98 protein-coding genes (1 of these 98 running past the window's edge) are annotated in these 115,343 nt (G+C 36.3%); 48 read left to right on the forward strand and 50 right to left on the reverse strand.

The features are described 5' to 3' along the window. From DN064_RS11580 to DN064_RS11595, 4 genes are all read right to left on the reverse strand, one after another. A partial coding sequence (locus tag DN064_RS11580) for a hypothetical protein (protein ID WP_157962304.1) occupies positions 1 to 1,717 on the reverse strand: 1,717 nt, incomplete at its 3' end. Between the two features lie 268 nt (positions 1,718 to 1,985). Next, complete coding sequence (locus DN064_RS11585; protein WP_115462826.1) at positions 1,986 to 4,949, reverse strand: T9SS type A sorting domain-containing protein; 2,964 nt, start codon at positions 4,947 to 4,949, stop codon at positions 1,986 to 1,988. A 432-nt stretch (positions 4,950 to 5,381) separates the two neighbouring features. Then, the gene (locus DN064_RS11590) at positions 5,382 to 6,056 is read right to left on the reverse strand and encodes a hypothetical protein (RefSeq protein ID WP_157962305.1); all 675 of its coding nucleotides are present in this window, start codon (positions 6,054 to 6,056) and stop codon (positions 5,382 to 5,384) included. A 122-nt stretch (positions 6,057 to 6,178) separates the two neighbouring features. Next, a complete protein-coding gene (locus DN064_RS11595) occupies positions 6,179 to 7,693 on the reverse strand; it encodes a DEAD/DEAH box helicase (protein WP_115462828.1) in 1,515 nt (504 codons plus the stop codon). Positions 7,694 to 7,824: 131 nt separating this feature from the next. On the opposite strand from DN064_RS11595, the gene DN064_RS11600 reads away from it, so the two are divergent. Continuing rightward, on the forward strand, positions 7,825 to 8,367 hold the full coding sequence (locus DN064_RS11600; RefSeq protein WP_115462829.1) for a biopolymer transporter ExbD: 543 nt from the start codon (positions 7,825 to 7,827) through the stop codon (positions 8,365 to 8,367). Positions 8,368 to 8,795: 428 nt separating this feature from the next. Here the strand turns inward: DN064_RS11600 and DN064_RS11605 are convergent, their stop codons facing one another. Both DN064_RS11605 and DN064_RS11610 read right to left on the reverse strand, forming a co-directional pair. Next, positions 8,796 to 9,296: an Hsp20/alpha crystallin family protein gene (locus tag DN064_RS11605; RefSeq protein WP_232827482.1), complete on the reverse strand. Its 501-nt coding sequence runs from the start codon at positions 9,294 to 9,296 to the stop codon at positions 8,796 to 8,798. Positions 9,297 to 9,395: 99 nt separating this feature from the next. Continuing rightward, positions 9,396 to 11,396, reverse strand: a complete 2,001-nt coding sequence (locus DN064_RS11610) for an alpha-ketoacid dehydrogenase subunit alpha/beta (RefSeq protein ID WP_115462830.1) — start codon at positions 11,394 to 11,396, stop codon at positions 9,396 to 9,398. Positions 11,397 to 11,543: 147 nt separating this feature from the next. Here DN064_RS11610 and DN064_RS11615 point away from each other — a divergent pair, with 147 nt between their 5' ends. From DN064_RS11615 to DN064_RS11635, 5 genes are read left to right on the forward strand one after another with little or no spacing between them, the layout of a single operon-like run. Further along, positions 11,544 to 12,494, forward strand: coding sequence for an isopenicillin N synthase family dioxygenase (locus tag DN064_RS11615; RefSeq protein WP_115462831.1), 951 nt, complete (start codon positions 11,544 to 11,546; stop codon positions 12,492 to 12,494). Further along, on the forward strand, positions 12,494 to 12,823 hold the full coding sequence (locus DN064_RS11620; RefSeq protein ID WP_115462832.1) for a translation initiation factor: 330 nt from the start codon (positions 12,494 to 12,496) through the stop codon (positions 12,821 to 12,823). The genes DN064_RS11615 and DN064_RS11620 overlap by 1 nt, the downstream gene beginning before the upstream one ends. 3 nt (positions 12,824 to 12,826) lie before the next feature. Beyond that, positions 12,827 to 13,768: a DUF1835 domain-containing protein gene (locus tag DN064_RS11625; protein WP_115462833.1), complete on the forward strand. Its 942-nt coding sequence runs from the start codon at positions 12,827 to 12,829 to the stop codon at positions 13,766 to 13,768. Further along, the gene (locus DN064_RS11630) at positions 13,758 to 14,630 is read left to right on the forward strand and encodes a nucleoside phosphorylase (RefSeq protein WP_115462834.1); all 873 of its coding nucleotides are present in this window, start codon (positions 13,758 to 13,760) and stop codon (positions 14,628 to 14,630) included. The genes DN064_RS11625 and DN064_RS11630 overlap by 11 nt, the downstream gene beginning before the upstream one ends. Before the next feature lie 9 nt (positions 14,631 to 14,639). Further along, on the forward strand, positions 14,640 to 15,494 hold the full coding sequence (locus DN064_RS11635; protein WP_115462835.1) for a substrate-binding domain-containing protein: 855 nt from the start codon (positions 14,640 to 14,642) through the stop codon (positions 15,492 to 15,494). Between the two features lie 256 nt (positions 15,495 to 15,750). Here the strand turns inward: DN064_RS11635 and DN064_RS11640 are convergent, their stop codons facing one another. Next, a complete protein-coding gene (locus DN064_RS11640; protein ID WP_115462836.1) occupies positions 15,751 to 16,425 on the reverse strand; it encodes a uracil-DNA glycosylase in 675 nt (224 codons plus the stop codon). A 102-nt stretch (positions 16,426 to 16,527) separates the two neighbouring features. On the opposite strand from DN064_RS11640, the gene DN064_RS11645 reads away from it, so the two are divergent. Together DN064_RS11645 and DN064_RS11650 are read left to right on the forward strand one after the other, a co-directional pair. Beyond that, on the forward strand, positions 16,528 to 18,696 hold the full coding sequence (locus DN064_RS11645; RefSeq protein WP_115462837.1) for an endonuclease MutS2: 2,169 nt from the start codon (positions 16,528 to 16,530) through the stop codon (positions 18,694 to 18,696). Further along, positions 18,697 to 19,125, forward strand: a complete 429-nt coding sequence (locus DN064_RS11650) for a thiol-disulfide oxidoreductase DCC family protein (RefSeq protein ID WP_115462838.1) — start codon at positions 18,697 to 18,699, stop codon at positions 19,123 to 19,125. It begins immediately after the preceding gene. Positions 19,126 to 19,365: 240 nt separating this feature from the next. Here the strand turns inward: DN064_RS11650 and DN064_RS11655 are convergent, their stop codons facing one another. The 6 genes from DN064_RS11655 to aroC are packed head-to-tail and all read right to left on the reverse strand — an operon-like array spanning position 19,366 to position 25,206. After that, positions 19,366 to 20,526 (reverse strand): flavohemoglobin expression-modulating QEGLA motif protein, encoded by a 1,161-nt coding sequence (locus DN064_RS11655; RefSeq protein WP_115462839.1) that lies wholly within the window; start codon positions 20,524 to 20,526, stop codon positions 19,366 to 19,368. Beyond that, positions 20,526 to 21,356 carry an N-formylglutamate amidohydrolase gene (locus DN064_RS11660; RefSeq protein ID WP_115462840.1) on the reverse strand — a complete coding sequence of 277 codons (831 nt, stop codon included), beginning with the start codon at positions 21,354 to 21,356 and terminating at the stop codon, positions 20,526 to 20,528. Before DN064_RS11660 ends, DN064_RS11655 begins: the two co-directional genes overlap by 1 nt. Continuing rightward, positions 21,356 to 21,691, reverse strand: a complete 336-nt coding sequence (locus tag DN064_RS11665) for a hypothetical protein (RefSeq protein ID WP_115462841.1) — start codon at positions 21,689 to 21,691, stop codon at positions 21,356 to 21,358. The genes DN064_RS11660 and DN064_RS11665 overlap by 1 nt, the downstream gene beginning before the upstream one ends. 15 nt (positions 21,692 to 21,706) lie before the next feature. Next, positions 21,707 to 22,744 carry a glutathione synthase gene (gene gshB / locus DN064_RS11670; RefSeq protein WP_115462842.1) on the reverse strand — a complete coding sequence of 346 codons (1,038 nt, stop codon included), beginning with the start codon at positions 22,742 to 22,744 and terminating at the stop codon, positions 21,707 to 21,709. A gap of 50 nt (positions 22,745 to 22,794) precedes the next feature. Then, on the reverse strand, positions 22,795 to 24,120 hold the full coding sequence (locus DN064_RS11675) for a dicarboxylate/amino acid:cation symporter (RefSeq protein WP_115462843.1): 1,326 nt from the start codon (positions 24,118 to 24,120) through the stop codon (positions 22,795 to 22,797). Between the two features lie 18 nt (positions 24,121 to 24,138). After that, entirely contained in the window at positions 24,139 to 25,206 is a 1,068-nt protein-coding gene (aroC, locus tag DN064_RS11680) for a chorismate synthase (protein WP_115462844.1), read from the reverse strand. A gap of 183 nt (positions 25,207 to 25,389) precedes the next feature. On the opposite strand from aroC, the gene DN064_RS11685 reads away from it, so the two are divergent. Then, positions 25,390 to 26,241 carry a UDP-2,3-diacylglucosamine diphosphatase gene (locus DN064_RS11685; protein WP_115462845.1) on the forward strand — a complete coding sequence of 284 codons (852 nt, stop codon included), beginning with the start codon at positions 25,390 to 25,392 and terminating at the stop codon, positions 26,239 to 26,241. Here DN064_RS11685 and DN064_RS11690 read toward each other — a convergent pair. From DN064_RS11690 to DN064_RS11735, 10 genes are all read right to left on the reverse strand, one after another. Continuing rightward, positions 26,233 to 29,148 (reverse strand): FAD-binding and (Fe-S)-binding domain-containing protein, encoded by a 2,916-nt coding sequence (locus DN064_RS11690; protein WP_115462846.1) that lies wholly within the window; start codon positions 29,146 to 29,148, stop codon positions 26,233 to 26,235. The genes DN064_RS11685 and DN064_RS11690 overlap by 9 nt on opposite strands. 101 nt (positions 29,149 to 29,249) lie before the next feature. Beyond that, complete coding sequence (bshA, locus tag DN064_RS11695; protein ID WP_115462847.1) at positions 29,250 to 30,392, reverse strand: N-acetyl-alpha-D-glucosaminyl L-malate synthase BshA; 1,143 nt, start codon at positions 30,390 to 30,392, stop codon at positions 29,250 to 29,252. Positions 30,393 to 30,410: 18 nt separating this feature from the next. Beyond that, positions 30,411 to 33,380, reverse strand: coding sequence for a glycoside hydrolase family 3 N-terminal domain-containing protein (locus DN064_RS11700; RefSeq protein ID WP_232827483.1), 2,970 nt, complete (start codon positions 33,378 to 33,380; stop codon positions 30,411 to 30,413). A 91-nt stretch (positions 33,381 to 33,471) separates the two neighbouring features. After that, complete coding sequence (locus DN064_RS11705) at positions 33,472 to 33,957, reverse strand: ABC transporter ATPase (protein ID WP_115462849.1); 486 nt, start codon at positions 33,955 to 33,957, stop codon at positions 33,472 to 33,474. A 10-nt stretch (positions 33,958 to 33,967) separates the two neighbouring features. Next, complete coding sequence (locus DN064_RS11710) at positions 33,968 to 34,174, reverse strand: hypothetical protein (RefSeq protein ID WP_115462850.1); 207 nt, start codon at positions 34,172 to 34,174, stop codon at positions 33,968 to 33,970. Continuing rightward, positions 34,174 to 34,965, reverse strand: coding sequence for a (Fe-S)-binding protein (locus DN064_RS11715; RefSeq protein ID WP_115462851.1), 792 nt, complete (start codon positions 34,963 to 34,965; stop codon positions 34,174 to 34,176). The genes DN064_RS11710 and DN064_RS11715 overlap by 1 nt, the downstream gene beginning before the upstream one ends. Before the next feature lie 15 nt (positions 34,966 to 34,980). Beyond that, a complete protein-coding gene (locus tag DN064_RS11720) occupies positions 34,981 to 35,427 on the reverse strand; it encodes an LNS2 domain-containing protein (protein WP_115462852.1) in 447 nt (148 codons plus the stop codon). A gap of 42 nt (positions 35,428 to 35,469) precedes the next feature. Then, positions 35,470 to 36,783, reverse strand: a complete 1,314-nt coding sequence (locus DN064_RS11725; RefSeq protein WP_115462969.1) for a (Fe-S)-binding protein — start codon at positions 36,781 to 36,783, stop codon at positions 35,470 to 35,472. A gap of 9 nt (positions 36,784 to 36,792) precedes the next feature. After that, positions 36,793 to 37,731 carry an MlaD family protein gene (locus tag DN064_RS11730; RefSeq protein WP_115462853.1) on the reverse strand — a complete coding sequence of 313 codons (939 nt, stop codon included), beginning with the start codon at positions 37,729 to 37,731 and terminating at the stop codon, positions 36,793 to 36,795. A gap of 53 nt (positions 37,732 to 37,784) precedes the next feature. Next, entirely contained in the window at positions 37,785 to 38,924 is a 1,140-nt protein-coding gene (locus DN064_RS11735; RefSeq protein WP_115462970.1) for an N-acetylmuramoyl-L-alanine amidase family protein, read from the reverse strand. Positions 38,925 to 39,012: 88 nt separating this feature from the next. On the opposite strand from DN064_RS11735, the gene DN064_RS11740 reads away from it, so the two are divergent. Together DN064_RS11740 and DN064_RS11745 are read left to right on the forward strand one after the other, a co-directional pair. Next, complete coding sequence (locus tag DN064_RS11740; RefSeq protein WP_115462971.1) at positions 39,013 to 41,772, forward strand: putative LPS assembly protein LptD; 2,760 nt, start codon at positions 39,013 to 39,015, stop codon at positions 41,770 to 41,772. An 11-nt stretch (positions 41,773 to 41,783) separates the two neighbouring features. Further along, positions 41,784 to 42,167 carry a Rid family detoxifying hydrolase gene (locus DN064_RS11745; protein ID WP_115462854.1) on the forward strand — a complete coding sequence of 128 codons (384 nt, stop codon included), beginning with the start codon at positions 41,784 to 41,786 and terminating at the stop codon, positions 42,165 to 42,167. 21 nt (positions 42,168 to 42,188) lie between these two features. On the opposite strand, the gene DN064_RS11750 is transcribed toward DN064_RS11745, so the two are convergent. Then, the gene (locus tag DN064_RS11750; protein ID WP_157962306.1) at positions 42,189 to 42,851 is read right to left on the reverse strand and encodes a hypothetical protein; all 663 of its coding nucleotides are present in this window, start codon (positions 42,849 to 42,851) and stop codon (positions 42,189 to 42,191) included. 60 nt (positions 42,852 to 42,911) lie between these two features. Next, a complete protein-coding gene (locus DN064_RS11755) occupies positions 42,912 to 43,766 on the reverse strand; it encodes a glycoside hydrolase family 16 protein (RefSeq protein WP_115462856.1) in 855 nt (284 codons plus the stop codon). Positions 43,767 to 43,986: 220 nt separating this feature from the next. On the opposite strand from DN064_RS11755, the gene DN064_RS11760 reads away from it, so the two are divergent. After that, on the forward strand, positions 43,987 to 44,751 hold the full coding sequence (locus DN064_RS11760; RefSeq protein WP_115462857.1) for a TIGR02757 family protein: 765 nt from the start codon (positions 43,987 to 43,989) through the stop codon (positions 44,749 to 44,751). A 35-nt stretch (positions 44,752 to 44,786) separates the two neighbouring features. Continuing rightward, positions 44,787 to 46,274, forward strand: coding sequence for a S10 family peptidase (locus tag DN064_RS11765; protein ID WP_115462858.1), 1,488 nt, complete (start codon positions 44,787 to 44,789; stop codon positions 46,272 to 46,274). A gap of 45 nt (positions 46,275 to 46,319) precedes the next feature. Here DN064_RS11765 and DN064_RS11770 read toward each other — a convergent pair whose 3' ends face one another. Continuing rightward, the gene (locus tag DN064_RS11770; protein ID WP_115462859.1) at positions 46,320 to 48,212 is read right to left on the reverse strand and encodes a M61 family metallopeptidase; all 1,893 of its coding nucleotides are present in this window, start codon (positions 48,210 to 48,212) and stop codon (positions 46,320 to 46,322) included. Between the two features lie 174 nt (positions 48,213 to 48,386). Between DN064_RS11770 and DN064_RS11775 the strand changes: the two genes are divergently transcribed. The 4 genes from DN064_RS11775 to DN064_RS11790 are packed head-to-tail and all read left to right on the forward strand — an operon-like array spanning position 48,387 to position 52,535. Next, complete coding sequence (locus DN064_RS11775; RefSeq protein WP_157962307.1) at positions 48,387 to 50,306, forward strand: BatA domain-containing protein; 1,920 nt, start codon at positions 48,387 to 48,389, stop codon at positions 50,304 to 50,306. Beyond that, positions 50,303 to 51,562, forward strand: coding sequence for a dihydroorotase (locus DN064_RS11780; protein ID WP_115462861.1), 1,260 nt, complete (start codon positions 50,303 to 50,305; stop codon positions 51,560 to 51,562). The genes DN064_RS11775 and DN064_RS11780 overlap by 4 nt, the downstream gene beginning before the upstream one ends. Next, a complete protein-coding gene (locus DN064_RS11785) occupies positions 51,555 to 51,887 on the forward strand; it encodes a DUF4870 domain-containing protein (RefSeq protein WP_115462862.1) in 333 nt (110 codons plus the stop codon). Before DN064_RS11780 ends, DN064_RS11785 begins: the two co-directional genes overlap by 8 nt. Further along, complete coding sequence (locus DN064_RS11790) at positions 51,888 to 52,535, forward strand: alpha/beta hydrolase (RefSeq protein WP_115462863.1); 648 nt, start codon at positions 51,888 to 51,890, stop codon at positions 52,533 to 52,535. On the opposite strand, the gene DN064_RS11795 is transcribed toward DN064_RS11790, so the two are convergent. Together DN064_RS11795 and DN064_RS11800 are read right to left on the reverse strand one after the other, a co-directional pair. Next, on the reverse strand, positions 52,536 to 53,039 hold the full coding sequence (locus tag DN064_RS11795; RefSeq protein ID WP_115462864.1) for a hydrolase: 504 nt from the start codon (positions 53,037 to 53,039) through the stop codon (positions 52,536 to 52,538). After that, positions 53,040 to 53,801, reverse strand: a complete 762-nt coding sequence (locus DN064_RS11800) for an MBL fold metallo-hydrolase (RefSeq protein WP_115462865.1) — start codon at positions 53,799 to 53,801, stop codon at positions 53,040 to 53,042. Between the two features lie 90 nt (positions 53,802 to 53,891). Here DN064_RS11800 and DN064_RS11805 point away from each other — a divergent pair, with 90 nt between their 5' ends. Beyond that, positions 53,892 to 55,349: a TonB-dependent receptor gene (locus DN064_RS11805; RefSeq protein WP_115462866.1), complete on the forward strand. Its 1,458-nt coding sequence runs from the start codon at positions 53,892 to 53,894 to the stop codon at positions 55,347 to 55,349. 30 nt (positions 55,350 to 55,379) lie between these two features. Here DN064_RS11805 and bcp read toward each other — a convergent pair whose 3' ends face one another. Beyond that, positions 55,380 to 55,829: a thioredoxin-dependent thiol peroxidase gene (bcp, locus tag DN064_RS11810; protein ID WP_115462867.1), complete on the reverse strand. Its 450-nt coding sequence runs from the start codon at positions 55,827 to 55,829 to the stop codon at positions 55,380 to 55,382. Positions 55,830 to 55,865: 36 nt separating this feature from the next. Here bcp and DN064_RS11815 point away from each other — a divergent pair, with 36 nt between their 5' ends. Beyond that, positions 55,866 to 56,522, forward strand: coding sequence for an endonuclease III domain-containing protein (locus DN064_RS11815; RefSeq protein WP_115462868.1), 657 nt, complete (start codon positions 55,866 to 55,868; stop codon positions 56,520 to 56,522). Between the two features lie 263 nt (positions 56,523 to 56,785). On the opposite strand, the gene DN064_RS11820 is transcribed toward DN064_RS11815, so the two are convergent. After that, on the reverse strand, positions 56,786 to 57,370 hold the full coding sequence (locus tag DN064_RS11820) for an RNA polymerase sigma factor (RefSeq protein ID WP_115462869.1): 585 nt from the start codon (positions 57,368 to 57,370) through the stop codon (positions 56,786 to 56,788). Between the two features lie 233 nt (positions 57,371 to 57,603). Between DN064_RS11820 and uvrA the strand changes: the two genes are divergently transcribed. Then, a complete protein-coding gene (uvrA, locus tag DN064_RS11825) occupies positions 57,604 to 60,393 on the forward strand; it encodes an excinuclease ABC subunit UvrA (protein ID WP_115462870.1) in 2,790 nt (929 codons plus the stop codon). Here the strand turns inward: uvrA and DN064_RS11830 are convergent, their stop codons facing one another. Then, on the reverse strand, positions 60,394 to 61,566 hold the full coding sequence (locus tag DN064_RS11830; protein ID WP_198659445.1) for a DUF3667 domain-containing protein: 1,173 nt from the start codon (positions 61,564 to 61,566) through the stop codon (positions 60,394 to 60,396). A 148-nt stretch (positions 61,567 to 61,714) separates the two neighbouring features. On the opposite strand from DN064_RS11830, the gene DN064_RS11835 reads away from it, so the two are divergent. After that, entirely contained in the window at positions 61,715 to 62,866 is a 1,152-nt protein-coding gene (locus tag DN064_RS11835; RefSeq protein ID WP_115462871.1) for a hypothetical protein, read from the forward strand. A gap of 71 nt (positions 62,867 to 62,937) precedes the next feature. Here the strand turns inward: DN064_RS11835 and DN064_RS11840 are convergent, their stop codons facing one another. The 3 genes from DN064_RS11840 to DN064_RS11850 all read right to left on the reverse strand — a co-directional run bounded on the left by DN064_RS11840 (position 62,938) and on the right by DN064_RS11850 (position 67,004). After that, a complete protein-coding gene (locus DN064_RS11840; RefSeq protein ID WP_115462872.1) occupies positions 62,938 to 64,227 on the reverse strand; it encodes a glycosyltransferase family protein in 1,290 nt (429 codons plus the stop codon). Positions 64,228 to 64,229: 2 nt separating this feature from the next. Then, positions 64,230 to 66,674, reverse strand: coding sequence for a YfhO family protein (locus tag DN064_RS11845; RefSeq protein ID WP_115462873.1), 2,445 nt, complete (start codon positions 66,672 to 66,674; stop codon positions 64,230 to 64,232). A gap of 69 nt (positions 66,675 to 66,743) precedes the next feature. Beyond that, positions 66,744 to 67,004, reverse strand: coding sequence for a DUF4834 family protein (locus DN064_RS11850; RefSeq protein WP_317047372.1), 261 nt, complete (start codon positions 67,002 to 67,004; stop codon positions 66,744 to 66,746). 126 nt (positions 67,005 to 67,130) lie between these two features. On the opposite strand from DN064_RS11850, the gene DN064_RS11855 reads away from it, so the two are divergent. After that, entirely contained in the window at positions 67,131 to 68,063 is a 933-nt protein-coding gene (locus DN064_RS11855; RefSeq protein ID WP_115462875.1) for a transporter, read from the forward strand. Positions 68,064 to 68,098: 35 nt separating this feature from the next. Next, the gene (locus tag DN064_RS11860; RefSeq protein ID WP_115462876.1) at positions 68,099 to 69,217 is read left to right on the forward strand and encodes a GNAT family N-acetyltransferase; all 1,119 of its coding nucleotides are present in this window, start codon (positions 68,099 to 68,101) and stop codon (positions 69,215 to 69,217) included. A 57-nt stretch (positions 69,218 to 69,274) separates the two neighbouring features. Here DN064_RS11860 and DN064_RS11865 read toward each other — a convergent pair whose 3' ends face one another. From DN064_RS11865 to DN064_RS11875, 3 genes are all read right to left on the reverse strand, one after another. Continuing rightward, a complete protein-coding gene (locus DN064_RS11865; protein ID WP_115462877.1) occupies positions 69,275 to 70,534 on the reverse strand; it encodes an aminotransferase class I/II-fold pyridoxal phosphate-dependent enzyme in 1,260 nt (419 codons plus the stop codon). A 221-nt stretch (positions 70,535 to 70,755) separates the two neighbouring features. After that, on the reverse strand, positions 70,756 to 71,793 hold the full coding sequence (locus DN064_RS11870; RefSeq protein WP_115462973.1) for a PLP-dependent cysteine synthase family protein: 1,038 nt from the start codon (positions 71,791 to 71,793) through the stop codon (positions 70,756 to 70,758). 75 nt (positions 71,794 to 71,868) lie between these two features. Then, positions 71,869 to 73,926, reverse strand: a complete 2,058-nt coding sequence (locus tag DN064_RS11875; protein WP_115462878.1) for a S9 family peptidase — start codon at positions 73,924 to 73,926, stop codon at positions 71,869 to 71,871. Positions 73,927 to 74,003: 77 nt separating this feature from the next. On the opposite strand from DN064_RS11875, the gene DN064_RS11880 reads away from it, so the two are divergent. Continuing rightward, positions 74,004 to 74,327: a YbaB/EbfC family nucleoid-associated protein gene (locus DN064_RS11880; RefSeq protein ID WP_115462879.1), complete on the forward strand. Its 324-nt coding sequence runs from the start codon at positions 74,004 to 74,006 to the stop codon at positions 74,325 to 74,327. Here the strand turns inward: DN064_RS11880 and DN064_RS11885 are convergent. After that, positions 74,320 to 75,339, reverse strand: coding sequence for a threonine aldolase family protein (locus DN064_RS11885; protein ID WP_115462880.1), 1,020 nt, complete (start codon positions 75,337 to 75,339; stop codon positions 74,320 to 74,322). The two genes, DN064_RS11880 and DN064_RS11885, sit on opposite strands and share 8 nt — an antisense overlap. Then, complete coding sequence (locus tag DN064_RS11890) at positions 75,340 to 77,748, reverse strand: zinc-dependent metalloprotease (protein WP_115462881.1); 2,409 nt, start codon at positions 77,746 to 77,748, stop codon at positions 75,340 to 75,342. It abuts the gene before it with no gap. 100 nt (positions 77,749 to 77,848) lie between these two features. Between DN064_RS11890 and prfB the strand changes: the two genes are divergently transcribed. The 5 genes from prfB (at position 77,849) to DN064_RS11915 (ending at position 83,375) form a co-directional block, all read left to right on the forward strand. Then, positions 77,849 to 78,950 (forward strand): peptide chain release factor 2 gene (gene prfB, locus DN064_RS11895; protein ID WP_115462882.1). Its coding sequence is split into 2 segments (ribosomal slippage): positions 77,849 to 77,911 and positions 77,913 to 78,950, totalling 1,101 coding nucleotides; the frame shifts between segments, so codons are not numbered across the junction. Positions 78,951 to 78,959: 9 nt separating this feature from the next. Then, the gene (arsC, locus tag DN064_RS11900; protein ID WP_115462883.1) at positions 78,960 to 79,301 is read left to right on the forward strand and encodes an arsenate reductase (glutaredoxin); all 342 of its coding nucleotides are present in this window, start codon (positions 78,960 to 78,962) and stop codon (positions 79,299 to 79,301) included. Positions 79,302 to 79,310: 9 nt separating this feature from the next. Beyond that, positions 79,311 to 79,745, forward strand: coding sequence for a hypothetical protein (locus DN064_RS11905; protein ID WP_115462884.1), 435 nt, complete (start codon positions 79,311 to 79,313; stop codon positions 79,743 to 79,745). A gap of 127 nt (positions 79,746 to 79,872) precedes the next feature. Next, positions 79,873 to 82,281: a TonB-dependent receptor domain-containing protein gene (locus tag DN064_RS11910; protein ID WP_115462885.1), complete on the forward strand. Its 2,409-nt coding sequence runs from the start codon at positions 79,873 to 79,875 to the stop codon at positions 82,279 to 82,281. A gap of 119 nt (positions 82,282 to 82,400) precedes the next feature. After that, a complete protein-coding gene (locus DN064_RS11915; RefSeq protein ID WP_115462886.1) occupies positions 82,401 to 83,375 on the forward strand; it encodes a lipid A-modifier LpxR family protein in 975 nt (324 codons plus the stop codon). Between the two features lie 91 nt (positions 83,376 to 83,466). On the opposite strand, the gene DN064_RS11920 is transcribed toward DN064_RS11915, so the two are convergent. After that, complete coding sequence (locus tag DN064_RS11920; RefSeq protein ID WP_115462887.1) at positions 83,467 to 85,098, reverse strand: isocitrate lyase; 1,632 nt, start codon at positions 85,096 to 85,098, stop codon at positions 83,467 to 83,469. 64 nt (positions 85,099 to 85,162) lie between these two features. After that, positions 85,163 to 86,761: a malate synthase A gene (aceB, locus tag DN064_RS11925; RefSeq protein ID WP_115462888.1), complete on the reverse strand. Its 1,599-nt coding sequence runs from the start codon at positions 86,759 to 86,761 to the stop codon at positions 85,163 to 85,165. A 119-nt stretch (positions 86,762 to 86,880) separates the two neighbouring features. On the opposite strand from aceB, the gene DN064_RS11930 reads away from it, so the two are divergent. Next, positions 86,881 to 88,365, forward strand: coding sequence for a helix-turn-helix domain-containing protein (locus DN064_RS11930; RefSeq protein ID WP_115462889.1), 1,485 nt, complete (start codon positions 86,881 to 86,883; stop codon positions 88,363 to 88,365). Here the strand turns inward: DN064_RS11930 and DN064_RS11935 are convergent. The 3 genes from DN064_RS11935 to DN064_RS11945 all read right to left on the reverse strand — a co-directional run bounded on the left by DN064_RS11935 (position 88,362) and on the right by DN064_RS11945 (position 92,409). Further along, on the reverse strand, positions 88,362 to 89,039 hold the full coding sequence (locus tag DN064_RS11935) for an HAD family hydrolase (protein WP_394347483.1): 678 nt from the start codon (positions 89,037 to 89,039) through the stop codon (positions 88,362 to 88,364). The two genes, DN064_RS11930 and DN064_RS11935, sit on opposite strands and share 4 nt — an antisense overlap. 81 nt (positions 89,040 to 89,120) lie before the next feature. Then, positions 89,121 to 91,028 (reverse strand): acetate--CoA ligase, encoded by a 1,908-nt coding sequence (gene acs, locus DN064_RS11940; RefSeq protein WP_115462891.1) that lies wholly within the window; start codon positions 91,026 to 91,028, stop codon positions 89,121 to 89,123. Next, a complete protein-coding gene (locus DN064_RS11945; protein ID WP_115462892.1) occupies positions 91,021 to 92,409 on the reverse strand; it encodes an alanine/glycine:cation symporter family protein in 1,389 nt (462 codons plus the stop codon). The genes acs and DN064_RS11945 overlap by 8 nt, the downstream gene beginning before the upstream one ends. A 135-nt stretch (positions 92,410 to 92,544) precedes the next feature. On the opposite strand from DN064_RS11945, the gene DN064_RS11950 reads away from it, so the two are divergent. From DN064_RS11950 to DN064_RS11960, 3 genes are all read left to right on the forward strand, one after another. After that, complete coding sequence (locus DN064_RS11950) at positions 92,545 to 94,581, forward strand: S9 family peptidase (protein ID WP_115462893.1); 2,037 nt, start codon at positions 92,545 to 92,547, stop codon at positions 94,579 to 94,581. Between the two features lie 67 nt (positions 94,582 to 94,648). After that, positions 94,649 to 96,385, forward strand: coding sequence for an aromatic amino acid hydroxylase (locus DN064_RS11955; protein WP_115462894.1), 1,737 nt, complete (start codon positions 94,649 to 94,651; stop codon positions 96,383 to 96,385). Between the two features lie 44 nt (positions 96,386 to 96,429). After that, on the forward strand, positions 96,430 to 97,536 hold the full coding sequence (locus DN064_RS11960) for a heparan-alpha-glucosaminide N-acetyltransferase domain-containing protein (protein WP_115462895.1): 1,107 nt from the start codon (positions 96,430 to 96,432) through the stop codon (positions 97,534 to 97,536). Here DN064_RS11960 and DN064_RS11965 read toward each other — a convergent pair. Next, on the reverse strand, positions 97,533 to 98,459 hold the full coding sequence (locus DN064_RS11965) for a LysR family transcriptional regulator (protein ID WP_115462896.1): 927 nt from the start codon (positions 98,457 to 98,459) through the stop codon (positions 97,533 to 97,535). The genes DN064_RS11960 and DN064_RS11965 overlap by 4 nt on opposite strands. Positions 98,460 to 98,547: 88 nt before the next feature. Between DN064_RS11965 and DN064_RS11970 the strand changes: the two genes are divergently transcribed. The 7 genes from DN064_RS11970 (at position 98,548) to DN064_RS12000 (ending at position 103,290) form a co-directional block, all read left to right on the forward strand. Further along, entirely contained in the window at positions 98,548 to 98,826 is a 279-nt protein-coding gene (locus DN064_RS11970; RefSeq protein WP_115462897.1) for a hypothetical protein, read from the forward strand. 20 nt (positions 98,827 to 98,846) lie between these two features. Next, on the forward strand, positions 98,847 to 99,155 hold the full coding sequence (locus tag DN064_RS11975) for a hypothetical protein (protein WP_115462898.1): 309 nt from the start codon (positions 98,847 to 98,849) through the stop codon (positions 99,153 to 99,155). A 41-nt stretch (positions 99,156 to 99,196) separates the two neighbouring features. Next, on the forward strand, positions 99,197 to 100,159 hold the full coding sequence (locus tag DN064_RS11980; protein ID WP_115462899.1) for a sodium-dependent bicarbonate transport family permease: 963 nt from the start codon (positions 99,197 to 99,199) through the stop codon (positions 100,157 to 100,159). A 97-nt stretch (positions 100,160 to 100,256) separates the two neighbouring features. Then, the gene (gene gcvT, locus DN064_RS11985) at positions 100,257 to 101,339 is read left to right on the forward strand and encodes a glycine cleavage system aminomethyltransferase GcvT (protein WP_115462900.1); all 1,083 of its coding nucleotides are present in this window, start codon (positions 100,257 to 100,259) and stop codon (positions 101,337 to 101,339) included. Positions 101,340 to 101,341: 2 nt separating this feature from the next. Continuing rightward, complete coding sequence (locus DN064_RS11990; protein WP_115462901.1) at positions 101,342 to 102,175, forward strand: sugar nucleotide-binding protein; 834 nt, start codon at positions 101,342 to 101,344, stop codon at positions 102,173 to 102,175. A 49-nt stretch (positions 102,176 to 102,224) separates the two neighbouring features. Next, a complete protein-coding gene (locus tag DN064_RS11995) occupies positions 102,225 to 102,518 on the forward strand; it encodes a 4a-hydroxytetrahydrobiopterin dehydratase (RefSeq protein ID WP_115462902.1) in 294 nt (97 codons plus the stop codon). A gap of 43 nt (positions 102,519 to 102,561) precedes the next feature. Next, positions 102,562 to 103,290 carry a YebC/PmpR family DNA-binding transcriptional regulator gene (locus DN064_RS12000; RefSeq protein ID WP_115462903.1) on the forward strand — a complete coding sequence of 243 codons (729 nt, stop codon included), beginning with the start codon at positions 102,562 to 102,564 and terminating at the stop codon, positions 103,288 to 103,290. Here the strand turns inward: DN064_RS12000 and DN064_RS12005 are convergent. Then, the gene (locus tag DN064_RS12005) at positions 103,287 to 104,240 is read right to left on the reverse strand and encodes a phosphoribosylaminoimidazolesuccinocarboxamide synthase (RefSeq protein ID WP_115462904.1); all 954 of its coding nucleotides are present in this window, start codon (positions 104,238 to 104,240) and stop codon (positions 103,287 to 103,289) included. The genes DN064_RS12000 and DN064_RS12005 overlap by 4 nt on opposite strands. Positions 104,241 to 104,269: 29 nt before the next feature. Continuing rightward, on the reverse strand, positions 104,270 to 105,223 hold the full coding sequence (locus tag DN064_RS12010) for a PhoH family protein (protein WP_115462905.1): 954 nt from the start codon (positions 105,221 to 105,223) through the stop codon (positions 104,270 to 104,272). Positions 105,224 to 105,333: 110 nt separating this feature from the next. Between DN064_RS12010 and DN064_RS12015 the strand changes: the two genes are divergently transcribed. The 6 genes from DN064_RS12015 (at position 105,334) to dnaN (ending at position 110,622) form a co-directional block, all read left to right on the forward strand. Then, positions 105,334 to 106,170 carry an SAM hydrolase/SAM-dependent halogenase family protein gene (locus DN064_RS12015; protein ID WP_115462906.1) on the forward strand — a complete coding sequence of 279 codons (837 nt, stop codon included), beginning with the start codon at positions 105,334 to 105,336 and terminating at the stop codon, positions 106,168 to 106,170. A gap of 2 nt (positions 106,171 to 106,172) precedes the next feature. Next, positions 106,173 to 106,490, forward strand: a complete 318-nt coding sequence (locus DN064_RS12020; protein ID WP_115462907.1) for a putative quinol monooxygenase — start codon at positions 106,173 to 106,175, stop codon at positions 106,488 to 106,490. Continuing rightward, positions 106,487 to 107,209: a gliding motility-associated ABC transporter permease subunit GldF gene (gene gldF, locus DN064_RS12025; protein ID WP_115462908.1), complete on the forward strand. Its 723-nt coding sequence runs from the start codon at positions 106,487 to 106,489 to the stop codon at positions 107,207 to 107,209. Before DN064_RS12020 ends, gldF begins: the two co-directional genes overlap by 4 nt. A gap of 4 nt (positions 107,210 to 107,213) precedes the next feature. Next, positions 107,214 to 107,714 carry a hypothetical protein gene (locus tag DN064_RS12030; RefSeq protein ID WP_115462909.1) on the forward strand — a complete coding sequence of 167 codons (501 nt, stop codon included), beginning with the start codon at positions 107,214 to 107,216 and terminating at the stop codon, positions 107,712 to 107,714. Beyond that, the gene (gldG, locus tag DN064_RS12035) at positions 107,692 to 109,383 is read left to right on the forward strand and encodes a gliding motility-associated ABC transporter substrate-binding protein GldG (RefSeq protein WP_115462910.1); all 1,692 of its coding nucleotides are present in this window, start codon (positions 107,692 to 107,694) and stop codon (positions 109,381 to 109,383) included. Before DN064_RS12030 ends, gldG begins: the two co-directional genes overlap by 23 nt. Positions 109,384 to 109,503: 120 nt before the next feature. Next, positions 109,504 to 110,622: a DNA polymerase III subunit beta gene (dnaN, locus tag DN064_RS12040; protein ID WP_115462911.1), complete on the forward strand. Its 1,119-nt coding sequence runs from the start codon at positions 109,504 to 109,506 to the stop codon at positions 110,620 to 110,622. An 82-nt stretch (positions 110,623 to 110,704) separates the two neighbouring features. Here the strand turns inward: dnaN and DN064_RS12045 are convergent, their stop codons facing one another. Beyond that, positions 110,705 to 111,046, reverse strand: a complete 342-nt coding sequence (locus DN064_RS12045; RefSeq protein WP_232827485.1) for a DUF4870 domain-containing protein — start codon at positions 111,044 to 111,046, stop codon at positions 110,705 to 110,707. A gap of 488 nt (positions 111,047 to 111,534) precedes the next feature. Here DN064_RS12045 and DN064_RS12050 point away from each other — a divergent pair, with 488 nt between their 5' ends. Next, on the forward strand, positions 111,535 to 112,026 hold the full coding sequence (locus DN064_RS12050) for a PAS domain-containing protein (RefSeq protein ID WP_115462913.1): 492 nt from the start codon (positions 111,535 to 111,537) through the stop codon (positions 112,024 to 112,026). Here DN064_RS12050 and DN064_RS12055 read toward each other — a convergent pair. Next, positions 112,023 to 112,502, reverse strand: a complete 480-nt coding sequence (locus tag DN064_RS12055; protein ID WP_115462914.1) for a thioredoxin family protein — start codon at positions 112,500 to 112,502, stop codon at positions 112,023 to 112,025. The two genes, DN064_RS12050 and DN064_RS12055, sit on opposite strands and share 4 nt — an antisense overlap. Before the next feature lie 2 nt (positions 112,503 to 112,504). Next, positions 112,505 to 114,868, reverse strand: coding sequence for a TonB-dependent receptor (locus DN064_RS12060; RefSeq protein ID WP_115462915.1), 2,364 nt, complete (start codon positions 114,866 to 114,868; stop codon positions 112,505 to 112,507). Between the two features lie 85 nt (positions 114,869 to 114,953). On the opposite strand from DN064_RS12060, the gene DN064_RS12065 reads away from it, so the two are divergent. Beyond that, positions 114,954 to 115,343, forward strand: partial view of a metal-dependent transcriptional regulator gene (locus DN064_RS12065; RefSeq protein ID WP_115462916.1) — the 5' portion only. Its footprint extends 267 nt past the window's final position; only the first 390 of its 657 coding nucleotides appear in the window; the start codon lies at positions 114,954 to 114,956; its stop codon lies beyond the right edge, outside the window.

Raw genomic sequence — 115,343 nt, forward strand, 5'->3', positions numbered from 1 at the left:
CCGTTCCAAATACTGGATCAATACGTTCTAAATAAGTGGCATTATCAGCATCGATGGTATAGATATAACCATCATCTGAGTTATACGTTAAATGCACTTCGTAATCTCTAGTGGTAATTTCAGTAAATACGGCATCTCCTCCATTAAAGGACACACCAAATATTTTGGACTTGTTATCACCATCGTGATCGGTGTAGTAAGCTACATAGCTCTCACAATCATTAGGCTCCTCGCCTCCACCATCTGAACATCCTGAAGCTAAATCTCCATTGTACAATTCAAACGGTTCATTGTTTTTAACAGCATCATATGAATCTACTGTAGAGCCATCAGAAGGATTAATAACAAAAACTTCTTCTTTTCCACTATTGGTCATCACAAAATTGTCATTATCTGGCCCTAGTGCCATACCATTTACCTTTTTAACGGTTTGACCGATTAAAGTGGTATTATCATCTCCAGGTCCAACAGTATATAGTTTTTTACCTGATCTTGTTGCTAAGTACAATACACCATCTCTAAAAGCAATATCTCCACCACTAATAGGTAAGTTCCAGGCAAACAGCTCCCAGTTTCCAGAAAGCGGATCTACCTTAATTATTTTGTTTTGACTTCCAGAACCTAAGTACACGTAACCTCTACTAAAGGCATTGGTACAAACACCTGATAAATCAGCATCTGAAATATCAATAGTACCCTGGGAATCACCAGCTGTATTGAAGATTTCGATGAAATCACCATTGTTTTTATTGACATAAATCTTTTGTGCGATTGGATCGTACGATAAGTGCGCTTTATAACCAAGCTCTTTTAACTCGGTAAATACTGCCTCACCTCCTGTAAAATTAACACCGTGTAACACTCCTTGGTTGGAACCATGAGCATTGTCTACATAAAACGCTGAATAATTCTCACAAGGATCACGTGGTTCTTCACAGTCTGGACCCTCGCATGGAATTTCGGGACATTCGTATGGATGTAAATTTATATTGATATCGGCATGAATAGAACCAGAGTTTGAATAGGCTTCTTGTCCATCACTCCAAACCGTATAATTCAACCAGCTGGCTGCACCTAATCCACTGTTCTTGGCATTGGCACCATCACCTACCTGGAATGCGTAGTCATTATCCATTTTAGTAAAGGTTATGGCGTCATATTCAAAATCTCCTTCAGCTAAATTCATCTCTGATCTTCCTGGAACTAGCTCGTAGTATTCCCAAATTGGATCATTAGGAAAACCAGTATCATCAAATCCATGAGCACTGAATGGATTCACCCCTGAAATATCTTCAATTGGTGCAAATTCGAAATAAACGTTCCAAACAGAACCTTCATAATTAACATCACAACTATTATTTTGAATACCACTTAAGACGGCGGTACCAGTTATGATGAAGTTGCCACTACTTAATAAGGTATATGCATACCCCTTAAATGTGTCGTCAAAACTAAAGTTGGCTTTGGCACCCTGACAAGGGAACCCGTTGACCCAAACACTGTGTTTATAAGTCTCTGCCTCTCTGGTGTGGTCTTTAACATAGTAAACTTCATCAGAGGCATCTGAATCCATACAAGGTGGAGTCATGGATTCCATGCCGTTATCATCAAAGGCATTTTGTCCTGGAGTCATTTGCGCCTGGCCGGTAAAGCTTAACAAAAGGCCTACCAACACAATTGGCAACAATCGATTAAAACAATAAGTAATGTTCTTCATTTTATAAGATTTGATTAATAGTTTTTAGATTCTTTGTAACAAATACAATGATCCAAAACATGGTAGGTCGTTTTACAACGATTTCTATCTTAATTTATGAAGTAGATTTGGTTTGCTATTAAAAAGTGACATAAAATTAGTCAATTGATTTAATAATCAACTCTTTAGGCGTTGATAAGGTTTAAATACCCGATAAAAAGCTTTTACTAACAAAAAAGCCGGCTCAATGAACCGGCTTTTCAAACATATATTATTTGGGATTTAGATCTTAACGATTGGTTTTAACAAACTGTTTCGTTATTCTGTTACCATTAACTTCCATCACTAGGAAATACATTCCATCAGGCAGTGTTTCAACACTTTCGTGAATGGTGCTGCTTTGAACACCATTGTTGATTTGGATAGATCCTTGGTGACTTACTCTACCATTAATAGAAGTAATGTAATAGGTACCTTCTACTGGTGCACCTTCATTATCAACCTGAATGTTCAGGCTACTAATTGCAGGTACTGGGTATAGAGTAATGTCATCCTCAGCAATGATTAAGTCTGAGTAGGCACCTGTGTGTGGTACTAGTGCTGGAACTTCATCATCACATTCTGTTCTTCCATCTTCATCACAACCAATGTAAACGTTGTCAATTAAGTTTCCTACTGAAACTGTTGTTCCCGACAGACCTCTTAACATCACTACAGTCTTATCACTAGTAGCTACGAATGATCTTTCAATGAATACCCAATCGTCTCCACTTGTTGCAACAACATCACCTAACATGGTTAAGTTATCACCATCATTATCGAAGGTATCGTAATCACCAGCTAATACTTCCATCTCATCTACTGGGTTATTACCATTGATGCGACGTTTCTTATGCCAGAAGTTTACATATACGGTAGCACCTGGGTTGGTATCAATTACCTGATACATGTTATCACCAATAGCTCTACTCAATAATTCGAAGTGGAAGTTACCACAGTAAGAGGCATTACCATCAACTCTACCAGTTTCCTGGATCTCAATAGAGGTTGTTGTAGACCATTTCAACCATTCTGGCTCAGATCCAGAAGAATACTGGTGCCATCCGTTGTTAAAGTCATTGTTTTGTGGGTCATCTTTAGCCTCTTGCGCTCCTTCTGCACCTGGATTCTCGATTGGATCGATATCACATAATGGCTCTGGATCAGCATCTGTACAACCAGAGGCTAAATCACCATTCTCAAACTGGAATCCATCCGTTGCATAAGGTGTTAACTCTTCACCATTTTCACCGTAACGGTAAATCATAGTCTTACCAAAGTGAGTTGTAATAAAGTCGTCAGAAGCATTTAATGCTAATCCGTTTACTTTACTAGCGATAGTTCCTACTAATTGAGCACTATTATCACCACCAAGGATACGGTAAAGCTTGTTACCAGCTCTTGTAGCTAAGTGTAATCTGTTATCTCTGTGAACAAGATCACCACCTTGTACTGGAATTTCAGCTGCAATCATTTCGTATGAACCATCAAGCTGCACACGGTATAATTGGTTAAGGTTAGCAGAACCTAAATAAATGGCATTTTGGAAATATGTCATTGCATAGATGGAGTTGATTGACGAGCCATCTGTAGCACTCAACGTAATCATTCCTTCAATAGTTCCACCGTTTGGATTCACTTTATAAATCTTATCGGTATCTTCATTCACTGCATAGATGTAGCCATCATCAGTGTTAAGAGCAATATGCGCCTGGAATCCTAAAGTTGCGATTTCTTCTAATGCAGCTGTATTAGCATTGTCGTCAAGCGTTACTCTATATAAGGTAGTATCACCACCGTTATGGTTTGCATAGAAGGCCTTGTAGTTATCACATGGATCTCTTGGCTCTTCACCTCCACCAGAGGCACATCCTGAAGCTAAGTCACCATCAAGTAAAGTTCCAAACGGAGAATCAACCACATAAGAAGCTAATTGCGATCCATCAGCACTATCTAATAAGTACACTTCATCACTACCATCATTGGCCATTAAGAAATTACCACCAATTGAAGCAGCCATACCATTCACTTTTGCAGGTGTATCCTGGCCGTTATTAATTACTGTAGCACTTCCTGTAAAGGTACCATCATTATTAAATTTAATTTCGTAAATCTTTCTACCGCTTCTACTAGCAGAATAGAACACGTTATTAATAACGGTTAAATCACCACCATTAATATTTAAACCGCTAATTTCCCAGTGTTGTACATCACCTGTTAACGGATCTACTTCATAAATATCATTTGAAGAACTTGATCCAAGATATACACGACTTCTGTAGAAAACGTTTTGTACAATACCACCTGGAACTCCTTCGAGATCAAAGCGATTTACTTCAACCCATTCTGAACCGTTATAGCCAAATGCAATTAATTCTGAACCATCGTTTCTTGCTGTGTAAATTACATTAGCAACTTCGTCATATGATATATGAACTCGGTAACTACCGTTTGCAAATTCGTCCATGTCTATGATAGGCTCATCTGAGAAATCAGCAACACCACCGCCAATAGCAACTGTGTAGATTTCACTTGATGCACCTCCGCCACCGTTATGGGCGTAGAACAAATTAAATTCTTCACAATCACCTGATTCTTCACCCGGATCGCTAGAACATCCACTTAATACTTCTATTCCGTCTACGTCATAACCATCTCCACCAAATCCGAAACCTGCTGAAGAATCAACGATTCTGATATATTTTACATAAGGAAGACCAGATTCACTGATATCTACCGCACCGTCACGACAAATAGTACCCACTTCTCTCCAGTTAATACCGTTTACAGAGACTGAAATAGTGGCATTCTCGTCATTTCCACCTGAACAGGTGTCTCCACCATATGTGGTTTCCCATATTTGAATATCTGGATCTGTGCCATTAGTATTAAAAATAGCTTTGCCTTCGGCTAAACCAAGAATAAGTGTACCTCCTTTTCCTAATGATACGAAGCCTCCTGGTGCGTTGGAACGATCAGGCTCCCCTGTAGCAGCCATTGGATCATTACGATCATCATTGATAGGATTTCCACTTTGGGTGTCTCCAGGAATATAGTCTACAACAGTTACACCGTAACAGTCGTCATATTCCATGCTTGCGGCATCAAAAGCACCAGGTTGACCGGTCATTTGGGCAAAACCGGTTACACTCAAAGCCAAACTCATACATAAAGCAGGTATTAAGCGTTTAAATGAATAAGTAATTGTTTTCATAGTTTGATGTTTAATATATGTTCTGGTTTATTCAATTTTTAACAAGCTTCAATAATGCACAATTGCATTATTAAAACCATGTTATTGCCATAACACAAGAACCAAAGATGTTACAAACTATGGAGGTTAATTTTATGAAGACGTTGGGGCGTTGTTCATATGCTATTAATCAATCACCTTACAACATGAGAGGCGAACTTCACCTTTCACAATTGAAAGATACTAAATAATCATGCTATAGCAGGGGTATTATTCGATAAACTACCTGTATAGTCGGTAAATAAAAGATGATCTATGATTTTCCCAGTATTTATTGCTGTTTTATTATCAGAAAAATCTAACTATTAAATTGATAATAAGCTTGTTGTCAATAATCTAGAAACACTAATTTATGTCTTTATTATAGTCAAAAAAAATGAATATAAATTGTCTCTAATTATTATCAGAATCTCTAGTAATTTGTGGTTTCTGGTTTACAAATATGATGGTAGCCTTCACACCTGTTAATAGATTCCATTCCTTAGATGAAATAACATTTCCACGATCATCATAAACAACAAATTCTGCAGTATTAGGACCTGATTCACCTTGATTCAATGCAAGGATGTCTAACGTGTTTTTTCCTTCGGCTAGATTTACCTTAAGCCTCCTGTAAGAACCGGTTAAGACAATTTCTCTATACACAATATTGCCATTTAAAAGTACTTGTACCCTATCGCCATCAGGATACTCATGATCTCTACAAACGATATTAACAAACTCAGCATCAATGTTATACTGACCTAAAAACTGGTCATCCATAACTTTTATAATACCATTCTTTGCTGCCTGCTGGCGCCAACGTTCAACAAATATTTGCCCTGGATCCATTAACCCATCATTTTCAAACATTGAAAATGGCTTTTCAGATTCTTTTAAAATGAATTTCTTTTGATCTTCAGATAGGTTCTCAAATTTATTAGCTGTATTTGGAGTTAGGTTAGGGAGATTTTTTGGCTCAATTTTCAGTGGAGACAAAGCCGAATCCTTCTTCTTGGGTGACTCTACAGCTGGAATTCTTATGGATTTTTGTTCTCTATCTGGCTGAGCCGAAAGCTTTACCGACATAAGACATGTCAATATTAAAAAGCCTAAGTATTTGAAGTTTGCTGTCATTGTATTGTATCTACGCAAAAACTATACCTAAATCAAATTAACGTCAAATCTGTCAGGGGTTGACAAAAAAAACGTTAAAACTTTCCATTGAAACTTATTCGTAAGCGACGGTTATATTCTTCAAATAGCCAGTCCTTGTAATTGTCGGTACTGTTCATCATGCAATAACAATATTGGTTAACACGATGTGCAATCTCTTCTTGGAGATGTTTTACATGCTCTCTGGCATCATATACATCCTCACTATTTTCAATACAGATTGTCGAATGTTGTTTTATGGATTCTTCAATAACACTAAACGACTTTTTACCTAATCTAATAGCCTCACTGTAAGCGCTTTTAATATCATAACTTAAATCTTTAGATTTGGAAAATCGCTTTCTAAGCGATTCTGGCATTTCGTAAACAAAATCACTTTCTAAAGTGTAGTCATCAACAATATTTTCGAGATAATAGTCTGGATATTTAAAGATATGATGCCAATCTACTGGTTGACTCCAGGGTCCAAAACGGGCAATATTGTTCCCCAGATCTACCACTTGAAAACTATTCTTATTTTCAAATATTCTAGATCCGCGACCTATCATTTGAAAATATAAGGTAAGCGACCTTGTAGCTCTGTTTAAGATTATGGTTTCCACAGAAGGTTCATCAAACCCTGTTGTTAAAATACTAACCGAGGTTAAAATTGCATCAGGCGTTTTATTAAACCACTCCAGGGTTTCTCTGCGCTCTTCCTTATTTGCAGTGTTATCCAAATGTCTAATATTATAACCTGCCTTTTTAAAGGTGTAATAGACTTCTTTTGAGGTGTATATACCATTGTTAAATATGAGCGTCTTCTTCCCTTTGGAAACCTCCTCGTAAGCTCCAATCAATTTAGATTGCATGTGAAGGTTGGTATAAAGTGCTTCTGAAGATTTTACAGTGTAATCACCATTGATTCCAACTTTTAAGGACGTAAGTCCAACATCATAAGCGTATAACTCTGCTTCAGCCAAAAATCCATTTTTAATAAGTGTAGAAATATCATCACCAACTATGAGCTGATCATAATTGTCTTTCATTGGTAATTTGATATTACTACTGAGCGGAGTTGCTGTTACTCCAAGAATGAAACAGTTCTCAAAATATTTAAAGAGTTTTCTAAATGAATTATAATGAGCTTCATCAATAATTACAAGACCTATGTTTTGCAGTTGAAAGTCGTTATCAGTAAGGCGATTATTTAGTGTTTCTACCATGGCCACAAAACACTCATAATCATCCTGATCAGGAAGGGTTTTAACCTTACTATTGATAATTTTATTTTCAACTCCAAAACCCGATAGAACATTAGACGTTTGTTTGCATAATTCTATGCGATGGGTCAATACCACTACCTTCTTCTTGTGGTTTTTAATATATCGTCTAACAATTTCTGAAAAGACCACAGTTTTGCCCCCGCCAGTTGGTAGCTGATATAAAAGATTAAAGTCTTTGGGTGAATTTTCCATGACCTCAAATATTCTGTTGAGATCAGAAATTTGATAGTCATAAAGACTTTTTTTCGAGGGCTCTAATGCAGTTGAGGCTGTATTTTTAGACATGTAGTCTATTTCTTAAGAGGTTAATTTTGCGAATTTAATATATAATGCTGGTTATTAAGGCAATTGTTAACAACATTTAAAAACTGGTCTGGTTTTTGATTTTTTCTAAAAAATCTTAAATCCTAATTAGTATGTCTAGAAGAAATTCCCCATCCGTTAATTCAGGTTCAATGGCCGATATCGCCTTTTTGCTTCTTATTTTTTTTCTGCTTACCACCACTATTTCTGCAGAAAAAGGAATTAAACGTCAACTCCCATTAGACTGTATTGGGCAAGAGAATTGTTCAAAATCAGTTGCGGAGGAAAATCTATTTACAATTGTGACCAACGCAAAATCCGAGCTAATGGTCAATAATGAAATTATGAGTATATCTCTTTTACGCCCCAAGCTTAAAGCCTTCATAGATAATAATTCTAAAGGTTACTGTACTTATTGTTCAGGAGAACAGTCACCATCAAGCTCCCAACACCCCACAAAGGCATTTGTGGCTTTGGATGTACACCCAAAAACCAAGTATGACTTTTATATACAGATTCAGGATGAGATTTCTGGGGCGTATTACGAGCTAAGGGAACATTATGCACAGACCATCTTAAATAAACCAGCAAGTGATCTTACTCGCGAAGAAATTCAGACCACACGTAAAGCCTACCCATTTAATCTTATTGAATGAAATGAATAAGAATAGGAGGGAATATCACAATTGTTAAAATATTTCTAAATCCTTAAGAATCTGTAACAAAGGAAATCTCGTGTCGTCTTTATAGTGTAATCAATTAAAAAACGAAGAAATCATGAGAACGTTAAACAACAATCAAATTACAAGCAAATCTGTTGAGACTAAAGCCCATTTTTGGAATAGCAAGAGACGCTATAGATAAGTTCAATCTTAGTCAACTAAATCAATTAAAAAATGAAAGCTTTATCAAAGATCGTTAATAGTACCAATACATGGCAAAGCGATCTCAACACCCTGAAGTAAATGGTTAAACAGAATTCGCTTGTATTTAAGTAACAAAGCCGGTATGCAGAAAGTATATCGGTTTTTTATTTATAAAAAAAGCCGCTTGATAAGCGGCTTTAATTTGTTTAATTAGTTTGTTAAGAAATTTCAATCTGTTTGATTCCTTGATCAATTGCCTCTTCCATTTTAGGTAGGTTGATCTTTAAAATTCCATCTTTATAATTTGCAGATATAGTTTCTTTATTGACCGATTTTGGTAATTGGAATGTTCGTTTGAAAGTTGAATAACCAAATTCACGTCTCGTAAACTTATCAGTAGTCTCTTCATTTTCGGTTTTACGTTCTGAAGAAATGGTCAGCAATTGCTTGTCCACATCTATTTTAAAATCAGATTTCTTAAATCCGGGTGCAGCAACTTCCAATTCAAAATTAGCATCGTGCTCAATTACATTTACGGCAGGAATCGTTAAACCATTGCTGAAGTTAGATACCATTTCAGCATCAAGTGTATCGTTCACTAGTTCATCAATCCAAGATGAAAAAGTAGGGAAGTTTCTAAATCCATTAGAATTTGTTTTTCTTCCTGTTTTTAATGTTGGAAATAAAGTATGCATAGTTTTATCATTTAAATCATTCATAACTACGAGTTAAATGGCAAAACTTATACCAAGTCAAAATGACTGAAATATTTTCACAAAATACTGTCATTATGACAGTTGCAATATGATTTTATCAAATTAAAAGGCATGTAATTCAATAAGCTTGCGTTCTAATTCAGATTTTGCTAAATACTGATTTTCCAGTTGTGCAGCAAATGGAATAGGTGTTTCCAAGCTTCCTACTCGCATTACTGGAGCGTCCAAATAACTGAAACATTCCTCCATGATAAGTGCAGAAATATCATTTACCACACTCCCAAATAGTGAGTCTTCAGTTAGCACAATTACTTTACCAGTTTGTTTAACAGAATTCAAAATTGCTTCTTTGTCTAACGGCTGCAAAGTGCGCAGGTCTAATAAGTCAATTGAAATATTCTGGTGTTTAGTTATAAGATCCAATGCCCAATGAACGCCAGCACCATAAGTTATGATTGAAATATCCTCTCCAGAATTAACTCTTGAAGCCTTACCCAATGGTAACGTGTAATAATCCGTGGGTATATCTTGTTTAATACTTCGATATAAAGCTTTATGTTCAAAAAACATAACGGGATTTGGATCATTAATGGCCGTACACAATAAGCCTTTGGCATCATATGGAAATGCTGGGTACACAACCTTCAACCCAGGAGTTTTGGTAAACCAGGCTTCATTAGTTTGAGAATGAAACGGTCCGGCAGCTACGCCAGCTCCACAAGGCATACGAACCAAAACATTAGCTTCCTGTTGCCATCTGTAATGCGACTTCGCCAAATAATTAACAATTGGATTAAAACCAGAGCTTACAAAGTCTGCAAATTGCATCTCAACAACAGCTTTCATTCCTGCTATAGATAGACCCATTCCTGCTTCAACAATTGCAGATTCACAAATAGGCGTGTTCCTAACTCGCTCTTTACCAAACTGATTAATAAAGCCTTCAGTAATCTTAAATACACCCCCATACTCAGCAACATCTTGCCCCATTATAACTAAGTCTTCATGACGTTCCATGGATTGCCTCAATCCATCGGATATGGCATCTATTAAGCGTTTATTATCGCGTCCAGCGCCAGAGTCTATTGGTTCAAAGTCAAAGGGTTTATAAACATCATTTAATTCCGTTTCAATATTTGGAACAATAGGTTCTTCATTAAAGGCCAAATCCAAACCTTTTTCAATTTCGGATTTGATTTCCTCATGGTATGCATCATCTGTTTTTTGATCAAGAATTTTGTTGATAAATAAATAGCTTCTAAAATTCTCAATAGGGTCTTTAGCCTCCCATTCCTTCATTAACTCTTCTGGTACATATTTGGTTCCGCTAGCCTCTTCATGTCCGCGCCTTCTGAAAGTCTTAAACTCAACTAATATAGGTCTTGGACGTTTTCTAATACTTTCACTGAGTTTTTTAATTTTAGAGTATACCTCAATAATGTTATTGCCATCAATAATAAAGGAATCAATACCATAGCCCTTACCTCTATCTGCTAAATGCTTACAATGGTACTGTTCTTTAGTTGGTGTTGATAAACCGTATCCGTTGTTTTCAATACAAAACAAAACCGGCAGCTGCCATACGGCTGCAACATTTAAAGCTTCATGAAAATCACCTTCACTGGTACCGCCTTCACCTGTAAAAACAGTAGTAACTCCATGTTTTTTATTTAATAGATCTGCAAGAGCAATACCATCAGCCACACCTAATTGAGGCCCCAGATGGGATATCATCCCAATTATTTTATAATCCTGGGTTCCAAAATGAAACGATCTATCCCTCCCCTTGGTAAACCCACTAGCTTTACCCTGCCATTGTCCAAATAAACGTTCTAAGGGAATCTCTCTTGTGGTAAACACACCAAGATTTCTGTGCATTGGAAGAATGTACTCTTTAGGCTTTAGTGCCATTGTTACTCCAACAGAAATAGCTTCCTGTCCAATACCTGAAAACCATTTAGATATCTTGCCTTGACGTAGTAAAATCAACATTTTTTCCTCTATCAATCGAGGGCGAAGCATGTTGTAGTACATCTTCAATAGAGCCTTATCGCTAAGATTTTTTTTATCGTATGAAATTTGGTTTTTGGTTAGCGTTGGCATGGAGGTTAAATTCAAATAATTATACTATCAAATGTAATTAAATTAGAATCATAGACCAGGTCTAATCGATCAATTGTGGATAAATCATCCTATAAAGCGGGTCTTTTTCTATAGCTTTGTATATTGTAATTTAATTAATTAATACGAATGGATAGAATCCCTAGTGTTGATCTAAAAGATTTTTTGTCTGAGGATCTTGACCGTAAAAAGAAATTTGTATCCTCAATAGGAAAAGCCTATGAAGAGATTGGATTTGTAGCGCTTAAGGGGCACTTTTTAGATGATAATCTTGTAGATTCTTTATATGATCAAGTAAAGTCATTTTTTAACCTTCCGCTTGACATCAAACAGAAATACGAAATCCCCGGCATCGGGGGGCAGCGTGGTTATGTCTCGTTTGGCAAGGAAAGTGCTAAAGGTAAAAAGGAAGGAGATTTAAAGGAATTTTGGCATTTTGGACAGTATGTGGATGATGACGAGGATCTTAAAAAAGAATACCCTGAAAATGTAGAAGTCGCAGAGCTACCGGAGTTCAATACCGTTGGTAAGCAGGCGTATGAAATGTTAGAAAAAACAGCGAAATACGTACTGAGAGCTCTAGCATTATTTTTAGATTTAGAAGAGACTTATTTTGATAACTATATCCACAATGGAAATTCCATATTAAGACCCATCCATTACCCTCCCATTTTAAAGGAACCAAATAATGCCTTAAGAGCGGCGGCTCATGGTGATATAAATTTAATCACTTTATTAATGGGTGCACAGGGTCGCGGTCTTCAGGTGCAGAATCATAAAGGGGACTGGATCGATGCTATAGCTGAGCCTGATGAGTTAATGATTAATGTAGGAGATATGCTGTCAAGGCATACTAACAACAAACTTAAATCAACGATTCATAGGGTGGTTAACCCTCCTAGAGAACTTTGGGGTACTTCCAGATTCTCAATTCCTTTTTTTATGCATCCAATAAGTGAGATGAAATTGGATGTTCTTGAAAATTGTGTTGATGATGATCACCCTAAATCATATGAGGATATTACAGCTGGAGAATTTCTTAATGAGCGATTGGTAGAGTTAGGATTAATTAAAAAGTAATGGATTTACAGGACCAATTAAAGAATTTATTTCCTAATCACGTGCCTCAAGTAGAACCTGAGAACACTAATAATACATTTGATATTTGGATTCAGGATAAGCCCTTATTATGTAAATATGAAAAACGAAAAGGGAAGCCAACTACTATAATTGACGGCTATAACGGGGCCAAAAGCGATTTTAAGATTTTAGCTTCATTATTAAAGAAAGAGCTAAATGTCGGTGGGGGCATTAAGAATGAAAAAATTGTAATTCAAGGTGATTACAGAGAGCAAATAATGCAGCGGTTGATAGCACTAGGATTTCAAGTTAAACGCGTTGGAGGATAACTTATGAGTGATATTCTTCATATTACCAATGGCGACAATCTTACAGATTATCTAAGAGAATTAGATTTTAATGACCCTATTGTTACCTGGCAGGAAATGTTATGCGAAGGTCCTACCATTGCTGCAATTGATTCAAAAGAATTTTTTAAGATTCGTCGAACGTTCCTTAAGGACTTTTACAATATTGAAGTTAATGAGCAAGAATTATTTCAGGAATTGGCCAAATTGAATAAGGCCAATGACTATGATGAAATAGTGCTTTGGTTTGAATATGATCTCTTTTGTCATATTAACATGATTGGTGTAATTAATTTATTGCATCAAAAAGAGATCAACACCAATTTGAGTTTGGTTTGTAGCGGTCGAATTAAAGGAGAGAAAAGCCTAAAAGGATTAAGTGAATTAACTCAAGATCAATTGCTGTTACACTACCGAGATAGAGTTCAACTTACAAACGATGATAAGAAACTAGCCATTGCCTTATGGCGAACCTATTGCGGAAAGGATCATAATATTTTTAAGCCCTATATAACCAAGCCATCCAATTTTGAGTATATGGGAAGCTGCCTTAAGGCCCATCTTAAAAGGTTTCCAGATCAAAACAATGGTCTCAGTACAATAGAAACAAATATCCTAAAACTAATTAGAGATGTTGACGTAAAATCGGTTCATCATTTACTTGGTTATATTTTAAATTATCAAGGATACTACGGTTTTGGAGATGTTCAATTTGAACGGATAATTAATAATCTTAAACCATTCTTTCTGCAATCACAAAATGGATTGGAGTTAAATCGTGAAGGTCATGAGGCTATTTTAGGCCATCATAAAGTGGCGCAAAAGGTTAATAATCATATGGTTTATGGTGGTGTTAATCGCATGGATTATTATTTCAGCACCAAACAAAACAAACTGATCAAATCAATTCTCAATAATGTCCATTAAAAATTCAGAGCTGATCCTAAATGCCGATGGAAGTGTATACCATCTAAACTTAAAACCAGATAATATTTCGGATACTATTATTTTCGTTGGGGATCAGGATAGAGTTGAAATCATAACTAAACATTTTGATAGTATCGAGTTCTCAACGCAGAAGCGTGAGTTTAAAACTCAGACAGGCTATTTCCATGATAAACGAATTACGGTTATTTCTACAGGAATTGGTCCAGACAACATAGACATTGTACTAAATGAACTTGATGCCTTGGTCAACATCAATCTGGAAACTAGGCAACCAAAAGAGAATCTTGTTAGTTTAAACATCATTAGAATTGGGACTTCAGGCTCTCTTCAAAAAGAAATCCCTGTAGATTCCTTTGTCTTGAGTTCTCATGGATTGGACATTAATGGAATGCTGCATTTTTATCAAATTGCAAGTATTGGTAATCCAGAAATTGAGAATGCTTTTATGGAACACACCCTTTGGGACTTAAATAAGGCAAGACCTTTGGTCATTAACAATTCAAAATTTTTAGAGAATTACTTTGATAGTGCGGAGTTTCACAAAGGAATTACCGGTACGGCGGGTGGGTTTTACGGGCCTCAAGGAAGAGTATTACGTCTACCTTTACAGGATGTTAATCTCAATAGTAAACTAGAAAGTTTTAGCTTTGACGGATTAAATATTTCAAATTTTGAAATGGAAACATCGGTAATTTATGGTCTATCAAAACTTTTAGGTCACGAAGCCCTGTCTCTTAACGCCATTATAGCCAATAGAGCTACTGGTGAATTTAGTAGTGACCCAAGAGCCACTGTCGAACGACTCATCTTACATGCCCTAAATCGAATCGTAAATATCTAAGAAAACTTTATGCTTACCGTTAAAGTTGGTGGTGTCCCTGAACATTTTAATTACCCCTGGTATCTGGCCTTAAAAGATGGTGCTTTTAAAAAACAAAATATAAATTTAAGGTGGGTAGATTGTCATGGCGGAACTGGAGAGATGTGTGGAGCACTGAGGAACAATGAAATTGATATAGCAATCATACTTACCGAGGGAATTGTGTCCGATATTATTAAAGGAAATCCTTCCTCAATTGTTCAAACCTATGTCAGTTCACCACTAATTTGGGGGATTCATGTATCAAACAACTCTCAATATGAAGACATTTCTGATCTTCGTGGAAAAATTGCAGCTATAAGCAGAATGGGTTCTGGATCACACCTTATGGCCTATGTCAATGCTCAAAATCATGGGTGGGATTTAGAAAACGACATGAACTTTTATATTGTCAATAATCTTGAAGGTGGTGTTAAAGCTTTAATTAATGGAGAAGCTGATTATTTTTTATGGGAACATTTTACAACCAAACCATTTGTAGATAGAAATGTTCTAAAAAAAATAAGCGACTGCCCTACTCCATGGCCATGTTTTGTTATTGCAGTGAGGCAAACATTTTTAGATGAAAACAGGATGGCATTAGAGAGAATACTTGAAATTATAAATTTCTATACATTCGGAATTAAGAAAATACCCAATTTAGCAAATATTATTTCGGAGCGGTATGGCCAGAAATTTGAAGATGTAATGGAGTGGTTGAAATTGACAAATTGGGATCAAAGTGCACCAAGTGAATTTGTTATAAACCGGGTTCAAAATAGGCTACGAGGTTTAGGAGTTATCAATAATATTTTTGGCTATAATCAGCTAGTGCAAAAGCTTTAGGGTGAGACTGTTAATAATTATGTTCGTAATATTTTTCTGATAAACTACAGAAAGTTTTCTCTTTATCATAATTTAACATACATTTGTTATAGCCTTGAAATTAACTAACCATTCATTTCATTGATAATGATACTTACAGTTTTATTTATTTTATTGGGGTTGGTTGCTTTAAATTTTGTTCTCTTGATTGTTAGTGTAAACAAAACAACTAAGAAAGTGCCCAAGCGAAGTGAACAGATTCGAATTGCCGAGTCTTCTAACTTAAGTCCCAATCAATCGGTTCGTGACCGACTTGCTCCAACAGGGAGTTAGTTTGGCTGAAGTGGTTGTTACCAAACCAGTATCCCCTATTAGCACTAAGTGGTGATGGGTGCCCACTCTCTAAGATAAAGTGCTTTTCAATGTCAATAAGATTCTTTTTTCGTCTTGCATAACCACCCCAAAGCAGAAATACTACTTTAGTTTTATTAGCACTTATTTGCCTTATCACTTCATCTGTAAAGGATTCCCATCCTTTCTTTTGATGACTACCAGGCATAGAGGCTCTAACAGTTAAGGTAGCGTTCAACAGCAAAATACCTTGCCTGGCCCAACTATTCAAATCACCACTCTTGGGGTATTTTACACCAACATCAGATACCAACTCTGTAAATATATTGATAAGTGAAGGCGGGTGACTTATACCTTCCTGAACAGAAAAGCAAAGGCCATTTGCCTGATTTGGGCCATGATACGGGTCTTGTCCAATTATAACAACTTTGGTGGCATCAAATTTTGAATATTCAAAAGCTTTAAAAATATTTGAGCCTTTAGGATAGCATTGATGACTTTCATATTCACCTCTTACAAAATCCACGAGTTTTTGAAAATAAGGCTTATCAAATTCACCTTCTAAATAAGGTTTCCAACTTGATTCAATTAGAAAATCCATCTTTAAAATTTGGGCTAAATTAAAGAATTAAAGGTAGACAAGGGTCATTAGGCATATCGTAGTATTTGCTTTAACTTTGCAACCTATAAGTGCATTGAATTAATGATTAACATTCATTCGAAAACCCTTGCAGATCTTGAATTCACTGGGGTTTTAGAACAACTTCAGGAACATTGTGTTACAGAGCTTGGTAAAGATGCAGCACTGCTTATACAGCCATTTTCCAGTTATAACAAAGTGCTTCAAGAATTGACCTATGTAAATGAGTATTTTTCATCATTTCAAAACGATAATACCTTTCCTAATCATGGATTTGACCCTATAAGTGATGAATTAAAATTATTGGGTATTGAAAACACTTATCTGGAAGTTTCGGGTTTGCAACGTATTTCACGTATTTCTCTGACGGTCAATAGCCAACTTAAATTTCTGGAAAAATTCAAAGAGTATTATGCCGAGCTTTTTAGTTTAAGTCAATCTATTGAATATACAACTATTATAGTTGAAGAGATCGATGCTATTATTGACAGGTTTGGCGAGATTAAAAATAATGCTTCCTCACTACTTGCCGAATTGCGGAGATCTATTTCGAAGGTTAAAGCTAAAATCAATTCTAGTTTTAATGCTGCATTGAACACTTATAATAATCAGGATTATTTAGATGATATAAGAGAATCCATTGTTGATAACAGGCGTGTTTTAGCGGTTAAAGCCATGTATCGCAGAAAGGTAAAAGGCGCCATCATGGGAGGAAGTAAAACAGGTAGTATTGTTTATATTGAACCCGAAGCAACACTGCTATTCTCACGAGAATTAAACAATCTTGAATATGAGGAGAAAGAGGAAGTGATTCGAATTTTAAAAGACATCACTAATTTTTTAAGGTTGCATCTCCCTTTATTACATGATTATCAGGATTATCTGATTAAAATGGATGTTATTTATGCTAAAGCAAAATATGCTCAAAGCTTGAAGGCTGTTTTACCATCTATTAATAAGAACAGTGAGATATATTTAAAAGATGCCTACCACCCACTACTCTATCAAGCAAATTCTGAAAAAGGAGAAGTAACCTATCCTCAATCGATATCTCTCAATAAAGACTCACGCATTATTGTTATTTCAGGGCCTAATGCAGGTGGAAAAAGTATTACACTAAAAACCATAGGATTATTACAGTTAATGCTGCAAAGTGGGATGCTGGTTCCTGTTCATGAGCGATCTTCAATGTGTTTATTTGACAGAATATTAAGTGATATTGGCGATAATCAATCTATTGAAAATCACTTAAGTACTTATAGCTACAGATTGAAACAAATGAATTACTTTCTTAAGAAATGTAATGACAAAACACTGTTTTTAATTGATGAATTTGGTACAGGAAGTGATCCCGAACTTGGTGGTGCTTTAGCTGAATCCTTTCTAGAAGTATTCTATGAACGTGGTGCTTATGGAATAATTACTACCCATTACTCCAACCTCAAATTGCTGGCCAACGAATTACCACATATGACTAACGGTAACATGCTATTCAATGAAAAAACATTGGAGCCAATGTTCAAGTTAGTTGTTGGGCAAGCGGGAAGTTCTTTTACGTTTGAGGTAGCTCAAAAGAATGGGATTCCATATTCTTTAATCAATAAAGCTAAGAAGAAAATAGAACGCAGTAAAGTGCGATTAGATGCGACCATAGCCAAACTTCAGAAAGAACGAAGCAAGCTAGAACGCACAGAACGATCCTTAAAAGCCAATGAACTAAAAAAACTCACTGAAGCAGAACGATTAGAAGAGGTTAATAAAAAAGTTCAAACTAAGTTAGAACGCTTCCAGGAATTATATGATTCTAATCAAAGGCTGATTTATTTGGGGCAAAAGGTGAATGATCTTGCCGAACGCTATTTTAATAATAAGAAAAAACGTGAGTTAATGAATGAACTATTTCGATTGGTACAAATCGAAAATTCAAAACGTAAAAAAACAACAGTAAAACAGCAACAGAAAGAAAAGCAAGAGCAACTTCGAATAAAAAAAGAGGCCGAAAAGAAAATCGCTGTTATTAGAAATAAAAAGAAAAAAGCCAAGAAAATCGAGAAACCTATCCCACCAAAGCCAGTATTAAAGCTTGGAGATCGTGTTAGAATGTTTGATGGAAAGGCCGTGGGTACTATTGATCTCATTGAAAAAAACAAGGCTGTTGTGAATTATGGAGTTTTTACGACTAATGTGAGTGTAGATCAGTTAGAACTTGTAGAATCTGCCAAAAAAGTATAAATGGGTAGCAGTTTAAATATAAAATCAGATAAAATCCTTATTCTCTTTGATGGGGTGTGTAACCTCTGTAACAGCAGTGTTCTACTAGTTATAAAAAATGATAAGAAGAATAAATTTCTTTTTGCTCCTTTACAGAGCACAATTGGTCAAGAAGTCATTTCTAAGTTTAATATTGATACCAATAAGATTGACTCAATACTCACCTACGACCCTATTAAACATGAGGTGAAATTTAAGTCGAGTGCCGCATTAATGATTGCTTCGCAGATGAAGTTCCCCTATCCCTTAATGGGTATTTTTCACATAATTCCACCTTTTATTAGAAATTGGGTCTATGACCTAATTGCCAAGAACCGGTATAATTGGTTTGGTAAAAAAGAAGTTTGTATGATACCAACTCCAGAGTTGTCAGCTAAGTTCCTAGAATGAGAAAACCCACAACTGGGGGCTGTGGGTCTCAAAAATTAACAACTTACTTAAAAACTAATTTAACCTTGTCAAGATTTTATTAAGTTAGGCACAGAACCATAATCTTAAACTTGAACAGTGCTTAAATTTGTTAGATCAAATCTACCTTCACTTTCCTTTTTCTTTAAATAAAATCGATATAAGGAATAGATTTTTAGTCCAAGAAAAGTGAATTGTAGATTTAATCTATGAAACGCAGTTTTATTTGAGGCCTTTTAAAATAAAATCCAGGTCAGGATTTTTGTTGTCATTGGATTCATAGGCATCTGTGAAGTATCGTGGTGGAATAGCTAGACCTAAGCTTTGAAGTTTATTTATTGTATTTCTATACTGTAAGTCTACCTTTCCTGTTAACAGAACCCCTAGATCGTTCCCTTGGGAGGCGTATTTGTAAATATTTTTTAAGCCTTTTAAGTATAAATGATCTTTAGTAAATCCGCCACCTCGATGAACTCTTAAAGTAATTGCAAAAGACTTATCCCTATTTAACTTGTAATGCCTGTGTAGCAGATCAAAGGTGTCACTGAAAGCATAGCCTTTAATTAAGGTATCAACAGCAATGACTCTATAAGCCAATTCCTTTAAACGTTCAATAGTAAGGGAACCGCTCATAAACTCAGAATACACTGCCAATCCTTCTTGAGTTTCTACATTCTTTGGAAAACCATTAGAAAAGACCTTAAGCGGTTGTAATAAGCCATTAAAGGTTGTGACCATATGCACTCCAATTTCATGATTAGTGAGCACATCTAACTGATTTTTACTATAGCTATGGGTTTTACGCAAGACCAACGTTTGTGTGTTATTTAACACCATGGCGGCTGCAGATAAATTTTTTGAAATCTTTATGTTATAGTCAAAGTCGTAACGCTTAGAAAATTCCTCAAAAACTTCCTTGGCTTGCTGCGCATCAAATTTAGGAAGCATATCTTCACGATTAGGGTCGTCATCAAAGCGCAATAAGAATTTAGCATTATCCAGGTCTTTCTCTGTTGGAGTCCCAAAACTCTTCAGGCTATTAAAATAAAACTTACGCCCTTGTCCAATTGTTTCAATGCACTCTATTAGACCAGAATACTCATAGATTATATCCTCATATAATTGGCGAATATCGTCATCGGCAATGCGCTCGAGCCTTTGAGAAAAAAATAATCGGTGTAGTTTATATCCATTAAACCGTTTCTTGGGATACTTAAATTGAGGTTCGTAATTGTATTTGGCGGAAAAGAACTTTTTCTTCTCTGCCGCAATATTCAACGGGTTGATATAATTGAGTAACTCAATATCACGGACCAACCTATGTAGATTAGCATCTATATCAAAGAGTTCTTTAAATTCAGTAGTGGTTTTTATATGTGACATTACGCCTTTATACTATTCTTAAAATGAGCGGCATGTTCTGGGATCATAATCCTTAGTTGTTTTTCTACAGCGGTTACCACCTCTGGGTAAATAACTTGATCGTATTCATCACAATAGATTTTAGCAATCTCAGTTGCCAGTACCAAAGTATTATTGAAATTATTCGTGATAAATCTTAAAAAGTACCCATTCCCAAAAAACGTATTGTTTATGGCTGCCGTTTGCTTGATTCCATTTGGTAATTTCAAATTCGATAGCACCTGTCTCCAATCTTCTATCATGGAACCAAACCTTTTATTATCAATATTCTTTGTACCTAAATTCCACGTAGGCACTTCTCTATCCCAACGTTGCCAATTGTAACTATGCATGTCATAGACAACACACGTTTGATGGATTTCTTCTAGTTTAGAAATTAAAGTTTGGACTACCTTATAAAACGAATCATGTTTTTTTAAACTTTTTTGTCTTTCGTCTTCCGTCAAAGGGTTGCGCCATAATTGCTTGCCCCAGGCTGTTTCAAAAACTGCTTCTTCTGGGAACCTATTAAGATCATATTCAAATCGTGAATCTCTCCCTGCGATAACAATTGGATGATTTATAACCATGTTTTTTGTCTCTGGATCCTCTTCGTACCATCGGTCATACTCACTATGTAAACAATTGTCCCAAAGTTCCTTTCTAAATTCATGGCCATCATGAATGGCCGCACATACATAGTGCACATAATCTTGAATCTTCAAGGTAAACGAGTAATCCTCAGAGACGGCCTCAAAAGTTTTTTGATTGTTTATTCTATCAATGATCGTATTTATTGAAAGACGCTCCATTATAAAGATTTAAACAGACGGTTCAGGCACCTAAACATGTTTTGCTCGTTGATGTTGAAGTTTCCATCTGAGAAAAATAATGTTTGAATATCCGTCATTAAAACATCCACATCGTCACTAGTATAAGCGTGTTGTTTTAAACTTGTCATAATTTTATTAATGCTTTGATAATCATTATGGTGATCAAACTCATTATGGATGTCCTGAAACGTTTGCATATCAACCTTAGATATGATAATGTTTCGCTCAGTATTACTCTCTTTAAAGTCTGAGTTGGCAGCGTATAAAAGGACATAAGCTATAAGTTCATCGCGTGTCCACTCGATTGTTTTCATTGTAATACAAACAGATTAGGCTTCATCCACCGTCTTACGAAGTTTTGTAATTCGGTCAAATTTCTGAAGTTTGTCAATTACTTTACTTTCTAAAAAGTCAATAACCTTCTCTTCTACTTTACGCTTGTTTTTATATACCTTATTGATATAAGTAATACCCCCTGGAGACATAACATTAACTTCAACTAATTTGCCACCTATGACATCAATTCCAACAAAATATAAGCCATCTTTTACCAGCTTTGGTCCTATTTGCTTGCATAAGGCTTTTTCTTCCTTAGTAAGTGAATGTTTTTGCACCGAGCCGCCAGCAGTAACATTTGAACGGTGATCATCCTGACCTGGAACCCGTTTCATGGCACCAACAGGTTCTCCATTGAGCAACAAAATACGAACATCTCCTTTGTCAGCTCCTTCAATATAGTCTTGTAGGATCACATAGTTAGAGTCGTCATCACCAGAAGTAATATAAAAATCTAATAGTGAATTAATATTGTTCATAGCAGATTTCTCGATAAGAATAACTCCAGAACCCCCAAATCCATTTAATGGTTTAATAATCATCTTATCGGCCTTAGATTCTTTAATCTGTCGAATTAGATAATTTTTATTCTTTGATACATGTGTATTTGGTATAATATTACTATGGGCATCACCAAAGGCTGCCGTATAAAGTTTGTTATTAGCCTCTCGCATACCTTGTAGAGAATTAACAATAAACACATCATCTTTAACCGAATCCAGGAAATTTAACATTATCGGATCTAGCGGTGGATTGGCTCTAAAGAAAATAGCATCAAACCCAGCTAATGGTAACATCTCGTCTCTGAGTTGAACCTTATTGTAAAATGTTTTTAAGGCATTTGGACACTTATCCATACGCTTAACCACCTTACAAAACGCATTGGTAACACTATCTCTAATGGTCAAATTTGAGGGTGTGCAGGTAGCAACACCATGACCTCGTTTAACACATTCTTTAATTAGTGCTAAACTCGTGTCATTTTCAGGATCTATATCCTCCCAGGGATACATGATAAAACAAATGTTCATAGACAATCCTCTTTCAGATTATTAAGTTAAATCTAAAAAAATAAATACAGTTATGAAACTGGTTTATAATTATCATCCCATTCTTTGGGTTTAGGATCCTTTAACTTTCCCAAAGATTTAGCAACCAACATTGAAACGGTGGCATCACCGGTCACATTAACAACAGTTCTACACATGTCTAGCGGTCGGTCAACAGCGAAGATTAAAGCCAGTCCAATTGGTAGCAATTCAGATGGAAAGCCTACTGATTCTAATACAATGACCAGCATTACCATGCCGGCGCTAGGAACGGCAGCACTTCCTATAGATGCTAATAAAGCCGTTAAAACAATTATTAATTGATTGGTAAAGGTCAATCCTTCAGGCCAAATGACCTGCATTATAAAAACAGCAGCAATACCTTGATACAAACTTGTACCATCCATATTTACGGTGGCACCAACTGGTAGTACAAAACCTGAAACTTCTTTATCAACACCAATGTGCTCTTCTACCCGTTCCATTGTTACCGGTAAGGTAGCGGCACTTGAGCTGGTTGAAAATGCTAAAAGCTGCGCAGGGCTTATCTTATTGAGGAACCAAAGTGGTGATTTTCCAGTAAATGATTTAACTAACACTAAGTAGAAACCAATCATAATAATCAAACCAACAACAACACATAGGGCATACCACAGGAGTTTGAGTAAAATTTCAGTATCATCAAAAGCAATAATAACGTTAGCTAACAAAGCGAATACAGCATACGGAGCAAATAACATAATTAGATCCACCATTTTCATGACAATTTCATTGAGGGAAACAAAAATATCAATCATTGGCTTGGCCTTATCTTCAGGGATCAAAAGCAAGCAGATACCAACAAATAAAGCAAAGAAAATTACTTGAAGCATCTTAGCTTCTCCCATAGCTTTAAATATGTTACTTGGAAAAATATCAACTAAGGGCTGTAAAGGTCCAGCACTTTTTTGAGCAGATGCCTTTTGGAGTTTATCAGTAACCCCCGCATCATTCTGATACTTTTGCTCAATTTTAGTAATGGTATCTTCAGACATTCCTACTCCCGGTTTGACAATATTTACAATAGATAGACCAATAACAATGGCTATCATTGTCGTGCCTATATAAATTGCTATAGTCCGAAGCCCCATGGATTTAATCTTGGAAATATCTTTTAAATCCGAAATCCCTTTAATTAATGATGCCAGGATCAATGGAACCGCAATAAGTTTTAAAAGATTGATGAATATCGTACCAAATGGTGTAATCCAATCGGTTATAAACGTCTTTCCCCCATCAATGGAATTCATTATAAAACCGAATATGATACCAATCACCATTCCAATTATAATTTTCCAATGTAATGCCAACTTCTTCATAAGTTACTTAAAGTATTATTACTTAATTGTTTCTGTTCTTCTCAACAACACGTAGTCGGCTAAAACCAGAGCGGCCATAGCCTCAACTATAGGTACAGCCCTTGGTACCACACAAGGATCATGACGTCCTTTACCTTGCATCTCTATAGTTTCTCCTGAACTATTAATTGTATCTTGTTTTTGTAAAACAGTCGCAACAGGTTTGAACGCCACTTTAAAATGAATGTCCATTCCGTTTGAAATACCACCTTGAACACCACCAGAATTATTAGTTTTTGTACTTCCGTCTGAATTAAACTGGTCGTTGTGAATACTCCCCAACATCTCTGAACCCGCAAAGCCACTACCATACTCAAAGCCTTTAACGGCATTAATGGATAGCATAGATTTTCCTAACTCTGCATGTAGCTTATCAAATACTGGTTCACCTAAACCCACTGGAACATTGCTTATAACACAACTAATAATTCCGCCAATTGTATCCCCTTGTTTTTTTACTTCACTAATTCGCTGAATCATCTTCTCTGCCATTTCGGGATCTGGACATCTTACAGCATTCGTTTCGGTTAAATCAAAATCTAATTCAGAATAAGGCTTGTCAAGATGAATAGAACCAACAGATGAAGTAAATGCATTAATGGTGATACTCTTTAAGAATTGCTTAGCAATAGCACCAGCTACTACTCTGCATGCAGTTTCTCTGGCTGAACTTCTGCCGCCACCTCGATAATCTCTTACCCCATACTTTTGGTCATAGGTATAATCCGCATGGCTTGGACGATATACATCCTTTATATGCGAATAATCTTTAGATTTTTGATTGGTGTTTTTAATTACAAAGCCTATGGGCGTGCCAGTTGTTGTTCCTTCAAAAATTCCAGAATAAAACTCAACAGAATCAGGTTCTTTTCGTTGGGTAACAATTTTAGATTGGCCGGGTTTACGACGCTCCATTTCACTTTGAATCATATCAAAATCCAATTCAATACCAGCTGGACAGCCGTCAATGATACCACCTATAGCCTCTCCATGAGATTCACCATAGGTTGTAAGCCTGAATAATTTACCGAATGTGTTCCCCGCCATTTTTAATGGCTAAAGTAATTTTAATTGAAGAAAATCGAAAGTAATACTTCCAATTTAATCAGCTGTAAATTTAAAAAAAGATCAATGACCTAACATTTTAATAACCTTGCGATTAAACTAAAATAATTATAGCATAATGTAGAGGTAAAGCCCAGTTCTGTTCTTTGCACAAAGACTTTTGTTTTGAATCTTAAGCGAAAAATAGAAATAGCAGTTATATCAGATGTTCATTTGGGCACCTACGGGTGCCATGCAAAACAGCTTCTTACCTATTTAAACAGTATTGAGCCTAAAAAACTAATTCTCAATGGCGACATCGTTGATATATGGCAATTTAAAAAACGTTATTTTCCAAAATCACACCTAAGAGTTATTAAAAAGATCATGGATTTTGCAGCCAATGGTGCCGAAGTTATCTATATAACAGGAAACCATGATGAAATGCTTAGAAAGTTTACGGATACTAGTATTGGTAATATTTCCATTGTCAATAAATTAGTTTTGAACTTGGATGGCAAAAAGGCTTGGTTTTTTCATGGTGATGTATTTGATATTTCAATTCAAAATGCTAAATGGTTGGCTAAATTAGGTGGTTGGGGATATGACATGCTCATTTTAATAAACCGATTTGTTAATTGGTTTTTGGAGAAATCTGGTCGAGAACGCTATTCATTATCAAAGAAGATTAAAAATAGTGTCAAACGCGCCATCAAGTATGTTAACGATTTTGAGAAAGTTGCGACAGATTTAGCCATTGAAAATGGGTATGACTATGTCATTTGTGGCCACATTCATCAGCCTAAGATGTTGTTAAGAGAAAACAGATCTGGAGCAACTACCTACTTAAATTCCGGAGATTGGGTTGAAAATTTTACCGCCTTAGAATATCAGTTTAAACGCTGGAAAATATACAACTACGACAAGGACAAACTCTCACCTTTCTTTGCTGATGAAGAACTTAAAGACATGGAAGTTAAGGATTTAATTGCTGCAATAACAATAGTTGAACAACCCCGTAAAGAACCGTTACAGTAGCGCTTCTCGCAATATAGAAATTGGATGTTTCGCATATCGACCAGTACCATCTAGGATTTGATGTCTGCAACTAGTGCCGTTTGCGGCTATTATAACTTCTTCAGGACTTTTATTTATGGCGGGAAATAAGGTTTGACCGCCTATTGACATGCTGATATCATAGTTCTCTTTTTCATAACCAAAACTTCCAGCCATACCACAGCAACCACTGGGAATAATGGTGACCTTATAATTTCTTGGAAGGTTTAGAACATCAAAGCTCGATTTCTGATTACTTAAGGCCTTTTGATGACAATGGCCATGATATTTAATTGTGGCCGTGGTTTTGGTAAATTGGTCTTCAGAAATATGGCCTAATTCGATTTCTTTCTGCAAGAACTCTTCTATTAAAAATGTATGATTAGCAATCTGCTTTGCTGATTGTTTATCATCTGAAAGTCTCAAGTATTCATCCTTAAAACTTAGAATCGCAGAAGGCTCAATGCCTATTAATGGTGTTTCGCCAGAAACACAATCCTTGTATAAGGCAATGTTTTTATTGGCTACTTCCTTTGCTTCTTCGAGTAGACCTTTAGAGATTAAGGCTCTTCCCGATTCTTCATTGTTAAGAATTCTTATATCATAATTTAACTTTTCAAGTAAGTGTAACGCATCCTTACCGATTTCCGTGTCTAAATAATTGGAGAATTCGTCTACAAATAAGTAAACCGTTTTTAAATAATCATTACTAACTGGTTGTTTATTAATGGTTTCAAAGTATTTAAATAAACTACTACTTGATATTTTGGGAAGAGAACGGTTCTTAGCAATGCCCATTGATTTCTTAATAATATTGGATGTGAGCACATTATTAAAGGACCAATTTACTAATCGAGAAATAGGTGACAGCTTCTTATTAATTGCATTGTTCCTAGCTAACAATTTTGTTCTCATCGAAACCCCATTTGTCTTCTGATATTGGTACTGAAATTCAGCCTTAAGGGCAGCAACATCCACGCTACTTGGACATTCGCTTGAACAGGCCTTACAGCTCAGGCATAAGTCAAATACAGATTTAAGTTCTTCGTGATCAAATTTGTTGGGTTTATTCGAATTAGTTAAATACTCCCTAAGGGCATTGGCACGAGCCCGAGTAGTGTCCTTTTCATTGCGAGTTGCTCTATAACTGGGACACATAGTTCCCCTAAATTCTGGTAATTTTCTGCAATCCCCAGAACCATTGCACTTCTCAGCTTCTCTTAGAATACCTTGAGAATCACTAAAATCAAATAGTGTATCAATTTCTGGCTCTCTTCTACCTGCTTCGTAACGCAAGTCTTGGTCCATTGGTTTTGGATCTATTATTTTTCCAGGGTTAAAAATATTATTGGGATCGAAGACTTGCTTAACTCTTTTTAATATATCATAATTAGTTTTCCCAATCATTTGCGGGATAAACTCTGATCTTACAATACCATCTCCATGCTCACCAGACATGGCACCTCCGTATTTCTTCACCAAATTAGCAACTTCCGTAGTAATTTTTCTAAATAGTTCGACGTCACCCTTGGATTTTAAATTTAAAATGGGCCTAAGATGTAATTCACCTGCACCTGCATGAGCATAATAAACAGCCTTTTGATTATAAGTGGCCATCAGATTTGTGAATTCAGAAATATAGGATGCTAAATCTTTTACAGCGACAGCGGTATCTTCAATACATGCTACTGCTTTTTTATCACCAATCATATTTCCCAAAAGTCCCAAACCAGCCTTACGAAGTTCCATTGCTTTAGTAATATCCATACCCCTAAGAACAACTTGGGCATAGCTTGCATTGATGCTTTGAATAGACGTTATAAGACTATTGACTTGCTGATCAAGATTTTTAGGACTTTTGGAGCGCAATTCGCAAAGTAATATGGCCTTAGGTTCTCCTTTTATAAATTGCCGGTTAAGCTCCTGGTTTTTGTTATGTTTCGTTAGATTTAAAATAGTATCATCCAACAACTCGCATGAATACAAATCATGAGTCATAACTGAACTAACGGAATCCAAAGCTTCCTTAATTGAATTAAAGTGCAAGGCTAATATGACTTCATTCTCGGGAGGTATTTGATCTAGCTTTAGTGTAATTTCGGTAACAAAAGCCAGAGTACCTTCAGAACCACAAATTAAATGGCTAAGATTTAAAGGAATTCCTGAGTTCACGAAATAATCAGAGCTAATTAAGGTATCAATCGCATAGCCATTATTTCGTCTGTGAATTTCAGGTTTTGGAAACTCCTTGATGATCCCATTTCTTATTTCCTCCACTCCCAATTCTTTCGTGATTATCTGGTAGATACGGGATTCAATCGATTTCCCTTGTCTTAAAACTTCAACTTCATCCTTTGACTTATCATTCATAATCACCTCAGAACCATCTGAAAGAATAGCTTTAAGACTTATAACCTTGTCACGCGTCACCCCATACTTAATAGAAGTAGTTCCTGACGAGTTATTACCAACCATGCCTCCAATCATACAACGATTAGATGTAGACGTGTTTGGGCCAAAAAACAAGCCATAAGGTTTCAGAAAATTGTTTAGCTTGTCTCTAACAACTCCAGGTTGAACGGTCACAGTACGTTCCGATTCGTTAAAACTGATAATTTGAGTAAAATATTTTGAGAAATCAACAACAATACCATCTCCAACACATTGGCCTGCAAGAGATGTTCCGGCAGTTCTTGGGATTAATCCAATTGTATGCTCGTTAGCATATTTGACGAGATGAACTAGATCATTACTGGATTTTGGAAGTACAACTGCCGAAGGTAATTTTCTATATACCGAGGCGTCTGTTGCATATAAACGCCTGGTGAGTTCATCGACATGAAGATCACCGTCTAACTTTATAGCTAAATCAATGTATGAAGAATCCAAGTGCTTTCTTTGAGGTTAAATTAAGCATTAATAGCCAATTCAAATTGATTTGAATTCGAAGAAATCTAGATCAAGAACTTGGATTATAATTGTGTCAATAATTATTTGAAACTTACCAAGTATTCTCTTAGGGTTTTCTGATAGATCTGCTCATAAATTGGAACAATCTGATGGATGTCAAATTTTAATGATTGCGCCTTAGCATTCAGTTTAAATTGTTCTAGATCTTCAGGATTTCTTAAGATTGATAGTGCTTTACTACTCATATCTTTAACGTCATGAACATCACTTAAAAAACCGGAAAATCCATCTATATTGACTTCTGGCAAACCTCCGGAATTTGTAGATATAACGGGCACCCCTGAAGCCATTGCTTCTAAGGCCGCTAATCCAAAGCTCTCACTTGTAGAGGGTAATAAAAACAAATCGCTAAAACAAAGAATTCTATCAATCTCATTACTATTACCAAGAAAAATCACCTTTTCAGTTAAACCCCAACTATCGACCAAGTTTTCTGCATGCTCCTTTTCTGGCCCCTCTCCAACCATCATAAGCTTTGCAGGTATTTCTTGCTGAATATCATTAAATACTGAAATGACATCTGGAATATTCTTAACAGCCCTAAAATTACTGATATGTGTTATAATTCGTTCGTCGTCGTCAGCTAACATGGTCCGTTGACAATCGGTGAAATTATTTTGGTGCTTATCTAAATCTATAAAATTTGGAACTACGTTGATCTCTCTTACAATATCAAATAAACGCAGGGTATCTTGCTTCAAACTTTCTGATACCGACGTAACCGCATCAGATTTATTTATACTAAATGTTACTGCTGGCTTATAAAAGGGATGACTTCCTACAAGGGTTATATCGGTTCCATGCAAAGTTGTAACTATAGGAATTAAAATACCTTCTTGTTTCAGCATTTGCTGGGCCATATAGGCTGCGTAGGCATGTGGAATAGCATAGTGCACATGCAATAGCTCAATACCATAAAGTTTAACCATGTCTACCAACTTACTGGATAAAGCGAGTTCATAGGGCTGATAATGAAATAATGGATACTCCGGAACATGTACTTCATGAAAATGAACATTGTTACCAAGTAATTCCAATCGAACAGGTTGGCTATAGGTAATAAAATGTATTTCATGGCCACGTTTTGATAACTCAAGGCCTAACTCGGTGGCTACTACTCCACTTCCACCAAATGTTGGATAGCATACAATGGCAATTTTCATGAATACGTTGTTGTGCTTTTAATTTGTTGTTGCAAAGTTAGTATCTGCGGAAGCATTTTCATCAATAATAGCCTCATAAATTAATCGCTGCATTTCGGTTCTAATATTTTCTCTTAACAACCTATTTTTACCAGCTTCAGGATAGGTTCTATTCGCTAAAAACACGTATACTATTTCCTCTTCAGGATCAGCCCAGGTCATGGTACCTGTAAAACCTGTGTGTCCGAAACTTAAATTTGACACGCAACCACAGGTGGGGCCTTCTTCCTCTAACTGAGGTTTATCAAACCCGACTCCACGGCGGTTGTCTTTGTAACAGTAATAGCACTTGTTAAATTTATCGATGGTTTCAATCATGAAATAACGTCTACCTCCATAAAATCCTTTTTGTAGATACATTTGCATAAGTTTAGCGACATCATTAGCGTTGCTGAATACTCCAGCATGACCACCGACTCCATTTTGCATAGCGGCTCCCATATCATGTACGTAGCCATGAATCTCCTGATTTCTAAAATAGGTATCTACCTCAGTCGGAACAATCTTAGTTAAACTAAATCGCTGTCTTGGGTTATAGGTCATATTATTAGCCCCAATTGGATTGTACAAGTGTTGTTCTGCCAACTCATTTAGAGTTTGGTCGTAATGATCCTCAATAAATTGCTTTAAAATATAGTAAGGCAAATCACTGTAGCGATATTTAAGTCTGTTTAGAAGATCGGTTTCTTTAATAATCTTATTGATACTATCTGGATAATCCTTTCTTAAATACAAATTATTGGTTACTTCAATACTGAAGTTTTTACTGGGGTTATTACTGTAATATTCTTTTAAAGGCTTTTTATCAACAGAGTCCAAAGTGGCTGCATAAAATGGCACCCATGGTTTTAACTTTGCATAATGCGACAACATCTGTTTGATACTAATGTTGGCCTTATTGGAGTCCTTATAAAATGGAAGTATTTGACCTAATTTAGAATTTAACGTAACAACCTTTTGTTCTTCGAGCTCCATTAATAAGGGAAGTGTTGCTAATATCTTGGTTAAAGATGCTACATCATATAAATCATCGTCTTTAACGGCTGTCTTCCCCTTATAGGTGTGATAGCCAAAAGATTTATTATAAATGACCTTACCATGTCTTGCAACGAGGAGTTGTATACCCGGGGTCATTTTTTCATTGACCGCATAATTAGCAAGAGAATCCAGTTTTAATAATTTCTTAGAGTCCATGTCAACGCTTTCTGGAAGGCCATAGCTTAAATTATTAAGCGCATTATAAGTTAGACTTGTTCCCACTTCAAAGCTTCCAGAACTAACTGGTAATTTTCCTTTAGCACCTATAGCTCCAAATATTAATTGCGCAGATTTTGCTTGAGATACTTTACTGTTTTGGTAACTCACTACAATCCCTTCAATATCCGTTAATGCCTCAATTTGAGCCAAGGCATAAGGTTTAACAAATATGTCTAAGATGACCACATGGGTTTTAGCAATTGCATTTAACGATAATATATCTTTCTGTGAAAACTTGTACGATTTCCATGGGTTTTCATTAGATCTGTGAAATCCAATGATAACCGTATTATAATTTTGAAGTTTGTTTTGTAAGTCTGAAAGCTTGTCACCATTAATCTCATGAACTTTAGTATACTTACGTAGTTCCTTTAGGAAATCAGACCCATCGTCATCACCCAATTTAACGTATGCTACATTTTTAGTTTCAAGATTTCTTAAAGGAAGTAGTTTCTTTTCATTTCGCACTACTGTTATGGCATTTTCAAAAAGATTGTCATTTAGTACATCATCTTCAATACGATTTAGGTCTTCATATATATTAGAAACCTCTACAGGCGTGTATTTGTGTAATCCTACCTTGTATTTTGCCATTAAGATTTTCTTCACTGATTCTTCAAGACGTTGCTTTGAGATTATTCCTTTTTCAATGGCTTGAAGAATTTTTGCCTTTCCAGCCTTTACATCTTGAGACATTAAGAGCACATCGTTACCAGCTTGAAATGCCAAAAGATCAATGGTACCAGTATCCCCATAATTTGCCGCTCCTTTCATGGTTAAAGCATCTGTAAAGATGAGCCCTTTGAAATTAAGCTTTTCCTTTAGTAATTGTGTTACTATTTCTGGTGCTAAAGAAGATGGATTTCCTGCTTTATTTACCAAGCTAGGAACGTTAAGATGAGCAACCATTACACTTGTTAAGCCATTTTTAATCAAGCTCCTATAGGGATATAGTTCTACTGAATCGATTCGGCTTTCTGAGAATGATATACTTGGTAGAGTCTCGTGCGAATCATCTTCGGTGTCCCCATGGCCCGGAAAGTGTTTGGCACTTGCTAATACTCCGCTAGATTGCATACCTCTCATGAAAGCAAGTGAATTTCTGGTAACGTCATCTCTGTTTTCACCAAATGATCTATTACCAATAATTGGATTTTTAGGGTTGGTATTAATATCGACTACTGGTGCAAAATTAAAATGAACACCAAGTCGCTTGCAGTGCTCCCCGATATGGGCTCCCGTTTGCTCAAGGAGTTTCGTGTTTTTTACAGCACCAAGGGTCATATTCCATGGGAATGCATAGGTCGAATCCAGCCGCATACTCAAACCCCATTCAGCATCCATCCCAATAAGCAAGGGGAGCTTGGCTTGTTCCTGATAGTTGTTAGATAAAACTGCCTGCCTGCCTGGTCCGCCTTTGGAAAATATTAATCCCCCAATACCTTCTTCAACAATTAGGGAACTAATCTTATTTTCCTCTTCCTTAGTTCCATTTGAAAAAGCCTGAACCATAAATAGTTGACCCACTTTATCAGACATGCTCATGGAATTGTAAACACTGTCTACCCACTTTCGTTGAGCTTTCATATCTTCTGATAGTAATGGGTTAACAGTAGTCTGTGAAAACCCTAAAACTATTGAAATAAAAAAAACGAATGTTGTAGTCTGAAACCTTTGAATATCCCTCATCATCAAGCTAACGGTTTAAAGGCCAAATTAGCATAATCTAAAAGGCAAAAAAAAGATTTTATGATAGAATTATAAAGACTTTAATTAACAGTCATCATTTGAAAAACCGACTGTGCCAACTTTCAGAAGCTGGAACTTCCCAATTTTCTTTAAATTCCCGGATGTTACTGACAAGGTTATTAAATACTATGGTCTTTGAACTAACAGATTTGTTTTTAATCATCTGTCTAAAATCCTTTAGGTTTTTATAGGCAATAAATTCACCTTGTTTAAAGGACACATTCATTTTATCCAGTAGATCAACTTTGTAATGCTGTTCCAAATTTTGAATAAAATGAACTGAAGCATCAATGGAACAACCTGTAGCAGAATTAAAGTTTTGGTCCAATCCAATAACTATAAATCGCTTATAAATAACTTTATAACCTGCTTGCAATCCTTTGCCATGAGCCGTCCAGGAAATGATAAATTCACCAAGCAAAGCATCTATCTCTGTCAATTCAGTATCCGAAAAGGATCTATTACATTGATAAATCCAAACTCTTGATTCTTCAGGTAAGTCATTAAAATCTACCAGCATAAAATTATCTTTAAGACTCGTCTTCTATATTCTTAATTTTGATTTGTCGCCACTTTCTGTAGCCCCCTGTTACAAAGAAAAACACAAACCAAAGTGCAATAAGGTCTGGACGAAAGACACTTTTAAATGTGTACACAATAGCAGCGAGAATGGCTGAGAGAAATAGTCCGTTCAGTAAGGCTGACTTCAGTATCTCTCGCCAATGATTTTTAAACATTATAAATCTTCTGCATTAGCAATCAATTCAGCAACGTCCATGACCGCTATTTTCCCCTCCTTCTCCTTGTTTTTTACTCCGTCGGTCATCATTGTGTTACAAAATGGGCATCCTGCTGCAATAATCTCCGGTTGCGTCTCAAGGGCCTGCTCAGTACGTTCTATGTTAACCTCTTTATTTCCGGGCTCTGCATCCTTAAACATCTGAGCCCCTCCAGCACCACAACAAAGTCCTCTGGATTTGCAGCTTTTCATTTCTATGAGTTCTGCATCTAGTTTTTGAATCAATTCTCTTGGCGCTTCATACACATTGTTAGCACGACCTAAATAACAAGGGTCATGAAATGTAATTCGTTTTCCTTTAAACTGCCCACCTTCAATAGTTAGTCGCCCTTCTTTAAGTAAATTTCTAAGGAATTGGGTATGGTGAAGCACATCATAGTTTCCTCCTAGTGAGGGATACTCGTTTTTTAAGGTATTAAAACAATGAGGGCAAGTGGTCACAATGGTTTTTATTTCATAGGCATTAAGCACCTCAATATTGGTAACGGCCTGCATCTGGAATAGAAATTCATTCCCTGCCCTTTTTGCTGGGTCACCAGTACAACTTTCCTCAGCGCCGAGCACAGCAAAATCTACATTTGCTTTATTTAAAATTTTTACAAATGCCTTAGTGATTTTTTTTGCTCTATCGTCAAAACTCCCAGCACAACCTACCCAAAATAACACTTCAGGCTGTTTGCCTTGGGCCGTGTATTCCGCCATTGTTGGCACCTTAAGTTGTTCACTCATATATTCGTTTCTTTTTTAATCGTGCTTTTCGTCATCAAAAACCTGGATGGTAACATTTTTTTGAACAAGGTCTGTAAACTTACCTCTGTAACGTGTTGCTTTTACTAAATGGTTATCTATCCAATGGTAGTTGCCACCTCTTGGCTTACCCATTAATAAGCTATGAAATTTAAATCCATGCTCGTTAAGCCAATTGGTAGTGACCTCTCTATGATCCTCTGTTCTTGATGTAAAAAAACAAATCATATGCCCTTCATCATACCATTTATTACAGGTAATTCTTGCATCTTCATATGGCAGACAAGTCGCCATTCTCTCTGGCTCCTCATTTGGGACATCTTCGGTTATGGTACCATCTATGTCAATAAGATAATTTTTAACGCCATCAGGTAAGACTGGGCTTACCTTCTCTCCTGCTTCAACTTTGTCGTGTAAAAATTGATCCGCTTCTTCTCGTTTCATGATTTGGTTTTGTTTAAACTGATTTAGTAAGTTTTAAGTTCTTTATTTTTCGTTAGCCCAGTTCAGACGATCCATCTGATTATATGGCCAGGGCGCACCATTATTTTCTATGTTAGTCATCATGTTATTAAGTTCCATAGGAGCAGCACTCTGTTCCATAACCAAATAGCGTCTCATTTCCATGATAATGGATAGTGGATCAATACTAACAGGACAGGCCTCAACACAAGCATTACAACTTGTGCAAGCCCATAATTCTTCGTGTGAAACATAATCACCTAAAAGTTGTTTGCCATCATCCACAAATTCACCCTTGTTTGAATCAAGGATTTTGCCTACCTCTTCCAATCGATCTCTAGTATCCATCATGATTTTACGAGGTGATAATTTTTTACCAGTTTGATTTGCCGGACACTCACTAGTACAGCGACCACACTCTGTACAGGTATAGGCATTTAATAATTGAATACTATTTAAATCCATAACATCGCTGGCCCCAAATTTCTCTGGTTCATCTTCATTGTCATCTACCGATGCTGCAAAGGGGTCAGCATTTGGATCCATCATCATCATAACCTCCTTGGTTACGGCTTCCAAGTTATTAAACTCACCTTTGGGCTTCAGCCTTCCGTAATAGGTGTTTGGGAAGGCCAACAAAATGTGTAAGTGCTTTGAGAAATACAGATAGTTGAGAAAAATAAGAATTCCTATAATATGCAACCACCAGGCAGAACGTTCAATTATATGAAGCGTATTTTCATCAACTCCCGAGAACCATCCCGCTATATACTGAGAAACAACATTTCCAGATCCTAATTCTTGAAAGGCCATATCGGTAGCATTCATTGTAAGGAATAAACACATTAGCACAACCTCGAAATATAAGATGATGTTACCATCATTTTTTGGCCATCCGGTCATTTCAGCACTTAAAAATCGTTTAAGCTTAATTGCGTTTCTCCTTAACCAAAAGAACACTACTGCAACCAAGACCAGGACTGCTAGAATTTCGAAAGATCCAATTAAAAAGCCATAAACTGCAGGGCCTAATGGTTCTAAAAACATTCTGTGGGTTCCAAACAAGCCGTCCAAGATTATTTCAAGGACCTCGATGTTAATAATAACAAACCCTACATAAACAACAATGTGCAGTAAACCAGCAATAGGCCTTACCACCATCTTACTTTGTCCAAGGGCAATTTTTGCCATATTTTTCCAACGTTGGGCTTTATTGTCGCTAGCATCAACCTTTTTCCCTAGTCTAATATTTCTAATGAGGCGCTGTACATTTCTAGCAAAAACCCCTATTCCTAAAACAAGAATAACGGCAAAGATTAAGTTGGGTAAATAGTTCATCATAGACGGTTACTGCTTTTGGTCTTCTTCAGGTTCATAAGGTATTTCTTTTTTAGATAACACGCGTGTATATCTTTTAGGATGAAGTTTTATATCTCGAAGTAGTTCTTCCATTTCCTTAGAAGCTGCTTCTAAATTAGAGTATAACGTATCATCATTAATTAACTTACCTAAAGAGCCTTCTCCTTGGTCTATTTTAGCTAATACAGAGTTGAGAGAATTTAATGTCGATTCAAAAGAAGCAATGGTGCTATTTAACTCCATTGCTTTGAGTTCTTCAGACAATTCAGCAATATTACCACTGGTAGTTTCAAAATTATCTAGGATGCTTGCCACCTTGGCATCATTATCCTTGATCATTCCCTGAATGGAATATGATAAACTGCGATAGGACGCTAAAGTTCGATTAAGTTCTGCAATTGTAGCTTGTAAACCTTCATCAGTATCATCTTGAATCACTTTAGTGAGGTTAACCATCAAAGAATCGGCTGATCTTAGGGTACTATCTAAATTAGTTGATATTCCCGAAAAATTCTCCTTTAAAGACGTTATTAAACCTGGCTTTACTTCTGATTTAATAAAATCGCCTTTTTCAGCCAGGTCCCCATCATTCGTGTCAATAATCGCTAAGGCATTGCCCCCCATTAGTCCCGTTTCATATAATCTTACAACACTGTTTTTTGAAAATTCCAATCGTGGGTCTACAGAAAAATACACAACGGTCTTACCAGTTTCGAAGTCATATTTGATTTCTTCAATTTTTCCAACGGCGTTACCCCTCACTGTAACTATTGATGAAGTGGAGAGAGCGTTGTAGTCAAATTCAGTGTAATAACTAACCGATTTATTAAATAAATCTTCGCCCTTTAAATAATTAAACAGATATATGAAGAAAACGATTCCAAATATGACAAGAACCGCCGTTTTTACTTCTCTAGAGATTTTCAATATGATGTTCTTTGATTAAAAACAAAATTAGGAATAATTTGATTGTAAAAAAGTTAATTGGATTCTGATTTTAAAACACTCTCTAAAGACACTAACTGCCCAGCTTTAAAGGCAACCACATACGCTGTTGAATAGCCTTTATCTCTCGCTTCGGCTTTAAGTCTCATGGCCTGATCATAGCTATTAGTATTTCCATAAAAATATTTATACAAATTTCCTGATCGCATTCTGCTTATGGGTCCTAAGCCCTTAAAATTGTATGGTTTTGTTTCTAACTTCTTAGAACTCGCGGCCAATTGAACCTTAAAGGAAACATCCGAAGCTATGGTAGGTTCTACTGTTTCAACATCATTTGGAGCAACATAGAAAGATTCGCCAACGTTTTCATCTAAAGTTCTTTTATAATCTATAATAGCATCCTTAATTGCTGTGGCCATTTTTGATTGCCCTTTTTTACTATTTAAAAAAGCCCCTTCAGATTTATTAGTTAAAAAACCAAGTTCAACTAAAACACTAGGCATGTAAGTATTATGCATAACCCATAAACTCGCCTGTTTAATTCCACGACTTTTACGTTTTAATCCTTTATTAAAATTATCTTCAATTTTTCGCGCAAGCTGTATACTTTGCTCTACATAGATTTCTTGTTCAATTCCAATAGCAATGGACGATTCTGGGGAATTGGGATCAAACCCTCCATAATTTTTTTCATAGTTCTCCTCTAGAAAGATAACTTCATTTTCTTTTTTTGCTATGGCCATATTTCTGGCCGAATTAGTTACTCCCAATACAAATGTCTCTGTACCATAGGCTGATGAACTATGAGAATTACAATGGATAGATACAAACAAATCAGCATCCGCCTTATTAGCAATTTCAGCACGCTCAATAAGTTCCAAAAAATAATCCCCATCCCTAGTGTATATGACCTCAACATTAGGATCTTTAGACAACTCCTTTCCAACTGCTAAGGTTACTGCCAAAGCTATATTCTTTTCTTTGTAACCACTACCAGGCCTTCCGAGATTGCCTGGATCACCACCACCATGACCAGCATCTAATACCACTACAAATTCACTTGAATCAGACTGGGCAACAGCCAGACTTGTTAAACCTATACTAAAGCTTAAACAAAAACACACTATTGATTTAAAATAGTACGTTATTACAAAGGTTTTAGAGATGACAGGCATATACCTTTTTAATGAAAAAACGACGAATGAAGATACTTGTTGTTTATGATTGAATAAAACGGCCATTGACAAAAAAATAAATGTAATTTTGGCGTTTCAAAAACCGAGCCATACATTTACAAAAATACATTTAAAAGGATTGCTTACAAACAAGCTCAATATACTTTTTCTACTGAGTTTTACAGTGTTTATCAACACTTTCTCATGGGCTCAAGAACTGCCAAAACCAACTCCAAAAATTGAGGCAAAAGTAGAAAAGGATTCTACGGTTTTAAGTGGTGATTCTTTGGTAAAAACCTTAAGTCCTCCTAAAGAGATTGACTCCACACAACAAGATTCAATTGTAAAAAAAGAATTTCTTGATGGACCAGTAACATACAAGGCTGAAGATTACACCTCAATTAATCAAAAAGAAGAAAAAATATACCTCTATAACAAGGCAGAAGTGTATTATCAGGATATGTCAATTAAATCTGGAGTTATTGTTATTGATTATGCCAATGATCTGGTTTACGCTGGAAGAATCAAGGATTCAACTGGTTACTCCCAAAATCCAGTATTTGTGCAGGGGCAGGAAGAAATATCACCTGATTCAATAATCTTCAACATGAAAACCCAAAAAGCGCTAGTTTACAATTCTAGAACTGAGAACTCGGGATTTAATATTGTTGCGCCGCTAACAAAAAAAGAAAATGACTCCGTCATATTTATGAAAAAAGGGCGTTTTACAACGGCTGAGAATCTGGATGATCCGGAATATCAGTTCGTGACCTCCAAGATTAAGGTTGTTCCTAATAAAAAGATTGTCGTTGGACCTACTTACATGGAAATTTATGGGGTACCTACTCCTATAGCACTGCCCTTTGCCTACTTCCCCCTGACCAAAAGTCGTTCATCAGGAATAATTTTTCCGACATTTGGTGAAGATGTAGCGAATGATCGTGGATATTTTTTACAGAACGGTGGGTACTATTTTGCCATTAATGATTATGTTGATCTTGCAGTCTTAGGAGATTACTATTCCAATGGAAGTTATGGCTTTAGATTACAAAGTAATTATGCCTCCAGATATAATTTTGCTGGAAATGTGGCTGTTAGGTATGAAAAACTAATTAATAGTGAAAGAGGATTTCCAGATTTTCAAGAAAGTGTCATTTATAATATAAGATGGTCTCACAATCAAGACTCAAAAGCTAATCCAAGCTCTAGATTTTCAGCATCAGTTAACTTTGGTAGTAGTCAGTTCTTCAGGCAATCTATTAACCAAACGAACCAATCTAATTTCTTAAACAACACCTTAGCCTCATCCATATCATATTCAAAATCGTTTCGCGGTGAGCCTCAGGTAAACCTGAATTTGTCTGCTACCCACTCCCAAAACACCAATACTGGTGCAATTGATTTGACGCTCCCAACTCTGCAAACCTCTGTTGGAAGAATGTTTCCATTTGAGCCTAAAAACGGCACTAAAAAAGGAGCTATACAAAACATCAACTTTCAATATAATAACAATGCCCGCTACAGTATCAGCACCAATGACTCTATTTTTGGAACATCCGAAATGTTCAAGGATGCTCGTACTGGCATGGAACATTTAATTCCAATCACCACTAACTGGAAAGTTCTCGAGCACTTAAGTATGTCAGCTTCTACTAACCTCAGAGAGGTGTGGACATTAAACACAGTTGAACAATTCTATGATGAAGTGAATGACGAGGAAGTTGAAATTGACTTGAATGGATTTGATAGATTTTTTACTTACAATTTCGGTACAAGTTTAGGAACTACGCTTTATGGAATGTTTCCATTTGGTAAAGATGGTAAAGACACCAAAATAAAGGCCATTAGGCATGTCATGCGTCCTTCTATTAGTTATACTTATACACCAGGATTTGCCCAGTATTATGACACCTATTCTTTTGAAGATCCTAATGGTGACCTAATTGAACGTGAGTATACACGATTTGAAGGCAGTATTTATGGTCAACCTAACAGAAATGTCTCAAGTTCTATTGGACTTTCACTTTCAAATACATTTGAAGCGAAAGTTAGAGACAAAGATTCTACCAAAACCGAACCAAAAAAGGTAGTTATTTTAAACAACTTCAATTTTACGACCTCATATAATATTGCGGCAGATTCATTACGATGGGCTCCTTTAAGATTAACTGGTGGAACCCAAGTGCTTAATAATAAAATGAATATCAATTTTGGAGCAATATTCGATCCCTATGCACTTGATAATAACAACCAACGGGTCAATACCTTTAATATTGATAATGGTGGAAGTTTATTTAGACTGGTCGGAGCGAATTTGAATATGAGTTACTCTTTGAGTAATGAAACTTTTAAGGGCAATGAAGAATCTGGTCTTGATGATGATGAACGAGACCGATCTGTAGGGGCCAATGGGCGAGCAGATGATTTATTTGGCAAGTCTATGGACTTTTCTGATAATAGCTTTAGTGAACGTGGAGAAAATGAGAGCGAAACTGATAATGACTTCTACAAATTTGAAATACCCTGGTCATTGCGTCTGCAATATGTGATTAACTATACCAATATTGCGCGAGAGAATAGAATTTCATCACATTCATTAATGTTCTCTGGAGATATTGAATTATCCCCACGTTGGAGCTTCGGGTTTTCGTCCGGTTATGACTTTGCCAATGACGGGTTTACTTATACTCAGTTTAGATTTGGTAGGGATCTCTTAAGTTGGAGAATGGATTTTAGCTGGATTCCCTTCGGACAAAATTCATCATGGAATTTCTTTATAGGAATAAAGTCCAATGTTCTTAAAGATCTTAAATATGAGCAACGAAGACAACCAGACCGACAATTATAAAAACGAATACCATGTCTAAAACCATTATTAAAACAGATAAAGCCCCTGCTCCCATTGGACCTTATAACCAAGCTATCCTTTCTGGCAATACCCTATATACATCTGGTCAAATAGCCTTAGATCCGACTTCAGGTGAACTTGTATTAGATAGTATTGAAGCCGAAACAACACAGGTTATGGAAAACATGAAACAGGTTTTAAATGCGGCTGACATGACTTTTGAAAATGTAGTAAAAACAAGCATTTTTGTAAGTGATATGGCCAACTTCTCAAAAATAAATAGCATTTACGCAACTTACTTTAATGAGGAAACGGCTCCTGCAAGAGAAACAGTTGAAGTGGCAAACCTACCCAAGTATGTCAATGTTGAAATAAGTATGATTGCTATTAAGTAGCATGCACCATTACAAGAGCAATTAATTAGTGCTTCTTGTGATTCTTCGGTTTCTATTAGCTTCCTGCTGAAGTTCATCAAATAATTCCATAATAAAAACCCAGCAAACCGTATCAAATTGATGAGTATTATAAAACTCTGAATCAATATCAAAAGGCTTAATAGATATGCCTTTAAAGACTGAGCCTCTTGTGTCAAAACTAATAACTTGTTGACCGTTAAAGTAGACCAGCTCATTGGTTTCAACTGAACCAAAGCCTACTTTAGCCTTATATTCATAATCATAGGGGAGATTAAAAAAATCGACCTTGCTATCAATCTTAACGCTCATACCATTAAGGCGAGGTTGTAGGTTAATGAGTCCTCTTTCCTTATTAGAATTTTGAATATGTATTTCAAAATTATCTCTGTTTGTTATTGGAACAAGTGTATAGATGAGATTTCCTTCCAGATCGAATATTTTAACACTCTTAACGTTTGAACTTTTGTTATTAAAACGATCATAAAGCGCCACTATTTGATTGTTATCATCCAGCACTTGAAGTAATTGGTTTTCGACAAAGGCGACTTTGTCAATTCTGAGTGCTACATATTTGGAATCTCTAGGATTCTGTTGACCAAAGGACAATAAAACAAAGCTTAAGGCTAAAGCAGATAGTGTGAATTTAGTATAGGGGAATTTCATATAAATGGTGTTTTGCAATCTACATCAAGTTCCATACCAAAAATCAGAATGTAATAAGCTTTATTTTCTGTATTCGTGCTTGACCCAGTCCACTTCCATAACCCATTCCCCGTTCATTGGCGAATCGGTGATTTTAGCGTAGTTTAAAATTGCAAACATGGGTTCCGGGTAATTATCACCTTCACCAATATTTCTATATATCTCTTTACCGTCCAAACGATAAACTAAATCGCTACCCTCCCATTCCACGGAATATTCATGGAAATCGTTAAGGGTAGCAGGGAAGTCTTTTCTATGGGTCCACCAATCGCCTTTATCACATTCGCCCAAACTCTTTATGGCCCCAGTAGTAAACCTATCTTTAAGGTGATCCCCATGATGTTCAAATATATCTATCTCACCCGAACCTGTTAAGGGCCAGCAAACACTCTCATTGGCCTCTTGAACAGGCGGTTCATTATTCTGAGCCCCTAATAGCCACCAGGCGGGAAACATACTGGCCTCACCATTACTTGACAGTTTAAGGCGTGCCGTCCATTTACCTTTTATAAATTCCTTTTTGTTTTTAGAGCAAATTCTTCCCGCGACGTATTCTGTGTCGGGATGTTGATTTCCGTGTTTATCAAGGTTACTACAAGGCTGTTTCTCACCAAGATTAACCACCTTTAACTTTAAAGTGCCATTGCTCACCTCTCGCGTCCCAAATTGATTATCGGGAACATAACAATGGGTCTCATTATTCACCCAAAGTAATTGGTCTTGCCAATTATCTGCATTAAAGGATTCAAACTCATCAATAAAATCGATTTCCCAAGTATCGTTTGAAGTTTCAGACATACTGTTTTTATTTTGTTTACAAGCAATTAGTAATAAGCCAATTAATATTGGAAATGTAGTTTTAAATAGATACTTCATGATATTTTTTGTGTTTTTAAGCCCGTCACTTTATTATTATAAGATGTTGAGGATAATTTAGTAAGAAGCATTTTGAGATACACACAGATTGTTAACATACCCTCTAATTTATGGATTTGAGAATAATTATTATAATTGAATATAAGTTTTAAAGTGAAGAAATTCCAATTCTATTAAGCTTTCTAGAATTAGTAAATTAGCGCTTTAAAATCAAATTGTTATTACTCAGCAAGAGCTATACGAATTTCTAGAAAGTAAGGTAGAAGCCTACAATCATCCTAAGTTTATTGAATCCGATCCTGTTCAGGTTCCCCATTTATTTGCCAAAAAAGAAGATATTGAAATTGCAGGTTTTTTAAGTGCTACTATTGCCTGGGGCAATAGAAAAAGCATTATCAATAATGCTCTTAAAATGATGGATCTTTTGGATAGGGATCCCTATAATTTTGTGATAAATCATGAAAAAAAAGATCTTAAACCTTTAAGTGCTTTTGTTCACAGAACTTTTAATGGTGATGATTTAAAACAGTTTGTTAATAGTCTTAAACACATTTATATCAATTATGGTGGTTTAGAGAAGGTCTTTAAAGCTCATGCTGATGAGGATTGCTTACAAATGAGTATACATCATTTTAAAAGGCAATTTTTTGAAATTCCACATTTAGAAAGAACCATGAAACATGTGTCTGATCCTTCAAAAAACTCTGCTGCCAAACGTATAAATATGTTTCTCAGATGGATGGTTCGTAATGATGCTGCTGGTGTTGATTTTGGTATTTGGAAATCCCTATCTCCATCACAATTAAGTTGTCCATTAGATGTTCATTCAGGTAATGTTGCTCGTAAGTTAGGGCTATTGTCACGCAAGCAAAATGACGCCAAAGCTCTGAAAGAATTGGATTCTAATCTAAGAGCTTTGGATCCAATCGATCCAGTTAAGTACGATTATGCATTATTTGGTTTAGGTGTGTTTGAAGGCTTCTAAGGGTTCTGTATCTTTAGACCTATAAAAAAACCAATATGACAATACGTATTATACTTACTACACTACTTGTGAGTTTTATTTGTTCAGCCCAAAATCTTGAAATTCCAAGAGATACTGCCTTTATAAGTACCCATTCTGTAAAAATTAAAAATCAACAGATTAATTATACTGCTGAAACTGGTTTTCAGCCGGTTTGGAATAAAGATGGGATAATGACAGCCTCATTATATTACACCTACTATAAGCGTACGAATGACGGTAAAGGTACGGACCGTCCTTTAGTATTTTCATTTAATGGTGGACCAGGTTCTGCATCCGTTTGGATGCATATCGCTTATACAGGGCCCAAGGTTTTAAATATCGATGATGAGGGATACCCAGTACAACCATATGGTGTAAAAGACAATCCAAATTCGATATTAGATATCGCTGATATTGTATATGTCAATCCTGTAAATACGGGATATTCAAGAAAAATACCCAATGATGAGGGCAAAATGCCTGAAGACAAAGAGTTTTTTGGAATTAATGCGGATATCAGGTATTTGGCTTCATGGATGAATACCTTTGTTACGCGTCACAATCGTTGGGAGTCTCCTAAATACATTATTGGTGAAAGTTATGGTGGTACTCGTGTTATGGGTCTCTCCCATGAATTACAAAATAGCCAGTGGATGTATTTAAATGGTGTTATCATGGTATCTCCAGCCGACTATAAGGTATTAAGAGTTGGTGGCCCGGTTTCCTCTGCTTTAAATTTACCTTATTACACAGCCGCCGCATGGTATCACAACATGTTACCCAGTCCATTACAATCTAAAGACTTACTTGAAATTCTACCTGAAGCAGAAGACTTTGCTATTAATCAGCTCATACCTGCGATTTCTAAAGGTGGTTTTATTTCAGATACAGAGCGAAATCAAATTGCCGAAAAAATGAGTTATTACTCAGGTTTATCGACGGATGTCATCTTGAAACAAAATCTAGATGTTCCAAATCGGTTCTTTTGGAAAGAACTACTGAGAGATAAAACGGGGCAAACAATAGGACGTTTAGATTCCAGGTATCTCGGGATTGATAAGGTTGAAACTGGAGGTAGTACGGATTACAATCCAGAAATTGCCTCATGGTTACACTCCTTTACACCAGCAATTAATTATTACATCCAAAATGATTTGGGCTTAAGAACTGATGTTAAGTATAATGTGTTTGGCAATGTTGGCAACTGGGACCGCACCAATGATAATGTACGAGAGAATATGCGATTGGCAATGGCTCAGAATCCTTACCTTAAGGTATTAATCCAGTCAGGGTATTATGATGGTGCAACCACCTACTTTAATGCTAAATATACAATGTGGCAGGTGGACCCTAGTGGAAAAATGAAAGATCGCTTTACATTTAAAGGATACAGGTCTGGGCATATGATGTATTTACGAAATGAGGATTTAATAAAGGCTAATGACGATTTAAGGGCCTTTATTAAAGCATCTGCATCTGAAGGTAAAGCTGCTAAATACTAACAAAAAGCTTCCGTTAGGAAGCTTTTTGTTTTAATAAATACAGTTTTAACCCTTTAACCAGGCAGTTCTAACTTTAATTTGCTCAGGAGTAGCATCGGGATTTTCTACAATTGACTGACTTACCGCCATTGGTTTTGTGAGTGTTGCTTCTAAATGTACTGGTTCTCCATTACGTTCGAGATCCATAGTAATTTCCATACCAGGTTGCCACCCAAACATTCCAGTAAGTACCTGTTGTGCGTTTTCGAGAGTTAAATCCTGACCATTTACTTTCTTAATTATATCACCAGCTTGAATGTTTTGTGATGCCCAGAACGAATTCTTAAGAGCGGTGGCAGTGAAATTTATCGTTCCTTTTTCCTGATCACCATCAAAAATTATATTCTGCCCTCCTGCAAAAATATAGTTGGTTTCGACCTCAGTTTCTCCATTTATTAAACCAACCATTTCAAAAAAGTCATTGTAGTTGATAGGAACGTCACCTTCTACGTGTGTTTTTAAAAAGTCTCCTATTGATGGATACGTCATTGCAGTAATCTCATCTATTAATTTGTCATCTTCAAAAGGTTTAGATCTACCGTATTTCTGCGATAATTCTTTCATCAGAGTCAAAGTGCTTCTAGTTCCATTACTTTCTTTGCGCATCAAAATATCAATGCACATTCCTATGAGTGCTCCTTTCATATAAACGTTATAGTAATTATCAGCATAGGGCTCATCTAACACGTTTTCACTCATTATTGTAAAGCTCATGGCATCATCCATATTCATGGATACTGCAATTTTACTGTTAATCTCAGCATAAAACTCCTCGGGAGTTTTTAACCCTTCGAATACTTGAAAGTGCTGTGCAAAATATTCGGTTATACCTTCGTACATCCACAAATGCTTAGAGAATGTTGGTTGGTAATAATCAAAATAATGCACATCTTCAGAGTGTACTGATAAGGGAGTGACGATATGGAAAAACTCATGGGCAACAACGTCAATCATTGAACTAGCAAGACCTTGTGCACTTGATGATTCTGGTAAGACTACCACTGTAGAAGTGTGATGTTCAAGGGCGCCAAATCCTTTAGGTGCCGTTTCTGAACCATCTGATAAATACAGATAAATATCATAACGTGGGGTGCTGTTGATATCGCCTAAATACGCTTTTTGAGCCTCCATCATTTTATAAACTGTTTCTTTGAGGCTGGCTGCCGTATGAACCTGATTAGGGGAATACACACTAAGTACTATTTTAATATCCCCAACCATAAATTCTTCAACATCCAACTTACCAAACATCATTGGATTGTCAGTAATCTCAAAATAACGCTCTGCAAAATAATTAGAGGTCATGGTCTTACCATCTTCTGATGTTGTACTGCCCTTATCCTCTAAGGCTGAAGTCCTAACATAATCGGCGGGGGCTGTTACCGACAAGGCATATTGATTGTTTTTCAACGACTCAAAATAGCCAACAAAACCATGAAGATTTAATACATAATTATCAGGTTCGATATTGGTCCCAGCTGGAGAAAATGGTTGCTCTCCACCGATACCACCAGAGGATTCAATGTCATATGTGTCATTTACCATGTAGATAATTTGATCGAGCTGATTAGCGTTTGAAATAACCCAAGTATTCGTATCTACTTTTTCAAAACTTAATTCGTTACCGTCATAATCTAAAGCCTTAAAGTCTTCGATATATTTCCCGAAATCACTAACAGAATAAGTGCCTTGAACAACTCTTGGTAGTCTAAAGGTTTCAGATTCTGAGTTGAAACGTCCTGGATCAACTACTACAGCGACCTTATCATCTGATGGGGTTGTTAGGTCTAACGCAACAACAATGGGATTATTAATGGCAGAATCATCTACCTTTGGTTTGGCAGGACCACAGGATTGAATTAACCACCCTGCCAATATCACTACAATTACTTTTTTCATATTTATAATTAAATTTCCTAATAGACGTGCAAATCTACAATCTGTTACGAGTCTCTTTTAAAACAATCTGTTAAATTGTAGTTCAACCATAAAATCAACAAAAGTTAAATTTCTCAAAAGTCATAAGAAAGAATTATGAGTCATTGTCTATTTTTGAGTTTATCAACACAGCCTATGATTCAGTTTAAACATCCAGAAGTACTTTGGGCTCTGGCATTGTTACTTATTCCTATTATCATTCACCTGTTTCATTTAAGAAGGTTTAAAAAAACACCCTTTACTAATGTTGCCCTTCTTAAGACAATCAAGATTACAACTCGAAAAAGCTCACAACTAAAAAAGTGGTTAATCTTATTGACACGTTTAGGAATGCTTAGTTGTTTAGTCCTGGCTTTTGCACAACCCTTTATTCCTAATTCTAATGAGTTTAATAAACCCGTTGAACTAGTAGTTTTTTTAGATAACTCATTTAGTATGCAGGCAAAGGGGGCTAATGGTAGTCTGCTAAATGAAGCCAAACAACAACTAATAAATTATTTACCTGAAGAAGGTATTTTTACCCTGTTCACTAATGATCGAAGCTATGAAAATGTCTCAAGATCTACCTTACAAAGAGATTTAATAGACCTTAGTTATTCTAACAACCAATTAACCTATAGTGCGGCTTTATTAAAGGCATCTCAGTATTTTTCTAAAAATGGTGATACTTCCAAATCATTTGTGATAATTTCAGATTTTCAAGACAATTTTTCAGGAAGTATTGCTAATAATGAAGAATCGGTCACTAGGCTTATCATCCTACGTCCACAAAACACCAATAATGTGGCTTTGGATTCCCTATATTTTAAAGACGATTCAGAGAACAAAGTCTTAGTGGCTAATTTGTCTAACTACGGAGTTCCTATTGATAATATGGCTATTTCCCTTTACAATAACAATGAGCTTGTTACTAAGGTATCCACCAATGTAGTTGATAAAGCAGAGGTGGAATTTAATATTAATTATCTTGAAAATTTTAAAGGGAAGCTTGATATTCTGGATAATGGCTTAAGCTTTGACAATCGTTTGTATTTCAGTATTAATAAAAAAGAAAACATCAATGTCCTTGCAATAAACGGCTCAGAAGACTTTTACCTTAGGAAAATATACACACCAGATGAATTTACTTATTCTGGTTTTGAGTTAAGTACCTTGCCCTATAACCAAATATCTGATCAAAACCTGGTGGTCCTAAACCACCTTGAGGTTATTCCGGATGTTTTAATAAATACTCTTATTAATTTCTACACCAATGGCGGTTCAGTTTTGGTAATTCCATCTAATAATGCCGATCTAACATCTTATAATAGTTTTTTACAACAGATTGATCAACCTTTATTGACATCATTGCAAACTGAATCAAAAAAAATGACTGATGTGTCATTTGAGCATCCTTTGATTAAAGAGGCATTTTATAGTAAAGTAACCAATTTTCAGTACCCAACATTTAAATCTAGTTTCTCAAGGAATTCAAAGCAAAATGCTGTTTATTCATTAGAAGATGGAACTAGTTTATTGGTTGGCTCCAATAGAGCATATTCGTTCTCAGCAGATATAACTAGTGACAATAGTGACTTTTTAAGTTCTCCGTTTGTTGTAACGGCTCTTTACAATATAGCTAAACTAAGTCTAAGGTCAGCAGAGCTGTATTATCATATTGGCCCAGTTAATTCCATTGTTCTTAATGAAAAACTTAATAGTGAAGATATTATAACCTTAAATCAAGGTGATTATTCGACTATTCCAAGACAAAGAGCTTACGGCAAATATGTGGAAATAATCACAATGGAAGAACCTGAAACCGACGGACATTATATTCTTAATTTCAAGGGAATTAATCTGAGAAACTTAAGTTACAACTACCCTAGAATTGAAAGTAGATTGGTTTATACATTACCTGAAGAAAGCGACAGGCTACAAGTATGGTCGAATCTGGAAGAAGCTATGTCTGATATAAAAAGTGCTACCGAAGTAAAGGCCTTATGGAAATGGTTTGCTATTTTTGTGCTAGTATTACTGCTTTTAGAAATGCTGATCTTAAAATATTTTAAATGAATGCACTCCTAAAATCTGTCACAGTTGTAGACTCTAAAAGCGACTTTCATAACTCAACTGTTGACATTTTAATCGAAAACGGAATCATTAGTAAAATTTCTAAACGAATTACCAATCCCGGTAATATTCGAGAAATAAAATTAAAGAACCTCCATTGTTCACCAGGTTGGTTTGATAGTAGCGTGGCCTTTGGTGAACCAGGCTTTGAAGAACGCGAGACCCTTGAAAATGGTATTAAAACTGCAGCTTTATCGGGCTTCACAAGTATTTGTTTAAATAGCACTACGCGTCCTCAAATAGACAGTTCATCCTCGGTACGATTTATATTAGATAAAACACGTAATGCTGCAGTAAAGGTACTTCCAATGGGTTCATTAACTGTCAATAGTGATTCCGTGGATCTAGCGGAACTATATGATATGACATCTGCGGGTGCTATTGCATTCGGAGATTACAAGGTTCCTACTGATAATGCCAACCTTATGAAGATAGCATTGCAATACGCATCTAACTTTGACGGACTTGTTTTGTCCAACGCGGTTGATTCAAGTATTAAAGGAAAAGGTGTGGTAAATGAAGAGGTTAATAGTACCAAACTGGGATTAAAGGGAATAGCAAGTCTTGCCGAAGAGCTTAGAATTGCTCGTGATCTGTTTATTCTTGAATATACCGGCGGTAAACTTCACATTCCTACGATATCAACATCAAAATCTGTGGACCTAATAAGAGAAGCAAAACAAAAGAAGTTAGATGTAAGTTGTAGTGTTGCTATTCATAACCTCGTGCTAACAGACGATCTTTTAAGTGATTTCAACACCAATTATAAGGTAAATCCACCTCTTAGAACATCAAGGGATTGTGAAGCTTTAATTGAAGGGTTAAAAGACGGCTCTATAGATATGGTAACGACGGACCATTATCCTCTCGATGTTGAACATAAGAATATAGAATTTGATAATGCTACTGACGGAACAATTGGTTTAGAATCGGCCTTTGGGGTCTTAAATACTGTTTTTACCACCAAAAAGACTATTAGCTTACTCCTAAATGGCAAAAGACGATTTAATCAAAATGATAGTCATATATCTGTTGGTGAATTGGCTGACTTAAGCTTATTTGACCCTGACAAGGAATTTGAGTTCAGTGACGAACATATCTTTTCAAAATCCAAAAACAGTTGTTTCTTAGGTCATAAGCTTAAAGGTAAAGTTTATGGTATTATTGCCAATAATCAAGTAGTATTAAAGAATGACTAATCAAGAAGTAAAAGACGGGAAGACTTACGCCTGTATTGCTTATTTAACCTTGTTCGGTACACTTATCGCGTTTTTTATGAATCAGGAAAGACGCAACACCTTTACATCCTATCATATTAGACAAGCCCTTGGGTTAGGATTGTCGTACATAATTATTGCTTATATGATTGGTGGATTTGATAGTTGGAATGTAACTACCGCATTCTGGATAGTTTTTCTAGGGCTTTACATTTTTGGCATTATAGACGCTTTTAATGGTAAGACCACTACTATACCTGGTATTGGGCCTTTATTTCAAAAACTATTTAAATCCATTGGGCAGTAAATGCAATTTGTTCTAGACCACCTCCAACGCCCTTCGACTCTTTCAGACAATGCACCTTTATTGATCATGTGTCATGGATATGGCAGTGATGAGAATGATTTGTTTTCTTTTGCCTCGGAATTACCGGACGAACTATTTATTATATCACTTAAAGCACCCTACCCATTGCAACCCTACGGAAATGCCTGGTACGCCATTAATTTTGATGCCGAGCAAGGTAAATGGAGTAATAATGAACAAGCAATAAAATCCCGTGATCTAATAGCACAATTTATTGATCAAGCATGTGAATTTTATCCCATAAATAGTGATAATATAACACTTCTTGGATTTAGCCAGGGCACCATTTTAAGTCTGGCCGTGGCATTATCTTATCCTCAATTGATAAAAAATGTTGTTGGTCTTAGTGGTTATGTAAATCCAGATATTATAAATGTAAGTGATTCTATCAATCATTATGAACATCTTCAAGTGTACAGTTCACATGGTAGCGCAGATCAGGTGATTCCCGTTGAATGGGCACGAAAAACACCAAATTTCCTTAATAAACTGAGTATTAAAAATGAATACAAAGAATATCCAGTAGGACATGGTGTAGCACCACAAAATTTCTTTGATTTCAAGAATTGGCTTTTATCGAGAATCTGATTAATACCTTGGAAACATCAGATAATCTGAAAGCTTAAAGCTAATACTATCCTTCGATACCACATTGTAGTTCAAGAATATCTCACCCGTGTATTGACCATCTGTGTAATCTGCAATGATCCAGCGGTGATTTAGAATTCTTGCTTTATTGATTAATATAGGTCTATCGGTCATAGAAACATATGGTATTAATGGGTGCTCCTCACCCTTGTAGACATTTGTAGCATAGAGCGCATCAAATATGGCAGCCTCTAAAGAATCGACCCGATAGTCCTGACGTTCGAAATAATACATGGCCTCCTCATTTTTGGAGAATTTGAAATAAGAGAGATCAAAATTATCATCATTTAGGCTCAAATTAATAGAGTCTTGAAGACTGACCTTTTGTTTCAAGTCTTGGATATCTGTCTCGTATTTTTCAATGATTTTTTTAGAATTCACATATTGAAATACGACAGTTAACAATGCAAATAGAAATAGATATAAAAATAGGTGTCTTTTCATTTAAATAGTGATTTGAAGATTGTCATAGGCTAAAAACACATTGGATGGCAACTTTTTGGACACTTCATCATGAAAACCGAGCAAGTGACTTATATGTGTTAAATATGCTTTTTTGGGTTTTACCCGATCTATAAAAGCAAGAGCCTCCTCAAGGTTAAAATGGGACATGTGAGGTTCTTCTCTTAAAGCATTAAGAACTAGAACATCCAGGTTATTCAGTTTTCTTACTTCAGCGTCTGGAACGGTTTTCATATCGGTCAAATAGGCAAAATCCTTAAATCTAAATCCGTAAACCTGAAGATTATGATGTAGCCCATCCACAGGAATAACTTCCAAACCATCTAAATCAAAAGATTTATTCTCAATAATGTGGACATTTACATCAGGGGCACCGGGATACTTATTTTCGGTTTGAAAAATATAGTCAAATCTTGTTTTAAGTGCATTAATCACACGTTTATGTGCGTAAATATCAATTTCCCCTTGTCTAAAAAAGAAGGGGCGAATATCATCTAACCCCATTGTATGATCTGCATGTTCGTGGGTAAACAGAATGCCATCAATTTTTGAGCAGTTGGCTTTAAGCATTTGCTGTCTGAAGTCAGGACCACAGTCTACCACATAATTATATTGATCCCATTGCACCAAAATGGAAACACGCAGTCGTTTATCCTTTGGATTTTCACTTAAACATACTGGATGCGTACTTCCTATGACTGGAATGCCTTGAGATGTACCCGTTCCTAAAAAGGTGACCTTCAAATTGTGTTAAGTTTTAAACAAAAATAAGTTTATTTTTTTGTTTGGAATCCTAAAACAATACCTTTGTAAGGCCTTTAAAACCTAAGTATTATGGCTGAAATTACATATCAAGGAGAATCTAAATTTGAGAACATACCCTCGACAAAGGACAAAGCACTACGTATCAATTTAAATGCAGATATCTATGGGACTTTTGCAGAAATTGGTGCAGGCCAAGAAACTGTTCGTCAATTTTTTAGAGCTGGTGGTGCCTCAGGTACCATTGCAAAAACCATGTCTGCCTATGATAAAGACTTCAGTGATGCTATATATGGTATTGAAGACGATAAACGATATGTAACCGAGGCCCGATTGCGCAAAATGCTAGATCTGGAAATGGATCTGATAGAAAAACGCATTACTCGTGATAAGCACCCAAGTAAAATATTTTTCACCTATGCTAACACGGTGGCAACAATTGATTTTGCTAAAAAATTTAAAGGCCATGGATGGGTTGGAATAAAATTTCAAGTAAAACCAGGTCAAGCTTACAACACCATTGTCCTCCATCTAAGATTTAAAGAGAATGATGCTAGATTACAACAAGAAACATTAGGTGTTTTAGGGGTTAACCTTATCTATGGTGCCTTTTATAAATACAACGAGCCTAAAAAATTATTGCGTTACCTCTACGATCACTTGGATAAAGACCAGCTTGAAATTGACATGGTTAATTTTGAAGGTCCCGTTTTTGAATCTGTAGATAACCGGTTAATGAGTTTACAACTTGTTAAAAACGGAATGACTGATGCTGTAATGTTTGCGCCAGATGGGAACAACGTATTACCTGCAAGAGTACTATATAAAAAGAACATTTTGGCTCTTAGAGGATCGTTTAGACCCGTAACCAAAGTTAATATGGACATGTTTGAGAATTCCTATGACATGTTTATTAAAGAGAATAAGGTTGAAAAGGATAAGACAATTTGCATATGCGAAATTACCTTATCAAACCTAAGAGCTGAGGGTGAAATAGATGAGCAGGACTTTATGGACAGAGCAGAATTATTGTGCTCACTGGGACAAACTGTAATGATATCAAACTTTAAGGAGTACTACAGACTTGTTGAGTATTTCTCTCTTTATACCAAGAACCGCATGGGCTTAGCAATGGGTGTCAACAATCTTGTAGATATATTTGATGAAAAGTACTATCGTCATTTAAGTGGCGGTATATTGGAAGCCTTCGGTAAATTGTTCTTCAAAGACTTGCGCGTATATTTATATCCAATGCATGACATTAAGAATGATGTGATCATTACAAGTGAAACGCTCAAAGTTCACCCGCGAATGAAAGAACTTTACAAGTTCTTTAAGTATAATGGAAAGGTTGTAGATATTGCTGACTACGATCCAACAATTTTGGACATTTTCTCAAGAGAAGTGTTAGCTATGATTGCAAATGGCAAAGAGGGCTGGGAACCAATGTTGCCAGAAGGTATAGCAAAACTTATAAAAGAAAAAGCCTTGTTTGGATTTGAGTCTGAAGAAGTCTTACAAAAACGATAAAAAAAAGCGACTATGGTCGCTTTTTAGGTTTTATAGAATCTGACTTGTATGATCCTTTGTTTTTACTTTGGTGATTACATCTTCCAGAATTCCTTCCTCATTAATGACGAATGTCGTTCTATGAATTCCATCGTATTCTTTTCCCATAAACTTCTTAGGTCCCCACACACCGAAGGCATTAATCACCGCCTTGTCTTCATCAGCTAATAATGGATATGGGAAACCGTATTTATCCTTAAAATTACTTTGTCGTTTCTGAGAATCGGCACTAACACCTAGAATATCATACCCTTTAGCTGTGAAACGTTCATAATTATCACTAAGATTACAAGCTTCTGCGGTACACCCAGGCGTACTAGCCTTTGGATAGAAAAACAACACAAGTTTTTTTCCATTGTAATCACTTGATTTTATCGTGTTTCCTGATTGATCTAAAGCTTCAAATTCAGGTGCCTTATCCCCTACTTTTAAGTGTGTCATTATCCTTAATTTTGTGTTTTTGTAAAAATACGATCCATGACCAAGCAAGAAAAGGTACAGTTTGTTATAAATACGTTAAATGAGTTATATCCAAGTATCCCAGTTCCATTAGATCATAAAGATCCTTATACCCTTCTTATTGCGGTATTAATGTCTGCACAAAGCACTGATGTACGTGTTAATCAAATTACACCTTTATTGTTTAAAAAGGCTGATAATCCTTATGATATGATTAAGCTATCAGTTGATGAAATTAGAGAAATCATTAAGCCTGTTGGTTTGTCACCAATGAAAAGTAAAGGTATTTATGGCTTGTCTCATATACTTATTGACAAGCATAGTGGCAAAGTTCCAAAAACCTATGAAGAGCTAGAAGCATTACCTGCCGTAGGGCATAAAACAGCTGCCGTTGTTTTATCGCAAGCTTTTGGAATTCCAGCGTTTCCTGTAGATACTCATATTCATAGATTAATGTATCGTTGGAATTTGAGTAATGGTAAAAATGTAGTACAAACCGAAAGAGACGCTAAACGCCTGTTTCCTGAAGAACTGTGGAATGATTTACATCTTCAAATAATTTGGTATGGCCGAGAATACTCACCGGCTAGAGGCTGGGATCTTGATAAAGACATCATAACCAAAACCATTGGGAGAAAATCAGTTATAAATTCATATTTGAAAGCCAAAAAATAATTTACTCAAAGAATAACTTAAAGCATCAGAAAATAAAAATCCCGATTAAAAAATCGGGATTGTTGAATTAATTAAGAAGTGCTTCAAACTTCAATTTATTATAACATATAACACTTAAAGCCTTTGAATAATCCAGAAGATGCTTAATTGTCTCATCTTTTGGTTGTAGGTTCTGTGATTTCGGGGTACAATTAGAGTAAAGTTTTGCCATATTTTATGTTTGATTTACATAGGTATAACGGCAATTCCTAAACCTTATTGCATCAGTTGGTCAAAATTATATTATTCTGTTCAATAATTTTTCTAAGATTAATTAGTGCGTAACGCATACGGCCAAGAGCTGTATTAATGCTCACACCTGTACGTTCGGATATTTCTTTAAAGCTCATATCCTGATACATACGCATTAACAATACTTGTTTCTGATCTTCCGGTAACTCCTCAATAAGCCGCTTTACATCTTCTTCTACCTGACTTTTTATCATTCGTTTTTCTGCATTTAGATTGCCGTCACCTAAGACGGAGAAAATATTGAAATCACCGGCATTATCAAATTTTGGCATTCTATTATTCTTTCTAAAATGATCGATTACTAAGTTATGGGCAATGCGCATCACCCATGGCAAAAACTTACCCTCTTCATTGTATCGTCCAAGCTTAAGTGTTCTAATTACCTTAACAAACGTGTCCTGAAATATGTCTTCGGTAATATCCCTATCATATACTTTGGAATAAATAAAAGCATAAATCTTTTGTTTGTGCCTTTGAATTAAGGTGGCTAAAGCATGCTCGTGTCCGTCAATGTAATTTTTAACAAGCACCGCATCATTGATCAAGTTGTTGTTCATAATATTTACTTTAAGGTCCAGAACTAAGAATTCTAGACTTGGGGTTACGTTTTTCTTAAAGTAATATTATCCTATATGCGGTTGTTTTTCCGTGGTTTGTATTCCAAATATAACAACAAACAAATTGAAATTGCAAGAAACGACTCTAAATTTTAACATTTAAATCTACAGTTAATCTTGGTTTCACAGCAGAAATTCTTCTTGTATCTTTGCAAAATTCTGCGATAAATCACATGAGTCAAACACTAAAATCAATAGACCCAAAAAGCCATATATTAATTAAGGGGGCAAGGCTTCATAACCTTAAAAATATCGATGTAGTCATTCCTAGAAATGAGTTGGTTGTTATTACAGGTTTATCAGGTTCTGGCAAGTCCAGTTTGGCATTTGACACCTTGTACGCTGAAGGTCAAAGGCGTTATGTTGAGAGTTTATCTAGTTATGCAAGACAATTCTTAGGAAGACTCAATAAGCCACAAGTTGATTACATTAAAGGCATTGCACCAGCCATAGCAATCGAGCAAAAAGTTAATTCTACCAATCCACGTTCAACAGTTGGGACTACCACTGAGATTTATGATTATCTAAAATTACTATTTGCCAGAATTGGTGAAACCTTCTCACCTATTTCAGGGAAACTGGTTAAAAAACACAGCGTAACTGATGTTTTAGATTACATATCTGTGTTTGAGGAACGCAGTAAACATCTGCTGCTTTCAAAAATAGTATTGGAAGAAGGAAGAGCTATAGAAGATAAGCTTAAAGCGCTTCTGCAGCAGGGATATTCTAGAGTTAAAATTGGACCTGAAGTAATGCGAATTGAACAAGCACTGGAATCAGCAGTTCAGGATACTGTTTTTCTGGTCGTTGACAGAATTGTCTACTCCAACAATGAAGATTTTAAAAATAGATTAGCGGATGCCATTGAAACAGCTTTTTTTGAAGGGCGTGGTGAATGTATTATAGAAAGTTTAGAAACTAAAGAACGGGCCGTTTTCAACAATAAATTTGAAGAAGATGGAATGCTATTTCTCGAACCAAATGTTCACTTGTTCAGCTTTAACAATCCCTATGGAGCTTGCCCTAAATGTGAAGGTTACGGTGATGTCATTGGCATTGACGAAGATTTGGTTATCCCAAACACCGCTCTATCTGTTTTTGAAAATGCCATTTTCCCTTGGCGTGGTGAAAGTATGAGTTGGTATCGTGATCAACTGGTTAATAATAGTCATAAATTCAATTTTCCCATTCATAAACCATTCTTCGAGCTAACACAGGAACAAAAAGATCTCATTTGGACTGGAAACGAATATTTTGAGGGATTAAATAGTTTTTTTGAGGAATTAGAGGCTAAGGCATATAAAATTCAGAATCGAGTCATGTTGTCCCGATATAGAGGTAAAACAAAATGTTCGACCTGTCATGGTAAACGTTTACGAAAGGAAGCTGAGTATGTTAAGATTAACGGGGCAGCCATTACAGATTTAGTAGATTTACCACTTGATGAACTTGGAGACTTTTTTAAAAACCTGGAATTAAACCAATACCAGAAATCCATTGCCAAACGACTATTAGTAGAGATTAACTCCCGATTAGAATTTCTTTCAAATGTGGGGTTAGATTATTTAACACTCAATCGTAAATCTAACACCCTTTCAGGTGGAGAGAGCCAGCGAATTAATCTAGCAACATCACTTGGCAGCAGTCTGGTAGGTTCTATGTATATCCTTGACGAGCCTAGTATTGGTCTGCACCCAAAGGACACTGAACGTCTAATTTCGGTACTTCAGTCGTTACGAAATCTAGGTAATACAGTAATTGTTGTAGAACATGATGAGGATATCATGAGAGCTGCAGACACCATCATTGATATTGGTCCTAAAGCTGGAACTTTTGGTGGTGAGGTTGTAGCTACTGGAAACTTTAAAGACATTTTAGAATCAAATACATTAACAGCTAATTATTTAAATGGCAACCTGGCTATTAAAGTTCCAACCAAACGACGCAACTCTAAATATCAGGTTACTATTAAAGGAGCAAGGGAGCATAATTTAAAGAACATTGATGTTAGTTTTCCACTTGAATCGCTTACCGTTATTACCGGAGTCTCAGGAAGTGGTAAATCCACATTGGTAAAAAACATACTGTATCCTGCCTTACAGAAAGAATTTACTGGATTTAGTGATAGAATTGGCGAGTTTACTAGTTTAGAAGGTAATTTCAGTTGCATTGAACAAGTTGAGTTTATTGATCAAAACCCTATTGGAAGATCTTCAAGGTCAAACCCAGTCACCTATATCAAAGCTTATGATGACATCCGTTCACTTTTTGCAAGTCAGAAATTAAGTAAAATAAGAAAATATCAACCTAAACATTTCAGTTTCAATGTTGATGGCGGCCGCTGTGAAACCTGCAAAGGCGAAGGAGTTGTCACCATTGAGATGCAGTTTATGGCAGATGTTCATCTAACCTGTGAGACTTGTAATGGCAAACGTTTTAAGAAAGAAGTTCTTGAAGTCAAATTTGGCGAAAAATCTATATCTGATATATTGGAACTTACTATTGATGATGCTATCACTTTTTTTGATGAGAATGATTCTTTTAAAATAAAAAACAAACTTCAACCACTTCAAGATGTTGGCTTAGGGTATGTAACTTTAGGGCAATCCTCTTCTACTCTTTCTGGCGGAGAAGCTCAGCGCATAAAGCTCGCATCATTCTTAGGTAAAGGGCAAAATGCACCTAATACCCTCTTTATTTTTGATGAACCCACAACAGGACTTCATTTTGACGATATCCAAAAATTATTGACCTCTTTTAATGCCCTGATTTCAAAAGGACATTCTATTATTATTATTGAACACAATATTGATCTGATTAAATGTGCCGATCACATAATTGATCTTGGTCCAGGTGGCGGAAAACATGGTGGTCATATGGCAGCATTTGGGACTCCTGAGGATATTATTAAACAAACAGAATCAATTACTGGCGAATACCTTAGGGATAAGCTTAATGTCTAACTAGTAAAACAAAAATGAAAATCCTATCAATACAACTAATGCCATTGGTATAACCAGTAGTAAAAAAACAAATGATATTATGCCACTTTTTATTAGAGATAGAAACCAATTCTGCTTATAAAAAGTAATCAGAGCGATTAAGAAATAAAGGAATGTAGATAATGCCACTAACCAGTCGATCCAGTCTGGTACTTCGTATACAAATCTATTGACAGCAAAAACTATAGCAAAAACTGTAAATAGAAACGAGAAGTAATAAAAGCTAAATACCAAATGATGTGCATATTTTCCTTTGTTGAAGTAAAAGATCTTGAGAATTAATGCGAAAATTGGCAACAAGAAAAACATGGCCAAAGGGATACTATCAAAAAATGCCTGGACAATTGATCCCGCCCCTTTTCCCTTATAAAGAGAAAGCATATTTTTAAATAGTCGACGCTTTAGAAAGCCATCATCTTCAGATAAGCCCATAGCCTTATATATTTCCTTGTCTTCAGCACCAATATCAATTAATGAGTCGACCATTTTTCTATTAAAATCCCAAGACACACCACTAACGTTAACATTTGGAACACCAATAGAATCAGACATCGTCTCATCCATTTCTATCTTTCCTAAATCGACATTCTTTAACTTCACATTTGATTTTACTATGGAATCGACTTGAGCTTTTTGTTCATCATCTAGCCCAAATAAAGCTGGGTTTGTTTCCATTTGCTTGAGTACTTCTGCTTTAGCTACAGAATCCACTGCTTGTTGTGCTTCGGCAGACAGGTCATCAATTATTTCAGATTCTGCTACCTTTTGATTAATCTCATCTGCCTTAGAGACCAAATCCCTAGTACTGAAGGAAATGATGAAGAAGAATATAACAGAAACAAACAAATACATTTGAGCCGGGTGCAAATACATCAGTCGCTTACCTTGTATAAATTTAGAAGCTAGATAACCTGGTCTGAACATTAAGGGCAGAAAACTCTTTAAAAACCGTGCATCAAATGAAAAATAATTACTAATAGTGTTATAAAACAAAACACCTATGGTAAGATCATCACTAGTTTTTTGTCCACAATGTGGACAAAATTTTGCCCCCTCTTCATAAATTTCATCGCAGTTCTGGCAAGAAACCATTTTACTTTCGTCGTATTCTATCGGAACAGGCTTATCATTCATTGACATCAGATAATAACTACTCTAATCTACAAAATAATCATAAATAGCACATACATCGATACTGTTTTAAATAGATGCTGGAAATCAATAAGTTATATTTTTGGCATGCTGTTTGATTTCTACCTTTTGAACCTTAAATCTGAAAGTTATGAAGGCAATTATTTTATCCGTATTAGCAGTATTTCTTCTAACCAATCAATCAATGTTTGCTTCAGAATTAAAATCTGAAGAGTATGTAAATTATGGTTCTTTATTCTATAATAATTCAATTGTATTTGTAGAGAATCAAATCGAATTTGCAGTTTTTCCTGATGGTCAGTTTGATTTTTCATTTCCTGGATATGGTACCAATGTTACATTGGGATTGTCGGTGAATAACTTCAGTTTTAATGCTGGATTTAATTACAATCCTTATATACAGTATGATGCTTTTGGTGCCGCAATTCAAATTGAAAACACCCCGGTGTATTATGATGATTTTGGTAGAGTAATACAAATAGGTACCATTGGAATTCAATATAATAGATTTGGTCACTTAGTTGGCGTTGGAGGCTTAAATGTAGTCTTTAACAATAATGTTATTGTTAACTTCTCTGGTTACATTAACCCATATAACAGGTTCTATGTTTACAGGCCATGGCACCGTTATTATGCAATACCTGCGGTGAATTACTGTGTGGTCTACGCAAGACCTTACAGAGCATTCTATAATCCCATAAGGCATGTATACTACAGACCATATGTGAACAATTATAGATATTCTGTTGTAGCTAGCCGAAGAGCTTATGCTAGAAACGGTCATATTCGTAAGGGTTATACCAATCGCTACAGACAGGAGGCTCGAAATTCAAGAGACAGACAAGTTGCTGAAAACTATAACAGGCGCTATAGTTCTAGAAGTTCGTCATCAAGAGTTGCGCAGTCAGAAAGAACAAGGTCTTATGTGCAAACGACAGATAGAAACCCAAATGCCAGTTCTAATAATAGAAATCTACGATCAAATAAAGAGCGGAACCGTACGCTTAGAGATAATAGAGTTAGTACAAATTATAAAACAAATAAATCAAACAGGGCTAATGGAAGAAAAGGATCTGATCTTAGAAGTAAAAAGTCAATATCAAAGGTTGATAACAGATCTAATTCTAGAACAAAGAATTCCCGAGTATCCGTTACACCAAAAAGATATGATTCCAGATCTAAATCAATTAAAACAAAAAGCAAGAGCAGGTCATCCAATAAATCGAGAGGTCTAACTAAAACGAAAACCTCTGAAAGAAGAAGTTCAAGAAGCCCTAATTGATTGATTTTTTTGGTTGGTTGCGAGAGTCCTTCAAGTGTGTGCCTCAAAGCACCTTGGGGGACTTTCTTTTATTAATAGGATTGTATAACCGAAGCTAGCTTCTTGGTCAACTCACGTCTTGAAAACTGTTTAAGACCAATGGGGTGATTGATTAGATTATGATCCTTATATTTCAAGTAGCATTCTTTAAGGTGATTTTTTAGACCCTCCTTCTGCTTGTAATAAAAATACTTACCCGCATTAGTTTCAAATAGAATGCGCTCAACATCAGATCCTTCTGGTCCTAAGGCTAAAATAGGCCGATCCGATTGAAGATATTCAAAGAGTTTTCCTGGAATAATGGCTTTTGTTTCTTCAGAATCAATTTCAATTAGCAACAATAATTGAGATCTTAGCTGACACTTAATTGCTTCTTTATGCGATACATACCCTATTACATTTAAACTATTAGACAACCCATAACCTCCCAAAGCTGCAATCACATCTTCGCTTATAACACCGACCAGGTTAATTTGTAAATCAGATTCAAACTCCGCGTTTTCCAATACCATTTCTGAGAGTGCTTCCCAAAGAATCTTGGGGTTTCTATTTGATAATAAGGATCCAATGTGAGAAATGGTGAATTTGTTATCTAATTCTTGCTTAGGTATGTCATGAGCATCATATCCATTGGTGATTACTTCAAGGGGTATATTGGTCAATGCTGCAAACTCCGATCTAGTGTTATTGCTTGTTACTATTATGCCATCTGCAGTGTTCAAGACTTTTTTCTCAAGAGCTTTGTGTTTAACCCTAGATCTGGATAACAATTTCAATGACTTGTGATAACCTATACTGGTCCAAGGGTCTCTAAAATCTGCAAGCCAATTGATTTTCAAAGTTTCTTTTAATTCTAATCCAATTAGATGAAGGCTATGAGGAGGCCCAGTGGTTATCACTGTATTTATAGAACGATCTTTTATTAATGTAGACAATATCTTTACAGAGGGTTTTACCCAGTTTTTACGGGCGTCTGGAATAAAAAAATTACCTCTAACAAATAACATGAGGCGTTCTGTGAGTGATTGGCTTTTTGTATCTGATATAATACCAGAACTTATTGCTTTTGTTGATTTCTTAGAGAGCATTCCTGACCATTTGTATGGCTCAGAAATAGGCGATTTAACGACCTCAATTCCTTCTGGAATTTCGTCGACTAGTGATTTGTCTTCAATGGGGTATGTTGGATTTTCAGGGCAATAAACAATTGGCGTAATGCCATTCTCAGGTAGATACTTACAGAATTTCAACCAACGCTGGACACCTGGCCCACCTGCTGGAGGCCAATAGTAGGTAATAATAAGTACATGCTTTTGAGACATGCTTAAACTTTTTCGTCTGGTTTTTTATACTGCCAAAACAAACCAAATGCCAGAAGAAGGACAACTGTAATAGAACTCCCTAATGCTATGGTACTACCAGTCTGCACAACCTTAGGTTCAAACCTAAACTCTATTTTATGAGATCCAGCTGGGATTTCCAATCCTCTCAACACATAATTTACTTGTTGATGATCAACTGGATTTCCATCCAGGTAGGCCTGCCATCCATCCGTGTAATAGATCTCTGAAAAAACAGCGTAACCATCATTATCTGAACTTGAACCATAAATTAGATAATTGGGCTGATGACTTTGAAGTCTAATTTGAGTTAGTGAATCCGTCTGTACATAGTTGGACTTTAAATTAGCTGCCTCAAATAGATTAGATCTAATCAGTGCAACATTTTTATTATCCAAACTGTCTAATTGTAATAGTTCATCATTAGCCGATTCAACAGTAGTAACTGATTTTACAAACCAGGCATTTCCATTGGCTTCTTCATTTTCATATGATAATAGCGAGCCAGTTTCGTCCTCGGCGATAATATATTTAGTATTAAGCATATTAAGGACATTTATATTGTTTTTGTATACATAAAAGTCCAGAAGCTCATCTACCCTTCCAATTTTAGCAGCATGATAACCCGTAAGAGAATTATGAAAATAAGCAGCCCTAGCTGGTGCTCTTCTACCCTCATTACTCAAATCAAAAACTCTAAAATGGCCCTTATCATTTAATATCTCTTTATCAGCTATATTGGAAGAATAAGGTTTATCAACTTTTATAGCTGACACGAAACTATCATTGTTTACGTAACGCCAATCAACGAGTGTTAGATCTATTAAAATAAGTACCCCAACACAAAAAATAGTTATTGTTTTTGATAGCTTGTCTTTTATAAAAGCATATAATAAGCCACTTACAATGAGGACTAAGGCTAACGTCCTAATTGTATCTGAAGTAAAAAAAGTCTTTCGATCCTCAATCAAGGCATCAACAAAAGACTGTCCGTAATATTGTCTATACTGTGCATCTCTAAGTGAGGCAAAGTCAAATAATGAAGATTTGAGCACTAAGAAAATTAGAGCTAATCCGCCAGTAATTCCCAAGGCGTACTTCAAGGCTTTCTGTCGTTCTTCTATAGAAGTTTTAGAAGAGAAAAATTGCATTAACCCTAATATACCAAGTGCTGGGGCACACAATTCAAGAATAACTTGAATGGAACTAACGGCCCTAAACTTGTTATATAAGGGCACATAATCAATAAATAGATCAGTGAGTAAGCTAAAATTCTTACCAAAAGATAAAAGCAGACTAAATATTAAACCAGCCAATAACCACCATTTAACCTTTCCTCTAACCAGGATTAGTCCTATGATAAAAAGAAATATAATGATAGCACCAATATAGGCTGGAGCTTCTACAATGGGCTGATCTCCCCAATACATTGGTGCCGATCTCGCCTGATCTAAAGCATCTATGGGTGAAGCACCAAGGGCAATAAAGGCTTTGTAGGTTTCTGAATCTTTACCCACATCTTCATAACTCCCGCCTCCCATAAAATTTGGAATGAATAGATTAAAGGATTCAAGAACCCCATAACTGTATTCTGTAATATAGTCTTTATCCAAACCCGACGATACCATCTTAGGAGAACCGTCGGCATTAATTGTTAGCTCACTTTTACCTCTTGTGCTGACTTTAACATATTCTTGAGTAGCCATTATATTAGTAGCGTTTAAGCCAACTGCTAGTATTGCTGCGACAACAAGAATACCTAATGATTTAAAAAAAACAGGAAGTTCTTTCTTTTTATAAGCATCAACCAGATAAGCTATGCCCAGAACTATAACCAAAAGCAATAGATAATAGGTCATCTGAAAATGGTTGGCAACTAACTCTAACCCAAGAGCAATGGTCGTAAGGATAAAACCTAAGACATATTGCTTTCTAAAAGTCAAAACAATTCCAGATAATACCAGTGGCATGTAGGCTATGGCATGTGCTTTGGCATTGTGCCCTACTCCAAGAATTATTATCAAGTAAGTTGAAAATCCAAAAGCTAGAGCACCAATTGCCGAAATCTTAAAATCAACTTTTAAGGATAACAACAGTATGTAAAATCCAATTAAATAAAGAAAAAGGTAATCTGCGGGTCTCGGCAAGAATCTTAAGGTCAGATCAATTTTCTTAATGTAGTTATGAGGATATTTGGCACCCAGCTGATATGTAGGCATTCCGCCAAAGGCACTGTTGGTCCAATAAGTTTCTTCACCGGTAGCTTTGGCGAATTCTTTTTGTTGTTGTGCCATGCCAATATAATGCATGATATCACTTTGGAAGATCTTTTTTCCCTGCAAAACTGGATTAAAGTAAGCAAGAGAGATTACCACGAACCCTATTATCACAATCAGATGTGGCAATAGTTGTTTTATTTTATCAGTCATTTAGATTAGATGGAATTCGCAAGAAAAGTACTTAATTTTTAAATACTGATGGGGTAAGATCAAATAATTCTAATCCACCTCTTCATACTCAATATACTCCCCAACGGTATCATTTGATTTTTTTTGAGGATTAGGCATTTTATCGATAACAGTTTCGCCCTCTTTTACACTGCTTTTTTGAGAATAATCATTAGTCTGAAAATTGCCCCCAAAGCGCTGTTCTGCCTTTTTAGCAACAAAGCGCAATAAAAATGGCGCAAATAATCTAGCTAGGGATTTAACACCTAGATAAACCAGAATTATTATTAATAACGTTTTTAATAAACCCACAATTGATGCAAAATAAGTCATTAATTCAGTAATGTTGGGATAAAAGTACGACTATAGTAGGGCATTCTTTCTTAATATTCTTAAAAAATTGATTAATTGCATATTTTTGCATCCAAACTAAACTACATGCGACTCCCTGTTATTCTAAACCTGCTTTTATGTGCTTTTTTATCATTTTCATCTCATGCTCAATACACGGATGTCATTAACTCCAACAGACCCGGCGCCTCCAAAAGTGCCTATTCTGTAGGAACCAATGTTCTTCAATTTGAACTTGGTGGCCGTTCTGTAACAGAAAAGCATTCATTACTTCAGGAAGATGTATCTGGATTTGCTGTCAATTTCGCAGCTCGTTTTGGTTTATTCTGGGAACAATTAGAAATTAACGTGGATTTAGATTATCAGAATGACAGAAAAACAATTAATAGCACCAGTATTCCTCAAGAAGGAAATCGTGCTAACTTTAGATATTTTGCTATTGGAGCTAACTATCTGATATATGACCCTTATAAGTCCCTTGAAGATGAGAAGCCAAATCTTAAGAGTTATCATGCCAATAATAGATTTCAATGGAGTTGGTTAATTCCTGCTGTTTCAATTTATGCAGGTGCCAATTATGACGCTCCAGACAGTCCGTACACACCTCCCCTAGTTGAAGGTTTTAGTCCTAAAGTAAGGCTTGCGACGCAGCATAATTTCTTCAATGGATGGGTTTATGTTATGAATTTTAGTTATGATCGAATTGGAAGTGATGACCCTGAATTCCAATATATCTTAACATTAACAAAGGCTATTAATCAACAATGGGTTGTGTTTGGTGAGATACAAGGTATCAACAGTGACTTTTATGCTGATAATTTATTCAGGCTGGGTGGGGCTTATCTTTGGAACAAAAATTTTCAGTTAGATACCAACATTACCTTTAACGCTAAGGACACACCATCAGTCTTTAATTTTAGTCTTGGTGCGTCTTACCGATTTGATTTTCATGATGACAGTAAGGCCATTGAAAAAGCAACACGCGAAGCTCTTGAGGAGGAAAAAGAAAATTCCAACTAACTTTGTAGCCTAACTAAATACCAATCAGTCACTCTATGATCGAGGTAAAAAAAGTAATATCCAAAAAAGATAAACTTACCTTTATAAAGTTCCCATTCAAAATTTATGACAATCATCCATATTGGGTACCTCCCATCATATCTCAGGAATTAGAAACTTTTAATGAAGACGTTAACCCCGTATTTCATGACGCGGAAGCTCAACTATTTCTAGCGTATAAGGATGGTGAGGTAGTTGGAAGAGTCGCTGCCATAATTAATTGGCTGGAAGTTAATAATCAAGGCGTTAAAAAAATGCGTTTTGGTTGGATGGATTTTATTGATGATAAAGCTGTTAGTAAGGCCCTATTTGATAAAGTTTTTGAAATCGCCAAAGAAAATAATCTTGAATTTGCAGAAGGACCGGTCGGTTTTTCCAATATGGATAAGGTGGGTGTTTTATTTGAGGGATTTGATTCCAGAGCTTCTATGATGACCTGGTATAATGAACCCTATTACCTAGATCATTATGAAAGTTATGGGTTTACAACAGAAAAAACTTACCAGGAAAGTAAATTTTATTTCCCGTCCACTAATCCGGAATCTTTTTTAAAGGCAAAGGATCTTATAAGTAAACGCTATAAAGTAAAATCCCTGAGGTTTAATTCTACTAAGGATATAATGCCTCACGTTGATGACATGTTTGATTTATTCAATGAGTCCTACGCCCGATTATCATCATTTGTTGAGATCACAGATCTGCAAAAAGAATATTTTAAAAAGAAGTTTATAAAATTCGTCAATCCTGAGTTCATCAATTTCATAGTTAATGAGCAAAACGAGCTAATTGCATTTGCCGTGGTTATGCCATCCTTCTCTCAGACCATACAGGATATAAAAGGACGTCTTTTTCCATTTGGTTTTTTAAAAATATTAAGAGCTAGAAAGAAGAGTAAAGATGCTATCTTCTATTTGATTGGTATTCACCCTAAATACCAAAACAAGGGTATACACGCTTTAATTTTTAATCACTATTACCACATTTTTCGTGAAAAAGGTATCGAATGGTGTTACCGCACCCCTGAACTCGAAGACAATCTTTCTTCAATTCAAATATGGAAACACTTCAATAGCAAGGTTTATAAGCGCAGAAAAACCTATAAGAAAATGCTATAAACAAATAAAGCCTCTTCAAACGAAGAGGCTTTTTATATCTACTAAATTCTAATCTTACTATTCCCCCATAGCCGCAATCAGTGCTGCAGACATTCTACGGTAAGTACCATTTTCTAGCCTATCTCTTATGGCATCAAAAGCGTCTAAAGTTTCTTCTACATCCTTAAGAGTATGGGTGGCCGTAGGAATCATTCTTAAAAGTATTAATCCTTTAGGGATCACTGGATATACCACAATTGAGCAGAAGATTCCATGATTTTCTCTAAGGTCTTTAACCAGGGCCATAGCTTCTGGTATACTACCTTTTAAATAAACCGGAGTAACACAACTTTGAGTGGTCCCCAGGTCAAATCCTCTTGATCTAAGTCCAGACTGTAAAGCATCAACATTTTCCCAAAGTTTTGCCTTAAGCTCAGGCATACTTCTAAGCATATCAAGACGCTTTAAGGCCCCAATGACCAATTGCATCTGTAAGGATTTTGCAAACATTTGAGATCGTAAGTTATATTTTAAATAATCAATGATCTCTTTATCGCCAGCAATAAATGCCCCAGTACTCGCTAAAGACTTTGCAAACGTGGCAAAGTAAACATCGATTTCATCCTGAACCCCTTGTTCTTCACCAGCTCCAGCTCCAGTTGCACCTAAGGTTCCAAATCCATGGGCATCATCAACCAAAAATCTGAACTTATATTTTTTCTTTAATTCAGCTATCTCCTTCAGCTTGCCCTGTTCACCTCTCATTCCAAAAACACCTTCAGAAATAACAAGTATACCGCCACCGGTTTGTTCCGCCATTTTTGTAGCACGCTCCAGGTTCTTCTCTAAACTTACAATATCATTATGCTTGTAAGTAAATCGTTTACCCATATGCAATCTAACACCATCAATAATGCAGGCATGAGAATCAACATCATACACAATGATATCATCCTTAGCTACTAAAGCATCAATTGTAGACATAATTCCCTGGTAGCCAAAATTTAATAAATAAGCTGCTTCCTTATTCACAAACGCTGCCAATTCATTTTGTAGTTGCTCATGAAGAGAGGTATGTCCAGACATCATTCTGGCACCCATTGGATAAGCGGATCCATATTGTTGGGCAGCTTCAGCGTCAACTTTCCTTACTTCAGGATGATTTGCAAGGCCTAAATAGTCATTAATACTCCAAGTAATAACCTCTTTACCTTGAAAATGCATTCTATTAGAAATCTGACCTTCTAACTTTGGAAATACAAAATATCCTTCGGCTTGTGAAGCCCACTTACCAAGTGGTCCTTTATCCCTATAAATCTTATCAAATAAATCCTTCATTCCTTTCGTTGCTAGCTATTAATTTAGTTTTGCTATTGGATCTCATTCAACCTTTTATAGATATTAATAAATTGTTAAAATAAATCCCTGTAAACTGGGCAAAATTAATATATATTAAGTTCTTGACATAATTTAATTCCACCATTATATTCACCGACTTTTTAACATAAAAAACCTGCCACAGCCGAAGCCATGACAGGTTTCAATTTAAGTCAGCTAGTTTACTTTATATATCCTACAGTTTCTGAATTTTCATGGATTGCATCGAAAAATCCTTGTTTCTCCATCCATTCATCACTGTATACTTTACTCATGTAACGAGATCCATGATCGGGAAATACTACAACAACAACATCCTCTTCGCCAAATTCCTTATCCTCACTTAGTTGCTTTAAGGCCTGGAAAGCTGCACCACTTGTATATCCCACAAAAATGCCTTCTTTATTCGATATTTCTCTAGCAGAATGAGCACTATCTTCGTCATTGACCTTTACAAACTTATCAATACTATCAAAATCTGTGGCCGTAGGAATCAAATTTTTTCCTAATCCTTCAATCCTGTATGGATAAATCTCCTTTTCGTCAAACTCTCGAGTTTCATGATACTTTTTAAGAACAGATCCATAAGCATCTACTCCAATCACTTTTACATCAGGATTCTGCTCCTTAAGGAATCTAGATATTCCAGAAATAGTTCCACCTGTTCCACTACAAGCCACTATATGAGTCACCTTACCATTTGTTTGAGACCATATTTCAGGACCAGTAGTTTTATAATGAGCATCAATATTCAAATCATTAAAGTACTGATTGATATAAATCGAACCTTCAATTTCAGTATGTAGTCTTTTAGCAACTTCATAATAAGATCTAGGGTCATCAGCAGGAACATGCGCAGGACAGACATATACTTCAGCTCCCATAGCTTTTAACATGTCGATTTTATCTGGCGATGATTTAGAACTTACAGCCAAAATACAAGTATAACCTTTAAGGATACTTACCATTGCTATACTAAATCCAGTATTTCCTGAAGTGGTTTCAATAATTGTGTCGCCAGGCTTTAAAATACCTCTCCGCTCAGCTTCTTCAATGATGTGAAGTGCAATGCGGTCCTTTGCTGAATGTCCTGGGTTGAACCCTTCAACTTTTGCAAAATATTGACCCTTAAAATTCGAAGTGATGTGATTTAGTCTGATGAGTGGCGTATTACCTATAAGTTGTAATACATTATCAAAAACATTATTATTTTGATCCATATCAATTATTTCAAACAACTATAAGGATTATAATTGTTTAGATACAAGGGGCAAAATTAATATTTTTTTTCAATCCTAGGATGTTATTCCTTCTAAATCAAAAAGGAAGGCATATTCTTCAGCATCTTCTTTAAGTGCTTCAAATCTACCTGAAGCCCCACCATGACCGGCATCCATGTTAGTTCGTAGTAATATCTTATGATCGGACAGATTGGTCTCTCTTAACTTAGCCACCCATTTTGTTGGTTCCCAATACTGCACCTGCGAATCATGCAAGCCGCTACTAACAAAAATATGGGGATACGTTTTTTCTCCAACATTATCATAAGGAGAATACGATTTCATGTACCAATAAAAATCCTCAATATTGGGGTTTCCCCATTCATCATACTCTCCTGTAGTTAAGGGAATGGAATCATCAAGCATGGTTGTAACCACATCCACGAATGGTACAGCCGCAACAACACCATTATAAAGTTCAGGTGCTTCATTTAAAATAACTCCCATAAGTAATCCACCAGCGCTTCCGCCCATAGCATATAAATGACTTGCAGAGGTGTATCCTTTGTTTATTAGCGTTTTTGAGCAATCTATAAAGTCTGAAAAGGTATTCTTTTTATTGAGCAATTTTCCATTTTCATACCATGGGCGCCCCATATATTCTCCACCCCTTACATGTGCTATAGCGAAAATAAAACCACGATCTAATAAACTTAATCGCAGTGATGAAAAATAAGGGTCAACAGTAGAACCATAACTTCCGTACGCATATTGCAATAAAGGGTTAGATCCATCCAAGCCGATACCCTTTTTGTAAACAAGTGAAATTGGCACCTTGGTTCCATCCGCTGTATTAGCCCATAAACGCTCAGATTGGTAATTATTCTTGTCAAATGATCCCCCGAGTACTTCTTGCTCCTTGAGAATCACTTGAGTCCGCTCTTTCATATCAAATTCTATAATTGAAGCTGGGGTCGTAAGAGAATTATAATTAAATCTAAGTTTGCTTGTATTAAACTCAACATTGATACTTGTAAAGGCTGTATATGTTTCACTTTCAAATGGTAAATAAAAATCTTCTGAGCCATCCCATTCAATTATTCTAAGACAATTAAGGCCATTGCTTCGTTCCGATAGAACTAAATAATCTTTAAATATGTCGATACCTTCGAGTAAAACGTCTTTCCTATGTGCAATTATTTCGTTCCAATTCTCTATTCCTGTTGAATCGGTGGGAGCTTTCATCAATTTAAAATTGGTAGCGCCATCTTTATTTGTCATTATGTAAAAATGATCCTCATAATGCGATATGCTATATTCTAATCCTCGTATTCTCGATTGAAACATCTCAAACTTTCCCATCGGATGATCAGCATCCAAAATATGGTATTCATTAGTCATGGTGCTATAACAGGCAATAACCAAATATTTCTTGGACTTGGTTTTGTACACAGCAACACCAAAGGTATCATCAAGCTCTTCATAAATGAGAACATCAGATTCAGTGCCTATTGAATGACGCAATATTTGATAACTCCGCAATGTAACCGGATCCTTTTTGGTATAAAACAACGTGCGATTGTCATTTGCCCAGGATGAAGACCCTGTTGTATTTTCAATATTATCCATTAGAACTTCATTGGTAGTCAGATCCTTTATATGAATGGTATATTGCCTTCTACCTGTAGTGTCTACACCAAAGGCTACTTTTTTATTGTCTGGGCTAATACTTATACCAACTAATTTAAAATAGGAATGGTCTTTAGCCATTATATTGCAATCAAACAAGATCTCTTCAACGGCATCCAATGATTCCTTTTTTCTAGTGTAAATTGGATAGTCTTTGCCTGTTTCAAACCTGGTGATATACCAATAGCCATTATATTTATAAGGAACAGAATTATCATCTTCCTTAATCCTGGCCTTCATTTCATGAAACAAATCTTCCTGAAATTTCTTTGTGTGTGCCATTTGAGCATCGCAATAAGCATTTTCTGCCTTAATGTGGTCAATAACTTTTGGGTTATCGCGCTCATTCATCCAAAAATAGGGATCAATACGTTCGTCATTATGGATGTTGAGCGATTTAGGTTTTTTTTCCGCTACGGGTTGTCTCATCTGCGATATACTCATTTTTTATCTATCCAGAATTATTAGAAAAGAAGCGCAATTTACTAATTTTGCAACTATATAAATTTAATCTCAAAAGGATGTTTGGAGATATGATGGGCATGATGAATAAATTAAAAGAGGCCCAAAAGAAAGTAGAAGAAACCAAAGAACGATTGAATCATGTAGTCATAGATGAAGCTAGTTCTAATGGTGAAGTTAAAATATCAATAACGGCTAACCGAACTATAAAGTCTATAGACCTGAATGAAGCGCTTTTGGAAGACAAGGAAATGTTAGAAGATTATCTCATTCTAACAATAAATAAGGCCATCGAGCGGGCAACGGCAATAAACGAAGCCGAACTTGCTGCAGTTGCTAAAGAAGGCATGCCAAATATTCCAGGAATGGATATGTTTAAATAATTGGTAACAACTTAAGCATCTTCTCATGCATGGCCTCTGAATAATCAAGATGTGTCACCATTCTTAGTTTGTTGCTGCCCATCCCTATTATGGAAATGAGATGTTTGTTTAGATCTTCAAGATAGGTCACTTCATCCACATCATTGTTTAATTCAAAGATGATTATGTTGGTTTCAATCGGTTCTACCAACTTGATCTTTGGTGATTTCTCGAGTGCAGCACCTAATTCTTTGGCTTTTATATGATCGTCATGCAGTCGATCTATATGATGATCCAAAGCGTATAAACCGGCGGCAGCCAAGTAACCTACCTGACGCATTCCGCCTCCAAGTATTTTCCTCACACGCATGGCTTTGTCCATAAGAGCTTGTTTACCAATTAGTACAGATCCTATTGGACAACCTAGCCCCTTACTTAGACACACAGAAATAGTATCGAAGATTTCACCATACAGCTTGGCTGATTCGTTTTTTGCAATAAGGGCATTCCAAAGCCTGGCACCATCCAGATGAAAACCTAAACCATGATCGCTTGCCAAAGTCCTAAGCTTCAAAAGTTCTTGATAATCCCAACAGGCTCCTCCCCCTTTATTGGTCGTATTCTCTATTTCGATCAAAGATGTTAATGGACTGTGATAAAAATCAGGTGGATTAATACACTCCTTAGCTTGCTCTGCCGTAAACATTCCACGTTGTCCATTGACTAGTTTACACGATATTCCACTATTAAATGAGGCTCCCCCCCCTTCATAATTATAAATATGAGCATATTTATCGCAAATAACCTGCTCCCCAGGATTTGTATGGAGTTTCAATGCTGCTTGATTAGCCATACTTCCGGTTGGAAAAAAAAGCGCAGAATCCATACCAAACATCTCAGTAAGACGCTTCTCTAGTGCATTAACAGAAGGGTCCTCCTTATACACATCATCGCCAACAGGCGCAGACATCATGGTCTCAAGCATTCCTTGAGTTGGTTTTGTCACCGTGTCACTTCGTAAGTCTACTTTCATCTAATTAGGGTTATAATTACAGACATCCATTCCAATAGGAGACCCATCTGGAATTTTTGGAGACGACATTAGCTTGAAATCCTCAGGGTCCTCTTTAAATTGATTAATAAGGCGCAGTTGCTGCTTGGCATAAGGGTCATCCAATTCTGAGAGCCATTTTTTTGCAATATCCTCTAAAGCAGAATAGGCGAGAGCATTCACCTCGAAGGACGCTTTTTCAGAAACTGCCAAATTCATTAAATGCTTCAATACATTGTTTTGATACTGCCTATTAATAGTTTGAAGGTAGGAATCCTCATAGATCTGATTAAAACTTGAGGCTATTAGTTGGCCGAATAAAGCTTTCAAACTAAGTTGCTTATTATCGATTGAATTTTGAAGAACCACCCTATTCATTCGTTCTGGATGAAGTAATAACCTCAAGGTAAGATCACTAGCTGTACTTGCAGCACTTACTGGATCAAAAGCTACTCCATTCTTACCTTTAAAGGACTCTCTTGATTTATAATACCCATATGCCCTTGGTGGGAAAAGTGTTAGCAAAGACCTTGGAATTGCCAAATTTTCGGCAGAACAAGACTTCAATACCTGGTCCAAAGTCTGTTGCTGGAGTTTAACGTCTATAGGACTTACCACATTTTGACCATCACCTTTAGTAGCATAACTATAATCCAATCCTCCTATAACTTTTACGGCTGCTTCAACCTGATATCTATGATAGAAATACAGCGGCACAAAAACATCCTCCAATACAGTATAAGGTTGAGACGATGTTATGTTATCCTCCGAGAATTGAGACATAGCAATCTTTCTAACTTCTAGTACATTTTTTAGTTCTAATGATGCTGAGGTCCCGTTATCCCATAAATGAGCAAAGGCATGGGCACCTCCCTGAGCACGTGCATCGTAATCTGAGATAAATCTAAGACCATCCGTTTGTGCCTTTTTTAAAATAGATTCTAATTCAAAACTTTCATTTTCGCCATTTTTAAAATCCGAATAGCTGTATTCAACCGTTACCTTGTCCCATTCACCAATACCTGTATCATAGGCGTCAGAAAAGACAATTTTTCCGTTCTTAACCGTGATTGTTGGATGCGGATAGTCCATTACCGATGCTCTATTATTGGTACTAGCAGCAAAATTATGAGTGAAGCCTAAGGTGTGGCCTACTTCATGAGCGCTCAACTGACGTATCCTTGCCAAAGCCATCTCCAACATGGGTTGGTAATTATCATCCCCATCTGAAAATGGGTCTTTCATCAATGCTTGGGCAATCAAAAAGTCTTGACGAATTCTTAAACTTCCTAAACTAACATGTCCCTTAATTATCTCGCCTGTTCTTGGGTCAGTAACACTGGCCCCATAGCTCCAACCTCGTGTTGATCTATGAACCCATTGAATGACATTATACCTACAGTCCATCGGGTCAGCATCCTCAGGCAGTAATTTCACCTGAAAGGCATTTTTAAACCCAATTGCTTCAAATGCTTCATTCCACCAGGAAGCTCCCTCTAGAAGCGCAGATCTAACTGGCTCAGGAGTTCCGGGATCCAAATAATAAACAATTGGCTCCTTGGCTGAACTCATTTCGGCTGTAGGATCAATTTTTTCTAAGCGATGTCTAATGACGTAGCGCTGAGTCATATCGTCCTGAATGGGAGCTGCATAATCCTTAAAAGACATAGAAATAGCACCACTTCTAGTATCAAATTTTCGAGGTTGGTAATTGTCATCAGGAAGTTTAATAAACGAATGATGTTGAATTACACTAACTAATGAGGCTGTTGGCGTAACAGTGCGTAATTGAGAGCCTGTTGGTTGACCTTTAAAAGTTAATAAAGACTCAAATTCTACATTTTCTGGAAACGCCTTGGTGCGATCCAAGGCCATAGCGCTCTTACCAAGATCTACTTTAAAAGATCCTTCTTTTCGTCGTTTTAGTACTTGAACTATACCGTTAGAATCTTCTAGTAAAAATGGAGTTAAATCCACAAAGAATTCTCCATTGGTCTCCTCTATAATTTTAAAACCATAGAGTACTGATTTAGCGAATGCCTGTTCGATACTTTTCCGCTCCAACTCATTGTTGGTATTAGCTCTATACCTAAGATTGGGTTGCACTAATAATATCTTATTCCCTGCTCTCTCAAAACGCACAAGCCGTTTTTGACCCAGTTTACCCCTATCCAAACCAATATCGTTACTTCCAACACCTGAAGCCAAAGAATTGATGTATAGAAAATCCTCATTTAGTCGATCTATCTTCAGGTAAATTCTATCCGTAGCTTCTTCGTAATAGAAAGTATAGAATCCTTCAAAAGTCTTTAATCCTGACTTACCCTTTATTTGGGAAAATCCAATACTCAGAAAGCTAATGAAGCATAAACAGAGAATAATTTTTTTCATAACATTTTTAAAAAGCTAAAGCTACACAAAATCTCAAAATATAGAATTTAAATTATGGTGCTTTGAAGCCGGCTATTATATTTGCAAAAAAGTATAACCGATGATTACATCAGATCAAATTAAAGATCTAAATACCCGCCTAGATACACTTAGGCACTATCTTTGACTTAGATGCTAAGTTGATAGAAATCTCCAACGAAGAGGAACAAACTTTCGACCCAAATTTCTGGAATGATTCCAAAAAAGCCGAACTGGTAATGAAATCACTTCGTGAAAAGAAATCCTGGGTTAAAGACTTTAATTCGGCTAAATCTCTATATGAGGACCTTGAAGTTATTTATGAGTTTTTTAAGGAAGATGAAGCCACCTCTGAGGATGTTGAAGAACGCTATGCTAGTTCAGTAAATGCCATAGAGAAACTTGAGTTCAAAAATATGCTTTCTGACGAGGCAGATAATCTCAGCGCTGTACTCCAGATTACGGCTGGTGCCGGTGGAACTGAGAGTTGTGATTGGGCAAGTATGCTTATGCGCATGTATATTATGTATGCTGAGAAAAGTGGCTTTAAAGTGAAAGAACTCAATTTTCAAGAAGGCGATGTAGCTGGAATTAAAACAGTCACCTTAGAGCTAGAAGGGGATTTTGCTTTTGGATGGCTTAAAGGTGAAAATGGGGTACATAGGTTGGTTAGGATTTCACCATTTGACAGTAATGCTAAAAGACACACAAGTTTTGCATCAGTTTATGTTTATCCATTAGTAGATGACACTATTGAAGTAGAAATTAATCCGGCAGATATTGAAATTACAACTGCCAGATCAAGTGGTGCAGGAGGCCAAAACGTCAATAAGGTAGAAACCAAAGTTCAATTAACTCACAAACCTACAGGCATCCAAATTTCATGTTCCGAAACAAGATCGCAACATGACAACCGTGCACGAGCTTTACAAATGTTAAAGTCGCAGTTGTATGAAATAGAACTCCAAAAACGCATGGCGCAGCGTGAGGATATTGAGGCTGGTAAAATGAAGATTGAATGGGGAAGCCAAATTAGAAATTATGTAATGCATCCGTATAAACTTGTAAAAGATGTGCGTACTTCTCATGAGACTGGAAACGTAGATGCAGTTATGAACGGAGATATTGAACCTTTTTTGAAGTCCTATTTGATGATGATGGGGCAAACAAACAATGAAAAATAACTATTGACTATGATAACAATTTATCATAACCCGAGATGTACCAAATCAAGGCAAGGACTTGCCTTATTAGAAGAAAAACAACTTAATTTCGAAGTAATCAGGTATCTTGATGATCCAATTACACTTAAAGAATTAAAAGCAATAGTCGAGAAACTAGGAATCACCCCACTGGCCTTAGTAAGAAAGAATGAAGCTATTTGGAAATCGAATTTTAAAGGCAAAGATTTATCCGATGAGGATATCTTAAAAGCCATGGTTTCAAATCCAAAATTAATAGAACGACCAATTGTTATTAATGGTGAAAAAGCAGTAATTGGAAGACCGACAGAACAAATTCTTACAATACTTTAAATTTATAATATGAAAAGGATTTATGTAATTATTACCATACTACTGATAAGTTTACCAACACTTAGTTTTGCACAAACAAGAGGACAGGTACCTCCTGGACAGCCAACTAAACAAGAAATTGAAAAAGCAAAACGACGAATTGAACAACGTAAACAAGAGTATATTGGGGTGTTTCTAACAACTTTAGAGGCTGATGATTTCCAAAAACAAATTGTAAAACAATACCTTGAATCTTATTCTGACGAGCGTGTAAAATTAATGAGCGCAGACTACTCAAGATTAGAAGAGAGAGAAAGAGCATACAAAAATCTTGAGGATACACATTTCACTGATCTTGAAGGAATGATTTCTGAAAAAGACATGAATGCTATTAAAGATTTTATATCTGGAGATTTTGATGAAAAGAAAGCCAAAAAAGCCAATAAAAAGAAGAAAAAAGGATAAGAACTGACCTTGATCGCATCTTGTATTTCTATTAAAATTTGATTTCAATTTTGCCCAATATACTTTAACAGGATATTAACCCTATTCTTAAAAAAGGGGAATAGTTTTGCAGGGCAATTACCAACCCGTGAATAAAGCCCTGCTAATTCTTATCCTTCTAGCGGTCTCCCTTAGTTTAAATGCTCAGATATCTATTTCGGGCAGTATTGTGGAAAAAGGAAGTAATCTTCCTCTTGAATATGCCACAATAACTTTTAGGAACCCCTCTGATCAGTCTGTTGTTACGGGAGATATTACTGACGAAAATGGGAAGTTTAATATTGAAATTCCACCAGGGATTTACAATATTAAATTTGAATACATTTCTTATAAAAGTGTTGAGCTGACTAATAGAGACTTACGTTCATCCACCAATCTGGGATCTATTCAATTAGAATTGGACATTGAAACTCTAGAACAGGTTGAAATTGTCGCGGAACGTACCAGTGTTGAGATAAAACTGGACAAGAAAATATACAATGTTGGTAAGGATCTTACGGTAAGAGGAGGAACTGTTAGTGATGTACTAGACAACATTCCCTCCGTATCGGTAGATGTAGAAGGAGTTGTTGCTCTAAGAGGTAATAATGATGTTCGCATACTAATTAACGGTAAACCCTCTGCCCTGGTTGGTCTCAATAATTCTGACGCTCTGAGACAACTGCCTGCTGATGCCATTGAAAGAGTTGAAGTTATCACTTCACCTTCAGGAAGATATGATGCCGAAGGTACTGCAGGGATTCTTAATATCATTCTTAGGCGTAGTAAGCTGTTAGGATTTAATGGAGCTGTAACGGGGAACGTTGGTTATCCTGATAGAGCGGGTATTTCTGGAAATGTTAATTACAGAATTGGTGATTTTAATTTTTTTAATACCACTAGTTATCTCTATCGTAAAAATCCTGGTAGAGCTTATACCAATACCTATTATTTAAGCACTGATAGAAGCTTAGAGGAAAATAGAGAATTTGTGCGCGCTCAAAACAGTTTCAATACTAACCTTGGTCTGGAATATTTTATCAATGATGCTAATACAATTACTGCATCTGTTCAATACAGAAATGCCGACGAGGATAATAAAACTATTAATACTATTAATGAGTTCAATGAAATGGATGACCTCATTAATACCATTTTAAGAATTGATCCAGAATTGGCTAAAGACAAAACTGTCCAGTATGGCATTGACTATGATACTTATTTTGGCGGTGATACCAATCACACCTTTAAATTTAGTTTTCAGGATGAAGATTCTCAAGAAACAGAGCAATCCTTAATATTTCAGGATGGTGATCCAGTTGAAGACGTTACAACCGATGAAAAGCAAGACCGTTTGTTTTTCCAGGCGGATTATGTACTGCCACTTTCAGAATTTAGCCAAATTGAAGCAGGTTATCAAGGTAGGTTTTTGACTTTAGATACAGATTATATTATCTTCTTTGTAGATGAAAATGGTGATTTCATTTTAAATGAAGATCTCAGTAACAACCTTGTCTATAAGGAAAATGTGAATGCAGCTTACACTCAATTTGGCAGCAAAATAAAGGAGAAATTCAGTTATCTGCTAGGTCTGAGAATGGAACATTCAGATATCACCATAAATCAAATTACTACAGAGGACTTTAATAAAAAGGTTTACACTGATTTTTTCCCTAGTGTTAACTTGGCTTATGAGTTTACTGAAGATCAAAATATAACTTTGGGTTTTAATCGACGTATCAGGCGTCCACGGTCCAGATTTATCAACCCCTTCCCGTCCAGAAGTTCAGCAACCAATTTGTTTCAAGGGAATCCAGATTTGAATCCAAGTTATTCCAATGTTTTTGACTTAGGTTATTATGAAAATTACGGAAAGCTGTCCGTAAACGGTTCTGTATATTACTCACATGCTACCGATGTATTTGTATTTATTACAGAAGAAACAGGAGACACAGTAATCATTGGTGATACGGAAGTTCCTGTTATAAGACGTACTCCAATTAATCTTGCTTCAAACGATCGGTATGGCTTTGAGTTTACGGTAACATGGCGCCCCAATAAGAAATGGAACGTCAATACCAATTTTAATATCTTTCAATCCATCACCACAGGTGAATTCGAAGGTACAGACTTTGGCGCTGAAAATTTAAGTTGGTTTATAAGGCTCAATAATAAATACACACTTCCAGGAAAAATAGACTGGCAAACGCGACTTAATTATCGTGGTCCTCGCCTGGACGCTCAAAATGAGACAGAAGGTATTTTTTCAATGAATATGGCATTTAGTAAGGATGTCTTTAAAGAACGAGGTTCTATTACATTCACTATTAATGATCTTTTGAATTCCAGGATTCGAAAAACCAATACCGTGACTCCAACTTTTGAAACCAATAGCGAATTCCAAAGACGCTTCAGAACATTTAATCTCGCTTTTACCTATCGTTTCAATCAAAAGAAAAACAACCGAAATCAAGTTGGAAGAAATGGTGGTGGAGATGACGATACCCCAGACTTTTAGTTTTCGAATCTAGACTAGAGATTTCACCAACTAAATCATCGAATTTTAAAATAAAATATTGAACTCATGCATGTTAGTTGCATGCTAACTATTACATTTAAAATAAAAAACAATAAGGCTTGAAGCGTTCAGTTTTTGCACTAATTATCGCATATGTCCTTTTTTGTCAATTAGTTAATTCACAAAACCAAGATCCTTACAAATTCTCTTTGCACATTTCAAGTGATAATGATGCCTTTAGCGCAGCACGAAATTTTGATCGTTATTATACCTATGGTGCCGGAATTAAATTATCGTTTAAAGCGGATAGTATATTAGGATTGCAACGATTATTCAGCAACAAAGAGCATTACTTTTTTAATGCTGGAATACGCTCTGAGGGCTATACCCCTTCTAGATTTGAATTTACTGGTGCTGACCCTGAAGAGATAGAGCTTAATATGGATAGGCCCTTTGCAGGACTGTTATACGGAACATTTGACGTCACCTATATATTTCGAGATTGGTTTTTCAAGACAGAACTGTTATTAGGGGTTATGGGTCCCTCTGCTCAAAGTAAAGAAATTCAAGATTGGATTCATGATAATATTACAGATGATCCAAGATTTGATGGTTGGACCTTGCAAATGCCAGATCAGCTTATTGCAAATCTCAATGTGACAGGCGCCTATAATCTCGATATCAATAATTGGTTTGATCTTTATGGTCAAGCTCGAGCAAGAATAGGTAATTTATTCATTGATGCCACACCAACAGTAGGTTTTAGGCTAGGTAAGTTTAGCTCTATATCTAAAACTGGAGCTTTTGGAAACAACCTAATTGCAGACAATGATATCTTCGAGATTTATATACGCAGTTCTTTTTCGTATACTTTAGCAGCCTTTAACGGTACAGCTCAAGGTAATTTGTTCTATGATAATTTTCAATATGCCGTTAAAGACCTTAATAACTTTTATCCTTCAATGTCTCACGGAATCTTTGTTAGTATTAGGCGTTTTGTAATAAGTTGGGATAATTATTTCACATATGGTGAGGTCACCAAAGGAATCGACCATATTTATGGCAGATTCGGCATTTCTTATCGTTTTAGATAGTAACCATAAAAAAACACGCTTGAATTCAAACGTGTTTTTCCCTAACTAATAAACCAATTAACAAATTGAGAATTATGTCACTATTTGTAATTTATATTATAGCAACCAAGTTTTCTTCTTTTTTAAGTGTTTCAAAATTTTCTTCAAATTGATTTGATGTATTTTTTGCACCACCTGCCTTTAGAGCCTTATCACCAGCGAAAAATGTCTTATGATCATCGCCAAGGTCAGACCCAGCCATTCTCTGGTGTTTTACACAAGACACACCCTTACGAATTTCCTGGCGTTGTACATTTTTAACATACGCTAACATGCCTTCAGTACCAAAATATCCTTGAGATAAATCATTCATATGCAATGCGGTTGTATGGTATGTTGGCAAGGTGATTAAGTGATGGAATATTCCGGCTTCTTGAGCACCATCCAACTGAAAAGTTCTGATTTTCTCATCTGCTCTTAAACTTAACTCGGTATTATCATATTTCGAATTCATTAAATTTTCACGATCATACATAGAAACATCTTCACCAGCTAAAAGCATGGCATCATAAGCCTGATGTCTAAAATTAAGGGTCCAGTTAAATGAGGGTGAATTATTGTAAACCAACTTGGCATCTGGAACTACCTGTTTAACTCGATTCATCATAAGAGCAATTTGATGAACATCAGGAGTTGGAGTTTCAATCCATAAAAGGTCTGCCCCGTTTTGAAGACTGGTAATACAATCCAGTACCACTCTATCAATATTAGTGCCTTCACTAAATTTATAGAGCCCGTTTGCTAGGCGTTTCGGGCGCATTAATTTCCCATTGCGCTTTATAAGGACATCGTCTTCCTTTGCCTCATTGATCGTAATTTCTTCTGCATCTACAAATGCTAAATACTGTGAGGCCAAGTCACCAGGTTCTTTACTAACTGGTAATTTTTGGGTTAAACCTGCACCTTCAGAGTCTGTTCTGGCTACAATAATACCATTGGTCACTCCTAGCTCTAAAAAAGCATAACGTACAGCATTAAGCTTAGCTATAAAATCTTCATGAGGTACTGTTACTTTACCATCCTGATGGCCACATTGCTTCGCATCAGATACCTGATTTTCAATTTGAATCGCGCAAGCACCTGCAAGGATCATTTTTTTGGCGAGTAAATATGTTGCCTCTTCATTTCCAAAACCGGCATCAATATCGGCTATGATCGGCACTACGTGTGTTTGAAAATTATCAATTTGGTCTTGTACATTTTCACCATTTTCTTGTCGTCTAAACAAATCATTAAGCTCAATTGCATCTGCTTGTCTCAAGAAATCATATATCTCAGCTATAAGGGCTGGAACAGCTGTTTTTTCATGCATGGATTGATCTGGAAGTGGCCCAAATTCTGAGCGCAGTGCAGCAACCATCCATCCAGACAAGTATAGATAGCGTTTTTCTGTTGTTTGATGGTGCTTTTTAACTGCAATCATTTTTTGTTGTGCCACAAATCCATGCCAGCAACCAAGAGATTGGGTATACTTGGAATTATCTAGATCATACTCAGCCATATCTTTACGCATAATATCAGCCGTATACTTGGCTATTTCCAGGCCTGTACTAAAACGATTTTGAAGCATCATTCGGGCAGCATTCTGCGGAGTAATAGCATTCCATGCTGGCCCGTACTTGGCTTTTAAGTTTTTTACAGCTTCGTAAGCTGATTGGTAGTCGTTGGATGATAAATTTTTCATAGTTTTGAATTGATTTTATGTAATTAAGTCCCGCATAGAATGTTGCCGCATTCGCGGGATTTTTTTATAGATTCTCGTAACCAGGCAAGGTTAAAAACTCCTCAAATTTCTCTTGAATTACCAGATTCCTAAAAAGACTAATAGCCATAGGAAACTTAGTTTTTTCTATTTTGTGTTCTCCTACTTCGGTTATTATCTTTTCTACTTCATCGTAGAATATAGTTTCAAAAAGAGCTAAATTAAATTCTCTTCCATCTGCCAAAGTCACTTTTTTATGTAACCATTGCCATACCTGTGTTCTGGAAATTTCAGCCGTTGCCGCATCTTCCATTAAATTATATAAGGCCACTGCGCCAAAACCTCGTAACCAAGCTTCTATATATAAGATACCAACGTTAATATTTTTACGTATACCAGTTTCAGTTACAGTACCCTTTGGAATTTCAACTAAGTCTTGTTCAGTAACAGAAACATCTTCACGCTTCTTAAAAATTTGATTTGGTGTTGGCATGTATTTATCAAATTCTGATATTGCCACCTCTACCAAGGCTGGATGAGCTACCCATGTGCCGTCGTGACCATTTTTAGCCTCGCGCTCTTTATCTAAACGCACCTTTTCCAGGGCCTCTGTATTAGCTTTGGGATTGTTTCTTATTGGAATCTGAGCTGCCATACCACCCATAGCATGAATACCACGTTTATGGCAACGTTGAATAACGTAATTAGAATAGGCAGCCATAAATGGAGTTGTCATAGTCACCTGATCCCTGTCTGGCACCACAAAATCCTTATGGTTTCTAAACTTCTTTATGTATGAGAAAATGTAATCCCATCTCCCACAATTCAGCCCAACAATGTGATCTTTAAGCTCATATATTAATTCATCTAACTGAAAACTAGCCGTAATTGTTTCAATTAATAGAGTCGCTTTAAAGGTGCCTTTATTGACGTTTAGATATTCTTGAGCAAACTCAAAAACATCATTCCACCAACGCGCTTCTAAATAGTGCTCGAGTTTTGGCAAATAAAAGTATGGAGCTGTTCCTTTTTCTAATAAGGCATGAGTATTGTGAAAGACATATAAGCCAAAGTCCACTAAACTCCCAGACATCTCCTGCCCGTCAATTTTTAAGTGCTTTTCATTTAGGTGTAATCCTCTAGGACGTACCAATAGAACTGCTGTATCCTCATTTAAGGTATAGACCTTACCGCGACCTGAATCCTCAAGGCGAATAGTTCCTAAATTGGCCTCTAAAAGATTTAGTTGTCCCTTCATACAATTGTCAAAACTTGGGGCATTAGAATCTTCAAAGTCAGCCATAAAAGTTTTAGCACCTGAGTTCAATGCATTAATTACCATTTTTCTATCAACTGGTCCGGTGATTTCAACACGTCTGTCCCTTAAATCTTCTGGTATGGAAGCTGCCACCCAATCACCCTGTCTTATAGACTGAGTTTCTTTTGGAAAAATCGGATAATTACCAGCATCAAAATAAGCTTGTTCTGCCTCTCTTAAACTCAATAACTCGACACGTCTTGCATTAAATTTTTGATGCATGTCAATTAAAAAGGAAAGTGCTTCCTCTGTTAAAATTCTTGAATAAGCTTTTGTTGGCACATCTTTAATTCTATGATCTTCTCGAGTTGTTTGTAAGGTTTCCATGGCTATGATTGTTTTATGACAACAATATTACAAAATATTTTATATAATTAGCGAACGTTCGCTAATTATTTTTATTCGCCAAATATTAACCTTAAACTTTTAGTGTATATTTGCTAGTAATGGAACAAGACTATATTAAAATTATTTTTGGGTTAAAGCTCAAGCAAATCCGTACAGAACGGGACTTATCCCTATTCGGACTTTCGAAATTGACAGGATTATCAAAATCCTATCTCAATGAAATTGAAAAAGGAAAAAAATATCCAAAACCTGACAAAATTAATTTGCTATCCGAGCACTTAGATGTCTCCTACGACGAATTGGTATCCTTAAAGCTTGATAAAAATCTCGCACCTATTGGAGAGATACTACAGTCTAAAGTTTTAAAAGACATACCTCTAGAGCTTTTTGGTGTACAGGAAAGCACACTTATAGATATTATATCCAATGCCCCTGCAAAGGTTACAGCCTTTATTAGTACTATTATTGAAATTGCAAGGCACTATAATTTCAGTAGAGAAAGTTTTTATTTAGCTGCTGTACGTTCATTTCAAGAAGCCAATCTCAATTATTTCGAAGATTTAGAAAAGGCTGTTGTTTCTTTTAGTAAGAAGTATCAGGTACCCCTAACGCGCTCTATTAGTTCTAAAGAACTTGAAGATGTATTAGTAGAAGAATACGGCTATATCGTTAACAATGATGAGCTAAAAGCCCACACCGAACTTGAAAATCTTCGATCTGTATTTGTGCCTGAAACTAAGACACTTCTTTTATCTACCAACATAGATGAGGCCCAACGTTGCTTTATTTATGCTAAGGAAATTGCCTATAACTTTTTAGATTTAAAAGAACGCCTTTATACATTTTCATGGATTGCTTTCGAAAGTTTTGATGAAGTATTAAACAACTTTTACGCTTCCTATTTTGCTGGGGCTTTAGTACTTCCACGTCAGGAATTCACTAAAGAATTAAAATCAATATTTGAACAAAAAACATTTAAAAAGCAACCTTTTTACAACTTAATCCGCTCTTTCAACGCTTCCCCAGAATCCTTCTATCAGCGACTTACTAATATTCTTCCCAGAGATTTTAAGTTAAAGCAATTGTTTTTCCTGAGGTTTTCGCATTTAAAAGTTACAAATCACTACCATTTAAATAAAGAATTGCACTTATCCAGGCAGCAATCCCCTCATGGAAACGAAACTGACGAGCATTATTGCAGAAAATGGATCTCCTTAAAAGTCCTTGATCGTATTGAATCTAACCAATCTGATCATGAATTTGAGATTCAAATATCGCATTACCCAAACGATGAGCGTTATTATCTAGTCATGGCATCCGCTACTCAAGATCCTTTTAAACCTGATTTTTATCGCAGTATTTCAGTTGGAATTCCAATCGATGCTGCCCTAAAAAGAAGAATTTCATTTCTTGACGATCCCAATATATCTTCAGAAACTGTTGGAGTCACTTGTGAGCGTTGCCCAATAACAGATTGTAGGGTGCGTCAAGCACCAGCTAGCATACTTACAAAAGAGCTTAAGGACTTGAAAATATCCAAGGTAGTAACAGAAATACAGGAAAAATATTCCAAACCTAATTAATAATGATGCTCCTGTAGCTTCCTATAACTAATTTCAGAGAAATCAGATATTATAGCGTCCGCCAGTTCATAGTCTTGCCCGGTTGAATGCAAACTTTTATAGGCAAAACAAAATATTCCAGCAGCATTTGCTGCTTTTATTCCATTTGTTGAATCCTCAATGACAAAGCATTCTGAATTGTCAAAACCAGAGGCCAACGCTGACTTTTCAAAAATAGCTGGATGCGGCTTGGATTTGAGTAAATCTGCACCACTAAACTTATGAGTAAAGAATTGGTCGAGATCAAATCGCTTAAAAATTCGATCAATATTCCCCATGGAAGCAGAAGAAGCCACAATCAACATCATCCCATTGTTATAATAATCTTGAATACGTTCAAACACTCCATCTATTAAGGTTAGAGCCTTACTATTATTAAAGAGATCGATAAAATGATCTCGCTTGATTCTTACCAATTGATCAGGCATCATCATTAAATTGAAATGATCTACCAAACGCTTGCAGATATTTAAGGTGGACTGTCCTGTAAACGATTCATACAGCTCTGCAGACACATCAATGCCAACTTCTTTAAACATCAAATGGTAGGCCTGGTAATGCAATGGCTCCGTGTCCACAATTACCCCATCCATATCAAAAATTGCTACTTTATACATTCCTTCTGAAAGCTGCAAAAGTAGACATGTTCTTAAACATTACCGAAAAAAAAGCCCAGACCTTCATAATAAAAGCCTGGACTTCAAACCTAAGTTTGATTAAAGTACGTTTTCCATAATCTCTTCAACTACTTCAGGATTAAGTAAGGTACTTGTATCCCCTAAGTTGGAAGTATCATTGGACGCTATTTTTCGTAAAATCCTCCTCATAATTTTTCCAGATCGTGTTTTCGGGAGGCCAGGTGTAAATTGAATTTTATCCAACTTGGCAATAGGCCCTATACGCTCGGTAATCAATTGGTTGATCTCTTTTCTAACATTGTTATGATCCCTTCCCTCACCTGTATCTTTCAGAGTAATATAGCCATATAAAGCACTACCCTTGATATCATGTGGGAAGCCAACAATAGCACTTTCAGCCACAGCTGGGTGTTCATTAATGGCATCTTCAATTGGAGCGGTACCTAGATTATGACCAGAGACAATGATAACATCATCGACCCGACCAGTAATTCTGTAGTAACCCACTTCATCTCTTAAAGCACCATCACCTGTGAAATATTTATTAGTAAAGGCTGAGAAATAGGTATCCTTATATCGCTGATGATTACCCCAAATCGTGCGGGCTATAGAGGGCCAAGGAAACTTAATACACAATCGTCCACTTACCTGATTCCCTTTAATTTCCTGACCATTTTCATCCATAAGTGATGGTTGAATCCCAATAAATGGCAATGTGGCATAAGTTGGCTTTGTAGGAGTTGAAAACGGTATTGGTGTTATCATAATACCGCCAGTTTCGGTTTGCCACCAGGTGTCAACTATTGGACTACGTTTCTTTCCAACATTGTCATTATACCAGTGCCAGGCTTCCTCATTAATAGGCTCACCTACTGAACCTAAAACTTTTAATGAAGAAAGATCATATTTATCCACTAATTCAGTACCGTGTTTAGCCAAAGCCCTGATGGCGGTTGGTGCCGTATAGAATTGATTCACTTGATGCTTTTGAATGATTTCCCAGAATCTTCCGAAATCTGGATAACTAGGCACTCCCTCAAACATTAAAGTTGTAGCACCGTTTAATAAAGGTCCATATACAATATAACTATGACCAGTAATCCACCCAATATCAGCAGTACACCAGTATACATCATCCTGTTTGTATTGAAATACATTCTTAAACGTATATGCCGTATAGACCATATAACCAGCTGTTGTATGCAGCATACCCTTTGGCATACCAGTGGATCCAGAGGTGTAAAGAATAAACAAGGGGTCTTCAGCTTCCATGATTTCAGGAGCACAGTCACTACTTGACTGGTCTAACAAAGGCTGCAACCATCGATCTCTTCCTTCAACCATTATAATTTCGGAATTGATGCGCTTTGCAACTAATACCGTTTCAACACGTGGGCAATCCGTTAAAGCTTCATCAACAATTCCTTTAAGATCAATAGTTTTCGATCCCCGATATGATCCATCAGACGTTAATACCAATTTAGCATCACAATCATTAATTCTAGTAGATAGCGCTGCTGAGGAGAACCCTGCAAACACTACTGAATGTACTGCGCCAATACGAGCACAGGCAAGTACCGAAATCGCTAATTCAGGTATCATTGGCAAATAAATGCAAACCCGATCTCCTTTTCCAATACCATTTTGTTTCAGAACATTAGCAAACTTACACACACGTTCGTGTAGTTCTTTATAACTAATATGTTCTGCGGGATCCCTAGGATCGTTAGGTTCAAATAGTATAGCCGTTTTATCACCTTTAGTCCTCAAGTGCCGGTCCAGACAATTTTCAGTAATATTAAGTTGTGCTCCTTCAAACCATTTGATTTCAGGTTTCGTAAAATCCCAACTCAAGACCTGATCCCATTTCTTTCTCCATGCAAAATGTTCTTCCGCAATTTCTTCCCAAAACATTTCGGGATTTCTAACAGACTTTCGATAGACTTGAAAGTATTCTTCAAAATGTTTTATATGGTAGTTACTCATGATCTTGTTCTTTTTTGAGTTTAATAAAATAATCTTTTGAAGCAGCTATCACTTTAGGCGCCAATATGATAGTGACAGTCATGGTAGGAATCGCCATAAGCGCAAAAACTCCATCAATTAGATTGATCATCATATCCAGGGTTGTGGTAGCCCCAATAAGAATACTCGCAATGTAGAAATAGTGATATACTTTCTTGTTATGCGCACCAAATAAATAAGACATACATTTAGTACCGTAATACGAGTAAGAAAACAAGGAACTAATACTAAATACCGAGATACATAGTAACAAACCATACTTCCCAAAAATTGGCATAGCGTCCTCAAATGCGGTTGCCGTTAAACTTACACCATTAGCATCACTTGTCTGCCAAACTCCAGTTACTAAAATCGCCAGTGCGGTCAGCGTACAAACAATAAGTGTGTCAATCGCAGGTCCGAGCATAGCTACTAAGCCTTCTCTCACTGGTTCATCAGTTTTAGCAGCTCCATGAGCCATGGGCGCCGTGCCAATTCCCGCCTCATTCGAAAATGCACCACGCTTTATACCGTGAAGGATTAATGCCCCTAAAACCCCACCAAGAAACGGCTTGTCCTCAGGGAAATACGCTGCCGTGAACGCATCTGTTATAATCAACTTAAAATAATACCCCAATACGTCGACATTGCTAATAAGGATTACAGCTACTAGAACAAAGTAAAGTATCACCATACTGGGAACTAGTCTCGAGGCTACTGAACCAATCCTTTTAATCCCTCCAAAAATAACTACAGCAGTAAGCACCACTAATACCGAACCAATAACAAGATTTGAAAACAAGCTAATCTCTACCCCATTAGGTTTTAACATGATATCATTGATTGCCTGAGTAAGTTGATTAACATTAAAAACGGGCAGCGCACCTATGAGACCACAGAAACTAAAAAACACTGCTAATGGCTTCCATTGTTTGCCCAAGCCTTCGGTAATAAAATACATAGGGCCGCCTTGAATTTTACCTTCAGAGTCTTTACCACGGTACAGAATAGCTAAGGTGGAGGTAAAATACTTAGTAGACATACCAATAACCGCACTCACCCACATCCAAAATACAGCACCTGGACCACCAACAGCGATAGCCACAGCAACTCCTGAAATATTCCCCATGCCAACGGTTGCTGATAAAGCGGTTGTTAAAGCTTGAAAATGTGTAATTTGCCCAGGGTCATTGGGATCATCATATTTTCCACGTAAGACTTGTACGGCATGCCCTAAATAACGAAATGGCAAAAACCTTGATCTAATGATTAAATATAATCCACCACCTATCAGGATAATTAAAAGTGGTAACCCCCAAGCTAAGCCTGAAAATGCCCTTAACAACTGGTCTAATTCTCTCATTAGGCTAAAAATATGAAAAGCGTTTTTAACTCAATTACAGATAGAATAAAATGCATCGCATTATTGGAGTTTATGTGTAATTTTAAGGTTCAAGCTAATGACAAATAAATTTCCACCGAAAATACATTCTCAATTATGAAATCAGTTAATTATTTTATAACACTCTGTTACTTATTTGGCTCAATACTTCTTAGTGCACAAGACAAGACAGAACCAAATTTTGAAGATATTTTATCCCTTGAATCTGTCAGTAATGCTCAAATGTCACCAAATGGACAGTATGTGGTTTATCTAGTGCAATCCACCGACTGGGAGAACAATCGGTACGACAGAGAACTCTGGATATCAAACGGTAGCGAACCCCCATTTCAATTGACTAATACCGCAAAAGGAAGTAGTGGTTCTCCCCAATGGTCACCAGACTCTAAATGGATAGGTTTTACAGCAGACAGAAATGACAAGAATCAATTATATGTCATTCGACCAAACGGCGGTGAAGCTATTCAAGTAACCCATTCTAAGCAGGGTATAAGTGCATTTAGATGGTCTCCAGATGGTAATACCATCGCCTTTATTGAAACCAAAGAAAATAAAAGAGCAAAAGAGCAAGAAGAGCTCTATGGAGGATTTGCTGAGGATGATAAGGATTACAGAACTAATCAATTGTGGACCATGAATTTTAATGCAGCAGTTCTTAGTAAAAACATGACTCCTGAGCAGCTTAAAGATTCTAGCTATCAGGCTTCCATAAAACCAAAACTGCATCTGGAAGAGTCTGATTTATATATTAATTCTGTGTTATGGTCACCAGATGGCAGTAAAATTGCCATTGAGCATCAACCTAACTCCATTATCACATCCTTTTTTAATGCCGATATATCCATTTATAACCTTGAAGATGAGACATTAACTACATTAGTTGATAATCCTAGTTATGATGGGCTTGTGGATTGGTCTCCCGATGGAAGTTCCATCTTATTTGAAAGTAATGTTGATGATACGGATAGTAACTTTTACCTCAATTCTCGATATTTTATTATTTCAACAAACACAAAAGAATCAAAGGAAGTCGCGACTAATTTTGATGAAAACATCAATAATTTGAGGTGGCATGGAAAGGGCATTTTTGGATTAGCTTTTAAAAAAACAAAACGATCCATGGTTGAATTGAATCCGGACAATGGTGAGGTTACATTTATTTCCATGCCAAATGAAAGGATCTACAATGTAAGTTTTGGAAAAGATCAAATCGCCTATACTGCTGCTAATGATGATAGTTTGACTGAAGTCTTTAGATCTAATTTTCAATTTGATAACAGCATTCAGATCACTAGAACTTCATCACAAATTAAAAACTGGTTAGTGGCCCAAAGTGACGTCGTATCCTGGAAAAGTAAAGATGGTGCTATTATTGAAGGTATTCTTCACAAACCACAAAACTACGATCCTAACAAAAAATATCCTCTAATGGTGGTTATCCATGGGGGGCCAACTGGCATATCCACCCCTGGCCCTACTCCATCTTATGTCTACCCTATTGTTCAATGGTTAAACAAAGGCGCCCTAGTGTTAAGACCAAATTACAGAGGATCTGCAGGTTATGGAGAAAAATTTAGATCTTTAAATGTCAAAAATCTAGGTGTTGGTGATGCTTGGGATGTTATTTCAGGTGTTGAACATTTGACGAAAGAAGGTCTTATTGATAAGAATAAGGTAGCGTCAATGGGATGGAGTCAAGGCGGCTATATTTCGGCATTTTTAACTACCAACTCCAATGTATTTCAAGCCATTTCTGTTGGTGCGGGAATTTCTAATTGGATGACCTACTATGTTAATACTGACATTCACCCATTTACACGGCAATATTTAAAAAGTACCCCATGGTCGGATGAAGAAATGTACCGTAGAACCTCGCCCATGACAAACATTACTAAGGCCAGTACACCTACCTTAATTCAACATGGAGAGTTTGATCGACGCGTGCCAGTCGCGAATGCTTATGAACTTTATCAAGGTCTTCAGGATAACAAGGTACCTTCTAAATTAATTATTTATAAAGGCTTTGGTCATGGTATCACTAAACCTAAAGAAAGGCTAGCGGCTACCTGGCATAATTGGCAATGGATCAATAAATACATCTGGAATGAAGAGATTCAATTACCAATGGATTAAGGATTACAAGTCTATTGTTTCAACGGTTTTAATAGACTAATTTCGTTTTAAATTGCTATGACATAAGATGGATAACCAATCATATCAGTCCAATGAACTCATTGATCGACTTCCTAAACACCTAAAACAGTTTATCAAACCTCAAAATTATGAGGACTATTCTCCAATAAATCAAGCAGTATGGCGCTATGTCATGCGAAAGAATGTAGATTACTTATCTCAGGTAGCACATGAATCTTACCTAGATGGGCTCAAGCGTACTGGAATTGATTTGGAGAGCATTCCTAGTATGTACGGCATGAATCGTATTTTAAAGGAAATAGGCTGGGCGGCGGTTGCTGTAGACGGGTTTATTCCACCTAATGCTTTTATGGAGTTTCAAGCATACAAGATACTTGTGATAGCATCAGATATCAGGCAATTAGAAAATATTGAATATACTCCTGCCCCTGACATCATTCATGAATCAGCTGGTCACGCACCAATTATAGCCAATCCCGACTATGCTGAATACTTAAGACGCTTTGGTGAAATTGGGTCCAAAGCTATTTTGAGTAAGTATGATATTGATTTGTACGAAGCGGTTAGAAAGCTATCTATATTAAAAGAAGCCGAAGGCATTTCTGAAGAAGAAATTAAGGAAGCTGAAGAAGTTGTTAATCAACTTCAAAATCAAAAAGTAGAACCATCTGAAATGGCCCAAATACGAAACCTTCATTGGTGGAGTGTTGAATATGGGTTAATAGGTAGTTTGGAAAACCCTAAGCTTTTTGGTGCGGGACTGTTATCGTCCATCGGCGAAAGCACCTCATGCATGAAACCATCCGTTGCGAAATTGCCTTACTCCATAGAAACCGCCTTAAAGGACTTTGATATTACCAAGCCTCAGCCACAACTTTATGTGACTCCAGATTTCTCGTATTTGATGCAGGTACTTGAAGAATTTGCCAACGGTATGAGCTTACGGAAAGGTGGAAGCCGAGGACTGAATAAATTAATAGATTCACACAGAGTCGGTACTATTGAATTAAGCACTGGGCTGCAAATATCAGGACTTTTTACACGATCTATCCTTAATGAGGATAATGACGTTATTTTTTTTAAGACTGAAGGACCATCTGCACTTGCTTTTAAAGACAAAGAACTCATTGGACACGGGACTTCAACTTATCCAAATGGATTCTGCTCACCACTTGGAAAATTAAAAAATATTAATCTCGCTATAGAGGACATGGGACCTGTAGATTTAAAAGCTTATAATTTCTACGACGGTAAATGGTTGTCTTTTGAGTTTGAAAGCGGAATTAAGGTAGAAGGCTTGAACATTACAGGAATAAGAAATATCAATGGGAAATTGATGTTGATCAAGTTATCTAATTGTACTGTTTCATATCAACAAGAAATTCTATTTTCCCCACAAGATGGAGACTTTGATATGGTTGTTGGCAAGCACATCATCTCAGCATATGCAGGAGCTGCAGACCCCAATTCATTCCCTAACTTATATGGCATTTCAGAGACAAAAACCATTCAACCCAATAAATCAAATACCGGGGTGGAATTGGAAGTACTTTACCAAAGAGTTAGGGATTATAGAAATTCGAAATCTCCTGTTATTGAAGAATTAAAATCAATTTTCGACGCCAGCAAAACTTATAACAATGAATGGCTTTTAATACTAGAACTATACGAGCTGTCAAAAGATTTGAGCATTGGATCCGAATTATTAAAACTCCTGGAGCAATATAAAATCTCGCATCCTGAAAAAGCACATTTAATAGATGATGGTCTCGCTATGATTTGAGCAACCGGCGAAAATTGGTACTTTTAAACCCAATCAATTAATCATTGCAAACTCCTCGACTTTATTTCATTGATGCTGTACGAGCCTTTGCTATTCTTATGATGCTCCAGGGGCATTTTATTGATACTTTGCTAGCGCCTGAGTACAAGGATTTAAATAACACAGCATTTCAAGTTTGGTCTTACTTTAGAGGCATTACAGCACCAACGTTTTTTACCATATCAGGGTTGATATTCACCTACCTCCTACTTATTGCCAAGCGGAAAGGAACTGTGGCATCAAGAATGAAAAAAGGGTTGTGGCGAGGTCTTATGTTAATTGGAATTGGTTACGCCTTAAGAATTCCGTTGTATCGATGGTTAAATCTTGAAATGGGTTTGTCCTTCTTCAAAGTGGACGTCCTTCAAATAATTGGATTATCCTTAATAATTGTTGTACTCATGTATCAGTTATTGTTGAGAAAGACATTTATTTTTTCAATTCTTATGTTTTTGATTGGAACTGCAGTGTTTTTATGCGAACCCATGTACCGAAACTTAGAACTTCCTAACATTCCTATTCCATTAAGCAACTATTTGAGCAAATCAAATGGATCTATATTTACCTTAATTCCCTGGTTTGGTTACATGGCCTATGGCGCCTTTATCGCCACGATATTTTATAAATACCTTGCCAAACATCACTTCAAAACCAATACCATCATTGGATTTATCCTCACAGGAATTATACTCATATATTTTTCAAGTCACATCTTAATGCTGTTGCACTTTAGTCTCGATGTGGAATTATTTAAGGAAGTGGCTTATTACAATTACTTGTTTACCCGTCTAGGCAACGTATTAATTTTATTTGCCTTGTTCTATTTGTTTGAATTTTTGGTACGACAACCGCTTATATTAAGAATAGGACAAAAGACTCTGTCCATATATGTCATTCACTTTATAATTATATATGGCAGTTTTACCGGTTTAGGATTAAATCAAATTATTGGCCCAACACTTAATCCAAATATGGCTATTATTGGAGCAATAGTATTTTTAATAGTCGTTTGCTTCTTATCTTTTTATTATATGAAACCTAATAAGTTTATATATCAACAGATTCGAAAATTTCTAGACAACCGCAAAAACAATAAAGCCGTACTCGACTAACTATAATTCTCAAACCAACTAAAGGTCTCCTCAATAATCCGGTCCTTCTCATTATTAACAAAATCCAAAAAGGCCTCAGCAGTTGGAGATAGTTTTTTAGACTTTAGCCATATCAGGTGCCAATGTGTAACTATTGGAAGTCCTTTTAATGGAATAATCTGCAATTCGCCATGTTGCAGGGCGTTTTTAATACCAATGATTGGCATTATTGACAAACCGAGACCAGCTATTAAGGCCTGTTTCAATGCCTCGTTTGATGTTAATGTCATTTTCTTCTGAGTTGGCAGACTATTCTTAGCTATAAAAGTTTCCATGGCATTACGGGTAGCGGACCCCTCCTCTCTGTAGATTAAAGGATATTCCTCAAACATTTTCGCTTTTGATGACTTTAACGAAAAATCATAGCGCGTGCTCGCCGTTAAAAACAATCTGTTTTGCATTAACTGTACCTTATTAAGATTTAAATGCTCAGGAATAACGGACACTAAGGCAAAGTCCACCTCATTATTCTCAAGATGCCGGACCACAGTTGACTTATTCGTTACATCCAGGATAAGATCTACCCCCTTGTTGGTATTCATAAAGTCAGACAAAAAATAAGGAATCACATACTTTCCTGTGGACACAACAGAAATTTTTAAGCGACCTGCAATCTGTCCTTGAAAGGACATTGTTTTATAGTTTATGGCTTCGACTTCATTTATTATTTTTTCAGCGGCATCTGCTATTTCCTTTCCAAAATCAGTGATATAAAGTTGACGACCTACTACTTCGGTCAATGGAATGGAGAATTGATCCTGAAATTTTTTTAATTGGATAGAAACAGCTGGTTGCGTTAAATATAATGCCTCTGATGCTTTGGTTATGCTCTTCTCTTGAACAATCTTTAAGAATATCTGAAGCTGATGTAAGGTATAATTCATAACAATCGCTTATGCTTTTTATTACAAATATAAATAAAAATTTATTAAATAATTGTTTCAATTTTGCCCCGAAATTATGAACAAGAAAATGAGTCAAGTATATAAGCTAGTCTCAAACGAATTTAAAAAATCAGTTTCATCAACTGATTTTTATGTAAATGAAAGAATCCAAAAGGTAGGGAAGCCCTTGGAGCTAAAAGCTAAATTAAGTTTAATTGGATTTGCACTAGTTAGCATTTGGGTTTTGGTAACAGCCTACCTTAACGAAAGCATATTTATTGATAAAATAGCCATTAGTCTCTTTATAATTACTTGTCTAGGAGTTATAAGATTTATGTCTGGAAACATTACAAGAGAATCTAAATAATTTAAATAAAATCAAGAATCATGTTAAATTTAAAAGACCAAGCAAACGTTCAAACCACACAAAAAGTACAACTTGTTGAAGGAGGATTTTCAGCTTCCGAAGCTATGGATGTTATTTGTGCTCTAATAGAACAGAAAATTAATTTTCATAAACTCCAAAGGTTAAGCATCTGCGAAGGTCATTGCGACGCTGATACTGAATTTGAAAACCGTAGAATTGACGAACTTTTGAACGAAATGAAGATCGCCAAGGAATACCTTGTCGAAGCCCGTAGAAATGGTCAAATGGTGACCATTAATGGGGTGCTTGACTTTAGCATCCTAAAATAAGGTTTTAAGAACATAGCATCCTTAGTTAATAGCACAACATTATGGATTTACATTTGTTAGTTGATAATCTAACCAACCCCGCCCTGCTCTTCTTTTTCCTTGGTATTCTGGCCGTTCAACTGAAAAGTGACCTTGAAATACCGCCTAATTCGTCAAAATTCATATCCCTCTATCTACTCTTTTCTATTGGGTTTAAGGGTGGACAGGAATTAGCTCATAGTAATCTGGATAGTGAAATTTGGTGGTCTTTATTGTTCGGAATCTTTCTGGCGATTATAGTACCCCTTTATACCTATTACATATTACGTATACGTTTCTCTGTACCTAATGCAGGGGCCATAGCAGCTTCCTACGGATCTGTAAGTGCCGTGACATTTGTAACGGCTATATCTTTTTTGGAAATCGAACAAATAGGCTTCGGTGGTCATATGGTAGCGGTCATGGCTTTAATGGAAGCTCCCTCCATTATTATTGGTGTTTTACTAATCTCTATATACGACAAAGCCAATTGTGAAATTCCAATGAAAAAAGTGCTGAGACATGCCCTAACCAATGGTAGTGTTCTATTAATCCTTGGAAGTCTGGTGATTGGATTTCTAGCTAGTGATCAACAAGCGCAGGGAATTAAACCGTTCACCACTGACATTTTTAAAGGGTTTTTGGCCGTATTTCTATTAGACATGGGAATTACAAGTGGAAAAAAACTAAATGCACTACTCAAAAAAGGCGTGTTTGCTTTAGCATTTTCTATTGTAATACCAATTATAAATGGTTGTGTCGTAGCTGTAGCCAGCGGATTATTTACTGAGAGCATAGGTAATCGATTTTTATTCGCCATACTCGCTGCTAGCGCCTCCTATATTGCGGTTCCAGCTGCAATGAGAATTGCAGCACCAAAGGCTAATCCTAGTTTGTACCTACCAATGGCTTTGGCCATTACCTTTCCATTTAACATTACCCTTGGTATGCCTTTATATCTTTTGATTATCCAGGGCATGAGCTAAGAATTAAACATTTATTTCGGTTTTAATAAAAGTTAAAAAGTACTATTGATACCCTTCATTTTCTTTAATTTTGCGCAACAAATTTCAAAATCAGAAAATGAAAACCACTGCCTTAACCAATACCCACATAGCACTAGGTGCAAAAATGGTACCCTTCGCAGGCTTCAATATGCCAGTTCAGTACGAAGGTGTTAATATTGAACATGAAACTGTCCGCCAGAGTGTTGGTGTGTTTGATGTATCGCACATGGGTGAGTTTTTAGTTGAAGGACCAGGGGCCCTGGAGTTAGTTCAGTATATTTCTTCTAATGATGCCTCTACACTTACTGTAGGGAAAGCACAGTATAGTTGTATTCCAAATGATGATAATGGTATTGTCGATGATCTCATTGTATATAGGGTTAAAGAAGACACCTACCTATTGGTTGTAAATGCTAGCAATATTGAGAAGGATTGGAATTGGATCAATTCAAAGAATACATTCGGTGCTACCCTAAGAAATATTAGTGATGATTATTCTTTACTTGCTATCCAGGGACCTAAAGCTTCAGAAGCTATGCAATCTTTGACGAGTATTGATTTGTCAGGAATAAAATTCTATCATTTTGAAATTGCTGATTTCGCTGGTATTTCAAACGTTATCATTTCAGCAACAGGTTATACTGGAAGCGGTGGTTTTGAAATCTATTGCAAGAACACAGAAGTACAACAAATTTGGGATCGTGTATTTGAGGCTGGAGCTGAGTATGGTATCAAACCCATTGGACTTGCCGCAAGAGATACTTTAAGATTAGAAATGGGATATTCGCTCTATGGAAATGATATTGACGATACCACCTCTCCATTTGAGGCAGGATTAGGATGGATAGTTAAGTTCACTAAATCATTTAATAATAGTGAGGCCCTGGCAGATCTAAAAGCAAAGCCTTTACAAAGAAAAATTGTAGCATTTAAAATGCTTGATCGCGGTATTCCTCGACAAGGATATACCATTGTTGATGGGTCAGGAAATTCTATTGGCACCGTAACATCAGGCACTATGTCACCCTCATTGAAATACGGTATTGGATTAGGTTATGTAACTGCTGACTTCAAAGCCATTGATTCTGAGATTTACATTCAAGTTCGCAAAAAAGCCCTCAAGGCAAAAGTTGTTAAATTACCCTTCTATAAGCCTTAGGGATGACCAAAGCCCCAGAAAAGTTTCGAATTCTAATTTTAGGCGCTAGTGGTTTTTTAGGAAATGCACTTTATAAGGAGCTATGCCCCTATTTCAAGACCTTTGGAACCTATTTTTCTGCCACCAAGGAGTTTAAGAAAAACAAACAATTTGTTCAGTACAACCTGGAGGAAGATGATATCTATGAAATCCTGAATCTGGTTAAACCAGACATTGTTATATCGGCACTTCGTGGTGACTTTAATGCACAGACCATTGCACACCAACATCTTTCTGAATATGCTTTAGATCATGGTGCCAAGATCATATTTATCTCCTCAGCAAATGCGTTTGATGCTTACAGTAAGTTCCCTAGTTATGAACTTGACAAAACCTTAAGTCACAGTGTCTACGGCCATTTTAAAATAAAGATTGAAAATATGCTATTGAGGCTTCCCAAGAAGCAAGTAGCTATCGTGAGATTACCAATGGTTTTTGGAACCAATTGCCCAAGAATACAAGAACTTAAATCACATATTGAGAATCAAACAGCTGTTGAAGTTTTCCCTAATTTAGTCATGAATGTGACACTCGATAAAAAGTTTACCCAACAAGTACATTATATTATTAATAGAAAGAAACATGGAATTTTCCATTTGGGCAGTACCGATTTAGTGCACCACGATGATTATATTTCAGAATTGCTAGATATTCTTTCTTCAAAGAAAACCAAACTGAAACAGGTTTATACGACAAACGAAGAACGCTATCTGGCTGTTTTGCCCAAATACAACAAATTGCCAAAACACCTTCAAATAACTAGTCAAGGAGTGCTAGAGGAATTCGCAAAAATTTAACCTTACCTGTTTCCCTTTATTTATTAAATTAGAACATAAATTTTCTTTTATGACTAAATTATCACCTGAAGATATTGAGAAAAAGCTACTTCGTTTCCCAGAATGGGTCTATGAAAATGAAGCTATACATGCCGAATTTGAATTTGAGAACTTTAAAGATTGTTTTAGTGCCATGTGCCGGATCGCTTTTGAATGTGAAGCTTTAAATCATCACCCAAATTGGAGTAATGTATACAACGTTCTTAGTATAAGTCTTTCAACCCATGATGCAGGTGGTGTTACCGACAAAGATTTTAAACTTGCTGAGGCCATAGAATCAATTGTTGAAGAAGACGAAGAATAGTATATTTGTTTCCTTTCAGTTAGAATTACCAAAATTATAAGACATGGGAAGAGCTTTCGAGTTTAGAAAAGCACGAAAAATGAAACGCTGGTCGGCCATGAGTAAGGCCTTTACGCGGATTGGAAAAGATATTGTTATTGCTGTTAAAGAAGGAGGACCTGATCCTGACAGTAATTCTAAACTTAGAGCTGTAATCCAAAATGCCAAGGCTGTGAATATGCCTAAAGACAATATCGAGCGTGCCATTAAACGTGCGTCAGATAAGTCTCTTGGTGATTATAAGGAAGTGATATTTGAAGGTTATGCACCTCACGGAATCGCTATTTTGGTAGAGACCGCAACTGATAATAATACAAGAACGGTAGCCAATATTAGAAGTTACTTTAATAAATGTGATGGTAGTTTAGGGACATCTGGTTCAGTAGTATTTATGTTTGATCATACTTGTAACTTCAGAGTTAACTCTGAAGACCTGGATCCAGAAGAATTAGAATTGGAATTAATAGATTTTGGAGCTGAAGAGGTGTTTGTGGATGATGATGGCATCCTTATATATGCCCCCTTCGAGAGCTTTGGATCCATTCAGTCTGAATTAGAAAATAGAGGTATCGAAATACTTTCATCCGGGTTTGAGCGTATTCCCCAGGTTACAAAAAAACTAAACCCCGAACAGGCTGCTGACATCGATAAACTTCTAGAAAAAATTGAAGAGGATGATGATGTACAAAATGTATATCACACAATGGATGAGTCTTCTTCAGATGATGATTAAAGAGTTTTCAAGTAGGCAAGCACATTAGTTTCAATGCGTTCCTGAATGGAACTGACATCGGCCTTTACAAATGATTCGCCTGTAATATTCTCGTATAATTCTATGTAACGATTACTCACCGATTCAATGTATGAATCTGACATTTCTGGTACTGATTGTCCTTCTAGACCTTGAAACCCATTGGTGATAAGCCATTGGCGAACGAACTCCTTAGATAACTGCTTTTGAGGCTCACCCTTTTCCTGACGTTCTTCATAACCATCCTTGTAAAAATATCTGGAAGAATCAGGGGTATGAATCTCGTCAATAAGGACTATTTTTCCATTCTTAGTCTTTCCAAACTCATATTTAGTATCCACCAAAATCAACCCTCGTTTAGCTGCAATCTCAGTGCCTCTTTGAAATAATTTCCTGGTGTAATCTTCAAGAATTACATAATCTTCTTTAGATACTATACCACGATTTAAAATTTCATTTCGTGAGATATCCTCATCATGGTCTCCCTTCTCTGCCTTGGTAGCAGGAGTAATTATGGGTTCAGGGAAAGCATCATTTTCTCTCATACCTTCCGGCATTGGAACTCCACAGAGAATTCGTTTACCAGCTTTGTACTCGCGAGCTGCATGCCCTGACATATAGCCCCTTATTACCATTTCAACTTTGAATGGGTCGCACAGATGGCCAACAGCAACATTTGGATCTGGAGTTGCAACCAGCCAATTTGGCACTAAATCCTCAGTATCATGCATCATTTTAGTAGCAATTTGATTGAGAATTTGACCTTTAAAAGGGATACCTTTCGGCATCACCACATCAAATGCGCTTAATCTATCTGTAGCAATCATTACAAGAAGATCGCCGCTAATATTATATACTTCTCTTACTTTACCCTTGTATACACTCTGCTGACCTGGAAAATTAAAATTGGTAGCCGTTATGGTTTGACTCATCTTCTTAAATTAAATCGTGCTAATGGCAATTAATCTCTGTTTTCAATACTCTTATAGGCAGATATAATCTTTTTCACCAACTTGTGACGGATAACATCCTTGTCATCGAGAAAAACAATACCCACTCCATCTACATTCTTAAGTATTAACAAAGCTTCCTTTAAGCCAGATATTGTTCTTCTTGGTAAATCTACCTGACCAGGATCTCCTGTTAGTAAAAACTTAGCGTTTTTTCCCATTCGAGTTAGGAACATTTTCATTTGATTATGAGTTGTATTTTGCCCCTCATCTAAAATTACAAATGCGTTGTCAAGTGTACGTCCTCTCATAAATGCCAAAGGTGCAATCTGTATAGTTCCATTTTCAATAAAGCTAGCAAGCTTTTCAGCTGGTATCATATCTCTTAAGGCATCGTATAGGGGTTGCATATATGGATCCAACTTTTCCTTAAGATCACCTGGAAGAAATCCTAAATTCTCACCCGCTTCAACTGCAGGTCGCGTTAAAATAATACGCTTAACCTCTTTATTTTTAAGGGCTTGGACTGCTAAAGCCACCCCTGTATAGGTTTTACCAGTACCTGCAGGCCCAATGGCAAATACCATATCATTTTTACGCATACTTTGAACCATCTTGCGCTGATTGGCAGTCTCTGCTTTAATAATACGACCACCTACTCCATGAAGAATAACGTCTCCATTCATAGTGGTATTACTAAGATCCTCTGAATGCCCACCCATAAGAACACGCTCAATACTATTTTCATCTAGCTTGTTGTATTTACCAAAATGAACCATTAATTTGGTCATGTTTCGGTCAAATTCTTCGAGTAAATCTTCGTCGCCGTAAGCTTTTATTTTGTTGCCTCTGGCAACTATTTTTAATTTGGGATAGTACTTCTTAAGAAGAGCAATATTGACGTTTTGGGCACCAAAAAATTCTTTTGGTGAAATCTCTTCGAGTTCAAGAATAAGTTCGTTCAAAGGCTATGGAATTTTGATGAATAAATCTACTAAGTTTTATTAGATTTGTTACCCAACAAAGCTAAACATTTTAGCATACCATTGCCTAAAAAAATATCAACAATTAACCAATGCCAATAATAACTTTAACCACCGATTTTGGGGAAAAAGATCATTTTGCTGGCGCCATAAAAGGGGCTATTTACAGTGAACTTCCCGAAGTTAAAATTGTTGATATATCGCATTCCGTAGCTCCTTTTAACATTGGTGAAGCTGCATACATAATTCAAAATGCCTATAAGAGCTTTCCTAAAGGTAGTATTCACATAATCGGTATAGATTCTGAATTGAACCCAGACAATAAGCACATTGCCATTAGTCTGGACGATCATTACTTTATATGTGCTAACAATGGAATAATGAGTATGATTTGTCAGGAAATAGCTCCTTATAAGATTGTAGAGATTAATATTCATGATAAAATTGAAACAAGTTTTCCAGTTTTAGATGTATTTGTCAAGGTTGCCTGCCATATTGCTCGTGGTGGAACTTTAGAGGTCATTGGAAAAGTTATTAACAGTATCAAGCCTATTAAGAATTTGATTCCTTTTGTAAATGATGAAAAAACTCAAATAATTGGAAATGTGATTTACATTGATAACTATGGGAATGTGGTAACCAATATTAGTCAGGCCTTTTTTGAATCCATTCAAAAAACAAGAGCCTATGAAATCTCTGCAAGGAATTACAAGTTCAAAACCATACATAACAAATACAGTGATATCGTCAACTTTAGTATTCCTGAAGAGCGCCGCAATGATGAAGGCCGACGTTTAGTTGTATTTAATGCATCTGGATATCTGGAAATTGCAGTTTATAAAAGTAATACTGAAACAGTAGGTAGCGCTTCTTCATTAATGGGTCTGAGTTTAATGGATACTGTGACTGTGAGCTTTTCTAAAACCTAAGAATGTTAGTAAGAATTGTAAAAATGACCTTTCAACCTTCAAAGACAGACGAATTCTTGTCTAATTTTGAGCGTCATAAATTAAAGATTCGATCGTTTTCAGGATGTCAGCGATTAGAGCTATATCGCGAACAAAAAAGGAGCAATATTTTTTTTACCTACAGCTATTGGGATTCCACCGAACATCTTGAAGCGTACAGAAATTCTGAGCTTTTTAAGAACGTATGGAAAGAAACTAAAGCTCTATTTTCAGACAAACCAGAAGCTTGGAGTGTGGATAAGTTAGTGGTATTAGGTAACAACTATTCAGAGGAGGTATGATAGCTATTTTAAAAAAAGAAATAAATACATTTTTTTCATCACCAGTGGGGTATTTAGTTATTGGTGTTTTTCTAACCCTTAACGGGTTATTCTTATTTCTCTTCAAAGGAGATTTTAACATTCTTGATACTGGAATTGGAAGTTTGACGGCTTTTTTTGAACTCACACCTTGGATCCTGATATTTTTGGTACCCGCTGTGACAATGCGAAGTTTTAGCGATGAAACAAAACAAGGCACCTTGGAGCTCTTATTAACCAAACCAATTTCGGTCTTTAATCTAGTCTTAGGTAAGTTTCTAGGTTCTTTATCATTAGTGCTTATGGCTTTAATTCCAACACTGTTATACGTCGTTACTCTATACCAATTGTCAAGTGCACAAAACACCATTGACCTTGGTAGTATTATAGGATCCTATTTTGGGCTTATGTTTTTAATTATGGCCTATACGGCCATTGGAGTTTTTACTTCAAGTTTGACAAGCAATCAAATAGTGGCATTTATTTCAGCCGTGTGTATTTGTTTTTTGATGTATTTTGGATTTGAAGGTTTGTCAGAATTTAATCCGTTGGGCAACAGCTTCTCAATTGATTCAATGGGAATGTTATCTCATTTTAAGAGTATTAGTCGTGGGGTTTTAGATAGCAGAGACCTGATATACTTTTTAAGTGTTAGCGGTCTATTTTTAGTCTTAACTAAGATTAACCTTTCAAAAAAATAATCCAATGGTTATCACGGTCCCTTTGGTGATTTTTTTACTGCTCAATTTTGTTCTCATCTTTTTATTTTTAAAAACCGTTGATAAGCGCCAATGGTTGGTTGGTTTATTAAGTCTCATTTTGACCCCAGTTATTTATTTTTATGTGTTTTATCCTTTTCTGAACATTATTAGCAGCTACCATCATCAAAAGCATTTTAATTCTGACAATTGGAAGGAGAATCCAGGATTGCGTTATGAAATGATTGATCAAATGAGAATGTCCGAAGATTTATTTGGAATAAGCAGCCGTGAAGCCCAGGATCTATTTGGTAAGGCCGAATGGTACACCTGGGATGAAACAGCAAAACAGCATGATAGTACCAAATGGAATTATGGATTGGGCATTGAGCCTGGGGCCTTCAATAAAATGAAATCCAATGCCGTTTTTATTTTTCAGAAAAATGAACTTGTGGCGATTGACACGTATGAAGAACAGCTAAGCTATGAAGCAGAACCGAATAATTAAATCTAAGATTTACACAGTAGTTATTGCTATTGTCGTTGTTGTAGCAATTAACATTATTAGTAGTATAGGATATTTTCGTAAAGACCTTACCCAGGACAAACGTTATACCCTTTCTGAAAGTTTCAAAGAACTGCTACAAACTGCTCAAAATCCATTGATTATTGATGTGTTCTTAACAGGTGGTACCCCAAAAGAATTTCGATTACTCAGAGATGAAACAGAGCAGCTGATTGATGAGATTAAGACTGTTAACAAAAGGGTTATTGTCAATTACATTGACCCCCTAGAAGACGAAACCAATCGAGACCGTAATATTGAGGAATTGACTAAAAGTGGCCTTGAACCCTATGTAAATAGCACTATGGTCAGTGGTAAAGCGTCGCAGGAATTAGTCTTTCCATGGGCGTTTGCAAGTTACGATGAAAAGACCGTCGCTATTCCTTTGATGAAGCGAAGCATTACCGAGGATATAGAAACACAAATGTTGAACTCTGTTCAAGGATTGGAATACGCATTTGCTGATGGCTTTAGAAAAATTTTGCAACCCAAGTCTAAAAAGATCGCTATTCTTAAAGGTAACGAGCAGTTAGAGGATCTTTACGTAGCAGATTTTCTAAAAACACTTCAACCGTACTATAACCTAGCCCCTTTTACTTTAGATAGCATAGCTGCAGATCCAAATAGAACCTTAGGCAATCTAAAAAGATTTGATTTGATCATCTCGGCTAAGCCATCTGAGCCATTTACAGAAACGGAGAAGTTAGTACTCGATCAATATACAATGTCAGGAGGTAAAAGCATCTGGTTAACAGAAGGAATGATCATGGATAAAGATAGTCTTTACAGTGAGTCTGGTAGTTCTGTTTCGGTTCAAAAAGATCTAAATCTCAATGATTTCTTCTTTAAATATGGTATACGCGTAAATCCTGATTTGGTAAAGGACCTCTACTCTGCCCCTATAACAGTAGCAATTGGAGAAGGAAGTCAGTCACAATTTCAACCAGTGCAATGGCAATATTCACCATTATCAAAATCTATGGGGTCACACCCAATTACCAAAAACTTAGAGTTGGTTAAGTTTGACTTTGCAAGTTCAATAGACACTCTTAAAAACGACACCCAGAAAACAATACTACTGCAAAGTTCTGAAAGATCGAAACTGGAAGGTCCCTTGACAACCATATCGTTAAATTCTGTGACATCTCAACCTAACCCTGAAGAATACAATCAAGGGTCGCAAAATTTGGCAGTAATGCTTCAGGGAACCTTTAAATCCTGCTACAGTCAGCGTATATTACCTTTTAAATTAGATGGATATAAAGATGTGAGCACAGGTAATCCTAAAATGCTAGTCATCTCAGATGGGGATTTAATAAAAAACGAAGTATCCAGGTCTGGACCATTGGAGTTGGGGTTTGATAGGTTTACCGGACGACGATTTGGAAACAAAGAATTCCTACTAAATGCAGTTAACTTCATGCTTGATGATAATGGCTTAATCGATCTTAGATCAAGAGACATTGCTATTGCCATTTTAGATGCAGAATTAATTGAAGATCAAAAAACGAAGTGGCAGTTTATTAACATCCTTCTACCATTGATTTTATTGCTAGGATTTGGGCTTATATTTAATTACCTGAGAAAGCGCAAATACGCCGCTATTTCTTAGGTAAATACCTCGTTAAACAGCTTTAAAAATCGGCTTTTGTTGTTAATAAGTTTCTTTCTGATTGCACAAGGGAAAAGATATATTTGTAAGATAAAATTTAATTAGCTTAACTAATTTCACATGAAGTTCATTGTATCGAGTACATACCTGCTAAAACAATTGCAAATTTTAGGAGGAGTTATCAATAATAATAACACATTACCCATTTTAGACAATTTCTTATTTGAGCTAAATGGTTCTGATTTAACTATTTCTGCAAGCGATTTAGAGACCACAATGTCAGCCGGTATTGAAGTAGAAAGTGATTCGGAAGGCAGTATCGCCTTACCAGCCCGACTGTTATTAGATACTTTGAAAACATTTCCCGAACAACCCTTAACCTTTGTGATTGAGGACAATAATACTGTTGAAATAAGTTCTAGTCACGGTAAATATGCTTTGGCTTATGCTGATGGTGCGGAATTTCCAAAATCGGTTGCTTTAGAACAACCTATGGCAACTACCGTTATTGGTGACCTTTTAGCAACAGCTATAAGTAAAACCATATTCGCTGCAGGTAATGACGACTTAAGACCAGTTATGAGTGGTGTGTTTTTTCAATTCCATTCAGATGGATTAACATTTGTGGCTACCGATGCTCATAAATTGGTTAAATACTCAAGAAGTGATGTATCTGCTAATGATGCAGCTGAGTTTATTATGCCAAAGAAACCCTTAAATCTTTTAAAAGGCATCCTAACTGGAAGCGAAGAAGACGTCCTTATAGAATACAACGAGACCAACGCAAAATTCACTTTCAAAAATACAGTTTTAACTTGCCGTTTAATTGATGGAAAATATCCAAACTATGAAGCTGTAATTCCCAAGGAGAATCCAAATAAATTGGTAATTGACAGAACCCAATTTTCTAATTCTGTTAAGCGTGTTAGCATATTTTCGAATAAAACCACCCATCAGATTCGTTTAAAAATTGCGGGAGCTGAACTCAATATATCGGCAGAAGATATTGACTACAGCAATAAAGCAGAAGAACGATTGAGCTGTGATTATCAGGGTGATGATATGCAAATTGGTTTTAACTCAAGATTCTTAACTGAAATGATAGGAAACCTTAGTGCAGATAACGTTCAACTAGAGATGAGTTTACCTAATAGAGCAGGAATTCTTACTCCTATTGATGGTCTTGATGAGGGTGAAACCGTGACCATGTTAGTCATGCCAGTGATGCTGAACAATTAGGACTGGAACAATAGTATTTTAGACATAGTAAAAAAGGCTCGCGAATGCGAGCCTTTCCGTTTTTACCTCTTTAACAAAATAACTAACTAACAAAATTAAGAGATAAGGGGTAATTCGGGAGCTCCCGATTACTTGCTTTAATAGCGTTTATTATAGGGAATATAAAAGATACAATTGCCAATAATAAAAATCCTAATAGCCCCAATCCTACTAATAAGATTAATGGAATGCAAATAATAGAATAAACAATAATACTCAATTGAAAATTGATAATAGCCTTTCCATGTTCATCCATTCCCATAACCTTTTCCTTTTGAGTAGCCCATAAAATTAAGGGTACAATTAAGCCGCCAAATCCTGTAAGACAGGTTAATAACTGACTTAAATGAGTGATCACAATCAGTTGATTATCTTCACGCTTCATTGTATAATAATTTGATTCCATGCCTATTGGACGTCCAAAGACAATAAATGTTACACCGGATATAGATAATATTTTGAACTAACTGTTTTTTTTCTTATCGCTAAGCATAAAGTTTATAAGAAGCCCAATTAGTATAATCACCACTAAAAAGAAAACCGATAGCATTACAACACCGTTGGTCCAATTAAAAAGTACAATATTCATGATCTTAATGTTTATTGCAATCTAATTATCAGAAATCTAAAGGGCAATGACATTTATCATGACCATAAAAATTAATCATAAAAAATTCATTGTCAATGACTTGTATATTAATCTCTAATGCTTAGATTTGTTGGTGAAAAAGAAAAACTGTTTTAAGCTCTAAGCTTAACACTCTGAAGAAGCTACTGGCTTCCTAAATTAAAGTTACATAGGTAGTGGTTTCTATGTCATTTTAAAACTGTTGGACCTTAAGGCTTCTTTGTAAATCTAAAAATTGCTAGATCATGAAAACCACGCGTCGTAATTATTGTTCTCCTCTACTGTCATTTGACATTTATCTGGATCACTTTCATAAAACCATTAAGCAGATGAAAAGCAAAATGGATATTTCTGAAATCAATCGATCTGTAAATACTGTGATATCTAAAAGCTTAGAAAACAGAATCCTTAACGATCAGTATGACGCTATTGTTATAACTGATAAGCAACAAAAAATAGTTTGGGTAAGCGAAGGGTTCTATGATATGACCGGATATTCTAGCTCATATGCCGTGGGTAAACAGCCAACTTTTCTGCAAGGAAAAGATACGCAGACATCAACAAAAGAAAGGATTAGAGTCAATTTGGACAACAACAATAACTTTTCTGCATCGTTAATTAATTACAAAAAGAATGGCGAAGAGTATATATGCCAATTAAAGCTATTTCCTCTCAAGGATCCTGATAATAACATCACTCACTATCTGGCATTAGAACGCCGATTGGAAGCGGCTTAATTAGATAGTAGCGCTTTCATTTTCTTTGGTGAAACGTATTCAAACACCCTTGTTGTAACTTTAAAATTCTCGTCCAACAATACGAGTACAGGCAAGGAAAACGGGGTGCCTTCCCTTGTGGCTAGGGCTAATGCGATTTCGTGAGTGGGATTTCTTTTTAAACCAACCTCCTTGTTCCTAAAAATGTCCCCTCCAAAGTTGATTTCATCGGAGGTTTCCGCATTCATTTTTACTGCGTAGTAATCGGTGTTCATTTCCGAAATTACTTCAATATCCTTGAAAGCAGTTCTATTCATTTTTTTGCAATATTGACACCAATCGGCATAGAAATAAATTAGCACTGGCTTCGGTGTGGTCTGAAGAGCATCCTCTAAATTCTCAAAACTTATCCAGTTTATTGATTGATTTTGAGCATCAGAATTCAAAATGGCCAGACTTAAGGCAAATCCTAGGTATAGAACTTTAATAAATGTCATCTTTAATGCAATTTACCAAACTTTAATCCAACAAACACAGATCTCGGGGCCGGAGGACCATACACATAATCCGAATCTCTGGTAGGGCCACTATCGAAATCTCTTTGATAGCTATTAAAGAGATTTTTAACACCTCCCGATAGGGTCACCATAAACTCTTCGGTGAGGTCCAGATGCACGTCGGCTTTTAAGTTCAAGTCAAAAAACGAATTAACACGATTCAATTGTAAAAAACCTGTCTCACTGACAACAAGCGGTACTGTCATAGGTCCTGTATAGGTTCCTGTAAGATCGATTTGATACGTATCATTAGGAATCCAGGAAGCGCTCATATAACCATATACACTTGGTGTTCTGACGAAATCCTGAATAAATATATCAGATTCACCAGGAGTCCCATCCCATTCGTACAAAAGTTGTGGACGCTTAAAACGAGCTCGTTGTAACGTTCCGCCTAATTGCATTTGCCATTTTGTATTTGGTGATACACCCAACTCAAAATTAGTTCCATAGACATTGGCTCCTTCACCATTTCTTACTTCTTCTACAATGGATCCATTGGGTAGTTGAGCCCCAGTACTCACAGTTGTAAATGGATTCTTAAGATCGGTATAGAAGCCTTCAAGTAAAATGTCAATTTGTAAAAGCGAAATGGATTTTGAGTAGTTATAGGAAGCTGTAAAGGCATCTGAAAATTCTGGTTCTAAATCGGATGACAAGATTACAAATTGAGGCTCCCCTCCGACGCTTGATATGTGTAAGTCCTCGTCAAAAGCCTGTGGCGCTCTAAACCCTCTTGCATAGCCTCCACGGAACTTAGAATTAGACGACAACTGGTACATGACGGTTGCTCTTGGGGACAATACAGTATTTTGAAAATCAACATTCCGTTCGATATCAGCAATGGTATATTTACCATCCACTCTCACATTATCAAGTCTGGCACCTATTAAACCGGTAAACTTACCTGTAGGTTTCCATTCGTATTGCCCATAGATACCAAGGGCATTGACCTTTTGATCAATGAGCTTATTGTAACCGGGAATGAAGTCATCGGTCCTATTTAAATTATACTCAGCGCCAGTAGTTAAGATATCTCTTTCAAAATTTTTGGTGTATTGGAATCCAGATACCCAGGCCAGGTCTTTCGTGTTTCCGTAAGCATTATTGGCAAGTATGCTATCCTGAGGTGTACGGCCACCTCCTAATCCACCGTAATAACTTTGCCTATCCGTATTAGAGATTGAAGAATATACTTGGTAATCTGAGCTGTTATCACGACTCGAAATATCATACTCTATTCCACCGATAAATGTATCATGATCCAATTGCTCAGTTATATCTGTAAACTGAGGAGCGAGTTCTAGCCGATCACCACCACGACGGTATTCTCTTAAAGCTGTTAAATTTAATGCCAATCGACTTCTGTCGTTTGGCTTAAAAAAGGCCTTTCCGCCAAAAGTTGTATTTCGTAATGCTACAATTTCAGTAAAACCATCTCCATTAGCATCAAAAGGATCTCTGTTTCTATAGTTTCCAAAGACTGTAAAACCACTTCTTAAATCATCTGCAACTATTGAGGTATTTAACGTCAACAAACGATCTACTGCTGTTCCGCCTATTAAAGACAAATTACTTCCTACTTCCCAAGTATTTAAAATAGGATCTTTTGTAATAACATTGATAGTTCCTGCTATGGCATTAGAACCATACAATGCAGAACCCCCACTTCTAACAACTTCTACACGTTCAATAGTATTAGCAGGTATTTGCTCAAGACCATACACTCCTAGAAGTGATGTAAAAACGGCTCTGCTATTTAATAATATCTGAGTGTAAGCACCATCAAGGCCGTTTAAGCGCACCTGTGTGAATCCACAATTCTGGCAATTGGTCTCTACACGCACACCTGGTGCAAAATTAAGACCCTCGGCCACAGTTATGGATTGGGTTGCTGTAAGAATTTGAGGTTTAATAGTTGACACTACAATTGGGGTGTTTTTTCGTTCTACCCTATTTCTTGTGGCGCTAATTACAACCTCATCGAGACCTAATGGATCTTCTTCCAAATTAAAATTCAACTCAAGCACCATTCCATTATTTAGATCAATAGTCTTAGATTGTGTTCTAAACCCTTGAGATGATATCTCCACTATAATTGTTGTTTGTGCGTACAGTTTTAATTCGTAAAACCCATCAATATTAGAGGTGGTTCCTAAACTTGTACCACTAATTCGAATACTTGCAAATGGAATGGGCTGACTTTTCGAAGTAATTTGCCCTTTTATAGTGCTCAGATCTTGCCCAAAACTAACAATTGATATGATGCCAAAGAGAACAGGAAGAATAAAACGCTTTAAATACAAATCTTTTATATAACTTAATTAATTTTTAGGCAAATCTAATAATTAAATTCCTTTATTATGCTAACTTTGTTTCATATTATTACTCATGACTCTAGCAGAAGAAAACTACATTAAAGCCATTTTTCATATTGAACAGGAAACTCGTAAAGGCGCAAGCACTTCTGCTATTTCAAAGCACTTAAATACTAGGGCAGCATCAGTATCTGATATGCTCCGAAAGCTTTCAGACAAAAAATTAATTTCTTACGAGAAGTACTATGGAGCGTCATTAACTAAGAAAGGAGTTCAACAAGCGGTAATGATCATAAGGCGACATCGGTTGTGGGAGACTTTTTTAGTTGAAAAATTACATTTTGGCTGGGATGAAGTCCATGAGGTAGCTGAAGACCTTGAGCACATAAAGAACGATCAGTTAATTAAGGCACTTGATGAATTTTTAGGACACCCTAAAGTTGATCCCCATGGAGATCCTATT

Source organism: Winogradskyella aurantiaca, from assembly GCF_003362725.1.
In the GTDB taxonomy this organism is placed as follows: domain Bacteria; phylum Bacteroidota; class Bacteroidia; order Flavobacteriales; family Flavobacteriaceae; genus Winogradskyella_A; species Winogradskyella_A aurantiaca.

Bases quoted from the DNA above. Each gene is read 5' to 3' on its own strand.
- DN064_RS11920 (WP_115462887.1), bottom strand. From the start codon at position 85,098: ATGAAAAATTTATCATCCAACGACTACCAATCAGCTTACGAAGCTGTA.
- DN064_RS11990 (WP_115462901.1), top strand. From the start codon at position 101,342: ATGACCAAAGCCCCAGAAAAGTTTCGAATTCTAATTTTAGGCGCTAGT.
- gshB (WP_115462842.1), bottom strand. From the start codon at position 22,744: ATGAACATTTGTTTTATCATGTATCCCTGGGAGGATATAGATCCTGAA.
- uvrA (WP_115462870.1), top strand. From the start codon at position 57,604: ATGAGTCAAACACTAAAATCAATAGACCCAAAAAGCCATATATTAATT.
- DN064_RS11585 (WP_115462826.1), bottom strand. From the start codon at position 4,949: ATGAAAACAATTACTTATTCATTTAAACGCTTAATACCTGCTTTATGT.
- DN064_RS11965 (WP_115462896.1), bottom strand. From the start codon at position 98,459: ATGAATTATACCTTACATCAGCTTCAGATATTCTTAAAGATTGTTCAA.
- DN064_RS11765 (WP_115462858.1), top strand. From the start codon at position 44,787: ATGACAATACGTATTATACTTACTACACTACTTGTGAGTTTTATTTGT.
- DN064_RS11745 (WP_115462854.1), top strand. From the start codon at position 41,784: ATGTCTAAAACCATTATTAAAACAGATAAAGCCCCTGCTCCCATTGGA.
- DN064_RS11755 (WP_115462856.1), bottom strand. From the start codon at position 43,766: ATGAAGTATCTATTTAAAACTACATTTCCAATATTAATTGGCTTATTA.
- DN064_RS11615 (WP_115462831.1), top strand. From the start codon at position 11,544: ATGGATAGAATCCCTAGTGTTGATCTAAAAGATTTTTTGTCTGAGGAT.
- DN064_RS11830 (WP_198659445.1), bottom strand. From the start codon at position 61,566: ATGAATGATAAGCCTGTTCCGATAGAATACGACGAAAGTAAAATGGTT.
- DN064_RS11620 (WP_115462832.1), top strand. From the start codon at position 12,494: ATGGATTTACAGGACCAATTAAAGAATTTATTTCCTAATCACGTGCCT.
- DN064_RS12055 (WP_115462914.1), bottom strand. From the start codon at position 112,502: ATGACATTTATTAAAGTTCTATACCTAGGATTTGCCTTAAGTCTGGCC.
- DN064_RS11980 (WP_115462899.1), top strand. From the start codon at position 99,197: ATGGATTTACATTTGTTAGTTGATAATCTAACCAACCCCGCCCTGCTC.
- DN064_RS11955 (WP_115462894.1), top strand. From the start codon at position 94,649: ATGGATAACCAATCATATCAGTCCAATGAACTCATTGATCGACTTCCT.
- DN064_RS11795 (WP_115462864.1), bottom strand. From the start codon at position 53,039: ATGAAAAGACACCTATTTTTATATCTATTTCTATTTGCATTGTTAACT.
- DN064_RS11595 (WP_115462828.1), bottom strand. From the start codon at position 7,693: ATGTCTAAAAATACAGCCTCAACTGCATTAGAGCCCTCGAAAAAAAGT.
- DN064_RS12050 (WP_115462913.1), top strand. From the start codon at position 111,535: ATGAAAACCACGCGTCGTAATTATTGTTCTCCTCTACTGTCATTTGAC.
- DN064_RS11945 (WP_115462892.1), bottom strand. From the start codon at position 92,409: ATGAGAGAATTAGACCAGTTGTTAAGGGCATTTTCAGGCTTAGCTTGG.
- DN064_RS11905 (WP_115462884.1), top strand. From the start codon at position 79,311: ATGAAAAGGATTTATGTAATTATTACCATACTACTGATAAGTTTACCA.
- DN064_RS11630 (WP_115462834.1), top strand. From the start codon at position 13,758: ATGTCCATTAAAAATTCAGAGCTGATCCTAAATGCCGATGGAAGTGTA.
- DN064_RS12030 (WP_115462909.1), top strand. From the start codon at position 107,214: ATGGTTATCACGGTCCCTTTGGTGATTTTTTTACTGCTCAATTTTGTT.
- DN064_RS11735 (WP_115462970.1), bottom strand. From the start codon at position 38,924: ATGCCTGTCATCTCTAAAACCTTTGTAATAACGTACTATTTTAAATCA.
- DN064_RS11645 (WP_115462837.1), top strand. From the start codon at position 16,528: ATGATTAACATTCATTCGAAAACCCTTGCAGATCTTGAATTCACTGGG.
- DN064_RS11870 (WP_115462973.1), bottom strand. From the start codon at position 71,793: ATGGATCAAAATAATAATGTTTTTGATAATGTATTACAACTTATAGGT.
- DN064_RS11635 (WP_115462835.1), top strand. From the start codon at position 14,640: ATGCTTACCGTTAAAGTTGGTGGTGTCCCTGAACATTTTAATTACCCC.
- DN064_RS11860 (WP_115462876.1), top strand. From the start codon at position 68,099: ATGATCGAGGTAAAAAAAGTAATATCCAAAAAAGATAAACTTACCTTT.
- gldF (WP_115462908.1), top strand. From the start codon at position 106,487: ATGATAGCTATTTTAAAAAAAGAAATAAATACATTTTTTTCATCACCA.
- DN064_RS11855 (WP_115462875.1), top strand. From the start codon at position 67,131: ATGCGACTCCCTGTTATTCTAAACCTGCTTTTATGTGCTTTTTTATCA.
- DN064_RS11675 (WP_115462843.1), bottom strand. From the start codon at position 24,120: ATGAAGAAGTTGGCATTACATTGGAAAATTATAATTGGAATGGTGATT.
- DN064_RS11590 (WP_157962305.1), bottom strand. From the start codon at position 6,056: ATGTCGGTAAAGCTTTCGGCTCAGCCAGATAGAGAACAAAAATCCATA.
- DN064_RS11725 (WP_115462969.1), bottom strand. From the start codon at position 36,783: ATGAACTATTTACCCAACTTAATCTTTGCCGTTATTCTTGTTTTAGGA.
- DN064_RS11820 (WP_115462869.1), bottom strand. From the start codon at position 57,370: ATGAACAACAACTTGATCAATGATGCGGTGCTTGTTAAAAATTACATT.
- DN064_RS11950 (WP_115462893.1), top strand. From the start codon at position 92,545: ATGAAATCAGTTAATTATTTTATAACACTCTGTTACTTATTTGGCTCA.
- DN064_RS11890 (WP_115462881.1), bottom strand. From the start codon at position 77,748: ATGAAAAAAATTATTCTCTGTTTATGCTTCATTAGCTTTCTGAGTATT.
- DN064_RS11930 (WP_115462889.1), top strand. From the start codon at position 86,881: ATGGAACAAGACTATATTAAAATTATTTTTGGGTTAAAGCTCAAGCAA.
- gldG (WP_115462910.1), top strand. From the start codon at position 107,692: ATGAAGCAGAACCGAATAATTAAATCTAAGATTTACACAGTAGTTATT.
- dnaN (WP_115462911.1), top strand. From the start codon at position 109,504: ATGAAGTTCATTGTATCGAGTACATACCTGCTAAAACAATTGCAAATT.
- gcvT (WP_115462900.1), top strand. From the start codon at position 100,257: ATGAAAACCACTGCCTTAACCAATACCCACATAGCACTAGGTGCAAAA.
- DN064_RS12015 (WP_115462906.1), top strand. From the start codon at position 105,334: ATGCCAATAATAACTTTAACCACCGATTTTGGGGAAAAAGATCATTTT.
- DN064_RS11875 (WP_115462878.1), bottom strand. From the start codon at position 73,926: ATGAGTATATCGCAGATGAGACAACCCGTAGCGGAAAAAAAACCTAAA.
- DN064_RS11710 (WP_115462850.1), bottom strand. From the start codon at position 34,174: ATGTTTAAAAATCATTGGCGAGAGATACTGAAGTCAGCCTTACTGAAC.
- bcp (WP_115462867.1), bottom strand. From the start codon at position 55,829: ATGACACACTTAAAAGTAGGGGATAAGGCACCTGAATTTGAAGCTTTA.
- DN064_RS11835 (WP_115462871.1), top strand. From the start codon at position 61,715: ATGAAGGCAATTATTTTATCCGTATTAGCAGTATTTCTTCTAACCAAT.
- arsC (WP_115462883.1), top strand. From the start codon at position 78,960: ATGATAACAATTTATCATAACCCGAGATGTACCAAATCAAGGCAAGGA.
- DN064_RS11640 (WP_115462836.1), bottom strand. From the start codon at position 16,425: ATGGATTTTCTAATTGAATCAAGTTGGAAACCTTATTTAGAAGGTGAA.
- DN064_RS11805 (WP_115462866.1), top strand. From the start codon at position 53,892: ATGGCTGAAATTACATATCAAGGAGAATCTAAATTTGAGAACATACCC.
- DN064_RS11750 (WP_157962306.1), bottom strand. From the start codon at position 42,851: ATGAAATTCCCCTATACTAAATTCACACTATCTGCTTTAGCCTTAAGC.
- DN064_RS11785 (WP_115462862.1), top strand. From the start codon at position 51,555: ATGACTAATCAAGAAGTAAAAGACGGGAAGACTTACGCCTGTATTGCT.
- DN064_RS11865 (WP_115462877.1), bottom strand. From the start codon at position 70,534: ATGAAGGATTTATTTGATAAGATTTATAGGGATAAAGGACCACTTGGT.
- DN064_RS11665 (WP_115462841.1), bottom strand. From the start codon at position 21,691: ATGAAAACAATCGAGTGGACACGCGATGAACTTATAGCTTATGTCCTT.
- DN064_RS11715 (WP_115462851.1), bottom strand. From the start codon at position 34,965: ATGAGTGAACAACTTAAGGTGCCAACAATGGCGGAATACACGGCCCAA.
- DN064_RS11655 (WP_115462839.1), bottom strand. From the start codon at position 20,526: ATGTCACATATAAAAACCACTACTGAATTTAAAGAACTCTTTGATATA.
- DN064_RS11610 (WP_115462830.1), bottom strand. From the start codon at position 11,396: ATGCCAACGCTAACCAAAAACCAAATTTCATACGATAAAAAAAATCTT.
- DN064_RS12005 (WP_115462904.1), bottom strand. From the start codon at position 104,240: ATGAGTCAAACCATAACGGCTACCAATTTTAATTTTCCAGGTCAGCAG.
- DN064_RS11650 (WP_115462838.1), top strand. From the start codon at position 18,697: ATGGGTAGCAGTTTAAATATAAAATCAGATAAAATCCTTATTCTCTTT.
- aroC (WP_115462844.1), bottom strand. From the start codon at position 25,206: ATGGCGGGGAACACATTCGGTAAATTATTCAGGCTTACAACCTATGGT.
- DN064_RS12045 (WP_232827485.1), bottom strand. From the start codon at position 111,046: ATGAAGCGTGAAGATAATCAACTGATTGTGATCACTCATTTAAGTCAG.
- DN064_RS11605 (WP_232827482.1), bottom strand. From the start codon at position 9,296: ATGAATGATTTAAATGATAAAACTATGCATACTTTATTTCCAACATTA.
- DN064_RS11770 (WP_115462859.1), bottom strand. From the start codon at position 48,212: ATGAAAAAAGTAATTGTAGTGATATTGGCAGGGTGGTTAATTCAATCC.
- acs (WP_115462891.1), bottom strand. From the start codon at position 91,028: ATGAGTAACTACCATATAAAACATTTTGAAGAATACTTTCAAGTCTAT.
- DN064_RS11790 (WP_115462863.1), top strand. From the start codon at position 51,888: ATGCAATTTGTTCTAGACCACCTCCAACGCCCTTCGACTCTTTCAGAC.
- DN064_RS11995 (WP_115462902.1), top strand. From the start codon at position 102,225: ATGACTAAATTATCACCTGAAGATATTGAGAAAAAGCTACTTCGTTTC.
- DN064_RS11720 (WP_115462852.1), bottom strand. From the start codon at position 35,427: ATGAAACGAGAAGAAGCGGATCAATTTTTACACGACAAAGTTGAAGCA.
- DN064_RS11660 (WP_115462840.1), bottom strand. From the start codon at position 21,356: ATGGAGCGTCTTTCAATAAATACGATCATTGATAGAATAAACAATCAA.
- DN064_RS11600 (WP_115462829.1), top strand. From the start codon at position 7,825: ATGTCTAGAAGAAATTCCCCATCCGTTAATTCAGGTTCAATGGCCGAT.
- bshA (WP_115462847.1), bottom strand. From the start codon at position 30,392: ATGAAAATTGCCATTGTATGCTATCCAACATTTGGTGGAAGTGGAGTA.
- DN064_RS11885 (WP_115462880.1), bottom strand. From the start codon at position 75,339: ATGAAAGTAGACTTACGAAGTGACACGGTGACAAAACCAACTCAAGGA.
- DN064_RS11625 (WP_115462833.1), top strand. From the start codon at position 12,827: ATGAGTGATATTCTTCATATTACCAATGGCGACAATCTTACAGATTAT.
- DN064_RS12020 (WP_115462907.1), top strand. From the start codon at position 106,173: ATGTTAGTAAGAATTGTAAAAATGACCTTTCAACCTTCAAAGACAGAC.
- aceB (WP_115462888.1), bottom strand. From the start codon at position 86,761: ATGGAAACCTTACAAACAACTCGAGAAGATCATAGAATTAAAGATGTG.
- DN064_RS11815 (WP_115462868.1), top strand. From the start codon at position 55,866: ATGACCAAGCAAGAAAAGGTACAGTTTGTTATAAATACGTTAAATGAG.
- DN064_RS11700 (WP_232827483.1), bottom strand. From the start codon at position 33,380: ATGATGAGGGATATTCAAAGGTTTCAGACTACAACATTCGTTTTTTTT.
- DN064_RS11775 (WP_157962307.1), top strand. From the start codon at position 48,387: ATGATTCAGTTTAAACATCCAGAAGTACTTTGGGCTCTGGCATTGTTA.
- DN064_RS11845 (WP_115462873.1), bottom strand. From the start codon at position 66,674: ATGACTGATAAAATAAAACAACTATTGCCACATCTGATTGTGATAATA.
- DN064_RS12000 (WP_115462903.1), top strand. From the start codon at position 102,562: ATGGGAAGAGCTTTCGAGTTTAGAAAAGCACGAAAAATGAAACGCTGG.
- DN064_RS11705 (WP_115462849.1), bottom strand. From the start codon at position 33,957: ATGCTGGTAGATTTTAATGACTTACCTGAAGAATCAAGAGTTTGGATT.
- DN064_RS11840 (WP_115462872.1), bottom strand. From the start codon at position 64,227: ATGTCTCAAAAGCATGTACTTATTATTACCTACTATTGGCCTCCAGCA.
- DN064_RS11880 (WP_115462879.1), top strand. From the start codon at position 74,004: ATGTTTGGAGATATGATGGGCATGATGAATAAATTAAAAGAGGCCCAA.
- DN064_RS11975 (WP_115462898.1), top strand. From the start codon at position 98,847: ATGTTAAATTTAAAAGACCAAGCAAACGTTCAAACCACACAAAAAGTA.
- DN064_RS11970 (WP_115462897.1), top strand. From the start codon at position 98,548: ATGAGTCAAGTATATAAGCTAGTCTCAAACGAATTTAAAAAATCAGTT.
- DN064_RS11780 (WP_115462861.1), top strand. From the start codon at position 50,303: ATGAATGCACTCCTAAAATCTGTCACAGTTGTAGACTCTAAAAGCGAC.